Consider the following 115,343-nt stretch of genomic DNA (forward strand, 5'->3'; position numbering starts at 1 on the left):
TGTAGGCAAAGCCCTACTACATGAACTTGTCAATAGACAACACGAAGTAGTTGCCATTACTAGAAACCCTCAACTCTCCCATGAGAATCCACTTATTACTTGGAAGCAAGTAGACATTTCACTAGTGGATGAACTGGCACATGCTTTACAAGGTGTTGACGTAGTCATTAATAGTTTTAATGCAGGATGGACCAATCCCAACTTGTATCACGACTTCCTTGAAGGCTCTAAGAAAATTCAAGAGGCCGTGAAAATAGCTGGCGTGAAACGCTTTATCACCATCGGCGGTGCTGGAAGTTTATACATTGCCCCTGGAGTACAACTAGTAGATACGCCAGAATTCCCTCAAGAATATTATGCTGGGGCAACAGCCGCTAGAGATTATTTGACTTACCTAAAAAATGAAAAAGAATTAGATTGGGCATTTATTAGTCCTGCCATAGAAATGCATCCTGGAATTCAAACAGGCAGAACGGGTCAATATAGATTAGGCTTAGAAAACCCTGTATTCGATTCCAATCAACGAAGTATCTTATCGGTAGAAGATTTAGCTGTTGTCATCGTTGATGAAGCCGAACAAGCTAAACATCACCAAGTAAGGTTTACTGCAGCGTATTAAAATAGGTCTTGGATTCAGGTGATACAATACTTGAATCCAAGATTTAATTTGCTTGAAAAGTTTAAGTCTATTTCCCAAAAACCACTCCAAAGATGTATTCTGGCGAATGTATATTCGAAGTCTCGTTTGACGAATGATAAACCTTCCATTCCGCCCGAAATAGCATCTTGGGAAATAAACTGAAGTCGGCATTGATAGATGCCGATTGAACGAATGAGTCTGGAGCCAAAATAATGTACTTTCGGTCAGAGAACTGCTCGATTCGGCCTGCAAATTTCCATTTATTGCTCAGTTTAACTTGCATCATCAAAGCTTCTCCGTGCCAAAATTCATTTTGGAAACCTATGTCTGAAATGAGCACCGTCTTGACCTTTTTTGACAAAGGTATTACCCAATAAAAATCATGGAATAGCCGAAGCCCATTCCCCTCATTTCCTATAAACCCACTTGAATTCCAGATCCAAGAGTTAGCAGCAACATAGGTAATTTGAGTTCCTATAGCTGGTCTAAAATCTTGAATATGTTGCCAGCCTCTAAGTGCAAGAATCGAATATGTCCATGATTGATTGGGTTTATAAGAAATACTTAATCCAGACTCATAATATGGTGAGTTTTCAGCAACAAAGCTTCGGGAAAGAGTCCAGTTCTCTGCATTTTTGGCCGATTCAAAACCTATATGTGATGGAAATATTCCAGCCAAGATAGACCAATTTTCTGCCATTTGATAGGATAGATTCATCTCAAAAATATTCCTCCAGATCTTCCCCTCATTGGCTAAATTCCGAGAAGAATAAGAACCCAACATACCCGAAATCTGCACATTTAATGGACCCTTTTTGATGGCTAATCCTAATATCCCTAAGTTCAAATCCCATTGATTTGCCTTGGCATGATTGAAGAAAAAGGATTCTTTTTCGTGAGCTGTTTTTTGGATTGGGTCTATCAAATAATAGCCTTCTGCATAACCATATAATTGAAAAACAGATTTACTCGTTGAATCTGGTTGACCAAAAAGCGGAAAGGTAAAACAAAGAAATAGGACTACTTTATTCACTAGATTCTCTTTAAATCCACGTTACCGATGGAATGATAAACAAGTGGAACATATTCTAATTCCACGTCGGATTTGTCTAAGCCAAATGCTTGTTCATCTCTTTGCCCCATTTTTTTCAATTTAAAATAGGAGTTTAACAATAAGCCATCCTTTAGGCTAAACTCATTTTCAACGGATAAATATTTTTCAATAATGACAAATTTAAAATCCGGCTCTGCATTATATTTTGTCGAACCATCTGGCCTGATATGTAAATTTAGTTCTTTATTCTTTACTAAATCTTGGACAATTTTTTTGAAGTAAAACTCCGTTTTTGGTTGAATTCTAAAGCCAATATTCAAATTGATTTTAATTACTTTATCATCTACTAATTCATTCACAGAATAAGAGAGTGTATAAGGTTCTTCTGTTCTATCAATATGCAAAAACCAATATACATCTGCCCTTTTAGGCCTTTTAGAAAAGATTGATTTAATAATTTTGTCTTCAATTTCTCTTCGCGTATTTGCCTTGGTCATATACACAACATGTGTGGCAAATTTCGGAATGGCTTCGTCAATACTTAAATCTTTGATTTGTTGTACAAACTTGCCTAAATCAACAAATTTTGTGAATCGATTATTAATCTTTCTTGAATAAAACCAAATATACATGGTCATGAATATAAATAATTCAAAAAACAAAAACATCCATCTTTCTTTAATCTTGGCAACATTCGCTATAAAAAAGGAGACCTCTATGGTGGCAAATAATAGCATCAATGCCGCTACATAAACTCGTTTCCATCTCAATTTATATAACAAGAAATAACTTAGTAAATAGGTAGTCATCATCATGGCAACTGTAATGGAAAATCCATAAGCAGCTTCCATATGACTGGATGTTTGAAAATATAAAATCATCAAAATACACCCAATCCATAAAATAATATTTACACTTGGAATATATATTTGACCCTTTAATTCCGTTGGTTGACGAACGGTTACTCTAGGCCAGAAATTTAAGTTTACCGCCTCATTAATCATGGTAAAACTCCCACTAATTAATGCTTGAGAAGCAATGATCGTTGCCATGGTTGCAATAGAAATCCCAACTAATAAAAACCATGAAGGCATCATTTCATAAAACGGATTTCGGCCATTTAAAACCTGTTGCCCTTGATTCAAAATCCATGCAGCCTGACCTAAATAGTTCGTAATTAAACAAATCTTTACAAATACCCATGTTATCCGAATATTCTTTAGACCACAGTGTCCGAGGTCTGAGTACAATGCTTCTGCACCAGTTGTCGCTAAAAACACAGCCCCTAATAACCAAAAGCCTTTGGGATATTGAACTAATAACTGGTATCCATAAATTGGATTTAAAGCTTGTATCACGGTGGGATGTTCTATAATTTGACTAATCCCGAGAATCAATAACATGCTAAACCAAATGACCATAATAGGCCCAAATGTTACACCAACTTTCTGAGTACCAAAACGTTGAATAAAAAACAACACCGACAATATAACGATGACAATGGGGACAGTGGGAATAGATTCAAAGCCGGGTACCATCACAAGTCCCTCAATAGCGGATGCAACAGATATAGGTGGCGTAATAATACCATCAGCTAATAGTGTAGTGGCTCCTAAAATAGTAGGAATCACTAGTTTTTTGCCGTTTCGCCTTACTAAGGCATACAGGGAAAATATCCCGCCTTCTCCTTGATTATCTGCCTTTAAAGTTAACCAGATGTATTTGATGCTTGTTTGGAAAACCAGTGTCCAAAAGATACAAGAAATCCCTCCGAAAACGAGTGTTTCTTCTATTGGTCGTTCGCCAACGATTGCCTTAAAAACATATAGCGGACTTGTTCCGATATCCCCATAAATAATTCCAAGCGCAACCAATAATGATGAGGCTGTTACCCCCTTTGATACAAGTAAATTTCCCTTTTCCATAGTGCATTTTTATCTGTCGCAAAGGTTGTTATTCCCTTATCAAACAAGCATAAAAATGAAGGGTGCTTGCGTAAAAAAAATATAAAGATTAGCCTTGAAAACGGTATCCTATCCCATTTTCAGTAATAATATGTTTAGGTAAATTGGGGTTATCTTCGATTTTCTTCCTTAAAGTTCCTACGTAAACACGTAAATATTGAGTCTCCAACTGAGAACCAACACCCCATATTTCTTTTAAAATTTGCTGATGCGTTAAAACCCTACCTTCGTTTTTAGCAAACAAAACCAACAAATTAAATTCCGTCTGCGTTAACTTAATTACTTGATTGTTTTTCTTGAGTAAACGAGCGGTTAAATCCAAGTTCAAATCCTGAAATGTCCAATTTGATTTCATTTGATCTGTTGCATTTCGACGAATGGCAGATCTAATTCTAGCCATTAATTCTCCTGTTCGAAATGGCTTAGTTAAATAATCCATCGCTCCCATATCCAAGGCTTTCACCATGTCTAATTCAGCGTTTTGAACAGAAAGCATGATAATTGATTTGGTATACCAATCATGTAAGTGAGCCAATATTTCATGCCCATTTAGGTCTGGTAAACCAATATCTAATAGAATCACATCAGGTAAATAACTTGCCGCTAAAGCCAATCCCTCTCTCCCTGAAAATGCTTGAATAACTGTATATTCCTGACTTTCTAGGGCTATCTTAAGCAGCTTTTGTATCGCCACCTCATCATCAATGATTAAAACAGTATACCTACTCATTCTTAATATAGTTTAGGTAAGAAGTTACAACGGGGATTCTTATTAGAAATTCACAACCATTCTCCATGTTTCTCAATGTAATTGTACCTCCATAGGCCTCAACATATCCTTTCACAATGGATAGCCCTAAGCCCGTTCCTCCTGAATTTGAATTTGGTAAGCGATAAAATTTATCAAATACAAAAGGAATTAAATCTATTGGAAACCCTGGCCCCTCATCTGAAACGACCAATTCCAATTGATCATTAACTACGAATACTTTTAAATAAATAGGTACAGTACTAGGAGTATATTGTAGGGCATTTCTTATCAGATTACTGACCATTTGTTCCAAAATACCAATGTCTAAAAGTACTAATGGTAAATTATCTCCAATCTCAAGCTGTATATCCCTTTGATTAGCTTCTGAAGAAAATTTACTCAATAAATGATGGCTCCATTCTGTTATATCAACCCAATCCATTGATAATTTTAAGCTCCCTGATTCTAAACGACTCATATTTAAGAGATTCTCAACTTGTTGATTTAATCGAAGACTTGCCAGTTCTATTCCTTGAAATAATTCAACCTTTTGCTCCTTTGAAATAGAGTTGTTCTCATCTTTCAACGTATCTACAGTTCCTAAAATAGTCGCTATGGGTGTTCTCAATTCATGGGAAAGGGAATTCAACAATGTATTATAAAGTCCAATCGTTAACTCTTTTTCTTCTTTATCCCGAGCTTTCGCTTCAGCTTGTCGAATTTTAACGGTTAATAATCCATTTACCAATGCAATAAAAAAATACATCAGAAATAGTAATAAGTCTTCTGAGTAAGTTATGTGAAAAGTAAATCGGGGTGGGATAAACCAAAAATTCCAGATTAGTGCACTTAATGTTGCCGCAATCACAACTGGAACCACGTCAAAAAACATGGCGATAAGCGAGGTTTCCATCAATAGTATTAATGCAACGGATCTATATCCTAAAATATCAGTGAAAAAATAACAAATGATAGATGAGAATAAGACAATCCCGATTACTGTAAATACTTGATGTAATATTGACCCTTTCATAATGACAAATCTAGATAATCACTTATAAAGAAATCATAAAAATGATGTTCCATTCCACAATTCAATTTCTAGAGCTATATATTTACAATAGCCTTAGCTTTAAGGGATTCTTGCTTCAAATTCCTTAAATCTTTTCTCTAAATCTTGTCGCAATTTCTGCTTGACTTCAGGCTCTTGAATAAAACTGTAATCCAAACTATTAAATACCATTTCCTTGATATGAGCATAGTTAAAAAACGGATATGATTTAGCCAATAAAACGTATTGTTCCGTTAAGCTGGTACGCAAAACACCCGCATCATCGGTACTAATTAAAAGTGGAACCTTGAATTGATGATATAATTGAATGGGGTGCTTATCTTCTTTGATTCGTAAAATAAATCGGTTAGAAACCAGATTCATTTCCACGGGTATTTTATGTTTGCTCATGTATCTCAAAAGATCATAACTGTTTTTTTCATAAGGTATATCAACACCATGGCCAATTCGATTCGCTTTCGCTGTATGTATCGCGTCTCCAATATGCCATGTTAAACTTTCAGGCGCCACTTGACCCATAGCCAATTCTCCTGCGTGTAAAGAATACTTCACTCGAGGGAACTTCTGATGACAAAACTGAAACATCAACATATGCAATCGGTAATCTTTCATAGAATTTTCCCCATGTTCAGGAGCTACCATATTAACACCTGCAATCAATTTACTTTGGTCTGCCGCCATAAAACTGATGACAATATCCTTGAATAAATCAACCGGATTTTTAAATCTCAGCACATACTTTTGATATCGCATGGTGAAGCGTTCATCGTCTATTTTTAGACTATCATGCAACCGCTGAATGAAGCTATTGTTCCAAATTATCGCCTGATTCATGGACTCTTTTTGCAATAGCTTTGAATAAACAATTTCCAATAAATTCAATACCCCTTGTTTATTTGACAAGTTGGCCAAGCTCCTTAATTCTGAATCATAAGTTGATAAATCCTGAATGTTAACATTTGAATAAACGGGCGAAAACATGGTTTCAATGTAGGACACATTTTCTGCTATGGCTCGATTTTTTAACTCTACCATACCTGGTGCATATTCTTCATTAAGAGCCGGCAAGTATTTATCAAAAGATTCAAAAAACAATTGATCCGAAGGATAAAATCCAGGATAATAATCCTTCACTGACCAGCGACGAATTATCTCATTTTTCATCCCAGCCAAGGACCCTTCAGATGATAGCTCAGAAAAGCGCTTCCAATTCGGTTTACCAGCCTGATCCTTAGCTACCGCCTTCGTTTCCAAATTGACATAGTAATCCAATTTAATCGCTTTTTCCAATAAAGGTTCTGCATAAATAGAGCCACTAAAATGGTGATGTAAGTCCCCACCTTTCGGCATTTGAGCCATAAACGCCGTCAATTCTGCCTCATTATTTCTAATTTTCTGCAAATATTGGGCTGCTTTTTGCTCCTGTGCCCGCAGGCAAATGGAAATTGAAAAGATGATAATGAAGGTTAATAAATATTTCATGGATTTATATGTGCTCATTTGTTGATTCGAAAGGGTAGCTAAAATTACAGGTAATTGAATACATTTGAACTAGAAATGACTCTAAAAGAATGTCCCTCATTTAATAAATTACGACCATGAACCCTGCCATTCAAGCATTTAATCAGAAGCTTTCTCCACAAGAAGCGGAAATTGGGGATTTTTTAACCCACTTCATTTCAGAAAAATTACCTGAGGCAAGTTGTAAAATTTGGCATGCTATACCCGTCTGGTTTATCCATGAAAACCCGATTGTAGGATATAGCTCTCTGAAAAAGGGAATTCTATTGTTATTTTGGAGTGGACAATCTTTTGAGGAAAACCCATTAGAAGCTATTGGTAAGTTTAAAGCGGCAGGTATCTATTTTCAAAATGTACAAGATATCCCAGTCCAAGATCTCACAAACTGGCTTCAAAAATCTAAAACCATTCAATGGGATTATAAAAATTTAGTCAAAAGAAAAGGTGTATTAGAAAGGTTAAATGTCAATAATTAATCCTTCATAAAGAGGGCTGGATTTGGACAATTTTGAGCATAAAAATCCAAATCTCTTTGGGAACAAACACCGGGGTAATCACCCACAAAATTTTGCAAGTCACGTATCAACTGGAAATGTAAATGAGGTGGCCAACCCCCATTTTCAGATGGATTTCCTACATGTGCCATGAGCTGGCCTTGACGTATTTCTTGTCCTTGAATCAGCCCATCTAAATCATGACTTGAAAGATGTCCGTATAAACTATAGATTTTTTCTCCTCGGATTTGATGAGCTAATAGAATGGTTGGCCCATAGTTACCTGAACCTTCATTCACTTGAAAACTATGAATGATCCCATCCATGGGCGCGAACACTTCCGTGCCTGCCTCCGCCCAAATATCTATTCCTAAGTGGATATTCCGATAATCTTGTTGGCTCGTTGCAAAATTCTCATGTGATTCATACATCTTTCGATGCTCTAAATACCCTCCTACCCCATACCTATTAGAACCCTTTGAATCCTGAATGAATCGACTAAATTTGGCTATATCCTGATAAATTCCTGAATTAAATCTTGGGTTATGCACACTTAAATCTAAGATGGAGGTATTTGAATCTGAAAGCGAGGGCACAAATAAGGCTGAAATCATACCGTATTGGGATTGGGATTACAAAGTTGATTCAAGTGAAACAAATATTTCCTACCGAATCAAACTAGTTTTACGAAATTGATGTTAAATGCTCACTGATGCGAAATTTATCCTCTTTCCCTCAGATGAGAAAAGGATTTCGTTCAAAGATTAGACAAAAACATTAAATTACTCCATAAATTATGAAAAGAAGACGTATGCTAGGCTATCTAGGAATATTATCAAGCATCTCAGTCGGTTCTTGGATTGCCCTCAATAAAGCTGTTTTGGGTACTAACCCAAAAGGTAAAAGGTTACAACGAATTAAAAATTCTCCGAATTATAAAGACGGACAATTTCAAAACTTATCCTATACCCCCACTTTTGCAGAAGAAAATAATAAAATAGGGTCCATGTGGAGGGTGATGACCAGCAAAGATATCCGTACCAAACCTACTGTGGCACTGCCCACCGTAAAAACTGATTTGAAACAAATAAGTCCCAACACAGACTATATGATTTGGTTCGGGCATTCTTCGTATTTACTTCAACTAGAAGGGAAAACCATATTAATTGATCCCGTTTTGAGTGGCTATGCGGCCCCTTTTTCATGGTTAAATGCTTCATTTAAAGGAACCGATCCCTATCCAGCAGAAAGTTTACCCGACATCGATTATTTGCTGATCTCCCATGATCATTATGATCATCTAGACTATGAAACAATAAAAAAAATCCAACCTAAAGTGAAACAGGTGGTGTGTGGATTAGGAGTTGGGGAGCATTTAGAATATTGGGGCTATTCACCAGACATCATTGAAGAATTGGATTGGAATGAATCCATCCAATTAGAAAAAGATTGGAAATTAACGGCCACCCCAGCTCGTCATTTTTCTGGAAGGGGTATACAACGTAATAAAACGCTCTGGGTTTCTTTTGTGTTAAAAACTTCCCAACATAATCTATTTCTTGGGGGAGATAGCGGATATGATAGTCACTTTAAAGCCATTGGTGATCAGCATGGGCCTTTTGATTTAGCCTTGATAGAACAAGGCCAATATAATTTGGCTTGGAAATACATCCATCTCATGCCTGAGGAGATTTTTACTGTTGCCAAAGAATTGAATGCGAAAAGAATCTTTGCTGGTCATAACTCGAAATTTAAATTAAGCATCCATCCTTGGGATGAACCCTTACAGTTACTCTGGGAAAATAGTAAAAAGCAGGAAATTCCTGTAATTACTCCAAAAATAGGTGAGCTAGTAGACCTGAGAGAAGAAAATCCAACATTCTCTACCTGGTGGAAGGGAATTATATAACAGCATATTGCCGTTTATTGAATAAAATAGCCACTAAACAAAATGTGATGTAATTTTTAAACAATTACCGAGTTATTGCCTCGCTAAGTATTTCCATAAATGCTTGCCTACAATTGGGTTCTATAAGATAGTATAACGACGAATTATTCCAGTACGTAAACATTTATTTGCCTCAATTATCATGAAAAGCGAGATCATACAAAACCTGAAAAATCCAGAACAGCTGGAAAAATTATACCGCACAAATTCTGCATTATTTAAAAAAGAAATCAATGCCTTGTGGCCAGAATATCATGAGGAAACGAGTTTACAATTTTGGAACCAACGTTTAAATTATACATCGGAACCCATCACATTAGGCAACAAAAATGAATTGTTTGTTATTGCCATTTTAGCTGTTTGCGCAGCCCTCATTTCTCAGATTCCAACATTTTTCGGATTAGATCAAGATACCTTTTTTCAGAGAAATATATCCTTTGTGGTTTTCCCTTTCTTGAGTGCCTATTTCATTTGGAAACAAGCATTTCCTATATTTAAAATCATGCTCCCCTTAGGTATTTGCCTCTTTTCACTGATCTACATCAACCTACTTCCTCATACTTCTCCTTCTGATTCCATTCTACTAGCTTGTATCCATTTACCTCTGATATTATGGTCTATTTGGGCATATGCTTATGTGGGAGAAGGACAGCTTTCCAATACGCAAAAAAGCATTGAGTTTTTGAGATTACATGGCGATTTATTAGTAATGTGTGCCATTATATTGCTTTCTGGAGGATTATTCACCGCTATAGCCTTAGGTCTATTTAATATCATTGGACTAGATATCAAAGAGTTTTATGGGAAATATGTGATTGTTAGCGGACTATCTGCCACTCCTATTTTGGGCAATTACTTGATTCAAAAAAATCCGAATTTAGTCAAAAACGTTTCTCCCATTATTGCCAAAATCTTTACCCCTGTGGTATTTGTTTTCTTGGTCATATATTTAATTGCTATGGTGTATACAGGGAAAGATCCTTATACCAATCGTGAATTTCTTTTGATCTTCAATGGCCTTTTGGTAGGCGTGATGGCACTCATTTTATTCTCCGTAGCTGAAGCCGAAAAAAGTGAAAGTCCTAACTACCAAACCTGGTTATTATTAGGTTTATCTGCTTTGACCATTGTGGTGAATGGCATTGCGCTTTCTGCTATAAGTTTCCGAATTATCGAGTGGGGAATCACACCTAACCGATTAGCCGTATTAGGTAGTAATTTATTGATCTTCATTCACCTACTGATGGTCGCCAAGTCCTTATTGAAAACTAGTCAAGGTAAATCTGATTTCAATTTAGTGGCTAAAAGTATTGCCCAATACCTCCCCATTTATTCCATTTGGGCTGCTATTGTTTGCTTTATTTTCCCTCTTATTTTCCAGTTTAAATAATCCGAAATCTAGCATAAAAAAGGGCATCCTAATAGGTGCCCTTCTTTATTTCTCCATGGATCATTTCCGTCTATTGATACTTCGTAGGATCTAATCGGAAAAAGCGAACTGCATTATTGAAAAAGATATCTCTTTTCTGTTCAAAAGAAAGGTAATTGGCATTTTCAATCACCCCCAACGATGTCTCTAACAATTTAGGCCAAACCATTAAATCTGTACCATACATAATACGCTTGCCAAAACCAGCTTGCACTAATCTTTTCAAATAAAGGTGTATTTCTTCTAAAGGATAGCTCCAAATCATCCCGGCTAAATCCACATAAACATGGGAATTGGCACCCATCAAAGCGATCATTTCATCAATCATCGGATACCCAGCATGCATGACCCAAACCTTCAGCTTTGGATGCCTCGCTAATAAATCCTCCAACAATAAGGGATTTCCCATCGATGCTCGGTATTTGGGTGAAGTTAAATTAGCCATGCCATTTCCTCCTGTTCCCATGTGAATCGCAACGGGGACATTCAATCGTTCGGCTACTTCAAAATACTTGTCCACTGATGGATCACTAGGAGATAAGCCTTGGTATTGTAAACCCACTTCTCCTACCACTTTATAAAAACCCGTCTTCAAGGAATCTTCAAAAGCTTGTACGCTAATACCACTTGCGGAACTAAAGCCGATAGAAGGAATAACTCGATCAGGTGCTGCTGCCTTTTTCCAATTTCGAATTACTTGAGGATCTCCAGAAGCCACTATGGTCATGTTCAAACGTTTCATGGTTTGCATCAACTCATCTTGAAATTCTTGATCGGATTTGGCAGCCTTTAACATGATGGCGCCATCAGCATTCAAAAATTTGGGCGTAGGTTCATTAGGATCTGTTCCTGGCATGTTACTTAAAAACCAAGGCGACATATCCGAGGCAAAATTAGCATTGACTTTCATGGCATGCACGTGCACATCTATGATGGGTAAATGCTTAGCAGAAGCTGTTTGTGCCAGGCTATTTTGTGCCATTAAAACAACACAAGCAAGGGCAAATAGTACAATTTTTTTCATGTGATTAATTTTTAAAAAGTAATGGAGCAAATTCAACTAAATTGTGACGCCAAGTAATAAATGTATGACCAGCATCGTAGGTGTTCGTTTGGTATTTAATCCCATATTTATCAAAGACAGCATTAACCCCTAATCCGTTTTTGTAGGCAATGTCCCTTTCTCCTCCCATGGCAATCCAAAAAAGTTTTAAGCGATTGATCTCTGGGTTTTTCAAATTTTGAACGTATTTATCTTCCAACATTTTCAGTTGAGGTGGGAAATATCCAGTACTTAATGGCAATACATAGCCAAATTTTTCAGGAGCAAAAAGTGCCATATTTAGAGCTTGCAATCCACCCATGGAAAGTCCGGCATAAGCTATATGATTACGATCTGTTAACACATGATATTTCTCATTGACCAAGGGCATAATTTCCTCAAACATTTGCTTGTAATATGGATCTTCTTCAATCCCTGGATTCATATAAAAACCAGAACCTGGATGTCCCATGGGCATAACCACCACCATAGGTTGGCACTTACCTGCTGCCAGAAGATTATCCATGATAAAATTAGCCCGACCGGCCGTTGACCATGACGCATCATTATCTCCCCCGCCATGTTGCAAATACAAAACAGGTAATTTTGATTTCATTGTTTCATAGCCTGGGGGTGTATACACATGAAAACGTGTAGGCTTACCCGTTACTTTAGATTGAAACCAGACTTTCTCCAAATTACCATGAGGAACTACTTGAATGGCGGCATAGGCTGATTCCTTCCCTCTTATTTCTATGATATTGGAATAGCCATTTTCACCCTCTTTCAACAATGTATTTTTAGGATCCAAGGTTTTAACTCCATCCACAGTAAAATCATAGGTATAAAAATCAGGTGCAATAGCCTCCGCTGAGGTGTAGGACCAAACACCTATTTCATTTTTACTCAAATTTTTGGGGCCGAATTCCTTTGAAAAATCCCCAGACACCGTCACTTGACTTGCCTTAGGTGCATAAATCCGAAATGCAACTTGCCCAGAGGCTAAAGCTTCTACAGACTTTAGTGTGTCATTTGGGGTAGGTGCTGGCCTAGAAGGTTGAGCCAAAACAGTTAAGCCACTCATGAGCAAACTTAAACTAAGGATCCATTTTTTCATCGACTAATGGTTTTTAATTTGGTATTTTTCCGATATTTTTCGTTACAATAATTCTATATTGTATCTAATTGCTACAATATAGGAATCCAAATTGAATTATTTCTCCCGACTTATCTTATTTTGATGAATGGCGAAACAATTATCTAAATATTTTGAAAAATAAGTCATTAGAAACCAGTTAATTAATGCTTTTACACGATATAGCCCATATCTTATGACCACGCAACTACCCATTAAACAAGTACTTGTTGGAGTATTGAGTCTATTAACTTTTTCCAACATCTTAGCTCAACAGAAAACAGTTCAACCTAATTTAGGAAGTCGAAACGTAGAAATTCTACGCATTCAAAATCTATCATTCAAAGATCTGAATAAGAACAAAAAACTAGATCGATATGAGGATTGGCGCTTACCTATTTCAGAAAGAATCAAGGATTTGGTATCTCAAATGACCTTGGAGGAAAAAGTAGGATTCATGTTAATTAGCACCACACGGATGGGGGGCGATAATGTATTTGGTGGAGCGCCAGCAGCGGGCCCTGCCACGCCCATCCATGCTGGTTTTAATGAAGAAGATTTGATTCAAAACACGAATATGTTTACCAGAAAACCATTAGTAGCTCCCAATATGTCGGCAGCAGGAACCACTAAGGGTGTTCGTCAACTTCATTTACGCCACTTTATTTTAAGGGCTAATGCCGCTCCAGAAATCATGGCCAATTGGTCCAACAATCTCCAAGCCTTATGTGAAGATACTCGATTAGGGATCCCGGCTATCGTGGCTTCCAACCCAAGAAATCATGTGACGACTGATGCTTCTGTAGGATTGAGTGTGGGTGTAACCTCATTTTCTAAATGGCCTGGGGAATTAGGATTGGCTGCCATGAGAGACTTTACTTTGACGCGTCAATTTGCAGAGATTGCCTCCAAAGAATGGCGTGCCGTAGGTCTGAGAAAAGGATATATGTACATGGCTGATTTAGCTACAGAGCCCCGTTGGCAGCGTGTGGAAGGGACCTTTGGGGAAGATGCTGATTTAACCTCGCGCATGATTCAAGAAATCATTGTGGGTTTTCAGGGCAAAAAATTAGGGGCTCAATCCGTTGCCATGACAACGAAACACTTCCCTGGAGGGGGCCCTCAATTAGATGGTCAAGACTCCCATTTTGATTGGGGTAAATTTGCCCATTATCCAGGAGGGATGTTTGACTACCATGTAAAACCATTTAAAGCTGCCATCGCTGCAGGTACTTCGGCGATAATGCCCTACTATTCTGCTCCAAAAGGCAAAGAATTTGAGGAAGTGGGTTTCTCATTTAATAAAGCGATGATCCATGATTTACTTCAAGGTAAATTAGGCTTTCATGGTATCATCAATTCAGATACTGGCCCCATCGAAATGATGCCTTGGGGCGTAGAAAATTTGAGTATTGCCGAGCGCTATCAAAAAGCCTTGAATGCGGGTGTCGATATTTTTTCTGGAGCCGCTGATCCTAGCACCTTGTTGGAAACCGTGAAAAAAGGCATGATATCAGAAGAGCGAATTAATAACTCGGTGGCCAAATTATTAAAAGAGAAATTTGAATTGGGTTTATTTGAAAATCCTTATGTTTCGGTAGAAGAAGCCAGCCAGATTATTGGAAATAAAGCCTCAACAGATTTAGCCAATTTGGCACTTCGTAAGTCCATTGTTTTACTTCGTAATGATCAACAAATATTACCTATTAAGAAGAAAACCAAGGTATATTTTGAAACCTATTTCAATACAGGTAGAAATACTGACATCATCAAAGTAGCTAAGCCTCAATATTCGGATGTGGAATTTGTTTCCAATAAGGATGAAGCCGATGTTATTTTATTATGGCTAATTCCTAATGGTGGTGGCCTGTTCAGTTCCCAAGGCACCAAAATTGATTTAAGATTATCTGCCAATCGAATTGATGTGAATCATGTTAATGAACTAATCAATAGCAAACCGACTATCGTGGCAATTAATTATACCAATCCATGGGTCATTGAAGAAATTGATAAAGGGAAAACAAAATCCATCCTAGCTACTTTTGGAACGACCCAAGAGGCCTTGTTAGATATTGTGACAGGCAAATACAATCCAAGTGGAAAAATGCCCTTTACCACTCCTATCAACATGAAAGCCGTAGAAGATAATAAATCGGATGTCCCTGGCTACATGGAAGGCCCTAATTATGGCTTATTCCCATTTGGTCATGGATTATCGTATAAATAAACGCTAAGCTATTGACGGAAAATTTTTGAACATTTAGCTAATTCCAAAATCGGACATGTCATAAATTCCATTTATTTTTAGAAAAAATGTCGACTATGAGCCCAAAAGTAGATGCCTTCATCGTTAAACTAGACAAATGGCAAGCAGAATTAAGCTTGTTGAGAAGCATATTATTGGAGATGGGCTTAGAAGAAGATTTGAAATGGGGCTCCCCTTGTTATTCTTTTGAAAAATCGAATTTAGTCATCCTTCAAGGCTTCAAAGAGTACTTTGCTATTATGTTTTTTAAGGGTGTACTACTGAAAGATGCTGCCAAAGTATTTAGTAAACCTGGAGAAAATACACAGTCGAGCCGCCAAATTCGATTCTCCCATTTGGACGATATCCTTTCCAAAGAAGCCCTCATCAAATCCTATATTTTGGAAGCGATTGAAGTAGAAAAATCAGGAGCCAAAGTGATCTTAAAAAAAATTGAGGAATATGCGGTTCCCGAGGAATTTCAAAACGCGATGGAAGAAGATGACGCTCTGAAATCAGCTTTCGCCCGTTTAACCCCTGGCCGACAAAGAGTGTATTTGATGCATTTTGCCGAAGCGAAACAAGAAGCTACCAGAATAGCTCGAATAGAAAAAAACAAAAGTCGCATCCTAGTAGGCAAGGGATTGGGAGATTGTATCTGTGGTCTTTCCCAAAAAATGCCTACATGTGATGGTTCGCATAAACATGCGAGGTGAAATTCATCGATTCATATTTCGCCGATATTCGTTGGGACTAATTCCCATTTTATTCTTAAAAAATCGAGTAAAATGTGCGGCATAAGTAAAGCCTAATTGATGAGAAATTTGGCTAATATTTTTCTCAAAATCATGCAATAATTCTTTCGCATGATTGATCATTATTTGATGCATGATTTCTATAGGAGTTTGCTGCGTTTCCCTTTTAATTATATCTCCTAAATAATTGCTTGAAACATGCAATTTATCTGCAAAATAATTGACAGAAGGTAAGCCATAATCATCAGATTTACTGGCACTTACAAAATCTCTGACTAAATCTGCAAATTTAACTGAAATATGTTGATGCAAGGGTTGTCGACTCGTAAATTGTCTTTGATAATATCGACTGCAATAATCCAATAATAACTCAATATGGGAAACAATTAATTTCTTACTTAAATCATCTAATTCAGGGCTAATTTCTCGACTAATTTTAGTCAGAATTTCCACCACATTATTTCTTTCTTCTTCATCCACATGCAAGGCTTCATTATGTTCATAGGAAAAGAATGAATAATGATGAATATGTTTCTGTAAAGAAGTCCCGCGAATTAACTCTTCATCAAATACAAGACATAAACCTTGGGGAACGGACAGGCTTCCCACTTTATCTACTTTATAGATCTGTTTGGGCGCGAAAAATAAGAGTGTCCCAGCATCGTAGTCATATTGGCTAATACCATATTTCAAATCTCCACAATGTATGTCTTTCAACATGATGCAGTAAAAACCCAAACGCATCCATTCGCGACATTTAGGTGTCGAATTTGAAAAATCAATGATACTTATCCAAGGATTCACGGTGATATGCTCATTGTAGGCATTAAATGCATCTACGGAATCCAAATTCCTAATGGCTACTACTTTATCCTTGATCTTTTCCTCCATACAATTAAAAAATGGTAATCATTTCGGTAAAATGTATAAGCCTTTAGCTATCAAAACAGGCTAATTTTACAATTTAAAGCAAATTTAATAAAAATGAAATACACAGGTATTTATCTTCTCTGCCTATTCTTACTGCAAGCAAAAGAGAGCTATCCTCAAGATATTCAAGCATCAAATCCTACGCAAATTAGTGGTACAGTAGGCATTACAAATAATGGTATTTCCATCGTTCCCTCATTTTCATTAGAAAAACCTGCTACGGTTTTTAACATGTCTATCTCCAAAGGAAGATTCAGTTTTGATCCAGAATTAGCTTTTTCATTAGAAGCCAAACCCTGGTATTCCTTATTTTGGTTTCGATATAACCTGAGCCCCAAGCTATCTAAATTCAAGATAAATGTTGGGACTCATTTAGGGCTCAATTTTGTTACAATCCCCCTACCTGGCTCGAAAGATTCTATTCAAGTTCAAAAAACCGATCGATATTTTGTGCTTGAGTTGTTTCCCCGTTATCAATTATCTAAGCACTTAACCATGGGCATTTACTATTTAAGGTCCCATGGTTTAGACCCTGCTACATTAAACGCGCTAAACTTTGTCACTTTATATACCGACATCTCGCATATTCAATTGAGTAAAAAAGCCACATTAGGTATAACTCCACAAATTTATTACCTCAACATCGATGGTAAAGATGGCTATTATCTAACCTCTGAAATCAGTATTTCTTGGAAAGATTTTCCCATCATTTTTAAATCTACCATGAACAAAACTTTTGAATCCACCGTGGAAGGATCTAAGCCTTTTTTATGGAATATCAAGCTTGTATATCCTTTAAAAGGGGGCAAAATCAGGCCATAATTTCATTTAATTAAAAAAAAGCTGACCTTTGTATTTCTCTTAATTAACCCAAATGAAATTTAAAACCACTCTCTTGCTAGTATTCCTAGTAAGTGTCAACCATTTATTCGCTCAAACAGATTCGACCAAAACTCCTTCTTTTTTTGCAGGCCAAATCACTGCAACCAATAATGGTGTATCCTTAATCCCATCTTTTTCTTTAGGCAAACCTGCTGTATTATTTGATTTATCTTTAGGTAAAGGTCGTCTGAGTTTTGATCCCATGTTGCGCTTTGCCATGGACGGAAAACCTTGGGCTTTTGTGCTTTGGTGGCGCTATAAGGCCATCCAACAAAAAAACTTCAAAATGAGTGTAGGCGCTCATCCTGCTTTTGTATTCCGGCAGGAAGAAGCCAATTTCAATGGTGTTAATACTAGCTATTTAAAAGCCCAGAGATTTTTTGCTTGGGAGGCAACACCCGTCTTGTCCATACACAAAAACATTGCCTTAGGTTTTAGTTATTTAGGCTCTACAGGTTTGACAAAAGATGTGACTCAAAGCACCACTTTTCTATCATTTAAAACGATTTTCTCTAACCTTACCTGGTATAAAGATTGGCAAGCAACAATCACTCCCCAATTCTTTTACTTAAAAATGGATGATATAGACGGTACTTATGTGAGTGGCTCTTTAGTTATTTCGAAGAAAAAAAGTCCATTTACTTTAACGACCATGTTTAGCAAAAAACTACGTTCTGCTCTGGCCGGCGACGACTTGCTTTGGAGTATTGGTTTGAACTATAATTTTAATCACCAGTTTAGGAGAATAAACTAAGGCTTTAAAGCATTTTCTAAGAAAGTCAACACCTTAGATTTCAATTCTTCTGTGTCAAACATCCGTCCAAAATGCGGCGCATCTTTGACAATGATCAGCTCATTTTTGACAGCTACGCTACTCAACCAGCCACTCAGCAGTTTGGATTGCTTATTGTTGACACTCTTGTCTTTCTCCCCATGAATAATTAAAAATGGAGGATCTTGTGCATCAACATAGCTAACTGGACTAGCCTTTTTAGCTAAGTCTGGGCGTTCTATCGGGACAGCGCCCAATAAAATGGCTTCAGGAGCCTTAGGATCATCGCTACTTTCCAGACCCGTTAAATCCGATGGCCCATAAAAATCGACCACAGCTTTGATATTGAATTTCTGAGCTTTGCCTTTCATAAAAAATTCAGGAAGCTTATTATTATTGGCTAAACCTACCAGAGAAGCAAGATGTCCACCAGCAGAAAAACCCATGATAGCAATTCTATTTTTATCTAAGTGATACTTATCTGCTTGTTCACATAGAAAAGTTAATGCTTGATAACAATCTTGAATCTGCGCAGGAAAAATAGCCTGACTAGCCCAACGGTAATCAATGGATGCTACCGCAAATCCTCGATTAATCATGGCAGTCAGCGTATTTCCCATATAGCCCATATCGGCATATTTATCATTGACCAACCAGCCTCCGCCATGAATAAAAACCACCAGAGGGATTTTACCTGTTGAATTAGCAGGTAAATAAATATCCAATAAATGCTTTTTCAAAGTATCCTGAGCAAAAGGAATATTGGCATGAAGGACAGTCCCAGCAGGAAATAAATTTAAAACTCTATTGGAAGCCTGAGCAAATAAGGAATTTGCTTGCAAAATCACAAATAGGCATAAGCCACAGGAAATCAGTTTAATAGCATTTAGTTTCATCATGGTATATCTAGACTGCGATAATACAACATTCATCCCAATTTCGGACATGTTACATATCTTTTAAAAGCAATAAAAAAGCCCATCCCTTTTACAAGGATGGGCTTAAATTCCCAATTTAGACTAGCCGATCTGATTCCCGAAAGGCTGCTTGTACAATCGCTTGCCCGTGGCTTTGTAAAGCGCATTGGCCATAGCTCCAAAAATTGGAGGGAATGGTGGCTCTCCCAAACCTGTTGGATCCGTTTCATTGGCCACAAAATGAACATCGATTTTCTTCGGTGCTTCATTGTGACGAATCATTCGATAAGTGTCAAAATTCTTTTGATTGGTACGTCCTTCCGTAAAGGTCAAATTGCCAAATAATGCATTGCCAATCCCATCAATCGCTGCACCTTCCGCCATATTTTTGGCTCCTTCTGGATTCACCACAACTCCACAATCCACAGCAGATGTAACATGATCAACAATCACTTGTCCATCTTTCACTCGTAAGTCGATCACCTGAGCCGCATAAGAATTATGGCAGAAATAAGCCGAAACTCCTCTCTTTTTATTAGCATTTTCTGGCTTGCCCCATCCTGATTTATCACGCACCAATTCCAATACGCCCATATATCGAGCTGCATCGTAATCATTGTTTTTACCCACTGGGTTATCCTTTGCACGTTGTAATAATTCCAAACGGAAAGCAATGGGATCCTTGCCCATGTATTCCGCTATTTCATCCAAAAACGACTGCTCCGCTGCCGCATTGAAGTTGGAACGAGGTGCACGGAAAGCTCCCACCGTGATGTTCGAAGGAATAGACCAACTTTCCGCCATGTAATTATCTAAGGCTCCCGCAGGAAAACGGTTCGCATGCAATGGTGATTCTGGAATTCCTCCCCCTTTAATGTGCATCGCCGTTAAACGCTTATTTTCATCAAAAGCCGCGCGATAAGTCAATTGGTAAGTAGGGCGATAAATACCACCACTCACATCATCTTCCCGACTGTAAACTAATTTGATAGGTGCGTTAGCTTGCTTGGAAATCAAGGCTGCCTCCACCATATAATGGCCATAAGCTCTACGACCAAAACCGCCTCCCATTCGAGCTAAATTAATCTCAATGTTTTCTTTTGGAATACCTAAACGTGTAGCAATGGTATTGGCTATGAAATCAGGTCCTTGAATAGGTGCCACAAACCTCACTTTGTTTCCTTGAAAATGAGCAAAGGTATTGGTAGGCTCCATGATATTATGCGCCAAAAAAGGTGCGGTATATGTGCGCTCAATGACATGCTTCGCCGATTCAAAAGCTTTTTCTGGCTCACCATCTTTGCGCTGAATTTGACCTGGTTTTTTATCCATGTCCAACATGTCAGCATAATGCTTTGTGGTACTCTCCAAGCCTCCTGGAACAATCGTTTCGCGGTTGTTCATAATCTCCTTGGTGTCTGGTGCATTTTCCCAAACCACATTCAGCTTTTTTCGCGCATTCATGACATCCCAAGTTGTCTTTCCTACCACCGCAATCACTTCATTGAACGAACGGGTATCAAACATGGCCAATTTTTGGGTAGGCTCATAAACCTGTATGGTGAATACATCCACAATCCCTGGCATTTTCTTGGCTGCCGTAGCATCATATGATTTTAAGCGCATACCAAAAGCAGGAGGTCGCTCAGTCATAGCGATGAGCATTCCAGCTTCTGTATAATCCATCCCAAATAAGGGTTTGCCATGAACAATCTTAGTTCCTTCCACATTTTTCTGTGGAGTCCCTAATAGCCTAAACCCTTTATTCGCTTTTAATACAATATCCTTCGGTACAGGTAATTTGGATGCCGCAGTAGAGAATGAGCCGTAACTTCCTGACTTACCACTGGCCGCATGTTTCACTTGGCCTTTGGAAGTTGTCAATTCCAAAACTGGGACATTCCATGCTTGACTTGCTGCAGTCAAAATCATTTGTCGAGCCGACGCTCCTGCTGTACGAAGTAGCTTCCAAGCAGAACGGATCGACTGGCTTCCTCCCGTAAACTGACGGTTAAAAAGCGCTGGATTATAACTGGCTTGTTCAACGACAATACTTTTAAAATCAACATCCAATTCCTCTGCAATTAGCATCGGTAATGAGGTCATAACATTCTGTCCAAACTCCGGGTTAGGAGAAAAAATCTTGATGACATTTTCTGGTGTAATTTTAATATAACTAGTCAATTCTTGCCAAATCGGTTCTACATTCAATGCCGACAAGGTTTCCTCTGGTTTCGCACTAGCCAACCAAGAGATTCCTAACATGAATCCACCACCCGAAAGCGAAGAAACTTTCAAAAACGAGCGTCTGCTGTACGTGTTGTCTGTCTTTTTCATATTATTTCTTGGCTGCTGCTTGTTGAATAGCTTTTTTAATACGCGTATAAGTTCCACAGCGACAAATATTACCCGACATAAAGTTGTCGATATCCTCCTCGCTTGGGTTGGGATTGCTTTTTAATAAAGCAGCCGCACTCATGATTTGACCAGATTGACAATAGCCACATTGTGCTACATCTACGTCCAGCCACGCTTTTTGAACTGGATGATCTGCCTTTTCAGCAAGTCCTTCAATGGTAGTAATATTCTGATTTGCCAATGATGATATGGGCAATTGACAAGAGCGAACAGCAATACCATTTAAATGAACGGTACAAGCACCACAGGAACCTACGCCACAACCATACTTGGTTCCTTTCAAATCTAATACATCACGAAGAACCCATAAAAGCGGCATATTTTCATCTACCTCAACGGTTTGGGGTTTCTTGTTAATCCGTAAAGTGAATTTCTTAATCATGGTTTGATATTTATAAAAAGGTGTACAAATGTATTCAATCAAAATGTCTAAAAATTACACAAATCAAACAATTCAATTATTCTATCTTCCTTGTCCCTAGCCATTTAACCATGGCTGGATCACGATGGTCAAAAAAGCTACTGACGTTCGTATCCAAAGTCTGAATCATCTCCATCTCCCCTTCCGTTAAACTAAAATCAAAAATTTGGAAATTCTCTATCATCCGATTACGGTTAACCGTTTTGGGGATGACAACAATGCCTCGCTGGGTAAGCCAACGTAAAATAATCTGGGCAATGGATTTTCCATGGGCTTGAGCAATAGAAGCCAACACAGGATTTTCAAACATCCCATTTTTACCTTCGGCAAAAGGCCCCCAAGATTCCATTTGAATCTGATGCTCTTGCAGAAATTGTTGATTTGCTATTTGCTGCTGAAATGGATGCGTTTCAACTTGATTGATAGCCGGAACAACCGCCGTATGATTCAGTAAATCTACGATTCGGTCAGGCTGAAAATTACTAACACCAATGGCACGGATTCGTCCTTCCTGATACAACTTTTCCATGGCGCGCCATTCTCCAAAAACATCTCCATAAGGCTGATGAATCAGATATAAATCGAGATAATCAAGCTGCAATTTTTTCATCGATTTATCAAAGGCGGCTAGTGCTCCTTCGTAACCCATACCTTGAATCCAAAGTTTGGTCGTGATAAATAGATCTTGGCGAGTTAATCCTGATGATTTAATGGCCAAGCCCACGGCTGCTTCATTACCATAAGAGGCGGCCGTATCAATGGATCGATAACCCACCTCCAAGGCCTCGCTAACGCTTTTTTCACAAGCGAATGCATCAGGAATTTGGAATACTCCAAAACCCAAGATGGGCATTTTTACTCCATTATTTAATTCAACAAATTGCATAAAAAATACTTAGTTCAAGTGACGAAACTGCAATGGGGTATTACCAACATGCTGTTTAAAAACCCGGGTAAAATGCTGTGGATATTTAAACCCTAAATCATGCGCTATTTCATTGATGGATTTTGCTCCATCAAAAATGCGCTCTTTAGCCACATCAATTAATTTATTTTGAATCAATTCCTTGACCGATTTTCCCGTTTCTTTTTTAATCAAATCACCGAAATAATTGGGAGATAGGTGTAATTGATCCGCAAAATAAGCCACGGATGGTAATCCCAAATTTTGAGGTTTCTCCGACAAAAAATACGTATTTAACAACTCTTCAAACTTGGCCAAAATACCTCGATTGACATGTTCTCTCGAAATAAATTGTCGATCGTAAAATCGTTCGCAATAATTCAAGAACAGCTCAATATTAGCCGTAATCAATTTCTTGCTATGCTTATCCACCGTTTGATTTAATTCAAATTCAATCTTGGATAGACAATCCAAGACCACTTGTCTTTCCGCATCAGAAATGTGCAATGCTTCGTTGGATTGATAACTAAAGAAATGATACAAAGGCAGCGCTTTGGCTAAATCAGTCCCATGAATCAAATCGGGATGAAAAATTAGCCCATGACCCTTAGGCTGATAAGGCACAGCTGGTACCTCCAATTCAGATACTTGACCTGGCGCAAAAAACACTAAAGTCCCTGCTTGGTAATCATAGGTATGGCGCCCGTACACGATATCCCCACATTTGACATCCTTCAAATAAATACAATACAAACCGTATTGAAATTTGACACGACTTACGGACTGACCCCAATCACGAAGATCCGCCTTAGAAAAATCAATAACGCTCACTAATGGGTGAAGTGTGGTATGATTATTGGCTGCGTTGTACTCGCTAATTTGGTTAAGTTCAATTACTTTTTCCATCATTTTCAAATTTGGCTCAAATGTAACTATTTCACTTATAGCTGATTCCACTTAGTAAAGGAATGAGTAAAAATGGTAGAAAATTCAGTAGTTTATCTACGTGCGTAAAAAATAATATTGGGACATTTGTTTAAAATTTCCACGTAAAATATACCATACTAGACACATGAAATCGACTATCCTAACATTCGTATTTGCCTTATTTTTCATTCAGATAGCTACGGCCCAACAAAGCAATGAAGAGCAAACTTTAATCAAACTTTCCAATGATAAATGGCAATGGATGTCTGACAAAGACGTCACTAAATTAGATGCCATATTTGACGCCAAGTCTAAATTTGTACATATGAGCGGAACATGGAAAAAGGATGAAGAACTTGACATCATCAAAACAGGCAGGATTTGGTATAAAAAAGCCACGGTAAAAGATACGGCTGTTGAAATATCTGGCAATACCGCCGTCGTATGGAATCGTATAACCTTAGATGCAGTAGTCCGAGAACAAATTGCCGTAACGGAGTTTACCGTAACCGAAGTTTACCAAAAAAATGGTCAAGATTGGAAGTTGTTAGCATTGACATTTAGTAGTGTACGTGATACCCATCAAATCAAGCATTAATCTTTGTTTCTCTGAATTTTAATGAAATGTGCATTTTCAGATTTAAACAATGTGGAAATAGCCGAGCTTTTATATAATTTCTTGAAAAATAAAGGGTTAAATTAAGCGTTCATGCATTTTATCTGTATATTTTTGATTCTATAAGATTAATCGCAGTGTAACCATGAAAAAGCAAAGCCACATTTCTCGAAGATCTTTTTTGCAATCTGCCGCTCTAAGCGGAGGAGGATTCATGTTAAGTTTTACCTATTTTTCTAGTTTTGCCTCCTCTGAAAATACCTCGAAAGCTATCCCAGGAACGCTCCATGAAATAAATGGTTTTGTAAAAATTACGTCGGATAATATCATTCAAATCATGTCGCCCAATCCAGAAGGTGGCCAAGGTGTAAAAACATCCATGCCCATGATTGTAGCAGAGGAATTGGATGTGAATTGGAAACAGGTGCAAGTCATTCAAGCGGATTTAGATACCAAACATTTTACTCGACAATACATTGGTGGAAGCCAAGCTATACATCAAGGCTGGAAACCCCTCCGACAAGCTGGTGCCACAGCCCGCCATTTACTGATGGAAGCTGCTGCCCAACAATGGCAAGTGCCAATTCAAGAAATTAGCACTTCCGCAGGAATGCTATTCCATAAAAAAAGTGGTAAATCCGCTAAATACGGCGATTTGGCAAGTTTAGCAGCTACTCTGACGGTGCCACAAAACATCGCACTGAAAGAAGTAAAAGATTTTTCCATTATCGGTAGGTCAAAAACAAACGTTGATTTAAAGAAAATTGTCACGGGAAAACCATTATATGGTATAGATACCCAAGTGAAAGGCATGCTCTATGCCATGATAGTCCATCCTCCTGCCTTTGGTCTTGAACTAAAATCAATCAACGATTCCGAAGCCCGTAAAATGCCCGGCATCAAAGATATTTTCCCGATTAAAATATTCAATGAAGGTTATGAAAAAACCTTTTTTGACACGGCTAGTTTCAACGAAGTCGTGGCTATCGTTGGCAATTCTACTTGGGAAGTCATGCAAGCCAAAAAAGCTTTACAAGTAAGTTGGCAAGAAGCAAAAGCCTATTCTCAACCTCGAAATATGCTTGGCCGCAAAATAGTGGAAAACGTGCCCGCTGGTCTAGAAAGTACGACTGTTCATGCTGCTAAAATGGCTGCTAAAAAAGACCAAGCAGCTACTGTCAGACGCAAAGATGGAGATGTGGAATCCGCTTTTAAAAATGCGACCAAAGTCATAGAGAAAACCTATTATGGCCCCTATTTGGCACATAACTGCATGGAGCCTATGAACTTTTTTGCTGATGTGAAGAAGGACTCCGCCCAATTAGCTGGGCCACTTCAAAAACCAGAATTAACAGAACAAGCTCTTTCTGCCAGAATAGGTCTTCCTCTCGATAAAATCAATATTCAAATGACCCGACTAGGTGGGGGATTTGGTAAGAGATCCTATGCTCATTGGATGATTGAAGCCGCATTGATTTCTCAAAAAGTACAAGCCCCTGTCAAGCTGTTGTATACTCGTGAGGACGATATGACTTCTGGGGTATATCGCTCTACGTATTCTGTTATCTATAAAGCCGCATTGGATGCTCAAAATAACCTGATCGCCTTTCATGTAAAAGCAGGAGGGATTCCTGAATCTCCATTGTATCCCAATCGCTTTCCAGCTGGGGCTGTAGATCATTATTTAGCAGAAGAATGGACCATTGATTCTAATATCACTGTGGGATCATTCAGAGCTCCGCGCTCCAATTTTATGGCTGCTGCTGAACAATCCTTTTTGGATGAAGTGGCTGAACTAGCAGGAAAAGATCCCATTGATTTTCGTTTGGAACTACTGAAACGTGCCGCCGAAAAACCCGTTGGGAAAAACAATGAATATGAACCAGAACGATATGCTGGAGTATTAAAATTAGTTCAAGAAAAATCGAATTGGAAAAACATTAAGTCCACAAAGAAAGTAGGCGTTTCAGCCTATTTCTGCCATGATTCTTATGCTGCTAATGTCATTGAAATAAAGATGAAAGATGGTATGCCCGTGATCGAAAAAGTGCATTGCGCTATTGATTGTGGAATTGTCATCAATCCTACAGGGGCACAAAACATGGTAGAAGGAGGCGTTGTGGATGGTATTGGTACAGCCTTGTTCGGGAAAATGACTTTGGATAAAGGAGTACCAGAGCACAAGAACTTTGATACCTACCGCATGATTCGCATGAATGAAGCGCCTAAAGCCATAGCTGTGCATTTTGTAAAAAATGAAATTGATCCAAGCGGTATGGGAGAACCTGCCTACCCACCTGTATTTGGAGCATTAGCCAATGCTCTATATCGGGCTACGGGTAAGCGACATTATAGCCAACCTTTTATTGATAATTTATAGGTCAATTTCAAAGTCATTAATCTATCAAAATCAACTTTATAGGGTATAAATCATTCCAATGGCTCGAAATAAGTATTGGTCTCTGGATGCATGATTAGTCGTTTATTTCATTTGAATATAACTACTTCCATAAAAGAAATAGTTTTGGTAAATTCAATTACATTAAGCCACAAAACCATCCATTCACATGAAAAAACCTGTTCTATTTTCCTTCATTTTCCTAATTACTTATTTCTTTGAAATACAATCCACATTAGCCAATGAACCTGTGGGCTTAACGGTAAAATTAACATCAGGTTACATTCAGGGAAAATCAGAAAAAAGTGGAATTAAGTCTTTTAAAGGTATCCCATTTGCAGCTCCACCTGTTGGTAATTTACGCTGGAAAGCTCCTGCGCCTGTCGTGGCTTGGGAAGGAGTAAAGTCATGTCAGGCTTTTGGACCCAGTGCTATTCAAGCGCCACCTGCACCATTTTATATGTGGTCAGAAGAATTTCTGATTCCTAAAGAGCCTATCAATGAAGATTGTTTATACCTCAATATATGGACGAATGCGAAAAAAACAACAGATAAAAAGCCTGTGATCGTTTGGATTCATGGTGGAGGTTTTTCTTCAGGAGGGGCATCTGTTCCTATTTATGATGGCGAAAAATTAGCCGCCAAAGGTGTTGTCTATGTGAGCATCAATTACCGTGTGGGTATTTTTGGCTTTTTTGCACACCCAGAATTAAGTAAGGAATCTCCTATGCATGCTTCTGGTAATTACGGATTATTAGATCAAATCGCAGCTTTGAAATGGGTAAAATCCAACATTGCTAAATTTGGAGGAGATCCCAACAATGTGACCATTGCAGGCCAATCTGCTGGATCCATGGCAGTCGTTAGTTTAATCGCATCGCCATTGGCCAAAGGGCTTTTTCAAAAAGCCATCGCTGAAAGTGGTGCAGGCTTATTACCTAGAAATCCTTTGGTATCGAAACAAGCTTTAATTGGTCTTAAAGAATCCGAAGAACAAGGTAAAAAAGCGATGGAATCCATAGGCTTGCAAAACTTGGATCAAATGAGGGCTGTTCCAGCCGAAGAATTGCGAAAAAAAGCTTCGATGCGAAGTGGAGTCATTGTAGATGGGTATTATTTACCTGAAAGTATCGAAGTTATCTTTAATCAAAAAAAGCAAAACAAAGTCCATTTACTGACTGGATGGAATGAAGACGAAGGTCTCGTAATGGGACCTTATAAAAAGGCTGATGCATTCAAATCCGATATGGAAAAACAGTATGGAAAATATGCTTCCGAATTGTTAAAACACTATCCTGCCACCAATGATTCCGTTGCTGTCAATTCTCAAAATAGACTTTCTAGAGACTTAGTTTTTGGTGCTCCGAATTTTATACTTGCCAATCTGCATAGTGCTCAAGTCCATCCCGTATATGTATATCGTTTTACACGTGTAGTGCCAGCATATGGAGAATACAAAAAGTTCAAAGCATTTCATACGGGAGAGGTTCCTTATGCATTGAATACACTTCATTTGGTCAATCGTCCTTGGGAAAAAGAAGATTGGGAATTAGCCAATACCATGTCTACTTATTGGATCAATTTTGCCAAGTCTGGAAATCCCAATGTAAAAGGTTTACCAGATTGGCCAGCATTTAATTCTAAAACCTTAGAAATTCTTCAATTGGATAAACAGGTTGAGAAACGTAAAATCCCAGATGCAGCTAGTTTGAATTTCTTTTACCAACAGGTATACTTGAACTAAAGTATTCCGAAATAGTTGTCCATCTCCATAAACCAAAAATCCTTCCGCCATCAGCCAAAGGATTTCCAAACCTGTGTTCTATAAATTAAAATATGCTTTTGATGAAGGTGGGTAATAGATTCTTTAATTTCTTTTAGTTTGTTGATTTTGTGTAACCTGGTTAGGTACGTTATAATACACGTACAAATTTGATACAAATGGGCCCAAAGAAAAACTTTGGACTGTTCAATTTTGAGGATTTTGAACAAATTAAGGCCTATTTAGGGCAATATGATAAAAATGGTTTAGTGAAAAAAATAAAATGTTTACACTTGTTTTTCCATAAATTTTCAACTAGAAAACAAAGTCCTTGTAAAGAGAAAAACATATACATCCTTTTAAAAAATAGACTTAATACTTCTGCTTTCATACCTGAAAGAGAAAAATATATCTAGAAATTTGAAATTTCCATTTTAACTATAAATGTCCGATTCTCAATTATTTATATTTATTGTAATTGCTTCAACCATTGGCTTCATTGTCAGTATGATTTTGTGGTTTGGACAAAGTATATCCAACTTAGGTTCCAAACTGCTCGCCGGTATACTGTTAAGCATGGTCATCACTGCTTTAGGAAATAGCCTTGCGTTTACAGGGTTTTATATACACTACCCAGACTATTTTAAGGTATTTAATATGGTGACTTTTTGCATTGGTCCATTAACGTATTTGTATATACGAACTGTGCTCAACCAATCTTATCGTCTTTTCAAAAAAGATATTTTACTTTTCATTCCTGCCTTCAGTTACCAAATTCACCGACTGTCCTACGACTTACTTCCATATCAAGAGAAAATAAATTTTGTTAAAAAAGCATTAGTAAATAGAATGGAGTTTGTCAATGAGCCAGAAGGGTTATTCCCTCCAGGTTGGGTAGCCATATATCGCGTAACGGTCTTATTAGTGAGTATCATAGCTGCATTTTATTTATTGATTAATTGGCATAAAAAAATTTACACCCAAGGCCATCAAATTGAAAGAAACAAGCAGATTTACAAATTCCTTTGGGTAGCCATCACGCTATTGTTTTCAGGAACAATTATTGTATTCATTTTTACCTTTATACAGGTCTTCTCAGGACATTTTATGGCCCGATTAATCGTTTTTAGTGTGGCTTTGGAAATTTTATTAATCTGCGCTTATTTATTTGCTCAACCCAAAATTCTCTATGGAATGATTGGTTGGATACAATTAAGCGAACCTGTCAGATCCATTGAAAGTACGACTACAAACGGCAAGGAAGATGAGGGAGAATCAGAAGAAGATGTGACATATGTTAGCTACCATAATGGGAAAAACATATTGACATCCATAGAAAATCATTTCCTTCAAAATCATCCATTTACGACTATAGGCTATTGCCTAGCTGATTTATCAAAGGAAATCAATGTTCCTGCCTATTTAGTTTCTGCTGTAATCAATCAGGAATTTGATAAAAATTTCAATGAATTTATCAATGATGCCCGATTTGAATACTTAAATGTCATGCGTCAGGATGATCCTAATTTTGATAAATACTCCATTGAATATATTGGAACGGCCTTAGGATTTGGCTCTAGAACATCCTTTATAACGGCAGTCAAAAAGAGAACAGGATTATTGCCAAAAGAGTATTTATCAAGTATATAAATTCTTTGTCATTTTGATTGTCGAAAAAGGAATATATATTGAGTTTTATTCTTTTCTCATGATACATATTTCACAAAATATAGAAATCACATCTGGTAAAATTGCCGACTATTGGATTGAAGATGGAATACTTTTTTCCCGCTCAAAACCTGTGAAAAGAACTGTTTCTCTCATTCAAGAAAATATTGCCTTAGTGAAAGAAATTACCCAAAATAAGCCCATTCCACTATTGATTTATCTTTGTAAATCCCCTATCCCAGACAAAGCCACACGTCAATATTCCAAGGAGCAATTATCCAGCGTATACAGTGCCATGGCCATGGTTTCAGAACCAGGTTTGTCACAATTAATTATGAAAATGGTTTTCCAGTTCCAAAAGCCCCCCATCCCTATGAAAAGCTTCAGCAATGAGCTAGATGCCAAAAATTGGTTACAGCAATTTAAATAAGCACAAACATTTACTTATCGGTCATCCAAGAATTTATTATCTTCGTTTTTAAGCCCTCGTGATTATGCTCATTTATGGATTAGGATTACTTGCATTTAGTTACTTAGCTGGTCAATTATTTGGTGATTTTTTAGGTGAATTAATTGGCGTTCAAGCCAATGTGGGAGGTGTGGGTTTTGCCATGTTATTACTGGTTCTTCTCCATAATTATTTTCAAAAAAAGCAATGGGTCAAAGCCAACTTTGACGAAGGAATTGGATTTTGGAGTAATATGTATATTCCTGTTATTGTAGCGATGTCGGCTAGTCAAAATGCCTTACTTGCTTTCAATAAAGGAGTGCTCCCCATTGTAGCTGGTACACTCATTGTTATCATCGGCTTTTTGCTCGTTCCCATCATTTCAAAAATTAAAACCACTCCTTAATGAATCTTATTTCCTTTTTTGAGAAAAATGGTATGATCACCAGTTTTCTCATCATAGCTCTGATTATGTTAGTCGCTGAGCAAATTTCAACCCGACTTTTACGTAAAAAAATACCTGGCTCTGCCATTGCTATATTATTGGGTTTAATACTTGCCTATTATGGGGGCTTATTAACAGGTGGCGAAAAAGGAATTGCCGATTTAGCTTTTTTCAGCGGTTTTAAATTGGTAGGCGGCTCCATGTTTCGCGACTTCTGTATCGTTTCCACAGCTTTAGGTGTAAGCTTCCCCGTCATGTTACAAGCTGGTAAAGCAGGTATCATTTCCCTAGTACTTGGCTTAGTGGTATCTTTTGTGGTAGGAATCTGTGTGGGTTTAGCATTTGGATATCATGATGCAGAAAGCCTAGCAACCATTGGAGCTGGAACCTTAACCTTCATCGTTGGTCCAGTAACGGGTTCCGCCTTGGGGGCTAGCTCAGATGTGATTGCATTAAGTGTGGCTACAGGCGTCGTTAAAGCAATCGTCGTTACCATTTTTACCCCATTAATTGCGGCAAAAATAAAATTAGATAATCCACATTCGGCTATGGTTTTTGGTGGGATTATGGGAACTACTAGCGGTGTAGCGGCTGGTTTAGCTGCCACTGATCAAAAACTTGTTCCCTATGGTGCACTGACAGCCACATTTTATACTGGCTTAGGCTGCTTGCTTTGTCCAAGCGTCTTTTATTTAGCTTTAAAAGCCCTTATGTAAATAATACTTTTAAGTCGTTTTTCGTCACCTTGCCCATCGCATTACGAGGCAATTCTGAAAGAAATAAATACTTTCTAGGAACTCGATAAGCAGGCATTTTACTCCGCATAAAAGTATTCAATTCGTCTGAACTAACAGTTGACTTCAATACGACCACGGCAGCTACTATTTCACCCCATTCTTCATCAGGCAAACCTACTACGGAGCAATCTTCTACAGAAGAATGAGTTCTTAATACCTCTTCAATTTCCAATGCAGATAATTTATACCCTCCGGATTTAATGATATCCGTAGAGTTTCTACCTAAGATTCGATAATAGCCGTCCACTAATTCTGCGACATCTCCCGTCTTAAACCAACCGTCTTCGGTAAATGCTTCTTTGGTGGCAACTGCTTTTCCCCAATATTCCTTAAAGACTGTTGGTCCTTTTATTTGAATTTCTCCAGCTTCATCCTGAATAGGTTTATTGTCTTCATCGACTAACCTTACTTGTACACGAGGAAGAGGCATGCCAACATGTCCTGCCTTTCGTTCACCTTCATAAGGATTACTGATTGCCATGCCTATCTCTGTCATGCCATACCTTTCTAATAAACGCTGTCCACTCAATGTCTCCCATTTCTCCATCACTGAAACAGGTAATGCCGCCGATCCCGATATCATCAATCGAAAAGCTTTCATACATGTTTTTAATTCTTGTCTTTTTATCTCATCCAATGATTCCAAATAAGCAATCAGCTTGAAATAGATGGTTGGAACAGCCATGAATACATTCAATGCCCCTTGATTAAACCGAGCAAAGATTTCTTCGGCAGAAAACTGTGCTAAAAATTCAACCTTCCCGCCCACGTATAAAGTGGCCGAAATAACATTGATAATACCATGAATATGATGCAATGGCAAGACACATAAGGTATGATCATTGGCCGAATACTTCCAAGCTTCTACCAAAGATTTTATTTGGCTTTCAATACATAAATGTGTACTCAATACTCCTTTAGGTAAACTAGTGGTACCACTCGTATACAATATCATAGCTCCTCGATCCACATTTACTTCAGGTAATGAAATAGGATTTGATTCAGGCATTTCTTCCCAAACAATCAGTCGAACTCCTGCCTCTCGACAAAAGTCTGAGAGTAAGGAGGTAAAGTTAGCTGAACAGATGAACGTCTTGGCTCCTGTATCTTGAAGGATGTATTTGATTGATTCCAAAGGATGGGCTAGTGCTACTGGTACCGCAATCCCTCCTGCTAACCAAATTCCCCATTGAGAAGAAACATAGGAAAATCCTGGCTCCACCATATAGGCTACAGGAGATTGATTCAGGTCAGATTGATTTCCGAGCAATATTCCCGCTACATTTTCAGCATGGTCAATGAGTCTTGTATAACTATATGATTGAGTACCTGACAACAAAGCGGTAGATTCTCCAAATTTTTGAGCGTTCTTTTGAAAATATAACATCATCTTGGTTAGATTGGCCATTTATTATTATTGAATCAAAGAGATTCAATAGGCTTAAAATTAGAATAATTTTGCCAATATGCCCAAAGGAAAATGAAGGGAAGTTCTATTCGACCAATGGTATTAAAATAAATACTGATTTTTAAGGATTACAGTAATCGCAATACATGGGATCCTCTAAATAGTTAGCTGATGGGTATGGTTTTTCCTGCTCAAAGAAGCATTTTTGACATCGATAAATAACTTTCAAAATAGATTGAGTAGGGAGAAAACATTGGGAACATAATAGTCCACGCTGTACTTCCATGACTGAAAAACCAGGAAATGCACAATGTGGACAAAGAGAATTCATTTTATCCATTAACTGATATGTGAGTTTTTCAATCTGCCTCATTCGAGTCGGATTATTCATTGCACGCATATCTGTCTCCAATATGCAGGATCCATAACTTTTCAAAAATTTATCTACTAACTCATAGAGTCTACTTTCATCGTTAATTCCTTTCTCCATGTTGGAAAAATCTTCCCTACTTTTTTTAATGATTAATGCATGAGAGGGAAATTTAACTTGCTCTAAAAATGAAGGTAATTCATGTATAGCCTTAACCTCTTTCCAGTTAAAATTGGTCTCCGTACTGGTAACTTGTACGGAGATCTCTATTTCATTTTTACTATCCATGAACATCAGTAATTCTGTCCCTGCAGGAACGAACATAAGTTGAGGATGAGCACCAAATGACCCTTCAGAAGAAATGGCCACATCCACGCCGTGAATTTCCATTGCCATTTGACACTTCTCTCTAGCTGCCTGGATGTGACTTACATTTCTTTCTATCTCCCCAGAAAAGGTGCCCAGTAAATCTGTGTCGATTTGATCACTGGCGAAGTATTGAAACCCGAATTCCTTGTGAAGTAGTGGGCCTATTACCTCCTCTTTCCGGTGTTTAGTGGCAATAATCAAAGGCTTCCCTTGATAATAGGCTTTCCAATTCACTACTGAACCAATTGAAAAAAGATAGGCATGCCAATGGTGATATTAAAGGGAAACGTTACCCCTAAAGCCATTGGAATATATATTCCAGGATCAGCTTTTGGTGCCACCATACGCATGGCTGCAGGAACGGCTATGTAGGATGCACTCGCAGCCAAAATGGCAAATATCAGTCGATTCCCTGTATTATCTGTAATATAGTGACTCAAATAAGCCACCAAAGAGCCATTAAATAAGGGAAGCAATATGGCAAATAATAAAATGAAATAACCTTGCTGCTTAAATGCCGCAATCCTACTGGCTGCAACCATCCCCATATCTAATAAAAAGATGGCTAAAAATCCTTTGAAGATGTCAGATGTGAAATGCTTAATTCCTGCCGTTTGATTGGAATCGGAAACAAATCCAATTAGCAAACTACCCAATATCATTAGTACACTTCCATTAGTTAAGGAGTGTCTTAATGTTTTTTTCCAGTCAAATCTTTCTTTCTTATCTTCTTGTTTTTCAGAAGGGAATAAGCTCATCATTAGGAGTCCCATGATAATCGCTGGAAACTCCATGGAAGCCATGACGGCTACCATTTCACCACCAAACTTTAAATGATTCATTTCCAAAAATGCGACGGCCGTTACAAAGGTCACGGCACTAACTGAACCATAAGATGCCGCTATAGCACCAGAATCATATGAATTAAGCTTGGTTCTTAGAATAAAAAAGGAATATATCGGGATGATACTAGCTAAGCCGAAACCAAAGGCTAAACTTTTGACGATTTCGCCTGTTACACCTGCGGCAGCTAATTCTGTGCCGCCATTAAAGCCAATTGAAAATAAAAGATAAAGAGCAATAAAACTTTTAGAAGCAGCAGGGACTTCTAAATCGCTTTTGAAAAATTTGGCCAACATGCCCAATATGAAAAAGAGTAAGGTTGGATTTGTTAAGTTAAAAATGAGAAGTTCGAAATTGATCATGGATTTTTAGGGGCTTAAACGGGTTCTTGTAAAATTCTAAGTAGGTTCAATTCTATAAAAATGGCACTTGCAATACTCAGTTTATCGAATGCCGGGTCGTCACCAATTTTTATTAGATAGAATAGAATTGCAATGGAAATAAGATGAAGGAGAATAGACGGTAGTTTTTTATTATTCATGGGGGGCTGTTAAAAATCTGGGCGCAAAGTAAATTCTAAAAATTCATTAATATTTATTTAAATTTATAATGTTATACATAAACAAAACTTATGAACTATACCCTAAATCAGTTGCAAATTTTTGTCAAAGTGGCCCAAACTAAGAGTATAACTCGGGCATCTGAAGAGTTAAACTTGACCCAACCAGCGGTGTCCATTCAGATTAAAAATTTTCAATCTCAATTTGAACTACCATTAATTGAGATTGTGGGAAAAAAGGTCTATTTGACAGATTTTGGCAAAGAAATCGCCACTTCAGCAGAAGAAATCATTGAGCAAGTTTATGCCATCAATTACAAAATGCGGGCATTTCAGGGACAGCTTTTCGGACGTTTAAAAATCTCGATTGTTTCTACAGGAAAATATGTAATCCCTTATTTTTTATCCGATTTTTTGAAGGAAAATCAAGGGGTAGAATTGTCGATGGATGTAACCAATAGAGGCAAAGTCATTGAAAGTTTAAAGAAAAATGAAGTTGATTTCAGTTTAGTTTCACTTCCAATTGATGGGGATCAATATGATTACATGGACTTACTTGGTAATGAATTATTCTTGGTTGGAAATCCGGAACTAGTAGCCCAAAATCCAGCATATAATCAGAATCAACTACCTTCCAATCTTCCCATTATATTTAGGGAACCCGGTTCAGGAACACGCATGACGATGGAGGCATTTTTAGAGAATCAAGAAATTCATGTGGTGAAAAAAATTGAATTGATGTCCAATGAAGCCGTAAAACAAGCTGTTATAGCCGGACTAGGTTATTCCATCATGCCCATCATTGGCATAAAGAATGAGTTACAAAATGGATCATTGGTTATTATACCTCAAAAGGGATTACCCATTACCACCCAATGGAAATTGGTTTGGAACCATGGTAAAAAACACTCTCCAGTAGCGAAGGCATTTTTACAATATGTCATGGAACACAAAGATCGAATTAGTCAGAAATATTTTAAGTAAAAAAGCCACACACAAGGTGCATGGCTTTTCCAGATTATTTTTCATTAAATAAACCAATCACTATTTTCTATTACACTGAATACTAGTCAATTGGCCTGCAATAATAAAAACAGGTATATTAAAATGAAAATTAAAATTTGTTATAATGTGAATTAAAGAAACTTATACAAAATATTAGTAAGTGTACTATAAACTTAATAGGCTCTTTTACTTATTTAATTCATGTATTTATTGGCAAATATGTCTATCCTATACTGATGAATTGCCCTCAATGGTATTAAGTCCATCCATTAGAATCTAGTTAATTCTACATCATTTCTTCTCTTTACTTACCCGAAGTTTTACATACAAATAAACAGGAATGGGTAAAATTGAAATTTGGTACATGAAATAAATGAAAGACCACATGTCCCCAATCTTTTGTCCTCCATGCGATAGTAACCATTGATTTTCTGCTTGTCCTTGAGAGAAAACAATGTTGGAAACAACATTCCATCCCAAATGAAGTCCAATAGGCAACCACATGGATTTTGAAAAGGCGAATGACATGGCAAATACAGCCCCTGCAATTCCCGTCATAATAAACACATAGGTCATTTGTGGAATATTACCCAAAGCTCCAAAAGTAAACCAATGATAGATTCCGAAGGCAACAGATGATAAAATACAGGCTTTTTTAATCCCAAACTTAGAAATAGCGATATACAACAAAGCTCCTCTAAAAATCAGCTCTTCATATAGCACAGATTTAAGCATCCAAAATAGACGATCAAAAAAAATGCTGGCCGTAAAATTTGAATTAATTTCTATGGTTGATTTAGAGATATAAACCACCATATACAATCCAAAGCCTGCTACCAAAGAAGAGATAACAAGGCCAAAAATCAAATCGAAGAGACGTTTTTGAGTTGGAACTATCCCCAAAGCTAGAGGACTACTTTTATCAAAAAACCAAAGTAATACCCAAGAAAGAATTAGTTCAACGAATATTCCTGCCATATGTATTAATCCATCGATTATTTCAAAATCTACAATTCAAATTGTCAATTTCAATCTACTTAAATTCAGTCAAAAAAAACAAGACCAAATTTTCCCATTCTTGCTCCAAAGAAATACTTGGGCGTGATTGCTTGGCACGAGTATACCAATAATCGGCATTCCATAAGTCGCCCTCTTTTCGATGTAAATAAGCATGAACCCAGGCAGATTCTCTGTCATTTAACTGGTCAACTTGGGCATGTGCCTTATCCCAGTCCCCTTTAGCATCATACCAAAGACTCTGTAAGATGAGATTAAAATTGGATGGAGGAGAAGAAAGCTTTAACGTTTCTTTAAATGATGTAATGTCATTCATAACATATATTCCGTTTACAAATTCAATTTAAAACAAAAATTTGATCAAATCTGATTCGCATGCTTCGTTCTGATACATGATGTCATTCCATGGCAGGGAATAACAATAATTTTATTACATTCAATGTCATATCAAGGGAAACAAATGAAAAACCGACGTGATTTTTTAAAACAGAGCTCGGGGCTTTTAGGCTTATCAGCCTTGCGTTTTATTACCCCGCCTAAAGCACTTTTATCTTTTTCAACTTTAGGCTGTCCAGCATGGAATTTTTCACAGATCATTCATCATGCTACCGAAAACCACTATTCAGGAATTGAAATTAGAGGCATTAAGGGAGATTTAGATCTGCCTGCTAATTCTATATTTTCCCCGACGAATATTTCATCGACTAAGAGGCAAGTCGAAGATGTAGGTTTGAAAATTGTTAATTTAGGTTCATCTGCCAATATGCATTTTTTAGACCCTAAAAAAAGGCAAAGTAATTTGGATGATGCAAAAAAATACATTGAGCTTGCCAGCCATTTATCTTGCCCATTCATTCGTGTATTTCCTAACGACCTTCCTAAAGATCAACCAGAGAATGATACTGTCAATGCCATCATTCAATCATTGATTGAGTTGGGGGAATTTGCAAAATCTGCTGGGGTAAAAGTCCTATTGGAATCCCATGGAAAAGTAATAAAAAGCGACATGCTTCTTCATATTATGGAAGCAACAAATCATCCTCAAGTAGGTCTAGTTTGGGATTTCTTTAATATGTGGTCCATCACAAAAGAACCTCCCGCTCAAGTGTACGATGTATTAAAAAAATATATCTTTCACACCCACATTAAGGACGCCATCGTTTCCGATATGGGGGAAAAATATACCCTTCTTGGACAAGGAAATGCCCCTGTAAAGGAGGCTCTTCATGCTTTAAAAGCAGGAGGCTATACCGGTTATTATAGTTTTGAATGGGAAAAACTTTGGCATCCAGAGATACAGGAGCCTGAAATAGCCATTCCACATTTTTCAAAAAACTTTTCCTCTTATTGGAAGTAAAAAAATGAATGTAAAAGATAAACATACATTTGACGCAATTGTGATTGGTTCAGGAATTAGCGGGGGATGGTCTGCCAAAGAACTCACCGAAAAAGGATTGAAAACACTCTTGTTAGATCGAGGACGAGACGTAAAACATGTTACTGATTATCCAACTGCCATGCACAATCCATGGGATTTTCCACATGGAGGACAAGTGCCATTAGAGCTGAAAAAGGATTACAAAATTGCCAGCAAAAATTTCATTTTTTCCGAAGCCACGTCTCATTTTTTAACCAAAGACGAAGAGCAGGCTTACATTCAAGAAAAGCCTTATGACTGGATTCGAGCCTACCACGTAGGAGGGCGATCTCTTTTATGGGGACGTCATACACAGCGGTGGAGTGATTTTGATTTTACAGGTCCAGCGCGAGATGGTTTTGCTGTCGACTGGCCTATTCGCTATAAAGATATTGCTCCCTGGTATAGTTATGTAGAAAAGTTTGTAGGTATATCGGGAAATAAAGATGGTTTAGCAACATTACCAGACGGTGATTTTATAAAGCCCTTTGACTTATCTTGTGTGGAGAAACATTTTGGTCAAGTACTTAAATACAAGTATACAGATCGACATGTCATTATAGCCCGGACAGCCAATTTAAGTCAGGCAGATAAAATCCATATGTCGGTGGGTAGAAGCCAATGCCAAAATCGAACACTTTGTGAACGTGGTTGCCCGTATGGGGGATATTTTAGTAGCAATTCTGCCACTTTACCTGCGGCATATAAAACGGGGAATTTAACCTTAAAAACGCATGCCATTGCTCATTCCATCATTTTTGATGAGAAGAAAAATAAAGCCATAGGGGTTCGAGTGGTCAATGCTTTAACTCATGAAATGGAGGAATATTTTGCCTCCATTATTTTCGTGAATGCCTCCCCATTAGCTACTAATTTAATCCTATTGAATTCCATCTCTTCTCGCTTCCCCAATGGACTGGGAAATGATTCTGGAATATTGGGTACTCATATGGCTTTTCATAGTTATCGAGGTAGAATAACCGCAGAATACGATGGAGATTTAGCTTATAAAACAGAAGGTAAAAGACCCACTTCTGGGTATATCCCACGATTTAGAAATGTATATCAACAAGAAACGGATTTTTTGAGAGGCTATGCTAGTAACCTTTCGGCAAGTCGGATTGTTGAAAATGCAAAAGACCTAGTAGGAGAGTCTTTAAAGCAATCTTTATTGGCTCAAAAGCTAGGAAATTGGCACATCAATGTGGGAATGATGGGGGAAACCATTCCTAAAGCACATTCAACTGTTCGATTAGATAAACAATTAAAGGATAAATACGGGATACCCCAACTTAGAGTTTCGGTAGCTTATGACGATAATGATGAGAAGATGTTAAAAGATTTTCATCAACAATTTACGGAAATGTATGAGGCTGCAGGTTTCAAAAATATACAACCAATAGATACGAAACGGGTCCCTGGAAACGAAAATCATGAAATGGGAGGAGTTCGAATGGGAAAAGACCCTAAAACCTCCATGCTAAATGCCTTTAACCAAATGCATCATTGTAAAAATGTGTTTGTCACAGATGGCTCATGTATGACTTCCACTTCTACTCAAAACCCATCTCTGACCTACATGGCGCTTACCGCTAGGGCCGTCGATTATGCGATTCGTGAAAAAAAGAAACTGAATTTATAATGATCTGATAATTAAGGGATTCTAATCAATTGTTTGCCAAATAAATGGTTCAATTTCCTAGTTCTTTAACCGCCAGCTTAATATACTTTTCTTTATCTTTTTTTACTTCTTTCAATTCTTCCTTTCTACTTGCTGGTAGGTCATAATATTTGTCTGCCCACAAATTAATTTCTACCATTATTGGTAATAAATCGATTCCTTTCTGTGTCAGTCTATATAAGACTTTCGCTTTACTATCCGGATGTTCCGATTTGCTAATAATTCCATTTTCTTCAAGGGAATACAGGCGTGAGGCCAAAATGTTGGTGGCTATTTTCTCTTCTGATTTCAGAAAATCACCATAGGTACATTGTTTGGCAAACATTAAATCTCGAACAATAATTAAGGACCACTTGTCGCCCCAAATATCAAGAGAGCAACTTATTGGACAGTCTGACCTTTTTTTACTTTTTTTCATAAATAATATAGATAATCACTTGCAAGTTGCAAGTTCTTTGTTAGCTTTGCACTTGCAATTTGAAAGTGAAATTATCGCTTTTCTTAAACATTTACAATATGAACTTAACAAATAAAACAATTTTAATAACTGGGGGCAGTGCTGGTATTGGACTTGAAGCTGCTAAGCAATTCTTACAATTAGATACCAAAGTCATTATAACAGGTAGAAATCAAGAGAAACTAGATGAAGCTAAAAAACGCTATCCAAGTTTAATAACGTTAAAAAGTGATGTGGCAAAGGAAGAAGATGCGCTAGCTCTATATAAGCAGATTGAAGAGTTGGGAGGAATTGATATTCTATATAATAACGCAGGAGTTGGCGTTATGCCCTCCAACTTAGGAATTGCAAGTTACAAGCATGCACAAGGTGCCGCTTATGAAATGGACATTAATTATACGGGGGTCGTTCGATTAAATAATCTATTTATGACGATGCTAAATTCAAGAAAAGAAGGGGCCATCATCAACACTACGTCTGTGTTGAGTTATGTACCTTCTTTGTTAGAAGCAACATATTCTGCAAGCAAAGCTGCATTAGGGTTTTATACCAAGTCACTAAGAGAACATTTGCGTATAGCTAACAGCTCCGTTAAAGTCTTTGAGCTATTACCTCCTGCTGTAGAAACTGAATTAATTGCACACAGAGATATTCAAAAAATGAGTCCAGAAAAACTAATAAAAGGGCTTATTTTAGGCTTACAAAAGGATCAATACACCATTCGAATGGGATATACTGGCACCATGTATTTACTGAATCGAATATTCCCTAAATTGGCATTTGCTTTAGTGAATCCAAGAAACGCTGAAAAATATTTAAAATAAAAAAAGATGAAAGCTTATATCATTAACCGTTACAGCAAAGAAGATAAACTTCAATTGGCTGAAGTCCCTCAGCCAAAAGTGAAAGACAATGAAGTGTTAGTTCAAATACATGCTTCTAGTATAAACCCTTTGGATTTCAAACTTAAAATTGGCGAATTTAAGCAGTTCATGCCCTATAAATTTCCGTTGATTTTAGGACATGATTTAGCAGGAACCATCGTTGAAATCGGCTCAAAAGTCCATCAATTCAAAATTGGTGATGAGGTCTTTGGCCGTCCTGCTGACTACCACATTGGTACGTTTGCTGAATATATTGCTGTCAATGAAAATGATTTAGCTTTAAAACCCAACAACATTTCCTTTGATGATGCCGCATCTCTCCCCTTGGTTGCTATTACGGCTTGGCAAGCGATTGTTGAAAAAGCTGCACTTAAAAAAGGTCAGAAAATCTTCATTCAAGCAGGTTCAGGTGGCGTAGGAACAATTGCCATTCAATTGGCTAAGCATTTGGGGGCAACCGTAGCCACAAGCACCAGTGAAGCAAACAGTGAGCTAGTGAAAAGTTTAGGTGCTGATGTTGTAATCGATTATAAAACGCAAGATTTTGAAACGATACTCCAAGACTACGATGTCGTCTTAAACAGCCAGGACAATAAAACGCTCGAAAAGTCTTTACAAATTTTAAAACCTGGTGGAAAAGTGATTTCCATTTCAGGCCCTCCAGATCCTGCCTTTGCGAAAGAAATCAATGCCTCCTGGATAATCAAACTAATCATATCTCTTTTGAGTAGAAAGATCAGAAAACAAGCGCTGGCCAAGGGGATTAATTATTCCTTCTTATTCATGAAGCCCAGCGGAAAACAATTATCAGAAATTGCCCACTTAATTGATGCTGGAGTTATCAAACCAGTAGTAGATAAGTATTTTACTTTTGACCAAATAAATGAAGCCATGGACTATGTATCCAGTGGCCGAACCAAAGGAAAAGTAGTTGTCAAAATCAAGGAAGCATAAACATGCAATAAAACAAGAGAAAAGGCTATATGAACCCTATTCTCATACTGAAATCGTTGATCTTAATATAGCCTTTACCCTCTAGAAAGAGTCTTACATTAGATACTCCAAAAGCAGTGATAATATAATAGAAAACTACGGAGTTTTAAATAATTTAATTGTGTAATCAAGCAGGTCTATTCCTCCTATTTTTCCATGTCCCGGAATAACAAGCTGAACATCGGGGTAGGCTTGTTTGATTTTCTCTACCGTACTAGACCACTCCCCCACATTAGCGTCACCTAAATATCCCTTCGTTGCTTCCAACTCTTTTATTAGGCAGCCACCAAATAGTATTTTTTCTTTTGGAAAATAGCCGACCACATTATCCTTGGTATGACCTTCACCAAAAAATGTAAGCTTTGTAAATGTTTTCCCTATTTTTAATTTTAGGGAATCTTTAAATCCATTTTGAGGGGAAATAACTTGGTTTGATTTTGTTAATTCTATGGTTGTAAAACCTGCAAATGAAGGAATTTTATGCTCATGAAATGAGGCTAAACCTCCCAAACAATCTTCATGAAAATGGGTTGGGACAATGGCGTTTATTTTACAATGCAACTTTTCTTTTATGTATTTGATTAGGGTAGTCGCTGAATTATTATTGGTTGGAGTATCGAACACCACCACTTCATTAGAATCCCGAATGATCAAGCCATTACAAGGAACTTTCCCAAAATCATTTGTTTGAAGAAATGATGTATGCACATATGCATTCTTAGAAATTTGAATAATTAATAAATCTTCTGAATGATATACTTCTTTTGGTCTAAATGCGGCAGAACTCAACGAGCTTTGGGCATGTACATTCTCAAAGAAGAATAAGGTCAACGCAAATAGTATTTTTTTCATTGATATAATGTCGCTAAAATGTACTCTTCTAATATAACTTCCATGCGCATTAATACCTCAATCCCCAATAAGGATTTCGAAACCCTTTAATGGATTCTTTAATGAAATCAGCAATGATTTTATTGTATTCAGCATCAGAGATTTTCTTGCCTTTTATTTTCTTCAAATTGAATTCATTCGTCAGTTTTTTAAACTCGACTTTATTGGCAATAATGGTTACATCCCCATCATTAATATCCAATTCCAAAATTAAACCAGGTAAACCAAAATACCTCTCTGGGCCTGCTTGAACAGGAATATCCTGCGCAAACCAAGCCGTAATTGTCTGTTTTTTCACGGTATCGACTGTCACCGCTTTCATACAAATATAGCCTGCCACTTCCTTAATTTGATTCAATATTTTCCAGTTGGGTGCATGTAAAGAATCATCCACCATATAGGTCTTTCCTAATAAATCAATGTAGTCGGTAGAATGTTCTGTCGCAAAATTCTTTGTTAAGAAAAAGGTCTCCTTTCGACCTGCCCAACCCTGTTCAGCATTATCCTCCCCTTGCATATACAAGCTTTGATTCTCATTAAATGCCAAGGTCATTTTTTGTTTCCAACCTTCATCCGAGCTTCCCCAGGTCAACTTAACTCGGTCTTTCTCCTCTGCACTTAAATACGTTAAGCGAGTCACAATATTGGTCCAAAAAGTCGTTCGTTCATACTGAACAATTCCCTCCTTTTTTCCTTCTTGAGAGAAGGCAGAAAAAGAAATTAAAAACAACAAAATTCCTATTTGCTTCATATTTTATCTTTTACGAATGGGCGAACTTAAACCTCGCATATTATACGTATAACTCAACATAACATATTGAGAAAGCGTTTGGGTTTTTTCAAAACTTACAAAATTTTGAAACGCAAATTGATTCACTCCAAGGTTCTTTTTAAATACATCGTACACAGTCAATCGAATTTCTGATTTTTGCGCCTTCCCTAAATATTTGAACACCGAAACATTCAAAATTGGCATTTCTTGGTACAATCCGCGCGTCTTATTCTCATATACTTTATAGTCTAAATTATATGACAAAAAGGTGTTCTTACCAAAGTTAACCGTTAATTCAGACCCGAACTGAGTATTGCGAATAGTTTGCTCTGGCAAAGCTGATTTATCATAACTTGTATTGTTCAAGCCGAATCTGGCATTCATATAAAACGTGATTCGATCATTGGGTGTGAAAGAAATACGTGCTCCCAAGTTGCCTGCGTTGGTGTTTGTATTAGACAAAACATCATTCAAAAAAAGAGGGTTTTTTGCCAAATTAAAATCCGCATTAATATTCATCGTACTAATCGTTTTTTTCAATGGAAAACCGAATCCAAAATAACCAACATAACTCTCCCCTCCAGATATATTCAAAGGCTTGGTTAATACGACACCATTCGAATTGATACTTTGGTTATAAACCACTTGGTTTACGTTATAATTGTAGGATAGATTTGTATATAAGTTTAAGAAATTGGCTGCATCAAATAAGTTAAAACCAGAACTTATCGAATGATTAAGACTTGGTAATAAATTCGGATTACCGACACGCAAAAACAAGGGATTACTATTATCAACAATAGGCTGCAAATCCCGGATGCTCGGCTCCTGAACTGATTTATCGTATGAAAAAAACAAATAGCGATTATTTTTTAATTCTAAATCAACCCCCACCTTAGGAATCCAAGCAAAATAATTTAAATCAATATTGGCCAAATTTGGTGCACTAGCTGATTTTCTAAAGTCTCCCGTAAGATTAAACTGCTGAGCAGCTAAACCTACTGTCACATTCACCCCATCCTTTGAATAGCGAATGCTAGAACCTAACCGATTGTAGGTTAAATTATTATCATAATATCGACTTAAACTGTCATTTCTAGTTTCAAGACTAGAGGAGCCACGATCAAATAGATCTCGGTTTAAGCGATTACTTTGGAAACTCGTATTAAAAAAAGACTCCCAAAAAAATGCCTTAGACAATGGTTCTACAAAAAAGAGGCTTGACTTAATCTGAGTCTTTTTAGAGAAGTTATTTGTCAACTGATCAATTGCCTGAATTGAATCTCGAAGTGTCGTGGCACTTAAGAATTGGCTGAGTGATTTTTGGGTAGAGGATCCATCAGAATTAGCATAATTATACCCCGCACTTGCTGAAAAGCTGCGTCCATTTTTAGCAAATTTATGTCGAAAAATGGCTGTATTTTGTATCGTAAATGATTGCTGTTCGCTTCCATTTAACAATTTCGTTTGGCGCGGGTTAAGATTATTTTGCACCAATAATTGTTGAAAAATTCGACTATTTTGATCCGCATTTCCAAATGATAATTTACCATTGCTGATTAAAATAAGCGTGTTCAAAGTATCGATTGATTTCTCATAACGCATACTCATCCGATGATTTCCAGAGAACGTTCGCTGGCTAGTTGTATCCGCTGAATTTTGCGTTTTCTCTTGAAAAAAGCGTTGCGTACTTGAGATTTTATCGATGATCCGTTCAGATTGATTGAAGTAGTAATTCGAACTGAATTTGGTCTTTTTTGTATCATAATTGTAATTGGCCCCGCCCGAATAATTCTTTGAAAAACCATCACGTCTGCCACCTATTGGAATCCCCATTTGATCATCTCCATCATCAAATGAAAAGTAGCGTCCATTCCCAGTAAAACCAAAATCCGCTTCATTTCCCCAGGAAAATGCTTGACTACCTCTGAAATCTTGGTAATCATCAAAAGACATTCCCGATTGATTCGTATTGTTGCCTAATCCAATCAAAGACAATTGGTTTTTTGCATCAAATTTATTGTAATTCCCTTTTACTTCTTTTCTTCCTTCTGTAGCAATCCCTCCCGTAATTTTACCAAACCCTCCCTTCTTGTGGCTTTCCTTTAACTCTAAGTTAATCGTCTTCTCCTTTTTTCCATCGTCAATACCAGTCACCTTAGCGGCTTCTGTTTTCCCATTAAATACTTGAACCTTTTGAATCGCGTCTGCTGCTATATTTTTAGTCGCTAATTTCGGATCAGATCCAAAAAAACTTCGTCCATCAACGGTCACTTTTTTCACCGTTTGACCTTGCGCCCTAATACTTCCATCTGCCTCAATCTCCATCCCGGGAAGCTTTCTTAACAAATCTTCAACCGTTGCCCCTGGTGGCACTTTAAATGAGGCGGCATTGTACTCAATTGTATCTCCCCGAATACTCAATGGTGCTTTCGCTGTTCTAACTACCACTTCAAATAATTCCTTGGAAATAGGCTTCATCATTAATGCACCTAAATCAATTGACGCCTCTTGATCTGGTTTCACATCCATTTGCAAAGGGACATAGCTCACATAAGACGCCTTAAATATGTAGGGTTGACGCTTAACATTTTTGAATTCAAAAATTCCTTGATCATTGGCACGACCAAAGTTAACTAAGGATGAGTCTTTGGGTACCAACAACATCACTGTAGCCTGTGATAATGGGTGACCACTTGTATCTACTAATTTACCATGAATTTGAACACGATTTTGACCTATTGCAACATAACTAGATAGTAGAATGATACTTAGAACGAATGATTTAAACATATAGGTTTTAGATATTTTTTAAAAATAAAAAAAATAAAAAATAGGCCTCCGCAATTAATGATGAACGGTTTTGTACAAACTGAAAGAATGGATTCCATCAAAGAATTTCTGCTATCCTTGACATTCAGAATCCCGATAAAAATGTAACACGCTCAAGTCTTGTTACTTAAAAAGGAAAGCCATCAGAAGTGATAGCAAGTTTAACTTCGATATAAAATAGGGGAGAATATTGCTCTCTACTTTTGGAAATAGCGATAGGTAGAATCAGAAAAGTAAGGATAATATTGAGAAACAGATAATTACTGTTTTCAATCAAGATATGAGCATAATGAACTAATTTTAGACATGACGGTTACTTTATTCCTTATTCTATTAGTCGTTGGGGCAGCGGTAGGCTATTATTCTGGCTTAGTAGGAACAGGTGGCAACCTGATCTTAATCCCGGCATTTGATCTATTGTTTCATTATTTAAAAATCCCAGAGAATGAAGTAGTTAAATTTATGCTTGCTCATTCTTTTTTTATAACCACTTTTACTGGGCTTAATGTTAGTTATAAACAGTTCAAAGTAAAAAACATCTATGTAAAAGAAGTTTTATTCATAAGCCTTCCAGGCATGATTACGGCTTTTATACTAACAGAATTAATTAGAAAAGGCAATTGGTACCATAAGTCAGATTTTGATGTAGTATTCTTTTCCTTACTCCTATTTTTAGCTGGAAGAATGCTGTTATATAAACCGCATGATTCGACTGCTACTACTGAAAGTCGAAGACTCTATTATTTTCCTCTGATTGGAGTTGTTGCTGGAATTATTTCATCCTTTTCAGGCATAGGTGGTGGCATTATTGTGATTCCCATTTTAACTGATATCATAAAAATTTCATTTAAAAAAGCGAGCTCCATTTCTATCGGAGTTGTTGCTATGCTAGCAATACCTATTACAGCAAGCTATTTAATGATTGATTCGCATTCTAGCCTCCAGCATATTCTACCGGTTCAACTAGGTTATATTTCGTTGACGATCTCAGCTCCCATATTAATTGGCGTTTTCTCTACTAGTGGTCTGGGGGTCCGAAAGGCACAAACAACAGCCCCCCATAAATTAAGGTTGATATTAGGGCTGGTCATACTTATATTAAGTGCTAAGATGGTATACGGTTTTTTAAAATTAAACCTATGATACTCCAATAGAGCTACGCGCTTTCGTTTACAACAATAATTATTGAGAGATCTGGAAAATTTATATACATTCGGCTGTTTTTGATTTTTGATTCCGCCTCCATTAACACAGAAAGGTGAGTTGACTGCAACAAACCCAGAAGAACGCATGAATATCATTAAAAAGTGGACAATTACAGTCTATAATTCTTTTAACAATCATCATTCATTGGTTTCGTCTATTGCAGATATTTATTTATAGAAATATCATTCATAATGAGTCAATATATGGGGCAGGATGAAATAAATCACCCACTACTAACATGGTACATTATTTATGTCTCAGAGCTATTAATTCAATCAAAGTCTTTATGAACTAAAACACCATTCAGGGCTGGCTATATGATTTTTTTGTTTATACTATTTATTCAATATTAAAGTAAGCATATACATTCCTCCAATCTGTGGGCCACCCAAAAATGAGTAATATGATTGATTCAAGATATTTGTCCCACTTAATTTAATGGAAACAGGAAGTATCGAAAAATGATACTGTATCTGCATATCCAAACTTCCATACGCAGGTACCCAATCATTCGCTAAAAATGATTGCCAATAATACGTGTTTTGCCAACGGTAATTTATTCCCCCAGCCCAATTTTTAGCTATTTTCATTGAAGAAAGCCCAACATTCAACACCCAATCTGGCGTGTTAAATCCATCTTCCAAACCATCATCATTTTCTGATTTTCCCAATTTAGAATAAGTTACATTTCCCGTCATAGCCCAAGAAGAATTCAACCGATAATTAAATCCAAAAGATGCTCCATAGGTTTTTACTACCGATTTCGAATTAGTCCAAACTCGGTAAGGAGACTGCAAATTTTTGTCATTCAGTGCGAAAGGAATCGAATCAATTGCCACTGTTTTAGGTACATTAACATTCGTCTGTGCAATAAAAGACTTATATTGATTGTAATAAAAGTCAGCATCTATCAACAAACGATTACCCAACAGCGCTCCACGGTATCCGCCTTCAATTGATTGAATATGTTCAGGTTGAATATAGGTATAAGGATTCTTAACTAACAACTCTTTATTCTTTACAATGGCTAGGGTTTTACTAAGTCCATTTTTGTTTACATCGGTTAGAACCGCAGCTTGAAATGCCGTTATGGATGTAGCTAAATACGAATTTTCAAATACCCCAGAAGACATCACAGGTAACCCTCCCACCCGCTTTACTCCTCCACTATTAATATTCGAATACGCCTCAAAAATACTCGGAAAGCGATATCCCTCTTGGTAACCTACACGCACGCTATGAAAAGCATTTGGAGCAAAGACAACTGTCAAACGAGGATTAGAAGTTAGATTAAAATAATCATTTTTGTCAACACGAAACACAAAACCCAAACGCAACTTATCAGCCCATAGTTTTTTTGAAAAGGAAGTATAAGCACCCGTTTTGGAATACAAAATATCTCCGGTTTCATTTCCTTTTTCAGGATTGACAAAATAGTTTCCATCCGAACCTATGATATACGTTCTTCGGTCAATTCCCGCTATTACATCTAGTCGCAAGGCTTTAAATAACGAAGGAAATATTTGACTAAGATTTGATTGTGCTTCAGCATGGACTAAACGCGCTTTTACCTTTAAAGCGGCTCCTAAATCCCAGTTATTTATTTGCTGAAGTTTGGCTAGAACATCTTTGTAGGAAGGAGATCCTGGTTGGTATCTCCCTAAATCAGCAGCGGCCCTTGCTTGATTTAAGGCTTCAGCAACATAAGTCCCTACTGTAGTTGCTGAATTAAATGCTTTGGTATAATCATCATACCAAACTACATCTGATTTAAAATTCCTGTCTATATTCTCAGCCATAGAACGTAGGTTATAAGAGTTTCCCGTATCCTCTGAATTTGTATACAGTTTGAAAGATAAAATGTCTGATTGATATTGAACTGCGTGCTGCTGAAGCAAATAGTCCTGAAGTCTAAAGCGATTAGACCGTTGATATACATTGTCCAATAAAGCAATATGATATGAATACAAAAGCATTGAATTTGGAGATATTTGATACGCAAGACCTAAATCTCCTTTAGCGTTTTTAATCGAATAATCAACTACATCGCTTTCTAAATACCCAGTCCTTGAAACAACATAGGTTTTCCCTTGAAGTGTAATTGTCTTTCGGTTAGAAGACTCATTTCCATACATATTGACTAAGTCTCTTCCGGGGTTATTCTCACCTATCAAATTCGTACTACTATTTGCCAATGGGTTTAGATCCGTTAAATTATTCGCCTCCCAATCACTGCCTTGCACAAAGGAGGCATTTATTTTAAAGGCCCACTTGGATGAAAATGGATGTGAATACCGCAAAGTAGATTCAGTATATAATTTAGTAGAAAAACCTGCTTTTTGTTGAAACGAAAAACCTGGTGAATCAAACGGTGTTTTGCTTATCAAATTGGCTAGGCCATTCACTGTATTCATTCCATACATGGTAGATGCAATTCCTGTCACAATTTCCACTTGATCTATATCCAAATCGGTAGGCCCTAGTGCATTTCCAATAGGCCCTCCGATATGTGGAGATTGCATATCGACACCATCGACTAATTGGGAGAATCGTACATTCGTGGTGTTTGAAAAACCCCGAGCATTTATCACTTTAAATCCAAGACTAGGTGTAATCAGTTGAACCCCTTGAACATTCTCTAATGCATCAAAAATGGAGGCTTGAGAGCTTTGTTGGAAGAATGACTTACCTACTTTTAAAATGCTAACCGGAGAATATAGTAGTTGCTCGCTTATACGCGAAGAACTGACAACTACTTCTTGTAGATACTTGCTAGTAGTATCTACTTGTGCAAATCCAATCAATGGAAAGAAGTACAGAAATAAGATGAAAAGTGTGCGCACAAACATCGTTGTATATTCAAATATACAACGGTGCGTTTATTTACCCAAAAATAGTGGTAATTGTTCTTCCAAAAATTGCTGAAAATTCTTTTGTAAAATTCGAAAGGCCTCCATTAATTCGAGGCCATGTGGAGTTAATACCGTTTTCCCTCCTTTGACCCCTCCTGTTTGAGCTTGAACAATAGGACTTTTACAGAGTTGATTTAGGGAATTGACCATATCCCAAGCCTTTTTATAGGAAAGGCCCATATTTTTAGCTGCTTGGCTGATAGACCCTGTTTCTTGGATGTATTCTAGTAATTCTAGCTTGCCGGGACCAAATAACTTTTCGTCCCCATTAAATACACGAAGGGTTGCTTTTAATTGAACGCCATTATCTAGCTTTAGTAAATCTTTAACAGGCATACACAAATCTACTAAAAAAGATATAATCACAACAACTGAACGATTCAACTATGATTTCAATGTTGCTCATGAATAGATCTTATAAAATTCTATAAAAATAGAACTGGAAAATAAACAAATTTGATGCTATATTTAGTTGATTATGAAATAATTAGTAAATAAATAACTTGTATTTTTAATTCACGATTTTCCCAATTATTATAATACACTTGATATACTTAACTATTGAAAAATCATGCGAAAAATTTACATTATACTGATGCTTCAATGCCTAGCATGGAATGCTCTGGCACAGGACGGAAAGATTTATCCGCTTGAAACCCCTAAAGAACCCAATGCCATTCCCTTAGGAACAGGATCTGTAAAAGATCAACCTGCACCAGAAACTTGGTTTCGCCAGTGGGGAGACCCCATGGCACGAAATATTTCTAAAGCCACATTAACGCCCTTTTTACCAGAAAAAGGAAAGGCCAATGGAGCTGCTGTCATTGTTGCACCAGGTGGAGGATATCGATGGCTTTCCATGGGAAATGAAGGTTGGGAAGTAGCTGAAGCCCTTGCCAAAAAAGGAATAGCTGCATTTGTTTTAAAATATAGGTTATTCCCAACAGCTGAATCGTTGGACGATTTTACCGCTTGGATGAATCGACCACGTCCCGCACCGCCAAAATCAGAGGATGGATCAAAAAATAATCCTCCTTCACCTCCTGTTCAATTAGATTTAACAAACCAACTAGAAGATGCTGAAGCAGCTTATGCCATGCTGTTAAAAAATGCCAATGAATGGGGCATTGACACCAGTCGAATTGGAATGATTGGCTTTTCTGCGGGAGCAGGCTTGACCATGCATGCCACGCTACATTCCAAAACAATGAAACTGGCTTTCATTGGTCCGATCTATGGGGGAATGGGCCCAGTACAAGTACCTAAAAATGCTCCTCCCATGTTCAATGTAATCGCCTCAGATGATTTTTTATTTAATTCCCAATTTGGAGTGATTGATTCTTGGTTTAAAGCTGGACGTCCCGTAGAATTTCATTTATATCAAAATGGAGGACATGGATTTGGTTTAGGGAATCCCAATAGAACCAGTAATCGCTGGTTTGAGGCATTTATGCATTGGTTAGATGTCAATAAATTTCTTATGGCTAAATAAGTGAAACAAGGCTAGACACACATTTTACCATCGAAGCCTATTAACAAGATTTAATTGAAACAAGAAAGAGGGCAAAAATGCCCTCTTTCTTATGTGTGCTCCCTTAAAAGATGGAATATTGCAGCCAATTAAAAGCAATTGCAATTATGATTTATCTTGTTTGAACGCCTCTTTCGCGATCATAATGGCGGTCATAGCCTTTGGCCAACCTACGTAGAAAGCTAAATGAGTAATAACTTCAACAAGCTCCGCTTCAGTTAAACCATGTTGTTTAGCATAATTTAAGTGAAAATTAAGTTGATTTGAGTGCTCGCCCGCAACCAAGGCAGCAACGGTTATTAAACTCCTTTCACGCCTTGAAAGCTCTTTGCCTTCCCATACATCTCCAAACAATACATTGTCTGTATAATCCAAAAGTCTTGGGGCAAAATCCCCTAACATTTTTTCAGCTGCGGATACTTTCTTTTCTTCAGTCATTTTATAAAATTTTAAATAAATATATAATGTTACAACCACAAAAAATATCCAAATCAAGAAAGTGGAAATAGTTATACCACAAAAAAAGTCACCATTTCTGATGACTTTCTTGTTATGCTCCCTTAATAGAAGGAATCTTGCAGCCATCTATATCTCTTAAACATAAAAAATAATAATTCTATATAGAAGATGCCAAAAATGCAATCAATTTGGACATTGGAATAAATAAAAATTGGCCACATAAAGTCCCCAATATCCTGGAAATTACCACAAAAGATAAATGCCTTCGGAAAAATGTATGAGATACAGTCCCGTCAATCACTTTATCTGTTAATATAGCATCATAAGGCTGTAATAATAAAATCATAAGAATAGCTCCAAATCCATTGGCTATTCCGCTCATAGAAAGAGCTGTTGTCCTCAGCTCAGGATTTATATAACCTGCATATAGACATGACAATATACTAATCGTTGTAAAACTATACACCACAATGTTCATTAAAATAATTGACCTATTTATACCTTCAGGATTGAGAAGTTGTTTATAGTTATTGATATTAGCAAGTTTAATACTATCCTTGAAATGTAGAAATGTTTTAGTTTTAAATGATTTAAGGAATAATTTAAAAACCGAACTATGCTTATACATCGAATCAACCCCCTTTTCCATAAACCGATGTAAGGTGGGTATAGCAAATCCTCCCAAAATTGTACCAAGAGTTGCTGAAAAAATGACTACCCTAAAAATAGTATCATTGGGTTTATTTCCTGCTGAAATATCATTTTCAATCATCTTGGCTAACAGTGGTGCTTGGATAGTTGTTGCAAATTGTGAAAGCAAAAGGAAAATATTAAACATAACATTCGATGATGCAAATCTCTTTGTCCTGGATGCAACAATTCTGGATGCAATGTTTGAAGTACTAATAAAATAAACCACTGATGTCAAGAAGCAAACAGCGAGTAAATACTTGTCAAATATCCATCCGTTGTTCATCCTTCTATATAATTTAGTTCTCTAACCCTCGAAATTTCCGATTTTTTCTTCTGACTCTTTGATAGAAGTAAATACGTATTTTGTTCAAGGGCCATTTATTACGAGTAGAAAATTTAAACAAATAAAATAAAGTATTTCCCAATAGGCTTCTTAAGCTTACTAAAATTGGTTTTCTCTCTGCATAAGTCATTGAAAACCTGGTTGCTAATTCAAAAAGAGTCTCTTCAATCAGTTTTTTCGGATCTTTTTCCAGCTTTTCTAAATAGTAAAGCTGAGGAAAATTATTCTTTTTTGAATACAAGCCCCAATCCCCGGATACAAACTTCAACACCATTAGGTTATTATAAAATTTAATTTTTTTACCTAACAAAGCAATCCTATTTAGATAATCCTGATCTGCACCCACACTGAGCAATTCCTGCTTATGCCAGAGACCACATTCATCTGTCAAGCTTTTTTTATACAGCCATGATGATGGAGGAACATGACAATTTGAGTAGTTCCTACCATTTGCTGGCGGACCAATCACTTTGTATGCTCCAATGGGACTAATCAAAGTAGAGAGGCAATGTACTAAATCGGAATCTGTTTCTTCAAGATAACCAACCAAACTGCTCAAATGATTTGAAAACCACAAATCATCATGTCCAAGATATGCGATATATTTCCCCCTACTTCTTTTTATTCCTTCATTATTGGGACCATATTGAGATCCAACATTTTGTGGTAAATTAAACCAATGTAACCTGTCATCATTAAAATTATTGACAACATTTCCATAGTCTGCAGGGCAACAATCACCAATAACTAAAACCTCAAAGTCTTTAAAATCCTGATTTAAAACACTTTGAATGGCACATTGCAAGGTAATAGGAGAATTATATGTAGCGATAATTACAGTAACTAATGGATATTTATTGCCCATCTTTGGTAAAATCAAATGGAATCAAATCATTTTTTACTGGTAATCTATACTTATCGGGTGAAGCTCTATTATATGGCATTGTGGGAAAATTGATAAATTGAGCTTCATCTATTCCAATATTTTTTACTGCATGATAAACACCTTTAGGAATAATAATCAAGCTTCTATTCCTTTCAGAAACGGTAATCTTCATAAAGTTTTTATACGTGGGAGAATTTTCCCTATTGTCAAAAAATGCCCATAATTGAACCCCTCGATTAACAAAAATACGATCATCTTGTAGTTTGTGGACAATCCAACCTTTTATAACTTGAGGTCTGATAGTTGCAGCATATGCATACACCATCGGCTCAGAACTTATATTCCAACTTGGCCTGTAAACTTCCACAACTTCACCTCGTTCATCTTCAATTGGCGGAGTACGATGAATAATTAATCCTTCTATTTCATCTTGCAATACCTTCCCCTCCAGTGAGATGAGTTGTTTGTCTTTTATTCCAATATGTTGCGACATATGTTTGTGATTTGATAATTTGACAAAAAATATTTCGTTTTTTACTTGAAAACCTCGTTTCTTTCTAAAAAAGAACAAAAGTTAAGAATAAATGAAATATACTTAATTGCATTTTTCAGAAATGTTTCTAGTTGAAATTAATAAAGTTGCAGCCATCAAGTAAACGACACCAACTCAAGCCCTATTAACGAAAAGGGGTTTTGGAGAGTGGTAAAACAAAAAAAGAGGTCGAAAATGACCTCTTTTTGAATCTAGCTCCCTCTCCTGGGCTCGAACCAGGGACCCCATGATTAACAGTCATGTGCTCTAACCAACTGAGCTAAGAAGGAATTTGTATCCTTTTGGGACTGCAAAAATAGGTGTCATTATGCATATATGCAATAAGGCCACCTATTTTTTTCTTAAAAACTTACATTATTTCTTTTCCTCTGCCTTAGCATCCTTCTTTTTCACCAATTCTCCCTCTTTCAAATTCTTAGCTACGGTAGCATATGGCCCTGAAATAATCTCCTGACCTTCTTTCAATCCTGAGATAATCTCAATATTATCAAAATCAGAAATACCCGTTTTCACCTCTACCATTTTCGCTTTGCCTTTCTCACTGATAAATACCACTTCCTTTATTTTCTCCTTACGCTTTTTGCTTTGTTGTGCTGTCTCTTCCTTAGCTGGCTCTGCCGCTCCTCCTGGAGCATCTTTGCCCTCTTTCGGAGCAACTTCTCCACCTATTTCACGCGTTGTAACAGCCGCCAATGGAACGGTCAAAATATTGTCTTTACGATTCGTCAATATCTCTACCGAAGCCGTCATACCTGGCTTCAATGGATATGACAATTTACCTTTAATCAAATCACGATATGACTCTCTCAAGACACGGATCTTCACCTCAAATTCCGTTACCGCATCCGTAGTCACCGAAGTAGCCGTACCTGATTGATTCGCTGAACTTGCTATTTCATATACAACCCCTTTAAACTTGCGCTCAGAAGAAGTAAATGCATCCACATCAATAATTACTGTATCTCCCAAGCTAACCCGGGTAATGTCATTTTCATTCACATTGACACGGACTTCCATATTATTCAAATTCGCAATTCGTAACATTTCTGTACCCGCCATTTGAGAGGTTCCAACTACACGCTCCCCTAATTCTACGTTTAACTTAGAAATAATTCCACTTTGCGGAGCATAAATGGTTGTCTTGGTTAAATTCGTTGTCGCTTCTTTCAAGGCTGCCTCTGAACTTTTCACATTGAAACTAGCGGCTTTCACATTCGCCTTTGCTGACTCTAGGTCTTGCTTCGCCACCATATATGCCGACTGGAACTGGTCAAAATCAGCATCCGAAATAACCTTGTCGTTATGCAATTTCAAATTACGATCATAATCAATCTTCGACTTGCTCAATCGAGCTTCGCTCTGAGCTAAAACAGCCTTACTTTGTTCCATACTTGCTCTCATAGCATTCAACTGAGCCTCTGCACGAGCTAATAAGGACACGTAATTATCTGGACGAATTTTCAATAAAACTTGACCGGCCACCACAGAGTCTCCTTCTGCTATATTCAAAGCAACTATCTCTCCTGAAACATCGGGAGAAACTTTAACTTCTACTTCAGGTTGAATTTTCCCTGATGCCGATACTTTTTCTACAATGGATTCTCTCTTGGCCTTACCAAATTCCACCACCGTAGGATCTACTTTGCCAATCCATCCTTGCTGTTTGGCAATATATAAACCTAAAAATATCACAACCACTCCACCTCCGATAAACAACCAAGTCCGCTTGCTATTGTTCTTTGCCATCTCTTTAAAATTATTGAAAATTAAAATGTTAAATTTTTACCTTGATAATAATCCAAAATCTTGGTTCTAAATACATAGTCGTATTTCGATTGTACCAATGAAAGTTTCGCTTTATCAAGATTTGTTTTTTGTAAATTATAACTTACGAAATCAATAGTACCTGCTCCAAATTTACTTTCAGACGCTCTAAAGGACTCTTCTAAGGCCGAAACTTGCGTAACACCTGCTTCATATTTCTTCGCGGCATTCAGCATGTTAACATAGGCTTGCTCAATGTTTTGACGCAAAGTCAAACGAGCCTTACTCGCCTCAATTTCGGCATTAACTTTCTGTAAATTGGCTTGAGAAACTCGAGTTCTATTCTGGTATTTAGTAAATATAGGAATGCTTAAGTTCAATGAAACGACCTTATTTTGAGTATTATTCAATTGATCAAAATAACCAACGGTAGATCCTTCTCCATATTTAGGCTGAGTCGTTGTCAATGGATAATTAACCCCTCCCACATTTACATTACCTAAAGTAACTTCCTGAGTACCTAAAACCTGTACCGATTTCAAAGCATTCGATTGGTTCGCTGACCAGCTACCACTTAAACTTAATGTTGGTAAACGAAACGCTTTAGCTACGTCTACACTTTTCGCAGCTCCTTGCACTCGAAAATCTGCTGCCCGAACCAAAGGTTGCGCTTCTACAGCCTTGGCATAAATATCAGCAATACTTAATTCATAAGCTGAAGAATTAGGAACTGGAACCTGAATACGTTCTAACTCAAATTGACTGATGGCTGAATCATTCAATAATTGCAATAAAGTCAATTTATTGATATCCAATGCACTTTGAAAACTCACTACATTCGATTCTTCATTAGCTAATTGTGCTTTTAAGTCGAGTAACGTAGAGATTGCCACAGAACCAGCATTAACTAGTTTTTGTGTTCTTTCAATTTGTAATTTCGTAATCTCAGTCTGTGTTTTTGCAATTGCCAATTGGTCTTCTGCATTTAAGATAGACAGATAAGAAAGCACAACCTGTAAGGATATGTTTTCACGAATGGATTGTAAATCTTCTTGCGTAGCCTTTAATGTAAATTCTGTTTGTAAGATGTTGTTTTTCAACTGACCTCCATTGAATAACAGAACATTGGCGTTTAATCCTAAGTTATTGTAATTGATATTCCTTGAATCGTAACCGTTTGTATATGGGTTAATACTACGTCCAAAACTCGCAGATTGATTAATATTACCTGATAAAGAAGGCAATTGGTTAAATTTCGCCTGCTGAAATTGAAGCTCTGCATTTTGCATACTTACTTGATATGATTTAACATTCAAATTATGTTGCAAAGCAATATCTACTGCTTGAGTTAATTTAAGCTTCACTAAGGTGCCATTTCCTTGAATAGCTGTTTGAGCCTGAGCTGCAAAAGCCAAGGTAAAAAGCAACGCAAAAAGAGAGGCAATGGTTGGGAATGATTTCCGATACATAGCTAATGAAAAGTATTTAACACAATGTTACTATTTTTAGATGGGGCGTTGGGTACATTTTGGATAAACGGCAAGCCAAAAGGATAAATCCCACTTATTGAACGACTTGAAATCTTTTCTTGGCTTCTGCTCGAGAAAAAGCATTGAAATGCCACCATTCATATTCGATCGGAAGAAAACCTGCTTTTTGCATCACTTTTCGAAGTAAAAGTCGATTTTGAATGACCTCATTACTTAATACCCCTTTCTCTTCCATTTCCTTTTCTGCCTTTGGATAAGCCTTCTTCCCAAAGTAATCGAAGGGAGTTCCCATATCAATTGCCTGACCACTTTCATCTGCGATGGTTAAATCCACAGCACTTCCATAATTATGAATCGAATGTTCTTGTGGGGAAGCCACATAATTTTTTCGAATTTTGGGGGGATATTGGGGTAATGCATTCCAAAGGTCCCATTGTTTGGATAGAGGTCTAGCTGCATCATATATCAATAATCGGTAACCTGGTTTTTCCTTTTCTAATAAGGATTGTGCTAGCGATAATTTAGCTACTGTTTGTTTCTGCAAAAACGCCTTAGTCAAGCATCCATATACGTTTTGATGCATAAAATTGTCTGTAGTAGCATACTTCAATTGGACCAATACTTGTTTTATTTCCATTTGTACATCCACCAAGCCTTGGCTTCGCATTTTCTCCTCATATAAACAAGGTTTGGTTTGTGCCGTGAGAGATTGAAGAATCAAACTAAAGACAAATACTAAGGGGGTAGAAAAAGAATAGGTCATAAAAATCAAGAAATTCCCTAAATTTAGCCAAATTTTAACTAGGCAGGGCTCGCTTTCTGCAAACCTTTCTTTATGGCATTAAATTGGATTTGGTTTCTGTTTTTTGGAGTGGCCTTCGTGGTAGCATTGATTCAATTCTTATTTTTTGGTAATTCCGAAATATTCAAAATATTAGTAGATGGGATGTTTGATTCGGCTGAAATGGCTGTGATGAAAATCGCTCTTCCATTGGCAGGAGTCATGACTTTCTTCATGGGAATATTACAAATAGGAGAAAAGGCGGGCGCCATTCAGTTTTTAGCTAAGCGTATTCGTCCTTTTTTTACTCGACTATTTCCTGAAATTCCTGCAGATCACCCCGTTCATGGACAAATGATCATGAACTTTTCAGCCAATTTATTAGGCTTAGATAATGCAGCCACTCCCTTTGGGTTAAAAGCCATGCAAGGCTTACAAGATATTAATCCAACGAAAGAAACAGCATCTAATGCACAAATCATGTTTCTTACCTTGCATAGTGCTGGCCCCGTTTTAATACCATTAAGTATTATGGCGCAAAGAGCCATCTATGGTGCACAAGATGCATCAGATGTTTTTATTCCCTGTTTAATGGCCACTTATGCTGCTACTTTGGTCGGTTTAATGTTCGTGGCTGTTAAGCAAAAAATCAATCTATTAGAGCCTGTTCTTTTAAGTTGGCTAGTCGGATTGACGCTATTCTTTGGCGGAATTTTGGCATATTTCAGTTCATTAAGTAAAGAGCAAATTGAAATTCAATCCAAAATATTCAGTAATGGTTTACTTTTCTCCCTGATCCTAAGTTTTATTGTGGCTGCTTTTTGGAAGAAAATCGACATATTTTCCACATTTGTAGAAGGGGCTAAAGGAGGATTTGAAACATCGGTAAAAATCATTCCTTATTTAGTAGGAATGTTGGTAGCTATCAGTTGTCTCCGCAATTCAGGAACGTTGGATTTTATTGTAGAAGGGATGAAATGGGTAGTCAATCAATCTGGATTAGATACTCGATTCATTGATGCAATGCCAACAGCCTTATTACACCCAGTTAGTGGAAGTGGTTCAAGAGCCATGATGATTGATACGATGAAAACTTTCGGCGCAGATTCGTTTGTAGGACGACTGGCCTGTGTATTCCAAGGCTCTGCTGAAACAATTTTATATGTAATTGCCCTATATTTTGGCTCAGTACAGGTAAAAAATATTCGCTATACCTTATGGGCAGGCCTAACAGCCGATTTAGCTGGAATCATTACGGCGATATTTGTCAGTTATTTATTCTTTGGATAGATTAATTCAAAGGAATACTAATGGCAATATTTCCCCCTAAAGTAGGTTGGGTTAAGTTTCCTTTTTCTATCCCTAGATTAGCTTTTAATAAAGCTTCAGGAAATCCTGCAATAGAAATTGGTCTGTGCCACAAAATCCCTCCAGAATACTGTTTTTTTACAGGACTATATTCTTTGCCAAACCAGCCAATGGCATTGGATAAACTGGCCCTTAGTTGAATTTTATTATCTCCAAAAGCAAATTCTCCAGCCGCATAAAAAGCTTCCACACGGTTATTGTCATAATAAATACTATTGGTTGGATTCAAATCAGATTCAGAATCTAAGGTCAATAAAGGCGTACCAATCCCTTTTCCAAAATACGTCCATCCATTTTGATATACTCCATTGTTCAAATAATCATCAAAGCCCCTGATCTTACTTTGGTCATTATACGTGTTTCCTCCTTGAGATGTTGTATTCAAATATTCAAGAACCACTTTTATTAGTCCTTGATCTGCTTTACGCGTGATGGATAATCCATGCAAACCGTCGGTTATATTATTGCCATAATATAAGGACCCGTCTTCATAAATACTTTGTCGATAAAAGAAAATTTTGGCTTGGTTTAACTCCACTTCCATCCCAATATCCACTGTTCCTAAGTGATTTCCAGAACGATTAAAACCATCATTATACCCATAAGTTGCGGTATCTCCTTTAATCGCATTCGACCTACCGGTAACAACGGAAACATAAGTATTAAAATCAGAAGGAATTATTCCATTATGCGAATTTACATTGTATGGATCCGCATATTTTAATTTACCACCCCATTGAACTTGGTGATTAAATCCGGCATAGAATTTTACCTTCCAATTGGGCTTTCCAAATCGTCCATAGAAAGACTTTTGATGCAAATAAAAATCTTTCACATCCTCTCTAGAATTTTCAAACCATCCATGAGAATAATTCCCTTTGAATGCAAAAACTCCTTTTAAGAACCCTGGAGACCAATATTCTTTTACTTGCAATTCTACTTTAGGGATTGGGAGAGCATTTCCTGACCAAATGTACGAGCCCGAACTAAGGGTTGAATCAACTAAACCAAAAATCTGTTTTTGGCGACCAACAACTAATTCAAAAATTCCTACTTTACCTTTGACATACAACTCTGGAAAGAAAACATCTGCTTTATTTTCTCCTAGATTCACTTGAGTAGAAAATCCATAAGCCCAATCTACCTGTTTCTTAGGACGATAACCCATTCGGTGTGAAAACGCAGAAAAACCATAAGATCCAGATGCTGGTACTAATCCATACTGATTAGCTCGAAGCCAGAGGGGATTATATACACCACCAATGGTTCCACCCATTCCTAGAGAAAAATCAGAGTTAATTTCGCGTTGGGCCCAAAGGGAGTTTGAACATAAGAATAAACAAATGACTACTAATACTTTCCTTACAATCATTTGTTTTAATTGATTCATATGGCTCATTTGACTCATCTATTCAAAGATAGTTGAAAAATTGAAATTACTAACTTTGATTTATATAAGCTACGAGCTCAAATCCAAGACTATCAATTCTAAGACGAACCTCATGTTTATTTTTAAAACCAAGCACTTCTGCTTTTTGTCCAGCTAAAGCACCCGTATCTAAAGTCACAAAATCTCCAATTTTAATGACGTTATCAATTGCTTCTACATCACTGTGCTCAGATAAAAAATTTTGTATTGCCGTAATTTCCGAATCTTGAACTACTGCAGGTTTATGAAGCCAATAAACAAAATTAACTACTCCGTTTACTTGACGGACTTGACTACTTTGTGATGCTAAATCTATATCGACAAATACATAGGATTTGAATAGAGGTTCTTCGACCCATTTTTTTCGATCAGACCATTGCTTTCTCTTTTTGGATACTGGACAATAGCATGTTATCCCTTGTTCTTTCAGTCGCAAAGCAACTTTTTTCTCAACTCGTGATTTTGTATATAAAGCATACCAGGCCATATTTTCAGTAATTCAAATCTCCCAGTCCAAGATTTAGGCCGAAATCCAGCTTAAATTTAATTTGATAAATATCCTTTTAATCTATTTTGAAAACAGTTGAATATCTGAACTCATCATATCCTTGACTAAAGCAGGCAAATCATATTTCAATTTCCAACCCAGTTTAGTTTGGGCTTTGGTAGGATCACCAATTAATAGTTCTACTTCGGTCGGTCTAAAATACCGCGGATCCACTGCCACCACTTCATTGCCAATTTCTACTTGATACAATGGATTGTGACAAGCTTTTACTAAGGCCACTTCTTCGATTCCTGTTCCCTTAAACTCCAACTCAATCCCCACTTCATTAAATGACATGATAACAAAATCACGAACAGTAGTGGTAATCCCTGTTGCAATCACAAAATCCTCCGGCTGCTCTTGTTGCAAAATCAACCACATCGCTTCCACATAATCTTTGGCATGACCCCAATCACGCTTTGCATCTAAATTTCCTAAATAGATTTTATCCTGCTGACCTAGGGCTATTTGAGAAACACCTCGAGTGATTTTACGTGTTACAAATGTCTCTCCGCGTAATGGTGATTCGTGATTAAACAATATTCCATTCACAGCAAACATTTGATACGCTTCTCGATAATTCACTGTAATCCAGTATCCATAAATTTTAGCTACTGCATAAGGAGAACGAGGATAAAATGGTGTTTTTTCAGACTGTGGTACTTCTTGAACCAAACCATAAAGTTCGGATGTAGATGCTTGATATATCTTTGTTTTTTGTGTCAAGCCTAATAAGCGAACCGCCTCCAATATGCGTAAAGTTCCTATTCCATCTACTTGGGCCGTATACTCGGGCTCATCAAATGATACCTTTACGTGTGACATTGCCCCTAAATTATAAATCTCATCAGGCTGAACTTCTTGAATGATCCGAATGATGTTGGTTGAATCGCTTAAATCTCCATAATGTAAATGGAAGTTTGACGAGTCCACATGAGGGTCTTGATATAGGTGATCTATACGTTGTGTATTAATCAGGGAGCTTCTACGCTTTATTCCATGAACACGATAACCCTTTCCTAATAAAAGTTCCGCCAAATACGCGCCATCCTGTCCTGTGATGCCTGTAATCAAAGCCACTTTTTGTGCTTGCGACATAAAATTTCGATTCAATAATTAAAAAAGAAAGGACATCAATTTCCTTTCTTAAACCTCCAAGACATAAAATTACTAAATTTTCCGACTGCAGTCGATAATTTATTCCTAGGAATACATGAAATAGATTGTCTTATTCGTAAAGTCCGAGAATCAATTTTTCATATCTTGAAACAATCACCTTGCGCTTCAATTTCAAGGTAGGGGTTAATTCACCATCTGAAATCGTAAATAATCGAGGTAATAAAACGAATTTCTTGACTTGTTCGTAACGCGCCACGGAAGCCATGGTCATTAAAACCTCTTCATTCATTTTTTCAATCACCTTAGGATGGGCAATCATCTCTTCTGGTGTACTAAGCGCCAGATCTTGTTGTTTACACCAGACTTGAAGTGCATTAAATTCGGGAATTATAAGTGCCGAAGGAAACTTTTGCCCTTCTCCAACCACCATACATTGTTCGATAAATGCCGATTCTTTCAGTTTATTTTCAACCAATTGTGGGGCAACATATTTACCACCTGAAGTTTTAAAAATCTCTTTTTTACGATCCGTAATTTTTAAGTATTTGCCATCCACTAGTTCGCCTATATCTCCCGTATGAAACCATCCATCTGGATCAATAGCCTCAGCTGTAGCAGTTGGATTATTATAATAACCTGGCATAACGGAGTCTCCTTTCACACAAATTTCCCCATCTTCAGCAATCTTTAATTGTATACAATCCAATAAGGTTCCTACACAACCTACCTTGAAATCAGGAGGACATATTTTTGAAACAGAAATCACAGGTGATGTTTCTGTTAAACCATAACCTTCTGCAATAGGAATATCTGCTGCCCAAAAAATACGAGATAATCTGGGCTGAAGAGCTGCTGATCCAGAAGTAATAGCCCGAATATTTCCACCCAAAGCTTCTTGCCACTTACTAAATATCAATTTTCTAAAAATGGCTAATTTGATCTTATCCAAAAATCCCAATTTTTCCATTGGGTCGTATTTTAAACCGAAATCAATCGCGGCAAAAAATAAGGATCTCTTAATGCCAGTTAATTCATTTCCTTTGGCCAATACTTTATCATATACTTTTTCCAAAAGACGAGGAACCGTAGCAAACATAGCAGGTTTTACTTCCCTTATATTTTCAGCAACCGTATCTAAGTTTTCCGCGTAATAGATGGAAACACCATAAAAAAGATACAAATAGATATTCGTGCGCTCATAAATGTGGCACATAGGTAGAAAACTCAATACCTTATCTCGAGGATTGATTTGGAAAAAATCTCCACGTTCTAAGGATTTTACATTACTGATAATGTTATGATGCGTCAACATCACTCCTTTGGGTCTACCCGTTGTACCTGATGTATAAATTAATGTAAGTAAATCATCGGCTTGAACAGATGCTTTGATGGGCTCTAAAACCGCTGCATCTTGACCTTGGCCCAATTCTTTTACTTCAGTCCATAAGCTGGCTCCTGCAATCGGTTCAAACGTATAAATGGATTTAATCTTTGCATTACCATTAGCCGCTTCTTTCGCTTTTAAATATAATTCCTCACTTTCCGCAAAAATGAACTCTACTCCTGAATCTTCAAATATGAAAGCATAATCTTCCACCGTGATGGTTGGATATAGTGGAACTGTCACTGCACCAAGAATCTGAACGGCAAAATCAATGAAGTTCCATTCTGGTCGATTGGTGGATATAATTGCAATTTTATCTCCCGGCTTTACACCTAAACTCAGCATACCCAAAGCCAGCTGTTCAATCGTTTCTAATGTATCCGTATTTGAATAATTTTTCCAGTAACCATCTTCTTTTTTATTAAGTAAATCGGACTTATGGAAAGTTTTGTATACGTCTAATAAATCAAATACACGTGTTAATGAAGTATGTTTCATAAAAAAATGGGTCTAGTATATACACACCAAAGTTAGCTAAATCTACCCAAGAAAATGTAAGCTTTTGTTTATTTTTTAGGACAGAATTTATACTCCTAAGGTCTAGATAAGTTAAATCTTATTTCCTGTAAATAGATGCTGCTAGGATACTTAGTAACGAATTGTAAACCTAAATCCTTGTCTTTGTAATCGATTAATTTCAAATATTGATATAAAGCATCATCTCCATAAATGTCTTGGTCAAAACGATCGTAAATATCTTTGAATAACATTTTAGCTTGGTCTATTTGCTTTTTATCTAAAGCTCTTTGTGCCATCAAATACAAAATATCATCTTCTAGACTCTGACCTTTTTGTTTTACTAATAACTGATCCAAGGCCAAATCAGCTTCATTTATTTTCCTTTGCTCATAAAGCCACTGTATAGTCGCAAAAGATTTTAATGCTGTTTCCAAGGTATCAATACCTGTATTATCTTCGATAACCCAACTCAAATGCAATGCATCATTAGCAATCTCTTTTTGTGTGCTTTGCTTCAATACATCAAAATTTGCTTTGGCCAATTCAAAATCACCTGTGTAATAATAAAGCTTACCTGTCTTCAATTTAGCTTCATATGCAATCGGCGAATCTTTTACCAATTTTTCAACCTGTGCATATTGAATTAAAGCATCGTATTTTCTACCCGCATATAAATACACATCTCCAAGCTCCAATTTCATTTGAGCCTGTAAATTGACATTAGACTCAGATAGTTCTATTCCTTTCTGGTATACCCTTTCTGCAGAATCTAATTGATTCAATTGATACAGAAAAATTCTTGCTTCAGATAAGTAGGTTTCAGCTGTTGCGGCATTATTACCCCGATCTTTTCTCAATTCTCGATAGGATTGAATCAAATTAGAAAACTCCGTTTTTTCGATTACCATCTTATTCTGAATACTTTGTTCTCGGGAAGCCAATAAAAGTTGCTTCCAATTCAACAATTGGGGAGAACGTGGGTAATTTTTTATCAAATAATCAAATATTTGATTGACCAATGGCCATTGTTGACGCTGAAAGCTAGCTATTCCAAAATCACTCACTTCTTTACCTCCTGATTTAAATCGGATATCCAATGCCTTCCTTTGTAGCCAAACCCTATCCCATTGTTGATTCAAAGCATACCAGTGAATAATCAGTTCAACCGGATTGGCTTGTTCAGGTGAAGCCTGAATCAGAGAAACCAACATTTGCTCTACTTCTCGATTGGCAATTCCCTGATCTTTTAATCCTGTAAGCCAATCTTTTGTCACTTCTAAGCCTTGTGTACTTATCAACTTATCAACAATTTGTCCACAATACTTAATCCATAAAGGTGCTAAATTTTCTTTAAGTATTTCATTAAACGAATAAAATGTTAAAAAAGAACCATTATTGATGTTTTTTGTAAACCATTCATCTAATTGCTTAATTCTTTTTTTCTCTTTTTTAATTTTTACAATTTGATGTAATCTTTCTACAAATAAAGAATCAGGACTTTTAACTATAAGCTTTGCCTGCATAGAATTAACATATCCTATGAAAAAGAAAACGAGAAGTAAATAAGATTTAGAAAATGTTTTCCACATGACTTATTTAAAAAAAATAAAAATTTTATAAATCTCTTTTTTGTTTCTTATTGTTATTCAATGTGGATAAGTGGATAAGCGTATTTTTAATAAGTAAATAATTGATAATTAATGAATTATAATTTTTTATGTTAATATTCCAATGTAGATAAGTTTAATTTTGTGTGTGGATAGCTAGCTAAAATTGTCCACAACTTTTCTATTTATTTATCTTTCCACAATTTCCACATGAATTGTTCACTTATTTGGTCGATTATTAACATGTTATCCACATCATTTTTGTGTATTTATCAACAAGTCGGAAATTTGAAAATTAGCTTTTAACTTAATTTTACCATCAAAGAAATAAACTGGCTCAGATTTTTTTCTAAGTTTAAAATTGCCGATGTCCCAATATCCATTTTTATTTAAATCGGCAATAACTCGTATTTGATATATCCCTGGTTCTACATTGGTAAATTCAAATCTCTTTTGTGTTTTAAGGGTCATATAAGGTTCAAATGTATCCGCTTTAAGCAATTCTACAATGAATTCACTATTGGGTTCTGAGGATGTAATATTGCCGTCTATGCTGCCGTAGTTTTCTATGTCTTGCCATTCCATCTTTTGAGTATAAACGATGCTTGAATCTGCATCAATACCAACAAAGGCATTCTTAGTAATACTCATTTCAAATTTGGATCTACTTGGTAAATAGGCATTTCTGATGACAAGATTATTTTGGAATTGATTCCAATGAAATGCTTGATCTGGTAAACTAAGTATTTCTCCCTCTTCTGTCTTGAAAAGTATGTTTGTAGAAACCCATTGTTGTACAGGTCTAGGGAATTTTATTTGTATGGAATCTAAAGGTGATAATAGTTTACCTGGTGTAGGTTTTACTTCAAAGGTTAAATCTTGTTTTTGAACCTTTTCTTTTTTGGTTAATTCTCTGAATTTTATTTTTAGAGGTACTTGGTAATTTCTATTTAAGGAATCTGTAATTGTTGCACGTATGAAGATTGTATCTGTGTTGCTTTGATTTAATAAGTAGAATCGGAGATTTTTAGAATCTTCTTGTTGATAATATAATTGTGCTTTAGGGACATTTGATAGAGTTAATGATTTTATTCCACGATTGAATTCATACAATACCGATTTTGCTGTGGCAGTTGTTTTGCTCAATTTAAGTGAATCTTGATTTTGTAAACTGATAGCAAAATTTTGTTCCACGTTTTTAGTTAGGTCAATGTACTTTTCTGAAAGGAAATCAACAGATTCTTTATTGGAGTTATAGAGTAAATTATTATTGATGTCGTGGAATGCTGCCATGTAATATTTACCCTTTGCTATATTTTCTAATAGGTAATTTCCAGAAGTATCCGTTTTAACAAAATAATAGGGTTTAGTGGTATGAATGGATAAAGAATCATTCCATGGATATAGTGCTACCAATATATTTTCAGGATGTTTTTGAGTCAATAGTGTTCTTACTTTTCCTTTGATTTGTAGCGAGTCTATATCCTGGGATGTACTAAAGACTAGTTTGATATTTTTACCTATATTTCTCTCGGAAGCATCTTCGATCGCATTTCTAAAATTGAATGTGTAGGTTGTGTTATCTTTTAATGTACTATCCAATAGGATGCTTAGGCCTTGTGGTCTAATTTTTGTTTGATAGGTTCCTACTGAAGGTGTAATCAATAACTCCTGACTTAGGTTTCGTATCCCTACGTATTCATTAAATGTTATATCGATTCTTTTCCCTTTAAAATTTCGACTTTTATTTAGTGGAATGGATTCACTAATTTTGGGAGCTAGTGTATCTTTTTTTCCTCCTGGAGGGGTTGCCATTTGGGCACAGCTTTGTAGCATCAAGATGCTGATAAATCCTGACAGTATACTAAAAAGGACTAAGTTCTTAAGCTTACTTAGCATGTTCGAAGATGTATAAATTGCTAGAATAATTTCCTTGTCCTAGCATTGCTTTAATGTTTGAAATTAAACCAATCATAAAAGATTGAATGATTTTTTTTGATCCACTTTGATATTCATGGCTCATGAGAGAAATATAAAAACTATCAAAGATTAATCCTTTTTTTTCTTTTAATGAAAAGCCATATTGATTCGCAATGAATTGTATGGTTTCAGGTGTGAAATGATAGATATGTCGTGGTACGTCATATGCTGCCCAATACTCTTTAAAGTAGTTAGCATCATAGCTCTTGCAATTGGGCAATGCTAATAAAAGTTTACCATTTTGGGCCAAAGCCTTCTTAAAAAATGCAAAGTAGTCATGTAGTTCATATACATGCTCTAATACATGCCAAAGACTGATAACTTGGAATCTTTCTGATTCTGGAATACTTGTTAGATGCGGATAAATTGCTTGGCCTGTTAATTTAGCTGCTTTTTCTGCGGTGCTTGGATCAAGTTCCATGCCTTGGATATTCCATCCTTTAATTTGACAAGCATGTAAGAAATGCCCTGTTCCACATCCTATATCAAGAAGTTTTTTGTCATCTTTTTTTTCGGATTCAATCCAATTGGTTTTTAACCGAAGCGTGATATTTCTTACTTGTTGATACAATTGATTAATTAGACCTTTATCTGTATTGCTGTGGGAAATGTAATTTTCGGATTGGTAATATGGACCAGCTTCTTCAGCTTTTGGTCTCGGATTAGTAAATCTTAAATGGCAACTTTGACATTCTACTAGCTGGAATGAAAGATGGGAAACAGTGTAATCTTTGGCATTCAGAATTGGTCTGAATTCCTGATGTGAACAAGCGGGACATTCTTTTAATTCTTCCATAATTAGCGACCCATGAATAAAAGTAGAATAGAAACATCTGACGCAGAAACACCCGAGATTCTGCTTGCTTGACCAATGGTTTGTGGTCGAATGGATTTTAGTTTAATTCTCGATTCGGTTGACAGCGTTTTAATTTTATCGTAATCAAATGTTTCAGGAATTTTTAGGTCTTCCATGGTTTTCATTTTATCAACCATGAGTCTTTCCTTTTCGATATAGCTTTCGTATTTAACAATGATTTCTGCTTGTTCGATAACTTCTTGAGAATAGTTGTCTTTTATGTTTTTAACTAAAGGATGTTCTAATATAGTGGAGAAACTTAAGTCGGACCTTTTCAGTAAATTGACGATTGGGGTTCCTTCTCTTAGGCTAGAGCTACCTTGACTTGCTAGCCAGGAATTGATTTCATCTGGTTTTACTTTATTGGTTTTGATGTAGTCTAATAATTGCGCAACATCGCATTGCTTTTGTTGGAATTTATCCATGCGTTTTTTTGTTGCCAACCCTAAGTCGAAGCCTTTTCCGGTTAATCTTTCATCCGCATTATCTTGTCTTAATAGAGTTCGAAACTCTGCCCTAGAAGTAAACATTCGATAGGGTTCATCCGTCCCTTTATTGATTAGATCATCAATCAAAACACCGATGTAGGCATCTGATCTAGATAAGGTAAACGGATCTAATTCTTGTGCTTTTTGATGAGCATTAATTCCCGCCATGAGACCTTGACATGCTGCTTCTTCATAGCCAGTTGTTCCATTAATTTGTCCGGCAAAAAAGAGCCCCTGAATAAGCTTTGTTTCTAAGGTGGCTAGTAATTGGGTTGGGGGGAAATAATCATATTCAATGGCATAGCCGGGCCTAAATAATTTAGCTTTTTCAAAGCCGGGGATTAATCGGATGGCCTCATATTGTATTCCTTCGGGGAGCGAAGTAGAAAACCCATTGACATAGATTTCTACCGTATTCCATCCTTCGGGTTCAACAAATATTTGATGGCTATCTTTATCAGCAAATCGGTTGATTTTGTCCTCTACAGACGGACAGTATCTTGGTCCAAGGCCTTTGATTCTACCTGCAAACATAGGTGATTTATCAAAGCCTTTTCTAAGGACTTCATGTACTTGGGTGTTGGTGTGGGTAATCCAACAAGATCTTTGTTCTTGTATTGGGCTTTCTGTCAAATAAGAAAAACTGCTTGGATTTTCATCTCCTTTTTGTTCCTCCATGGCTGAATAATCGAGACTTCTTCCATCTACACGTGGAGGGGTACCCGTCTTCATTCTGCCAGATTCAAAGCCTAATTGAACAAGTTGTTCTGTTAATCCTTGGGCCATGGGTTCGGCCATTCTTCCTCCACCAAAATGCTTCTCTCCTATGTGGATTAAGCCGTTTAAAAAGGTGCCGTTGGTTAACACGACAGTGCGAGCTTTGAATTCAATTCCCATTCGGGTTATTACTCCGCAGACCTCATTGTTTTTGATGATAAGTTGCAGAACGGAGTCTTGCCAAAAATCGACCAAAGGGTTTTGTTCCAATGTCATTCTCCATTCTTCTGCAAATCGCATACGATCGGATTGGCATCTAGGCGACCACATGGCAGGACCTTTAGAACGGTTTAACATTCTAAATTGAATCATGGTTTTGTCCGAAATGATACCCGACATTCCTCCAAGCGCATCTATTTCTCGTACAATTTGTCCTTTAGCGACACCACCCATTGCTGGGTTGCAGGACATTTGTGCGATGGTTTGCATATTCATAGTGATTAGCAAAACGCTTGATCCCATTTGAGCCGCAGCATGTGCTGCTTCACAACCGGCATGCCCCGCTCCTACTACTATTACATCGTATGCTTGTTGTTGCATTTTCTGTTTTGTTTCACGTGAAACATTTATTGTTCTTTAAAATATTGGGCTAAATAGTAATCCTCTTTAGCCGTCATTAGCTCTTTATCCTCTTTCTTTTTGTCTTTATATCCAGCCAAATGAAGTAAGCCATGAACCATGACGCGCTGCAATTCGCTGCCTTCTGTTCCTAGTTTTTTACCATTTTCTTGGATTCTGTCATAAGAAATAAAGATATCTCCTTCTAGTTTTTTGGAATCTTCTGAGTTATCAAACGTCACAATGTCTGTTAAGGTATCGTGGTTTAAATACGTTTTATTTATTTCTAATAGGTAGTCATCGGAACAAAAGATATAACTGATTTCCCCAATGGACTTTTGTTCTTCTGCGGCTACTGCTTTAAGCCAGGCTTTGTGCTTGTTTTTATGAGGTAGCGAAAAGTTGATCTCTTCAGAGCAAAATTGTATCATGGTTTTTCATTCAAAGAGCTAATTTACAAAAAAGCATCCTCGAAATGCTCTAATTTAGTGGCTTGAGGTAAAAAAGTAATGGATATACTATCAAACCGAATCTCTTTATCCCATTTTCTATCAATTTGATATTGATTAGCGGCCTCTGAAAGCATATTGATTTTATGGTTATTGATCTGTTCTTCAGGAAATCCAAAGCGTGTTCTGCGGAGTGATTTTACTTCAATGAAGACTAGGGTTTGGTGGATTTGGGCAACGATATCTACTTCTGCTTTTCCAGTCCGATAGTTTTTATCAAGTATTTGGTAGTGATTTCGGCGTAAATACTCCTCGGCTACCCTTTCGGCTTGTTTGCCGAGCTTTAAATGTTTTGCCATTCTCTTATCTTTGTGGAGCAAGGTATATAAGGCGAAATGCTCTTTTCTATAATTCCTTGATAATGTAAGATGCAGAATAAAGAAGTTCAATTTGTTGATATTGGCTTGACAGATTACCAAGAAACCTGGGATTTGCAGGAAAAGCTATTGGATCATATTGCTCAAATTAAATTGAGAAATCGTAGAGAATCCCTTACAGATGAAACGCCCAATTTTTTGTTGTTTTGTGAACATCCACATGTATATACCTTAGGTAAAAGTGGTGATGAGTCCCATTTGTTGATGCAAGAACCATTCTTGGAGAGCATTGGTGCTCGTTTTTATCGAATCAATCGCGGTGGAGATATTACCTATCATGGTCCAGGACAATTGGTAGGCTATCCTATTTTGGATTTGGAGAATTTTTACATGGATATTCATTTATATCTACGTATGCTGGAAGAAGCAATCATATTGACTTGCCAGGATTATGGATTGGTAGCAGGAAGAATTGAAGGTTTAACAGGCGTTTGGATTGATCCTGAATCTGATCATGCTAGAAAGATATGCGCCTTGGGTGTGAAAGCTTCTCGCTGGATAAGTATGCATGGATTTGCACTTAATGTAAATACAGATTTAACATACTTTGGACATATTGTTCCCTGTGGCATTGCAACACGAGGTGTTACATCCTTACAGCATGAATTAGGCCAAGAAATGAACATAGATGAGGTTAAATCCAACGTATTAAGCCATTTGACCCAATTGTTTGAATGGAAACTAAAACATGTTTCACGTGAAACATTACCTAACCCTATAAATCAATAAGCGATGGAGCCTAAAAAGAACTTTAAAAACACCTTATTTATTGACATCGAAACGGTCTCGGGAGAATCTGATTTTTCCCTACTTTCGGAGCGAATGAAACATTTTTGGCTAAAAAAGGCGAAGAATGTCTCTAATTCACAAAATCTAGCCTTAGAAGACTTATATGTAGATCGCGCCGCATTGTTTGCTGAATTCGGTAAAATTATTGTGATTGGAATGGGTTTCTTATATCAAAACAAAGAGAAAGAGCTGAGTTTGAAAGTCAAGACAATAGCTCATCATGATGAAAGGGCCTTGCTTTTGGAATTCATCGAGTTTATCAATATTACTTATAAATCTAGAGAACTAACATTAGTCGCACATAATGGAAAGGAGTTTGATTTTCCGTATTTATGTCGCAGGATGTTGGTGAATGGACTAGAAATACCTAAGCCTTTACAGCTTCATGGTAAGAAACCTTGGGAAGTCCTACATCAAGATACCATGGAATTATGGAAATTTGGCGACAGGAAAGTCTACATTTCTTTGGATTTATTAGCTGAATTGCTTGGAATTCCAGGCTCCAAAACGAACTTAACGGGAGATAAAGTACATGGGGTGTATTACCATGAGAAAGATCTGCCCAAAATAGCTGCTTATTGTGTAGAGGATGTGGTTACTCTGGCTCAATTATATTTACGCTACCACTTTTTACAAATGGTGGAAGAAAAGAATATTGATCGAATTACAGCAATTTAGCAGGATTTCCAAAGACTCTTTTGGAAGCAGGAACAGGCTCAATCACCACACTTCCCGCCCCAACGGTAGCTCCTTTACCTATTTTAATGCTGCCAACTATCGTACTTTGAATGCCAATAAAGCAATTGGTGTCTAATTTACATTCTTTGCCTATCACAGATCCCGCACCTATTTGAACGTATTCTTCTATTTGAGCACCCGTTTCAACGATGACTCCGGCGCCAACCATACAATGATCCGCTAGCTTTGCTTCTGGCTGAATGATGGCTCCTGCGCCAACATACACACCATAGGCTAGGTTTTTAACATCAGCAATGATGGCTGAAGGATGGATGGCATTTACAGGTTTCACTTGCCTATCCTCCATAATGGTCTCAATCATCTTTTTTCTTTCTGTAGGGTTTTCTAATGCCACAAACACCCCACAGTTTTTACCAATTAGACCCCAATACGACTCATCCTCTGTACTTCCTAAAACGGGAATTTCACCGATTTGTGTGTCTTTTTTCTTCGGATCATCATCTAAAAATCCGTAGATAACAACCTCATTTTTTTGAAAAATGGATGCAACTTCTAAAGCAAATGGATTAACTCCGATGATGATTACAGGTAAAGATGTCATACTATGAATTGATTTTTAGCGTATACGAATGAAGATCAAATGCGACTTGATTGTTTTTTGTTAGAACAAGTTGATGATATACCCCTTCTTTCTTCAGCATTTTTTCTGAATGCAAATGTAACGCTTCCCCATCGATTTCCGTTAATCCAAACCAAGGACTTAGGTCTCCTATGTCTTCAATTATCCAAGCATATTCTATGGAGCCATCTTCCTGGGCTGTTTCTTGGATGTTTAGGCCAATATCAGCTCTATGAATGGGCTCTTCTTGGTTTAATGGGGCATTTTTGATGAGTATATCAAAAATTTGTCTTTCATTGGTGGGCAGATGTTGATACAAGTGAGTTTCCTCTGTTCTCCAGGACTCGGTGCTTATGGAGTAAAAGGCATCTAATAATAAACAAGCATTGTATTTTCTTAATGTTTGTTTTTCTAAATCCCAGCCCGCTCCACCAGATTCTAATAAGACTAAGCCATAACCTTTTCCTTGGGCATAATCTCCAAATGCTCGCGCTTCAAATTCATCTGTCCACTTGGCAATCTTCTCCTGTAATAATGGCTGTAAATGTCGCACCATTTGATTCGCGATTTTAGCAGCTCTAAGTCTAGAGGCAGTCCAAGTCCCATGCTCATCCCCCGCCGTAGCCAGTAAAGCAATATGAGTTTGATGAGGTGTTTTTCCCGCTGAATATAAACGGTTTTGATCATGTAGGTTAAAAGAAAAAAGGGGCTTAATTTCATCTAACCATTGAGCTAAAATTTTAGCTTCTGGACTGTTTTGTGTGCGCGCATCTCGGTTCATATCGATGCCCAAAGCCGTCTCTCTTGTCCATCTATTCGCCCCATCTACATTGAGTCTTGGAATAAAGAATATAGATACTTTCTGATGTAATTCTTCCTTAAAACTGATCCATCTACTTTCATTTTGGGATAAAAAAAGAAAAATATCAGCTAATGCCATGGTAGCTGTGGCTTCGTCCCCGTGCATTTGAGACCAGGCTGCTATGTGGATTGGACCTTGGCCAAATCGTATTTCTTGGATGGCTTTTCCTTCAAACGTTTCACCTAATTTTCGGGTACTGAAGAGTGAGTTTTCTGTCCATTCTTGTAGCAAAGCATTCCAAACTTTTTCAGAAAACCTACGGTTTGAAATTCGCTTTTCTTGAAAGCTTTCGTATTGTTCTATGAGTGAATTAAAGATCATTCGTATAAAGGTTTAGGAACCCAGTTAGCCCAAGCTTGTTTTTTGAAAATGCCATTTTTACCTGAAATATACATGACGATAAGAGTGCAAAGAAAGAAACAGAACCAAGCGTCCTGGCCAAATAATTCTACTCCCATGGCAATGGAGGTCAACGGTGTTTTGGCGAGTCCAGTATATAAACAAGTGAAACCCAGAGCTGCCAATAAAGGTATGGGGAATGAAATGATTTCATGAAGGGAACTACTGGCATGAGCACCAATTAAAAACAAAGGCGTCGCTTCCCCTCCTTTAAAACCTAGACCTAAACTGAGACTCGTGGCCAGCGTTTTGCTGATGGCAAAGTTGGCTGTTTCTCCAGATTCAAATGGACGCAGTAAAAAAGAAGAGCCCAAGCCGATGCTTTCTTTAAAATAGGGGAATTGAAAAATTAGCAGTAAAATTAGACCCGCGAGAATCCCTTTGAGAATGGTGTGGATGGGTAATTGGGCGTACGTTTTAGAAATAATCGATTCTAAACGGGAATAAAACAAAGCGATTAGACCTAAAAATAGGCCAATGCAAGCTAATTTGGCCCAAAATGCCATGGTAATTTCAGGTAAAAAAACGGTAGGATAAATGGTGTGATTCGTGCTCCACACGTGGAGACTTACCCAATTGGCCCCGAAAGCAGAAAAAAGGCATGGGATAATTGAGCGAAAAGAAATATGTCCGACTTTTGAAATTTCAAGTCCAAAAAAACAACCAGCCCAAGGAGTTCCAAAGACCGAAGCAAAACCTGCCGCCATCCCAGCTTGTAGCCAATCTCTTTTTTCCTGTTCTTCTAAATTCAGCCATTGGGAAAATTGATGGGTAATGCTTCCGCCCATTTGAACAGCAGTTCCCTCTCTCCCAACTGATGCTCCAAAGAGTTGACTTAACCAAGTACTCAATAAAATGAATGGTCCCAAGGACCAAGGGATGTCGTCGCTCTTTTGGTTGACTCGATCAATTAAATCATTCGTGCCTAATTTTATGGGAGATTGGGGAATTTGAGATACGTATTGAAAAGCGACACCAAGAATGGGGAGACAATATAGAAGGGCAAGATGTTCTGTTCGATAAATTTGAATTTTTTCTAAACCCCACAAAAACAAAGACGAAGCGGATCCCACAAGGAAGGAAGTGGACAATCCCATACAAATTCTAATAAGCCAAAGTCGGGTAGCTGGTTTCAAGCTATTGGAATAATTCACCCAAAGTTAGGGAAATAATGGAAGGTTTGGAGTAGGAATGCTGCCAATAGGCAGCTATTCAGGCATTTCCATTAAATCGAATGAATTTAGCTACCTTTGTAGGCATAATTTTCTACGAAATGGTTGATTTTTTAAGCTTGGGATTGAACCCACAATTACAAAGAGCATGTGATGCCTTGGGTTATCAAGAACCTACACCAATTCAAGAAAAGGCGATTCCTTTACTTTTGGGCGGACATGATGTGTTGGGAATTGCTCAAACAGGTACAGGAAAAACAGCCGCCTATGTTTTACCATTGCTGATGCAATGTAAATATGCACAAGGACAAAACCCTAGAGCCTTAATTTTGGCACCTACTAGAGAATTGGTGATGCAAATTTATGAGGTGATGGTAAGTTTGGCACAGTTTACGGACTTGAGATTATTGGCTCTATATGGTGGACTGGGTCCAAAACCCCAGATTCAAGCGATCGAAAATGGAGTCGATATTATAGTTTCTACGCCTGGCCGCTTTTTAGAATTATACCGAAAGGAAGTGATTATCGTGAAGGAACTAAAGCATTTAGTTCTGGATGAAGCGGATAAAATGATGGATATGGGTTTTATGCCTCAGATTCGTCAAATATTAGAAGTCATTCCTTACAAGAAACGTCAGAATGGTTTATTCTCGGCAACATTTCCTGAACGAGTAGAAAATTTATCACACGAGTTTTTAGAGTTTCCTCACAAAATAGAAATCACCCCGCAAGCTACTCCTGCAAGTCAAGTGAAACAGCATGTGTATGAAGCGCCGAATTTAAAAACTAAAATTAACGCCTTGGAATATTTTCTACGAAATCCTGAATTTGAAAGGGTGATGGTTTTTTGTAGGAGTAAAGAAGTGGCGAATCAAGTGGAGAAGTTTTTAAGTAGGAAGGTTTTATCTGAAGATCAAGTTCGGGTAATTCATTCCAATAAGGGCCAAAATACGCGAATTAATGCCATGCAACAATTTAGAGAGGGCTTGGTACGTGTATTGGTAACAACGGACGTGGCCTCAAGGGGAATTGATATACCCAAAGTTTCACACGTCATCAATTTTGATGTTCCTCTGATTTATGAAGATTATGTGCATCGTATAGGCAGGACGGGAAGAGCAGCTGAAATTGGGGAATCAATCACTTTTGTGACTTTAGCAGAACGTTATCATTGGGCCAAAATTGAAACAATTATTCAGCAGAAAATAGAGATAGAGCACTTACCTTCAGAGATTTATGAAGAAGATACTCCATTTTTAGAACAACAAGATATGTTGCGGGCTGTGGATGATCAGCGTAAAAGAGAAGATCCCGATTTCAAAGGGGCTTTTCATGAAAAGAAGTATAAACCAAGAGCCAAGTTAGGTGCGAAAGGGGCATCTAAGGGACCATCAAAAGGAAATACTTCTAAGGGAAAACCTAAAAATGCATCAAAATTTCGTTCAAATACATCCTCCATTAAAAAGAAAAGGTAGATTTGTGATATGATGCTAAGAAAAAAAGCCTATTTAATAGGATTATTATTATGTTTGTCGGTGCCCGTGCTAGCGGCAATGTCGGCGGATTCATTGATTAGAATACCTCGATATCAAGCTTTATTTGGAAAAAAACCACTTAATAAAAAAGATCAGGAGGAGGTTACACAGATTATCACCAGTGTGGATCAAAGTTTTCCCAATCGGGCCGAAGGTGTTAAGTTTTTATCAGAAAGAGCTTGGGAATATGTTTCAGAGGGGAAATTAGATACGGCTACTTATCGTTTTAATTTAGTTCATGCTTTAGATTCTACGAGTGTAGAGGCCTATTGGGGATTAGGTGTCATCGCGTTTCAGCGTTTGGATTTTCCTGGTGCCATAGAATTATTGGGTAAAGGTTTACAAATCAATCCCAAGTTGAGCATCATGCGAGTAGATTATGCCATTGTAAAACTAAGTTGTTATTTAAAAGGCATGGATTGTGGTAATTTGGAAGAGGTAGATGCTTTATTAAGTCAAGCATTACAAGAAGATCCGACCAATGCCAATGCCTGGATGAAAAAAAGTCAAGTGGCGTTTTTGCAAGAAAAATACGAGTTAGCTTGGAGTTATTTTCATGAATGTCGTGCCTTAGATTTGACTCAACTTGATTTAAATTTCTCACAGCAACTCATGGAAAAAATGCCAGATCCCAAGGGTATTTTTAAATGATAATAAGAAAAGAGCTATGGGTATTCGTTCTTTTTTCGCTAAGCCATTTGCCCATTGGGTAGTCAACAAGTATCGGATGACTCAATCCGAGGCCATTGAAAAGCAACTTTTTTGGTTAAAATCAAATGTAGAGAAAGCTAAATCAACGCTTTTTGGAAAGGCTTTTGGCTTGGATAAAATCCAAAATTACATTGATTACAAATCCAAGGTTCCCATTTTTGAGTACGAAGATATTAAGCCTTATATTGAGGAAGCGGTAGCTGGCAAAAAGGATATTTTGTGGCCTGGTAAACCTGCCTATTTTGCCAAAACGTCGGGAACGACGTCTGGGGCTAAATACATTCCTATAAGTTCAGAATCCATGCCTTTTCATATTTTGGGGGCCAGGGATGCATTATTGCATTATGTTCATCATAGCGGGAATGCCTCATTTTTGGATCAGAAATTGATATTTTTATCGGGTTCCCCTGAATTAGAATCAAAGAATGGAGTGCCAACAGGTCGACTTTCGGGTATTGTGAATCACCATGTTCCCTCCTATTTACGAACCAATCAATTGCCCTCCTATGCTACGAATTGTATGGAGGATTGGGAAGAAAAATTAGCGTCCATTGTGGAGGAAACAATCGATCAGCGCATGGGTTTGATTTCTGGAATTCCGCCTTGGGTACAAATGTATTTTGACCGATTGGAAGCGAAATCAGGCAAAAAAATTGGAGAACTATTTCCTGATTTTCAAGTTTTTGTCACCGGTGGCGTCAATTTTGAACCCTATCGAGAAAAATTAATGCAATCCATAGGCAGAAAAGTAGATGTCATTGAAACCTACCCTGCTTCAGAAGGATTCATTGCTTTTCAAGATTCTACAGGTGAGGAAGGATTGCTTTTATTGGTAGATGCCGGAATTTTTTATGAGTTTGTTCCAACAGATACCTATTTCTCGGCAAGCCCAACCCGTTTATGTTTATCGGAAGTAGAACTTGGTGTCAACTATGCCTTATTGATGACCACGAATGCAGGCTTGTGGTCATATTCCATCGGAGATACGGTTAAATTCGTCTCATTGGACCCATATCGGATTATTGTAACTGGAAGAATCAAGCATTTTATTTCGGCATTTGGGGAGCATGTGATTGCAGAAGAAGTGGAATTGGCTGTGAAAGAAGCGATGGAAGGATGTCCTGAAACGAAGATTGTGGAATTTACGGTGGCTCCTAATATTACTCCTAAGGATGGACTAATGCCGCATCATGAGTGGTTGATGGAATTTGATGTAGCGCCCAAGAACATGGAATTATTTCAAAAGACACTGGATGCATCCATGCAGCGACAAAACATTTATTACCAAGATTTGATTGTAGGTAATATCCTTCAGCCTTTGAAAATTCAATCTTTAGCCAAAGATTCTTTTATTCAATACATGAAGTCCCAAGGGAAATTAGGGGGACAAAATAAGGTTCCACGTTTATCTAATGACCGAATATTAGCAGAGGGATTGCTGGGATTAACAACGGAGTAATGCTTATTTAGGAGAATTACATACTCTTATTCAAACCAACTGGCATATTTGACATAATTCATTGCAGTGCGCATGAATACTTCTGCGGCCTCTTCACTGACAGGTTTTAAAAATTTGGCGGGATTACCTGCATAAATACTTCCAGATGGAATGCGCATGCCTTGCGTAACTACGGCTCCTGCTGCAATGATACTCCCTGATTCCACATAGGCTCCATCCATGATGATAGCTCCCATACCCACCAGAACTCGATCTTCTATGGTACAGCCATGAACAATGGCATTGTGCGCAATAGATACGTAGTTCCCGATAATTGTCTCTGTTTTCTGATAGGTGCAATGAATAACCGCCCCGTCTTGGACATTGCTATAATCTCCGATTTGAATGCGATTAACATCTCCTCGGATAACGGCATTGAACCAAACGGTGCCGTGTTTTCCTATGGAAACATTTCCAACAACGGTAGCGTTGGGAGCTAACCACACATTTTCACCGAATTGAGGTAAATGACCCTCTACTGCTAGTATTGTTGCCATAGGATATTAATTAGGCCATTTTCCTTGTAGTTTCATCACTTTTTCTATGACATCTCTAACAGCTCCTTGACCACCTTTAAATGGGGAAACGTATTTAACTACTTGGTGAATTTCAGGGATTGCGTCGAAAGGACAGGTGCTTAGAATTTGGGGCCTAGATAGTATTTCTAAATCAGGGACATCATCTCCCATGTACAAAACTTCATCTTCATTTAGGCCAACTTCTTGTAGCCATTTTTCAAATGTTGCCGTTTTATTGGTACCGCCTAAACTGCTGTAAATGTGTTGAAACTTAAGGTTTTCTAAACGTTTTTGAACACCAGGGTGGCTTCCTCCCGTGATGACGCACATTTGGTATGCTGCTTGTCTAGCTTTTTCAATGGCATATCCGTCTCGGATATAAAAACTTCGGAAATGCTCGCCTGTTTCTAGTACATGTACTTGACCATCTGTCATAACTCCATCGACATCAAAAACAAAGGCTTTTATACGATTAAACAGAGAAAGGACGTTTTGCATAATGGGCTTATTTACCGCAAATATCTTAAAATTTTGCTTATTTTTACTTGCTTATCCCTAGGTTTAGCTGAATATGTTTCGAACCCTAATTTTCTTTGTTTTTGTTTGGTTGGGGATGAGTTTGTCAACTCAAGCACAAAAATTTTCCAATTCGAAAGGAGACTTTTCTACAGAGGTTAAAAATTGGATGCTTCTTAGTAGGAATAAAGAGGCTCCTGCTGTGGTGGATTTATGGATGTCCAAATGGCCTTATGCTAATTTGAATGCTGCAGAACAGGATCAGTTTGAAAAACTGGTCAAGACAATGCCTTCCATGGGCTTTAAATCCCCTCAATTAGCTTATTTATTCATTCGATGTACGGTTCAATTTAGTGATGATGCGGAAGCATTAAAAAGCCTCATTCAAGTTTGGGAGAAATTAGTAGAAAAGAAGGACTTTCGGACGGCTTTAACCTTGGCAGAAACGGTGGAGAACTGGCAGTTTAATCAGCAGATTCCTGGCTTGGCATCTATGTCGATAAAAGTAAAAGGGAGATTATTGGTTACTTGGCCGAGCGACGTATTGGTCGCGGATTCTCTGGGACAGAAATCGGTTGATAATGATGGCTGGGATACGCCAGGTTCATCCGACATCATCGCTCCTAATGCTTCCGATAAAAATTGGCTTGTTGAGACAAAAACGGGAGGACCAGTGTTGCTTTGGAAATTTCCAGAACTCAGTTATAAAACGGGACGAGATAGTATCAATTTTTCACCAAAGACCTTTCAATGGTCGGTTTTAAATAAGATTGGAAAAGGATCGGATGCGGAGATTCCAGGGGAAATACTAGGGTATTTAGATGCTAAATGGAAGATAAAGTCATTTGAAATTTTGCCTAAAAAAGGACAATTAGTGGCTTTAGATGGAGACTGGGTTCAATTTGAGAAAAGCTTAGCAGGAAAAGGAAAACTGAGCCTTAAAAGGAAAACGAACGCGGCTATATTTCCTTTTGAGTTTCGCTCCATCGATGTCATGGCATCCCCTATTCAAGAGAAGTCGTGGAGAGCCAATGGGCGATTATGGATTTTGGGAGATAAGCGAGGCTTGATTTCTTCTACAAGCCAAATGGCCTACTTTCAAGTGCTTTCTGATAAACAGTTGGTTGGTCAAATAAAAACGAAATTGATGTGGTTAAGTGCCGAGGGAAATGTTACCATTCCTGAAGGGCAATTTGCAGCATATATGGGAACGAAAGATACCTTGCAACATCCTAGTATTCGAGCCAACTGGTACCCTCTCCAAGAGTTATTGCATATCCGAAAAATAGATGGAGGTCCTATGGAACGACTATTATTTGAAGATACTTATCATCAGGTTCGGATTTCAGCGGATTTAGCAATTTTAAACCCACAAGCAAAAAAAGTAGATTTTTTCCGTTTATCTGGGAAAAATCAAGTTCCTGCATGGGTTGAATCTTTTGACTATTTCGAAGAAAGTAGAGTGACCGCACTGCAGGGAATATTGAATTATAATCCCCTGCGGATTTTGTATAATCAAATTATTGAAACGAAAAGTCCGCAAGTTTATCTCAGTGAAATAGCGCTCAAATATAAACGAGATTATGCCTCATTGAAGTCAGGATTTATGATGTACCGAGATGCTGGATACATCCAGTATCGGGAGGATACGGATCAAGTTTCTTTTACCAAAATGGGTCGGCACTATGCTTTGGTACAATTTGAAAAAAAGGATTTTGATCGTTTTTATGTGGCTTCCTTTGCAGATATGATTGAAAAAGATTCTGCGAATATCAGTTTGGATCTTGGTCGTCAAAGGTTAATTGTTCGAGGGATTGACGAAATCCGAGTATCAGATTCACTGAAAGCTAATTTTGTGCCTCAGAATAGACAAGTAGTTTTCACGAAAGGTAGAGATTTTGATTTTCATGGAGAAATTAAGATTGGTAATTATCGATTTAGAGGTCCCAATTTTCAATTTAATTTTGCCGAATTTACAGTCAATTTCCCTAAAATAGATTCCATCACTTTTTTACCAAGATTGAAAGATGGATCCTTAGGAACAAGGGAGCTTGGTGGGCATTTTAAGTATGAATCAGGGATGTTGCAATTAAGTCCACCAAATAATAAATCAGGTCGATTAGGCGTGGCAGCGTATCCTAAATTAATCATTCCAAAAGGTGTAACTACCTATTTTGATGAACCCTGGCGAGCCCAAGGTTTATATGACAAAAAATACTATTTCAAGGTTCCAAGAATTGAATTGGATAGTTTATTATTGAAAGACATCACGTTTGATGGAAGTTTCTATTCCGATGGATTATTACCTGTACTAAAAACCAAATTGGAATTAATGCCAGATCAATCATTTGGATTTAAGTATATGGTCAAAAATCCAATGGATATTTATAAAAATCAAGCAAAATTCGCGTTGAATGAGGCTTTATTGATGGATCGAGAAGGTTTACATGCCTCGGGAAATTTTTCGATTTGGGGCTTAAGCTCTAATACGAAAACTACCACTTTTTATCCAGATTCATTAGTAGCGAAAGGGATAGATGGAAAGTTGATAAGCATGTATCAGGGGAAAAATACCTTTCCTTCGGCAAGCTTTGGAGTACACCATTTGCATTGGTTTCCAGCAGTGGATAGCTTGTGGATTTATCCTCAGAAAAACAGAATTAGCTTATTTAATAACCAAATTCAATTGGCGGGAAATTTAGGGTTTCATCAAAAAAAGGTTTTTGGTCAAGGTCAAGTTTTCTATGGAGATGGAGTATTCAGCTCACGAAATTTTGTGTTTAGTTCTAATGCTTGGCAAAGTGATTTAAGCGATGTGAAGATTGGTCGTCAGATGAATTTATTTAAGCCGTCTGTATATGCGCAATCCATTTCAGTAGAAGCTGTGATGGGGACTCAAAAAGTAAGCATGCGAGCTAAAAAATCGAAGGATTTATCAGATGAAAATAGTACCCTGCTATTTCCTTTCATTGGGTACCAAAGTACCATTTCTGAGGCAACTTGGGATTTGGCGACTCAGCGATTTAAGCTTTCTGGAAAGTCTGGATTTGAGTTAACTCAGTGGTCAGCCGATTCTACGATGTTTAGTCAAGATTCTACTACTTTACAAAAGAAAATAGCGCATTCCGACAAGGGTCTTATTCGAGCGAGTACCGCGGATTATGATTTAAAAGCCCAGCTATTACAATTGGGAGGAGTTAAACAGGTGGGTATTGGACCGGCTATCGTTTATCCTGCAAAAGGATTATTGGCCATTCAGAAAGACGGACAGTTTAAGCCATTTACAGGTGCTAGAGCCATATTAGATCCAGATAATAAGCGACATATATTGAGCGATTTACTGGTTAGTGAAGCGAATGCCGACGGATGGAAAGGGGAAGCTACGTATTTATTGCCTCGTGCTTCGGGAGATAGTACCAAGATAAAAATGCGGAATTTCGCTTTTATGGAGGAAGCAGCCACAGCCAAAAAAGCAGCGGAAAAATACATTCAAGCTGAGGCGGTATTAAGTGAGAAAGTTCCATTAGCATTGTCGGCACATCAACAATTTAAGGGAGAAATTTTCTTCAAGTCGAATCAGGAGTTTTTGAATTTCAAAGGGTTTATCAGACCTGTTATAGGACTTTCTAATTTTAAAGCGGCCTGGATTCCCTTTGAAAACCAAGGAGGAGAATCTCCCAATTTGAAGTTGAGTCCAAGCTTACGTGATGAAGCAGGAAGGCCAGTGACTGCTGGGATATTTATCAATGCGGATAATAAACTATATCCTACTTTTTTAGGTCCTCAGTCAGATGATTTAGATCCAGTTTTATATTCAGCGGAAGGAGAAGTTTTCGAAGAAAAAGAATATTATCAAGTGAAGGGTAAGCAAAGTGATATGAAGCTGTATGTCAAAGAAAGGCGACTGGAGGCAGAGGGGGCCGTTCAATTGTTTACGGGGAATAAGCTTCTCACTTCTTTTGGTAAAATTTCTATGTCGACGGATACATTAATTCCTCGTTTAGAAACCTGGACTAGTTTGCAATTTCCTTTTGCACCAACGATTTTAAAGATCATGGGGGATCGCATTGTGAAGTATAATTTGGAAGAAGGTTTAAGTACAGCTTCGGCAGATGAGCCAGAAATGCGGGATGATTATTTGAAAAGAGCCGAACAGGTATTAGGTAAAGCGATACCCGAATCTATTAAATCTAAGATGGATCAAAACCATTTAGCCTTGGATAAGGTTTCTTTGGAGTTCAGCAAGTCAATTAATTTCTCAGCAGTGAAATGGGCTTGGTCGCCGAATTTGAGTGCATTTTATTCATTGGGAGGAATTCCGTTGGTTAATGTTGGACCTGTGGATGTGAATAGTACGCTGAAAGGTTATATGGAAGTAATCAAGAAACCAAGCAAGGAGGAGTTTTATGGGTATTGGGAATTAACCGAAGATCTTTGGTATTATTTTGCGTATTTTAACGGAGAATTAGGGGTTTATTCTTCCGATAATCAATTTTTAGCGGCAGTGAGAGAAGCTGTTAAAAATGAAAAGAAAGATAAAAAAGAGGGAGAAGTTCGCGTGGTAGAAGCAGCTAGCGATGAAAAAGCGGCATTTGTTAAAAAGTTTTTAACCTTGTACAGGCAAGAGCCGCCAGTAAAAAAACAAGCGCCTAAAGCTAAAGCAGCGCCCAAGGCTGCACCTACAACAAAACCGAAAACAAAGTCAGGAGGATTTTAATATGGCATCAAAATTAACGCGCTTATTTCAATTTATGGATACGCTGGGTCTTGGAGAAAGAGATCCATTTGGTAATCCTATTGTGTTTAAGCGTATTATTATGGTTGTTTTAGGCTTTTTGACTTACAGTCGATTGGTGATGTATAATAAAACTAAAATCAAAGGGACGGAGCATTTAGATGAATTGCCTGAACGAGGGGTTTTGTTTTTATCGAATCACCAGACCTATTTTATGGATGTGATTTGTTTATATCATATCTTTTTCTCGGTCAAATGGGGCTTTAGAAATTCGGTTAATTATCCTATTTATTTGTTGGCACCTCGATCCAATTTGTTTTATGTTGCAGCCGCAGAAACAATGAAGGATGATGGTATTTTGCCTAAGGTTTTTGCCCAAGCAGGAGCTATTTTGGTGAACAGATCTTGGCGAGCCAAAGGAGAGAATGTCAAGCGAGAAGTGGATTTAGAGGCGGTTGAAAAAATCAAGAAAGGCTTGGGTTTTGGATGGGTGATTAGCTTCCCGCAAGGAACCACTAGAGCTTTTGCTCCTTTACGTAAGGGAACAGCCCACTTAATTAAAAGTACGAACCCTATTGTGGTTCCTGTTCGAATCAATGGATTTAGAAGAGCATTTGATAAAAAAGGATTGTTATTAAAAATGCGAAATACCCAATTGGAAGTCGAGTTTCGTCAACCGATACAATTTCAAGAACATGATTCGGTGGAGGCTATTTTAGACAAAATAGCTTTCGAAGTGGGCTTAACAGTAGAAGAAGAAAATAAGATTGATTAGTCGATGCAGCGGAAAACGAGGGGTTTGGTCATTAATAACATGCGGTATCGTGAGACTTCCCTCTTGATCACCATCTACACGGCAGAGTTCGGAATAGCTTCCTACATAGAAAATGGGGTTCGTTCAGCCAAAGCCAAACATAAAATGGCTCTTTTTCAGCCATTGACCTTGTTGGATTTGGAAGTTTATCATAAACCTGGCAAAGGCTTACATCGGATTTCTGAGGCCAAATGTTATTATCCTTATCAGCAAATACCTTTTGATATCATTAAGTCCAGTATCGCGCTTTTCTTAAGTGAGGTTTTAGGAAAAGTTTTGAAAGAAGAAGAAGAGAATAGCCCTTTATTTGATTTTTTGGAGGAATCATTCCAATTTTTGGATAAGGCGGAAGCCCATGTCGAGAATTTTCATATTCAATTTTTGTGGGAATTGAGTGCCTATTTGGGTTTTGGATCCAGTAGTTCCGCCGAGTTTTTTAGTCAAATGAGTCCGTGGATTGGAGCGGAAAAAATAGGAAGCTTATCTCCTATTTTAGGGGAATTAATTGGGGCGGGTTATGGGAAAACGGTTTCAATGACTAAATTACAGCGCAAGGAATTGGTGGCAATCATGTTGCAATATTATCAAATTCATATGGAGTCCATTGGAGAGATTCGTTCGTGGCAGGTTTTACAAGAAGTGATGGCATCATGAAGCAAGTAGCATTTTATCAATTAACTCCTTCCGAAACGGAGGAGCATTTTTTGAATATCGTTTTTCGATTTCAAGTTGCTAAGTCGGGTACTATTAGATTGCAATTACCTATTTGGAGACCGGGGAGATATCAAGCTCAGCATTTTTCTAAGAACATTCCACAAGTAAGAGCTTTTGATTCGGCTGGAGAGGTAATCAAACTTAACAAAAGGGGAACTTCTTCATGGGAATTTCAGGGAATTAAAAATCAACATGTGGAAGTGCGTTATTCCTATTTTGCCCAGCAGGCAGATGCTGGAGGAAGCGTATCGAATGAGGAGATGGTATATGTTAATTTCATTACCTGTTTGATGTTTGTGCAAGGTCAAGAAGAGATTCCTTGTGAAGTTAAGGTAGATATTCCCCAAGCGTGGAAGGTGTCTACAACGTTGAAAGAAAGTAAAAAGGGGCTGTGGCTTGCTCCTAGCTATCGAGAATTGGTGGATTCAACATTCTTATCGGGTGAGGAAATGAATCAACATCATTGGCAGCTGGAAGACGTTCATTTTTGGGCAGAGGGGATTGGCCCAGCTAGTGTTTTTCAGGTTAAGTTATTGGAAGCCTATCGGACTATTTCGGCATTTCAATTGGAATGGATGGGCCATTTTCCTGTGAAGGAATACCGTTTTCAACATTGGATTAAAGAGGAGGCTTTTTATCATGGGGTGGAACACCGAAGTTCAACGATGATGGTTTTGGGCCCTCCTGATCGGGATTTATATGACGATTTGATTGGTTTAGCCTCACATGAATTGTTTCACGTGTGGAATATTGCGACCATCCGTCCCATGGAATTATGGCCTTACAATTATGCTGAAGAAATCTATTTTCCTTCGGCCTGGTTTGTAGAGGGCGTTACGACGTATTTGGGGGATTGGTTTTTAGTGGCTTCTGGGGTATATCAAAGGGAGGAATATTTAGCTTCCCTTTTAGGCAATTTGAAATTACATTTTGAACGGGATGGAGCATCCAAGCAATCGTTGATTGAGAGTTCCATTGATTTGTGGTTGGATGGCTATGGGAAGGCTATTCCGGGCAAACGGGTTTCCATTTATTACAAAGGGGCTATTGTGGCTTTGGCATTGGATTTGATGATTCGTAAGAAATTTGCGCATCGTAAATCGATTCGTGATGTGATGATTCAAATGAATGAAAACTTTGGAAGGAAGCAGCAAGGATATGCGCTGGCCGATGTATACCAAATGGTGGAAGAGGTGTATGAAGCAAGTTTGACAGATTTTTGGCAGATTTGGGTAGAGGGGAATGATCCATTGGAAGGACCATTGAACGAGTTATTGGATTTTGTTGGTTTGAATTTAGAGCATTCCGATCGGGGATTATTATTGAATCAATTGGATGAAGATTTGAACTCGGATTGTCAGGAATGGCTTCAAGGGATTATCAAGTAATTGATAAACGATAAAATTTGTCATCAAACGATTGCAAATGTCGCATAAGTTTATTTTATGTCATTTGACGCACACAGCAATCCTCTAATTCTTTTGGAATTTTACTGCGATGAAAGACTTCGCAAAAAGCATTCGAAAAATTAGATCAGATAAAGGATATAGCCAAGATTATGTGGCCATGAAATTGAATATTTCAACCTCGTCCTATTCTAAAATTGAGCGGGGTCAAACAGATCCGAATTTATCTCGAATGAAGCAAATTGCAGAGGTCTTGGAATTTGATTTAGGAGAAATCTTGATGGATAAGCCCGCATTGACCATTGGCAATACGAATGATGTAAATCCAAGTGAGGGCTATAGTTTTGTGATGCGAAAGGAATTTGATGAATCCTTGAGGTTGATTTTGGATTTACAAAAGAAGATTGGGGAGTTAAGTGCTAAATTGGAGCAACGGGGTTAATATTTATTCTGTAACTTTGCAGCTTAATTGGATCTAATATGTTGCAAAGACCTCGTAGAAATCGTCAAAGTGCCGTAATCCGTTCCATGGTGGAAGAAAATCGATTATCTGTTAAAGATATGATGTTTCCGCTTTTCGTTATGGAAGGTCAAAATACTCAAACGGAGATTTCCTCCATGCCAGGAATTTATCGATTTACTCTAGACTTGTTGTTAGCGGAGATTGAATCCTGTGTCAAATTGGGGATTCAGTCCTTTGCGTTATTTCCACAAATTCCGGAATCTAAAAAGGATTCCATGGCAACAGAAAGCTATAAAAAGGGAAATATTTATACCGAATCTATTTATGAAATCAGTAAGCGATTCCCAGAAATCAGCTTATTGACGGATGTGGCGATGGATCCATATAGTTCAGATGGACATGATGGCATCGTTAAAGATGGTCAGATTTTAAACGACGAAACTCTACCGGTATTAGCCAAGATGGCCATTGCTCAGGCTCAGGCAGGAAGCAAGTTGATTGGTCCATCTGACATGATGGACGGTCGAGTGGGTTATTTGCGTCAAGCATTGGATGAGGCGGGCTATTCTCAGGTGGGCATCATGGCGTATACGGTTAAGTATGCTTCAGCATTTTATGGTCCATTCCGCGATGCCTTGGAATCTGCACCTAAGTTTGGTGACAAAAAAACGTATCAAATGAATCCTGCCAATCGTCGTGAAGCTTTGATTGAGGCAGAATTAGATGAGATGGAAGGCGCTGATTTTTTAATGGTGAAACCAGCCTTAGCCTATTTGGATATCATTGCTTTATTAAAAGAAAACAGTCATTTACCGATAGCCGCTTATAATGTTTCAGGGGAATATGCCATGGTAAAAGCAGCAGCCCAAAACGGCTGGATAGATGGAGAAAAGGCGATGTTGGAGAGTTTATTATCAATTAAGCGCGCAGGAGCCCAGGTTATTTTGACCTATTTTGCCAAAGAGTTTGCACAATTAAAATTAGCGTAATATTATGTCCTCAGATCGTTATTTACAAAGAGGGGTTTCTGCATCTAAAGATGATGTACACAAGGCGATATCGACCTTAGATAAAGGATTATTCCCGAGAGCATTCTGCAAAATTTCTCCCGATATGTTGGGTGGAGATGAGGCATATTGCAACATCATGCATGCGGATGGTGCAGGTACAAAATCCTCTTTGGCATACCTTTATTGGAAAGAAACAGGAGATATTTCTGTTTGGAGAGGCATTGCTCAAGATGCAGTTGTTATGAATACGGACGACTTAATATGTGTGGGGGCAACGGACCATATGTTGTTATCCAGCACGATTGGTCGAAATAAAAATTTGATCCCTGGAGAAGTTATTGCTGAGATTATTCAAGGCACCGAGGAGGTATTACAGATGCTTCGAGATAATGGGATTGGTATTTACAGTACTGGAGGAGAAACAGCAGATGTGGGGGATTTGGTACGCACTATTATTGTGGATAGTACAGTTGTTGCCCGTTTAAAACGTTCGGATGTGGTTTCTAATGAGCATATTCAAGCGGGAGACGTCATCATCGGTTTAGCATCAGATGGCCAGGCTAATTATGAGAAAACCTATAATGGCGGAATGGGAAGCAATGGCTTAACTTCGGCGCGTCATGATGTATTGGGGCACTATTTAGCGGGTCAATATCCAGAAAGTTTTGATCCTCAGGTTCCTCGTGATTTAGTTTACTCTGGGTCAAGAAGATTAGAGGAGGCTGTTGCTGGTACACCCATGAATGTGGGTCAATTGATTCTGTCTCCTACCAGAACCTACGCTCCTGTGATCAAAGCAATATTAGAGGAGTTGCGCCCACATTTACACGGCATGGTACATTGTTCGGGCGGTGCGCAAACCAAAGTGATGCATTTTGTGGATCAAGTACATATCATTAAAGATCAATTATTTCCGGTGCCGGCTTTATTTGAGATGATTCAAAAAGAAAGTGGAACGAGCTATCAGGAAATGTATCAGGTCTTCAATATGGGTCATCGGATGGAAATCTATGTTAATCCTATGTATGCAGACCAGATTATTCAGATTTCTCAAAGCTTTGGTATACCAGCTCAAGTGATTGGTCGAGTAGAACCATCCACAAGTAAGAAGTTGACGATCCGAAGTGAATTTGGGGAGTTTGTATATTAATATCAATTAAATCAAGGGCTTACTTGTAAGTTTGCCAATAACTTTTTATATTTGCACCCCCATTTAAAAGGCTTTTGAAAGGTATTCCTAGCCTCGTGGGATTGTTTCACTTAAATACATAAAAGAATGTACGCAATCGTAGAAATTGCCGGGCAGCAATTTAAAGTAGAAAAAGACCGTTCCGTTTATACCCACCGTTTGGCGGGCGAGGAAGGCGCTGCACTGGTTTTCGACAAGGTTTTACTTGTTGACAAAGACGGAGATGTGACCGTTGGAGCCCCTACTGTAGAGGGAGCTAAAATCACAGGAAAAATTGTAGCTCACGTTCGTGGCGAGAAAGTCTTGGTTTTCAAGAAGAAACGCAGAAAGAGTTATCAAAAAATGAATGGTCACCGTCAAGATTTGACGAAGGTTTTGATCGAGTCAATTTCTTTAAAATAATTGTTTAATCAACGTTTTATACGTTTAACATAATATAACATGGCACATAAAAAAGGGGCCGGATCATCCAAAAACGGTCGCGAATCGCATAGTAAACGACTTGGCGTTAAGTTATTTGGTGGCCAAGCAGTTATCGCAGGTAACATTATTGTTCGTCAAAGAGGAACAGCTCACAATCCAGGATTGAATGTAGGCGTAGGAAAAGATCATACATTATTTGCTTTATCTGATGGTGTTGTAACCTTCAAAAAAGGATTTAAAGGTCGTTCTTTCGTTCACGTTTTGCCTATTGCTGCTAGTGCAGTAGCTGCTGATAAACCAGCGGTTGCCAAAGCTCCAGCGAAGAAAGCAGCTCCAGCTCCAAAGGCTGAGGTAGCAGTGGAAGCCGCTGTAGAAGCAGCTCCAAAAGCAAAGAAAGCTCCAGCAAAGAAAGCAGCTCCAACAGCTGAGTAATTTGTCTGATTGATATCAAAAGAACCTGGTGTTTTTACATCAGGTTTTTTTTGTGTGTTTGAAACCAAAAAGCACCTACCTTTGTTGGGTTAAATAAAAATTCTATGCTGCAATCTCAGATACATATATATACCGAGTCAACGCCCAATCCACAGTCCATGAAATTTGTTTTCAATGTGGAATTATTGCCTGATGGCATGTCGTTTGATTATACTCAACCTGCTGATGGATTAACTAAGGAGAAAAACTCCCCTTTGGCCGTGGCTTTGTTTGGTTTTGATTTTGTGAAGCGTGTATTTATCACGAGTAATTTTGTCACTTTAACCAAAGCGGAACATGTGCTTTGGGAGGATGAACTTTTTGGAATCAAGCAATATTTGAAGAAATATTTCGAAGAGAAAAGACCTATTTTCAGTTTACCTGAAAGTGCGATTTCTGATTCGGATGCAGAGGAGTCGGAAGTGATTGCGAAAATCAAAGAAGTACTGGAGCAATATGTAAAGCCAGCCGTTGAATCTGACGGAGGGGCCATCTCTTTTTATTCCTTTGATGAGGAGTCGGGCCAAGTAAAAGTGTTATTACAAGGATCTTGTTCGGGTTGTCCATCATCTACCATGACCTTAAAGGCCGGTATAGAGGCCTTAATGACACGAATGGTACCTCAAGTGAAAGAAGTAGTCGCTGAAGGCGTTTAATCAGTTTATTGGACAAGAAAAAATCGAATCTTTCGTTAACCTTGACAGCGTTCCAAACGCTGTCAAGGTTTAGAGAAAATCTAAAATTTCAAGCATTTCATTCACTTCACGGAAGTTCTCATGAATGATCTGGTGCGACACTTGTTCGTGTGCCCAAGTAGTGTGAAAAGGAACATGAATGCCATGTCCACCAATAGCCAAAACAGGCAAAATATCCGATTTCAGGGAGTTTCCAATCATGAGAAATTCGTTCGTTTGAATATCTAGATGATGGATTAATTTTAAATAATCATGCTCTTTTTTGTTGGACATGATTTCAATATGATGGAAGTACTTCTCTAATCCAGATTTAGCTAACTTTCTTTCTTGATCTAGTAAATCGCCTTTGGTTGCCACAACTAAACGATATTTTTGAGATAAAGTCTCTAATACGTCTTCTACTCCGGGTAAAATTTCAATGGGTTTATGAATTAATTCCTTTCCGATAGCCAAAATACGCTCAATTCCATCTAGACCGATAGTTCCTTTAGAAATTCGAGTGGCAGTTTCAATCATGGACAACATAAATCCTTTAACTCCATACCCATAGGTATCAAGATTGTCCATTTCAGTTTTGAAAAGCTCTTGTGAAGTACTATGAATGGGAAGGAAATTTTCCATCATTTGGCAGAAGTGTTTGTTCTGCCTCACTGAAATAGGGTTCATTAACCCACAATGTATCATTCGCATCAAAGGCGATAACTTTCATATATCAGTTTGTTGGATACGATTTTGAGAGGATTATCGTTAACCTTGACAGCGTTTGGAACGCTGGCAAGGTTTAGAAAAAATCATATTTTTAGAATGACTTGGCAATGGTAATGAAATCGCCAGCTTTCAAAGAAGCGCCACCAATTAATCCACCATCTACATCAGCACATGCAAATAATTCAGCCGCATTTTGTGCATTGCAACTTCCTCCATATAAAATTGAACATGCATCTGCGACAGCTTGGCCATATTTTCCGGCAATATGCTGACGTAAATAAGCATGCATTTCTTGTGCTTGAGCTGAAGAAGCTGTTAAGCCAGTACCAATGGCCCAGATTGGCTCATAGGCAATTACCACTTGACCAAATGCCTCAGCACTTAAGTGGAACAAACTCTCCGTTAATTGTTGTGCTACAAAAGCTAAAAATTCGCCACCTTCACGCAACTCAAGGCTCTCTCCACAACAAAAAATAGGGGTTAATTTATTTTCTAAAGCAGCATCTACTTTAGCTGCCAATTGAGCATTGCTTTCTTGGAAATACTGTCTACGCTCGGAGTGTCCTAAAATAACATAGGGAACTCCAGCAGAAGCCAACATAGGAGCAGAAATTTCGCCTGTGTAAGCACCTGAAGCCTTTTCATGGCAGTTTTGGGCTGATACGGATAAATTAGCAATTCCTTCAGTCGCTTTATTTACTTCAGAAATAAATAGCGATGGAGGTGCCATAATTACCTGTACATTGGATGGGACATCCGATTTTACTAATGCTGCTACTTCAGCAGCTAATGCCACAGCTTCTGCAGCTGTTTTATTCATTTTCCAGTTTCCTGCAACAATCTTTTTTCTCATACGTTCATCTTTTTTGGTGTGCAAAATTACAATTCCTTTCTGGCTTAAGAAAAATTACTACGAAAAATCAATCCCAAAGCCCCAAAGATTCAGGCTTTTGCCGTATTTTCACAACTTGGTATTTTCAAATTCGACCATTCCATGAAACTTCAAAAAATAGTAATAAGCCATAGTCTCCTGCTTATATTTTCCTTACTCATTACTTCTTCTGCTTGGGCACAATCCAGTTTATTTCCCCATGCCAAACAGAAATGGGTGGATTCAGTATATGCAACACTTAGTTTGGATCAAAAAATTGGACAAGTACTAATGCCTCGTGGTAATACAGGCCCTATTTATGATACCGCCCGCCTAAATTCCATTGTAAGGGATTATCATGTAGGGGGATTTGTGTTTTTTGCTGGCTATCCTACTAACCAAGCTAGACTTGTAAATAAATTACAGGCCATGTCCAAAGTGCCATTATTTATAGGCATGGACTTAGAATGGGGCTTAAATATGCGTTTGGATTCAACCGTTCGCTATCCCTACCAAATGACGCTCGGAGCCATGCAAGGGAATGATGCATTGATCGAAAAGATGGGTTTTCAAATTGCGCAGCAATGTAAGCGTATGGGTGTCCATATCAATTATGCTCCTGTGGTGGATGTGAATAATAATCCCAATAACCCGGTTATTAATTTTCGTTCATTTGGCGAGGACCGTGATTTAGTGACACAGAAAGCTTTGGCTTATATGCGAGGGCTTCAAAAAGGAGGAGTTATTACTTCAGCAAAACACTTTCCTGGTCATGGAGATACAGGCACAGATTCTCACTATGACTTACCCATTCTAAGCCACAGTCGCAGTAGACTGGATAGTTTGGAATTATTCCCATATCGAGAGTTAATCCAAAAAGGTTTGCAAGGAATCATGGTGGGGCATCTCAATATTCCTTCTTTAGATACCACAGCCAGTTTGGCATCAACGCTTTCAAAACCGATAGTCAAAGGCTTATTGCGTGACGAATTGAAGTTTGAAGGGCTGGTATTTACCGATGCCATGGACATGAAGGGAGCTACCAAAATGTTTCCCGAAGGAACGGCCAATGTGAAAGCCATTTTAGCAGGGAATGATATTTTAGAAACTTTTGTGGATGTGCCTTCCGCTTTTAATGCCATAAAAAAGGCGATTACTTCTGGAGAATTGACAGAAGAGGATTTGAACTTTCGAGTTAAAAAAATATTGAATGCTAAAGCATGGGCAGGATTGGATCAGTATCAACCTATTGCCATTGAAAACCTGATTGAAGATTTAAACCCGATTCATTCAGAAGTACTGAATAAACAGTTGGCAGAAAAAACGGCTACCGTGTTGAAGAATACAGACAACTTGATTCCTCTTCGAAATGTACATCAATTAAAAGTGGCCACGCTTGCCATTGGCAAGGCTAATTATGGAAGTACTTTCCCTACGGAGTTTCAAAAAATGGCCCAAAACTATATGGAAATGGATCATTTTTATGTAGATGAAACGAGTGCAGATACTACGATAGCTAATACTCAAGCAAAATTAAATGCATACGATGTCGTGCTTTTGGGAATTCATGGAACCTCCATTCGTCCAGCCAATAATTATAGTATTAAAGCTCCCATCAAAACCTTGGTAGATCGTTTTATAAGTCCAAAGACCGTAGTGGTGCATTTAGGCAATGCCTTTACTCTCACCAAGTTCGATTCTTTGCAAAAAGCTGCGGCCTTGATTACTATGTATCAAGATGGGATAGCCCAACAAGAAGTGGCTGCTCAGTTGATTTTCGGAGGTTTGCCTGCTTCGGGAAAGTTCCCCGTGACCTTAAATGCCAAGTTTGTTCGAGGAATGGGGATTTCTACACCAACCTTAGCCCGTTTGCAGTATAATGTATTGCCTGAAGCAGTTGGAATTCAAAGTGCTTACCTAAATAAACAAGTTGATTCATTAGCTAAATTAGCCATTCAAGTTAAAGGGGCCCCAGGGGTAGTTGTTTTAATTGCGAAAGAAGGGAAAGTGATTTATCATAAAGCCTTTGGAAATCAAACCTATGAATCCAGTACGCCTTTGCGCAAAACGGATATTTTTGACCTAGCTTCTATTACTAAGATATCGACATCCATTCCTGCTTTAATGAAATGGGAAGATGAAGGAAAATTTTCCCTTCAAGAGGGGATGGGAGCCTTAATTCCGGATCTTAAGGCCTCCAATAAAGCGAATTTGAAATATATTGATGTACTGACTCATCAGGCTAGATTAAGAGCTTGGATTCCGTTTTGGCAAGAATATGTAGATAGTACTGACATGATTTTTCATAGTAAGAAATTCAATGAGCGTTTTGCCAAGAAAGATTTGAAAACCACAGTTGTGGAGAAATTTATCACCAAAACGCAAGGTGAAGACCGTGTGAAAGCATTGATTAAGCAGCAATACAAAATGCTTTGGGATAGTTGTGTCGATATAAAATCCGAAGTAACTCGCTGGAAACCTAAAACCATCTCTTATCAATATTCAGAAGAATATCCGATCAAGATTACGGATAACTTGTGGGGACATAGCAGTTTATCTAGCCAGCTGTTTGCTGCGATTAAAAACTCACCTTTGAGAGAAAAGAAAGAATATGTGTATTCTGATCTTTCTTACTATTATTTACCAAGGGTTTCTCCTCGCATGTCGGGTAAAGAATGGACGGAATTTTTATCCGATACTTTTTATAAACCATTGGGCGCTAGTACCTTGGTTTACCAAGCAGATAAGCATTTCCCAATGGATAGAATTGTGCCAACGGAATATGATTCTTTGTTCAGGAAGACCTTAATTCATGGAAAAGTGCATGATGAGGGGGCCGCACTTTTGGATGGCATAAGTGGACATGCGGGCTTATTTGGGAATGCCAATGACCTAGCTAAATTGATGCAAATGTATTTGCAAAGAGGATATTATGGAGGCCAACAGTTTATCAAGGAAGAAACGATGAGAACGTGGACATCCTATCCTTTTTCCATCGATGAAAACTCCCGGAGAGGAATTGGATTTGATAAGCCAGATCGTAAAAAGCCAGGGATTTCAGCAGCGGCATCAGCTAGTGCCGAAAGTTTTGGACACTCAGGCTTTACCGGAACTTACACATGGATTGACCCTGCCCATGATTTAGTTTATGTCTTTTTATCCAATCGTGTATATCCAACCCGAAATAATAGTAAGATTAGCGATATGAATATCCGAACAGGAATCAATGAAGTGATCTATCAAGCGATTAAGAAAGGAAACTAAATTGATGAAAATACTGATCACTGGGGGTACGGGTTTTATTGGGCAAGAATTGCAAAAGCAATTGAAAGAGAGTGGTCAAGAGGTAGTTATTTTATCCCGTCGTGGAGGTGATTTTCTTTGGAATCCTGCCAAAGGAGAAATGGATAGAAGGGCTTTGGAAGGGGTTGATGCCATCATACATTTAGCAGGTGCGGGAATTGCAGAGCAACGCTGGACAAATGCCAGAAAGGAAGAGTTAACTCAATCTCGAGTCCAAAGTTCACAAACTTTGTATCATGCCTTGAAACAATATCCACATCAAGTGCATACCTTGGTTTCTGCATCGGGTATTGGTTATTATGGGGCAGATACAGGAGAGAAATTGTGTGAAGAAAGCACAGAGCCAGGCCAGGATTTTATTGCGTCTTGTACGCAAGCTTGGGAAGGGAGCCTGAAAGGAATTGAGGACTTAGGAATACGTGTGGTTAAGTTCCGAATAGGTTTAGTTATGGGAAATGGAGGAGGTATTTTCCCCGTTTTACAAAAACCGATTCATTGGTTTGTAGGGGCCAATATTGGAACGGGGAAACAGTGGCAGTCTTGGATCCATTTGAAAGATTTGATAGCCATGTTCCAATGGGCATTACAAGAAAAATCGATGCATGGAGTTTATAATGCCGTAGCACCTGAACCGCTTCGTCAATCCGAATTGAACAAGCTGTTAGCACATGCCATGCGCAGACCTTTATTTTTACCTGCTGTTCCAGCTTTTGCTCTACGATTAGCATTAGGTGAAATGGCAGTTTTAGTGACAGGCGGAAATTTAGTTTCTTCGAATCGCATACAGAAAGAAGCCGGTTTTTCGTTTAGATTTGTACGATTTTCAGAAGCCCTCAAGGATTTAATCTCTTAATATGTCAAAAAAAATATTGATTTACTGTGGTTCATCAAAGGGGAATAACCCCGTATATGAAGAAGAAGTTAAACGATTAGCTCAAGAATTGAAGAAGCACGATTGCTCCATAATTTTTGGTGCAGGAAGTGTTGGTTTAATGGGCGTCATGGCCGATGAGTACCTGCGTTTAGGCGGGGAAGTTATTGGTGTCATTCCATCTTTTATGGAGCCATGGGAAGTGAAGCACTTGGGAATTCAGACTTGCCACGTGACAGAATCCATGCATGAGAGAAAGCAATTGATGGCCGAAATGGCCGATGGGGTTATTGCTATGCCTGGTGGTTTTGGGACTTTTGATGAATTGTTTGAAATGTTAACTTGGAAGCAGCTGGATCTGCATCAAATGCCCATCGCTATTTTTAATACCGCAGGTTATTATGATTTATTGTTGCAGCAACTACAACACATGATTCAAGAAGGCTTTTTGAAAGAACGTAATTTAACGGCACTACACGTGGAATCGGATGCGGCAAAATTGGCGGATTGGATGATGGATTATGTGCCCGAGAAGATGGAAAAGAAATGGATATACCGCGCTTAATGCCTAATTAAGGATGATGAAATATGTGATTTTTTTCTTGTTGTTCCTTGGTCTTTTGGACACTCAGGCCCAAAAATTACCTGAAAATTTGGGTTCCGCCATTAATTCTGACTATTCGGAATTAAATCCGGTGATGGCACCAGATGGAAAGACCTTGTATTTTGGAAGAAAAAATCACCCATCCAATAAATATGGAACTACAGGCTCAGAAACCGTGGCGGGTTCACAGGATATTTGGTATAGTGAACGCATTGGGGATGTTTGGAGTACTGCCAAAAGAATGCCAGATGTCTTAAATCGAGATCAATACAATACCATTTTATCTATTTCTCCTGATGGACAAACCATCTTATTGAAAGGAGCTTACGTGCAAGGTGTTTACGAAACTCGAGGTTTTTCGATGTCGAAAAAGACCATGAATTCATGGTCAATACCTGAAAAGTTGGATATTCCAGATTATGAGAAATTAAGTCGTGGGAAAAATGAATATGCCTATTTGACCATGGATGGCAAGGCGTTGTTGTTGGCCTTTTCAGAGAAAAAGAATTCGGACAGAGATGATTTGTATGTTAGCTTTTTGAATGAGGGAAAATGGACCGAACCTAAGAATTTGGGTCGAACCATCAATACAGATTTTTCGGAAACAACCCCATTTTTAGCGGCTGATGGTAAGACCTTGTATTTTTCTTCGGACAGACCTGGAGGGCAGGGAAGTCAAGATATTTACATGTCCAAGCGCTTGGATAATAGCTGGACCAATTGGCGTACTCCCATTAATTTAGGAGGACCTATCAATACCGAAGAATACGATGCCTATTATAGCTTGTCAGCGAAAGGAGATTATGCTTATTTTTTATCGTCCAAAAATTCTTTAGGCAAAAAAGATATTTTCCGGATTGCTATAGAAGCTGAACCAGAAGTACCTGTCCCAGCTAAACCTACAGCACCTCAATTGGAAGAAAAACCAGTATTGGCTCAACAAGATGTAAAAGGTAGTCCTAGATCTATTTCGAGTGAGCAGTCAGAAGCCGTTGTATTGGTCTCTGGTCGAGTTTTGGACTCTCAAACGGGTAAGGTTCCCGACGAGACAAATATCAGCTATGAGGATTTAAAAACGGGTAAAACCATTGGTATCGCTAAACCTGACCCTAAGACAGGTTTATATAAACTCGTGTTACCTTATGGCGCCAATTATGGAATTACTGCCAAGGCTAAGGGCTTTTTGCCAAGTTCTATCAATATCGATTTAAGTAAATTGAGAGGACGGTATTTGGAATTAGATGAGCGTGATTTAGTGATGGCTCCTATTGCCAAAGGGTCAAGTATGACGATTAATAATTTATTCTTTGAAACGGGTAAAGCCACTTTGACGGCTGAATCAGATCCTGAATTGAAGCGCATCGTTCAAGTGATGCAAGAGAATGCAACCCTCCAAATCGAAATATCAGGACATACCGATAATACAGGCTCGGATGAATTGAATAATAAGTTATCCCAAGATCGTGCTGACGCAGTTAAAAACTACTTGATGAACGCTGGGGTTAAGTCGGACCGAATAAGAACTAAGGGCTATGGTAAAACGAAGCCTAAGGCAGATAATTCAACGGAAGAAGGCCGACAAATGAACCGCCGAGTGGAATTTGCGATCTTGTAATTAGGGTTGTTGACGAATTTCAGGTTTTTGTTCGAGTAACAAAATGGTCAATTCTCTTTCACTAGCTTTCAAATATTGCGTTTTGCTTTTATAGCCAATAGCGGTGAAAGTAAAATTTCCCTTATTTAGTTTAGACTTTAAGGTAAAATGACCTTCAGCGTCAGAATATAATTTTTGTTGGTTTACCCGAATGGTCACTCCAACCAGTGGATTTCTATTCATGTCTAAAATTTGACCATGAATGGGGGGAGTTGTTTGAGATTGAAACAAAAACAGGAATATCAAGGCGAACATTGATTGTGGCTTTTGGCTTAAAACAGCACAAAGGACAGATAATCATGTTACTTAATTGTTACCTAATTGCTATGAAATTGTTAATTGAAATGGCGCAATTAAATTTGAACCTTATCGATGAAGTTAACCACCTTTTGAAAAGGTAAACTCAGGTATTTTCTTACGCGTAAAAAGCGTTTTCTAGGTTTGGGCGTAGGGGTTTTGATATAAAAACAAGGAAATTTCTTGTACATTTCATGCCCATTTTTAATCAAAATTTGTGCGTATTGGTCGAAAATCGTAGCCACATCTGCCTTTTCCTGAAAGGTATAGCGATTCTGGTATTTTGAGATTTCGGTAGGGTTTTCAGGATGATAACCTGAGAAATGGAAAAAGATAAGGGGTACTGAGTCGTTGACTGAATATGGAATGTTTTCTCCTGTTAAAGTTCGTTCATGCAGGTTCCAATAGGCCATGTTTAGGCCTACATGCCGACTAATGTACACATCATCAAAGTAAACGGGAGCAAAATTCACCCACAATTGATCTACAAACATACCATTGGCTAAATCGATGTAGCATTGATCGCGGAGGCGCTCTTTCCACCAGTGTAAGAAAGCGAGGGTATTAGGACTACGTTTAGTACCTAGGAATCCTAAGTTAAAAATACCCGTGTTTAACAAATCCGTTTCTTGTGGACGAGAAGTGTCTGGATACGGGCTTACAATATGGGGCGTTAGAACTAGACTATGGTTTTTTAAAGGTGTTTCAATTTCGTTCAGCGCTTGAAAAACCAAAATGTCTGGATCAAAGTAATGTACTATTTCAGCCTCTGGATAGGTATTATACACATATTCCATGAAAAAAGGTTTCACGGCTGTGTTTAATTCAGTGATATTGTATTTATCACAAAGCTCGTCTAGATCCTCGATTCCAATGGTATGTAATTCAATCAAAGGATAAGTAGGCAATTGGGATTTATCAATGCTGGATTGGTCCAAACGATCCACCAAACCTATTAAAAAGGTATAATCTGGATTATGCTCTAAAAGAGAATCTCCCAATGATTTAGCTTGTGCTAAATAATTAATGGAGCAAATGGTAAGGACAATTTTTTGCATGATATAAATACAAGCTTTGTCAAATTTTAAAATTTGACAAAGCTATTGACAAATCTAATGGAACAAAGCTAGGTTGACAAATCAAATCTACGGCGACAATTCGAGCTTGACAAATCTTAGCGCAGCAAACTGCTATAAATGATATTTTCAACCTTTCTGCTATAATCTCCATGCGAGTTAGGAGTATGTTGGGTCATGATGAGGCAGATCATGTTTTCTTTGGGATCAGCCCAATAAGTGGTCCCATAATAGCCACCCCAGTTAAAAGAGCCTTTATTTCTACCATGTAAATGGCTGGATTTTTCGGATGTAATGGAAAAGCCTAAACCAAAATTATCAGCCCCATCTTTGATGAAATCCAATTGCGGGCTGGTCATAAGCTCTACGGTTCTTCTTCCTAAAATCTGTTTTCCATTGTATTTACCCCCATTAAGGAGCATTTGTAAGAAAATAGCATAGTCAAAAGCCGTGGAGGAAAGCCCTGCCCCACCAGAGAAATACGATTTTTTATCCAAAGGATAGTTGGGGTTGATATTCCGAAAAGTTGGCGCCCAAGCAATGACATTTTTCTGCACATTTTCGGTATATACGCCAGGAAGTCTACTCGCCTTTTCGGCTGGAACATTGAAATAGGTATCCTTCATTCCTAGTGGATCAAAGATGTTTTTCTGAAGGTATTCTTCCAAACTTTGGCCACTGATAACCTCAATGAGGCAGCCTAATAAATCAGTATTGAGGCCATAGGTAAATTTTTCTCCGGGTTGATGTTCCAAAGGTAGTTTGCCTAGAATCTTCATTTTTTCTAACAAATTGGCACGGAAAGTCCCAAGTCCCGAAGGAACACCAGCTTTGGCATAAATAGCCTTCATGCGGTCAGAACCAATGTCTGCATATCCGATTCCAGAGCTATGTGTCAATAAATCACGAAAAGTAATTTCTCTTTTGGCGTTAATGAAGGTGAAACTGGTATCGGCAGGATTATAATCTTGGATAACTTTAGGCTTCTTGAATTCAGGAATAAAATCTCCAATGGATTGATCCAGATTAAATTTACCTTTTTCGTAGAGTTGCATGATGCCTACGCTGGTAATGCCTTTGGTTTGACTCATGATACGGAAAATGGCATCGGCGGGCATGGGCTTTTTGGAGGTTAAGTCGACATAGCCGTGTCCTTTATAGTGGACTACTTGATTGTCTTTTATCACGATGGTCACTGCACCTGTCAGCCAATTTTTATCTACATACTGTTTCAAAACGGTATCTACATAGGCCAATCGTTGATTGTCAATACTTGGATGTGGCTTAACGATGGGAGAAAGAACTTGCCCGTAATGGGTCAAGCTGATGGTGATTAAGATGAGGGTGAATAAACGTTTTTTCATGGGTCAAATGATTCTTTGAATTTACCCCAAGATAAAAGGAATTTAGGAAGAAAAATAATGATTGGAATTTGTTAGGGAAATGAGTGTTTTGTCATTTATAGAGAAGGTTTTTTGTCATTAACAATAAAAACCTTGTCATTAACTCTAAATTCGACTCGTTAAAAAGCCGTAAATCGCAGTGTTTCAGCGATTTACGGCTAGTACCTGGGATGGGAATCGAACCCATACGAGCGTTTCGGCTCACAGGATTTTAAGTCCTGCGTGTCTACCAGTTCCACCACCCAGGCGGCCCTGTAAAACTCAAAAGCACCGAGGGGTGCTTCCAAGTGGAGCGAAAGACGGGGTTCGAACCCGCGACCTCGACCTTGGCAAGGTCGCGCTCTACCAGCTGAGCTACTTTCGCATTTTCGTGGGGCAAAATTAAGAACCTTTGCTTATTTATGCAAGAGGAAACGTAAATTTCCCTTAAATATTCTATAATTTTGTTTTTTCTAACATTCCATGAACATCACAAAACTAGATCAAACCGATCACAAACTGCTGGAAATTTTGCAACAAAATGCCAAAATTACCAACGCCCAATTGTCGAAGGAAATAGGCCTTTCTCCAGCTCCTACTTTGGAACGTGTCAAGAAATTAGAGAGTCTTGGAATCATCCAAAGCTATCATGCCCAAGTGGACCGCGATAAAGTAGGTTTAGGTGTAACTACTTTTGTTACAGTGACTTTAACAGGCCACAAGAAGCAAGTGACGGAGTCATTTGTTCGACAAATCAACCAAATACCTGAGGTGATTGAATGCCATCACGTGACGGGTGCTGGGGATTTTATGTTGAAGATTATCTCCAAAGATATCTCCACTTATCAGAAATTAATGTTGGAAAAAATCAACGAAATCGAAGAGGTATCAGCGACCTCCACGATGGTGATTTTATCGACTTTCAAAGAATCAAAAGTTTTACCAATTCCTTGATTATAGACGCTGCATGAGTTGTGGAATCATGCGATTTTTCCAAGAAGTGAAACTTCCTTGTAGTATTTCTTTGCGAGCTTCGCCTACTAACCACAGGTAAAAACGCAAGTTACATACACTGGCAATCATGGCACCCAGCATCTCTTCACAACGAATCAAATGCCGAACGTAGGCTTTGCTGTATTGGCCATGGACTGTATCAGCAAAAGCTGGATCTATCACAGAAAAGTCGGACTTCCACTTTTCATTTTTGATGTTGATGATGCCTTGAGTCGTGAAAATCATTCCGTTTCTCGCATTGCGTGTAGGCATCACACAGTCAAACATATCAATTCCTAAGGCGATTCCTTCTAAAATATTGGCGGGTGTTCCCACTCCCATTAAATAGCGGGGCTTGTCTTTTGGCAAGATATCTGTTACCTCATCTGCCATTTCATACATATCTTCCACGGGTTCACCTACCGATAGTCCACCAATGGCATTGCCAAATGCGCCTTTCTCTGCTATGTATTCAGCAGAAATCTTACGAAGATCTTTGTATACGCTACCTTGAACGATAGGAAACAAGGCTTGGTTGTGCCCGTATTTGGGCTCTGTGGCCTCGAATCTGTTGATACAGCGATCTAGCCAACGGTGGGTCATTTCCATGGATTTACGAGCATATTCGTAGGTACATGGATATGGCGTGCATTCATCAAAGGCCATCATGATATCTGCTCCAATGGTTCTTTGAATATCCATTACGGATTCGGGACTAAAAAAATGCGTACTGCCGTCGATGTGCGATTTAAATTTGACTCCTTCTTCTACGATTTTTCTTCCTGTCCCTGCCAAAGAATAAACTTGATATCCACCCGAGTCCGTTAAGATAGGGCCATTCCAAGAATTAAATTTATGTAGTCCACCTGCAGCTTCTATCACTTCTAAACCGGGTCTAAGGTACAGGTGGTAGGTATTTCCTAAGATAATTTGGGCTTTAATGGGATCCGTTAATTCGGAAATATGAACACCTTTAACGGTACCTGCTGTGCCAACAGGCATAAAAATGGGGGTTTGAATAGTACCGTGGTCGGTGCTTAAGCTACCGGCTCTTGCCTTGGAATGGGCATCTGTGGATTGAATCTCAAATTTCATACCACAAAGGTAGGGAAAAAATAAAGCGGTACATGAGTTCACATGCACCGCTTCTTTTTATTTGATTTTGGATTATTCTACTTTCATCACTCCATTCATGATTCTCCAGTGACCTGGGAATGTGCATAAATACGGGTAATTCCCTTTGGTTGTAGGGGCTTTGAATACCAATTTAGCTCTTCCATCTGGATCCACTAAAGCAGTATAAGCAATCACCTCTGGAATATTTGGAATATAATTCTTTTGAGCTCCATCGGCTGCGGTAATCATCTTATCAGCCGCTAAACCTATTTTCTCCTGGCTACCCATTTGACCAATCACTAAATTGTGCTGCATGGCGTCAATGTTTTCAAAGATGATTTCCACATTGGCTCCGGCTGGAACACTAAATTCACGAATGTCAAATTGCATGGCTTCTTTCACAGTTTTGATGACCTTTCTAACGACATTGGCGGAACTAGCATTATTGGCAATTTCAATTTTCCAAGTTGTAGCTAAACGTTCGTAGTAGTCAAAATCGCTTGGACGAATAGTTGTTCCAATCTTTTTGAAATAGGCCAAATTTTCTGCAGATAATTTCGGCTCTTTTCTAGCATTCCAAGTTGCGGAAGCTCCTTTCAAGGCAGCACCAAAAGCTGGAGATTCAATGATCTCAATGCTTTTTAACGCATTCACTAATTCATCTCCAGACCAAGTAGAAGCTCCCCCACGGAAGACTTTTTCCATCATGTATACATTCAAAGAACTTGGTCCACTCACTTCTAGCGCTTTGCGGTAGGTATTGTTGTTACGAACACTTTCTGGCAATGCTCCCGTTTTGTCAATCTGAATTTCCATGCTGTAAGAACCCGCTATATCGGCACTCCAACCAAAATTACCCGTCCAAGGACCATTGGTGTTTTTTGTTACGGAAACCGTTTCTCCAGGAGCTACTCCATCTGTAAAAGTGAAGGACTCCATGTCGATCCTACGGCCCATACCTTCAATCTTTAAGAATACAGGTAAAACTTTTCCTTTTTCTAAAGCTTGATCTCCTTTGTTTTTGATTCGGATGACAAAGGAAGCGTTCTCTCTTAACTTGAACTGTCCGCCTTTAATTTGTACTTCGGTCACAACTAAATCTAGTCCTTTACTTTGACCATCAACTGCGGGATTGTTTAACTCCTTACCTACTTTTTCAGCAGTGGCAACAGGCTTTCTTTTTCCTTCAGTTACGATGAAATCCTTCATTCTTTGTCCACCTTTTGCCATGGTCCAAGCCGAAAAAGCTTCAGGTAACCAGCGATCACGATTGTTTTGTTCTTTGGCAATTTTGGCGTCCATGGCCTTGTTCAATTCTGGACTTTCTGGCATTTCGATGCTTGCTAATACTGCATGTAAGGCTACCAAAGTATCTTTGTCGTTCAGTACGTTTTTCTGTATCAAAACTTTAGACCATGCCTGCGTTCTAGGCAAAACTAGAACAGCATTTTTACGTACTGCGGCACTTGGGTGGTTTAATGCAAGGCTTAATGCTGCTTTTACGCTAGGAAGCTCTAATGCTTGTAATCCCTCCAAGGTTCTTAATGCATGAATAGCTCCAACATTTAATCCCAATTCATCTACTTTTTTGTTGGCGATGAGCGCGATTAATGCTGGTACAATGTCCTTTTTGCCACGCTCTACTAACAACCTTTGAGCGTGTAAGCGCCAAAATAAATTGTTGTTGGATAGGGCTTTGATGCAAGCAGCGGGGTCATTGGTAGACAAGCTAATAGGTTGATAAGCAGGTGCTTGATTCCAACCAACACGGTAGATCCGCCCATGTGTATAATCACGTAAATCTGTTTCGTATGCATTACCTGTTCCATTGGCAAAGCCTTTTGGAACTGGATTATGTTGAATGATGAAACTATACCAATCTGCGATCCAAACGGCACCATCTGGACCAACTTGTGCAAATACAGGAGAAACCCATTCGTCGGCACCAGCCAATAAGTTAAATGCTTCTACATCATTAAAATCACTACCCGATTTCACCAAATTATTTTGGTGAACTACGTGTCCCGTGGGTTCAGAAACGAAAGCGATTTTATTCCAATATTTTTTTGGAAAGGATCTTGCCGAATAGAAATTGTGACCTGCTGCGGCCGTAAAACCACCAAAAACGTCAACCTGACGTACTTTTTGGGTGATTGGCTTCATATCCTTATGTGTATCGGTGCTTTTGCTACCGTTGAAAGAATAGGGAGCTTGCCAGATATATTTGTTAGGAATAGGGATGTACCAACCATGTGAGTTATTAGCTGTAGAACCAAAGGCATCACCAGCTTCGTTGAAATCAAATCCCCAGGTATTGTTGGAGGTATTGGTCACATGTTCCATTTTAGAACCGTCAGGTTTAAAACGGAAAAATGCATTTCCGAAATTCAGCGAATCGCTGCCTACTTTTCCTTTGAATCCTGAGTAACCTACGGAACCCCAAATCCAGTTGTCGAAACCATAATGTAGATTAGATGGCCCTGCATGGGTATCACCTGTACCAAAACCCGTGATTAATTCTTGCTTTAGATCTGCTTTATCATCCCCATCTGTATCTTTCAAAAATAAAATATGTGGTGCTTGAGAAATGATCAAACCGCCATTGGCAAAAACCATCCCTGTTGGGATGCTTAAACCTTCAGCAAATCGGGTAAATTTATCTGCCTTACCATCTTTGTTGGTGTCCTCACACATTAAAATGTAGTCGCTACCGCCGGTATTTTTACGTTCGTTTGGATAGTCTTTGGTGATTAAAACAAATAAGCGGCCTTTCTCATCCCATGCCATGGCAATGGGGTGCATGACATCTGGTTCTGCGGCAAAAACCGTTAGGTTAAAATCAACGGGGATTTGGATGTATTTAACGGATTCTTCTGGGCTCAAAGGCAATTGCTGCAATTGTGGACCCTGTCTTTTTTCGTAATTAGGTAAATTGGCTTCACGGTAAGACAAAGGAGCCAATTTTAAGTTTTCTAATAAAGTGGCTTTGTCTTTTCCAACAGCATACAATATCCCTTGTTCCACTAAGGTTTGGAAGCCGGTCGTTTCCCAAGTTCTTTCATCGTGTCCATAGGCAGTATAGAAAACATTTCCTTTTCCATAAGTTCGTACCCAAGTATAAGGTTCAGTAGCTTGGCCCGGTTTATCTTTGGCTTGTTCTGGTCCGATGATACGTGATTGAATCACGTTATTGTCAGCTTGTAATTGGCTGTGCAAATAAGTTTCATCCACGGTTTTGATACCTGGGAAGCCTTTTAAAACAGGATGCTGAGGCTGTACATTTTGAATCTGAATGGAATCCATTTTATGACGCCAAAACTGTCCACCCACCATTTTTACATATTCTGGGGAGTTTCTAAAACAGAAAGAAGCACAGTGTAACGCTACAAGTCCATGACCAGAACCAATGTATTCCAACAAAGCTTTTTCTTGTGGTTTTGGAATGGAATCATGATTGGCAAAAATGATCAAACCATCAAACTTGTTTAGATAGCTCGGATTTAGGTCTTTCAGTGACTCGGTATAGGTCAAATTAATGCCTTTTACTCCTAGAGCAGACTGTAAAGAAGGAAAGCGGTCTAGCGGTTTATGATGACCACGATCCCCTAAAAAAAGCATTTCTAATCTTCTTGGCTTTTGGTTTTGTGCCAAAAGTTGAAAGGAAGCAGCCAATAATAAAAGGAAACAAGTAAATTTTTTCATGTGTTGTTTTGCCTACGCTAAAAGATTAAAATTCAGGGATTTCGATGATTTTACCACCTTGAAGAGCAGATTCATGCGCTAATATGCCGACAGATGTCCAATTGGCCGACTGAGGAGCATTAGGGAATGGATCGCGATCTTGGGCTAGTGCTTGTAAAAATTCATTGACTAAATGCGGGTGGGAACCTCCATGGCCTCCGCCTTGAGTGAATGAAAGGTGTGTATTATCGCTTTCATCGTAAACGCCCTTTGTAGTAAAACGTTGAATTTCTTCTGGTAAATAATGTGCGAAATCGGGGGTTGCTACTTTTTCTGGAATTTCTGGTTCAGGTTTTTTAGCAGTATGTACAACAAGTTCTTCACCTTCAATCAATGGCCATTCCACACTTTTTTTAGAACCATATACTTCAAAACTTTCACGGTATTGACGGGCTACGTCAAAAAGTGAGCGATAAACAACAGCACTTAAATCTGAATTTCGGAATTTAATGTGGGCTGATTCTACTGCAAATGGAGAGTTATAATGTTGAATTAATTCTTCGCGAATGGTACCTGAGCCAAAACAAGATACATATTCTGCTTCTAATCGTAATAAACCTGCTACAGGACCTACGCAGTGGGTAGCATAGTGCATCGGAGGTAAACCTGGCCAATAATCAGGCCATCCATCCATGTCTTGTTGGTGTGAGCCTTTCAAGAATTGAATCTTTCCTAGTTCCCCTTTTTCATATAATTCTTTGATGTAAAGAAACTCACGGGAATAAACCACCGTTTCCATCATCATGTATTTTTTGCCCATTTTCCGACTAGCTTCTACGATCGCTTTGCACTCTTCTACCGTAGTGGCCATAGGAACGGTACAAGCCACATGTTTGCCCGCTAATAAGGCTTGAAGTGTCTGCTGTGCGTGTAAATGGATAGGAGAATTAATATGAACTACATCCACATTAGGATCTTGAAGTAGTTGTTCAAAGTCGGTATATCGGGTTGCTATACCGTAAGCGTCGCCAATCGAATTTAGTTTTTCCTCGTTTCTTTGGCAGATGGCATACATGTTGGCCAATGGGTGCTTTAAATAAATGGGGATAAATTCGGCTCCAAAACCAAGGCCGACAATGGCAACGTTGAATTTTTTCATAGTAGATTGTATGATTAATAAATAGAATGAAGCTTTGTAGGCTTCATCCGTTTGATTAAAAGGCAATATCAGAATTTTTTTACTCTTTTTTACCTGATTTTATTAAGAAGGGATGAATCATGACAGTCATGACTAGAAGGGATGTGCCCCAGTAAAAACCGGAATGCATAATCTCTTTGCTTCCAAAGATGAAAACGGCTAATAAAATGCCATATACGGGCTCAAGTGTAATCACGAGATTGATGGAGAAAACAGAGAATACGCGGTATAAGCGGATGGTTTCTGTATAAGCATAAACGGTACAAACAATGGCCAAAATGCTGATCCAAAGCCAATCTAGGCCTAGAGGCATAAAATGCTCCATATTACTCGAAAATCCATAGATCCAGACCAGCCCGGTGATTATTCCAGCCGTAATCATTTCATATACTGTTATTAGACGAGGGTCGAATTGGTGAGTATATTTCCCATTGATGACAGAAAAAAGGGCACCGAAAAAACCAGAAGCAATACCCATAAGGAGGCCTAAGGCTTGGGCTTGTTCTACAGAGAAAATGATGATGAGGGCTATGATGACAAGAACACCTAAAAAGACTTCTACCCGTTTGATTTTTTCTTTTTTTGTCCAAGGCTCTAATAAGCTAGTCCAAAAGGTTTGAGTGGATAATCCTGCTAAACACATGGCAACGGTTGAGACTTTGGCAGCACCGAAAAACAAGAGCCAATGCAAGGCGATGAAAAGGCCATTTAGAATCCATTGGTATAAAATGTTCTTTGGAACTCGAAAACTGACCTGTTGAAAACGAAGAATAGCCAGCAAAAAGATCGAGCTAATGACACATCGAAAAAAGACGATACTAAGTGCATTGGCTTGGGTGGCATTACCTAGTATAGCGGTAAAGGCATATAAGATTACAATGAAGTGAATCTTCAAATAGTCAATAAATCGCGGAGCTTGTCTCATTATCTAGGGAGGGTATAGTAGAGACCAATACCAATTCCGCCAAAAATGATGTTGGGTAACCAAACGGCTAACAGCGGAGGCATACCACCACCCTCGGCTATTCCTTTACTCATCATAAAGAATAGAATGTAAACAAAGGCTAAGGAGAAACCCAATGCGATTTGAAAACCAACGCCTCCTCGGGATTTTCTGGCAGAAACTAAAAAGCCAATGATGGTGAGAATGATAACGGAAAATGGGTTTGCAAAGCGAAGGTATTTTTCAATTAAGAAAATTTCGATACCATCAGCTCCTCTTGAACGAACCAGTTGAATGTGCCTTTCCAATTCAGGAAGGGTAAAGGTCTCGTGAAGGAGGTGTTTATTTTGAAAATCTTTGGGATATAAGTTGAGTGTCGTATCGATTTTAGAACCAAATACAATACCTGTTTTTTTACCTACCAATGTTCTGATTCGATAATCATGAATCGTCCATTTCTTACGAACAGAATCCCAAGTAATGTGGTCAGACATTAACTTTTCTTTGATTTCATTATTGGAAATTCGTTCTAAACTGAAGCGGTAACCTGTATTGGTACTATTATCGTAGCTCTCAATGTAGGCATAGATTTCTGGAGCAATTTTGATATGTACATCCCTCTTATCAAAGAAATAGGTGTTGTTGATGTATTTATGCTCAAAAGGTACTCGAATTTTATTGGCATTGGGGACAATCCAGCCAATCATGATGAAAGTTCCTACAGCGACAATACTTGATCCAATTAGATAGGGTCTCATGAGTCGAGTGAAACTAACACCAGAACTTAAGATGGCAATGATTTCCGTTTTGGCTGCTAGGTTAGCGGTGAAGAAAACCGTGGCAATAAAAACCATTAAGGGACTAATGTAATTCGCCCAGTAAGGAATAAAATTCAAGTAATAGTCGAAAAGAATCTCATTTAAGGGAGCTTGTTTACGGATAAAATCATCGATTTTTTCTGTATAATCAATCACCATGACAATCAATACAATCAAAAAAACTGCGAAAACATACGTTTTCAGAAATTTTTTCAGAATGTATAGATCCAGTATTTTCATTATTTAGTTTGTGCAGAACCTGCGGCGTCAGGTTTGTATTTAACCATGGAAAACAAGTGAATGAAGATGACACGAGCCATACGGAAATTGAATGGGACCATGAGTAAAGAAACCACGGTGATAGGAATGATATAGCCTTCTGCAGATGGATCCCCAAAGAAATTATAAATGATGACACCACCAATAATCATGATACCAACTGTAAAAGCGTATGAGATATACATGGCTCCAAAGAAGAAACCAGGCTCTACTTCATAGCGAAGTCCGCAAGAAGGGCAATTCTCGTGCATTTCGCTGAACTTGAAAATATTCCACCATTTGTGAGTAAAAATTCGGCCTTCATGGCATTGAGGGCAACGCG

100 protein-coding genes, 3 tRNA genes and 1 pseudogene (2 of these 104 cut by a window edge) are annotated in these 115,343 nt (G+C 38.0%); 43 read left to right on the forward strand and 61 right to left on the reverse strand.

Going from position 1 to position 115,343, the window contains the following annotated elements; translation table 11 throughout:
- Window positions 1–619 carry the 3' portion of an NAD(P)-dependent oxidoreductase gene (locus tag EWU22_RS01810; protein WP_130924170.1) on the forward strand. 32 nt of this gene lie to the left of the window's left edge, so 619 of the gene's 651 nt are visible here — the last part of the coding sequence; its start codon lies beyond the left edge, outside the window; it ends in the stop codon at window positions 617–619.
- Window positions 620–686: 67 nt separating this feature from the next.
- Here EWU22_RS01810 and EWU22_RS01815 read toward each other — a convergent pair whose 3' ends face one another.
- The 5 genes from EWU22_RS01815 to EWU22_RS01835 all read right to left on the reverse strand — a co-directional run bounded on the left by EWU22_RS01815 (window position 687) and on the right by EWU22_RS01835 (window position 6,963).
- Window positions 687–1,673: an outer membrane beta-barrel protein gene (locus EWU22_RS01815; RefSeq protein WP_130924171.1), complete on the reverse strand. Its 987-nt coding sequence runs from the start codon at window positions 1,671–1,673 to the stop codon at window positions 687–689.
- Window positions 1,673–3,619, reverse strand: a complete 1,947-nt coding sequence (locus EWU22_RS01820; RefSeq protein WP_130924172.1) for a KUP/HAK/KT family potassium transporter — start codon at window positions 3,617–3,619, stop codon at window positions 1,673–1,675. The genes EWU22_RS01815 and EWU22_RS01820 overlap by 1 nt, the downstream gene beginning before the upstream one ends.
- Before the next feature lie 88 nt (window positions 3,620–3,707).
- Entirely contained in the window at window positions 3,708–4,388 is a 681-nt protein-coding gene (locus tag EWU22_RS01825; protein WP_130924173.1) for a response regulator, read from the reverse strand.
- Window positions 4,381–5,442, reverse strand: coding sequence for a sensor histidine kinase (locus EWU22_RS01830; RefSeq protein WP_130924174.1), 1,062 nt, complete (start codon window positions 5,440–5,442; stop codon window positions 4,381–4,383). The genes EWU22_RS01825 and EWU22_RS01830 overlap by 8 nt, the downstream gene beginning before the upstream one ends.
- A 99-nt stretch (window positions 5,443–5,541) precedes the next feature.
- A complete protein-coding gene (locus tag EWU22_RS01835) occupies window positions 5,542–6,963 on the reverse strand; it encodes an amidohydrolase family protein (RefSeq protein ID WP_130924175.1) in 1,422 nt (473 codons plus the stop codon).
- 116 nt (window positions 6,964–7,079) lie between these two features.
- Between EWU22_RS01835 and EWU22_RS01840 the strand changes: the two genes are divergently transcribed.
- Window positions 7,080–7,478, forward strand: coding sequence for a DUF1801 domain-containing protein (locus EWU22_RS01840; protein WP_130924176.1), 399 nt, complete (start codon window positions 7,080–7,082; stop codon window positions 7,476–7,478).
- On the opposite strand, the gene EWU22_RS01845 is transcribed toward EWU22_RS01840, so the two are convergent.
- Complete coding sequence (locus EWU22_RS01845) at window positions 7,475–8,110, reverse strand: peptidoglycan DD-metalloendopeptidase family protein (protein WP_130924177.1); 636 nt, start codon at window positions 8,108–8,110, stop codon at window positions 7,475–7,477. The two genes, EWU22_RS01840 and EWU22_RS01845, sit on opposite strands and share 4 nt — an antisense overlap.
- 182 nt (window positions 8,111–8,292) lie before the next feature.
- On the opposite strand from EWU22_RS01845, the gene EWU22_RS01850 reads away from it, so the two are divergent.
- Both EWU22_RS01850 and EWU22_RS01855 read left to right on the forward strand, forming a co-directional pair.
- A complete protein-coding gene (locus tag EWU22_RS01850) occupies window positions 8,293–9,405 on the forward strand; it encodes an MBL fold metallo-hydrolase (protein WP_226998243.1) in 1,113 nt (370 codons plus the stop codon).
- A 181-nt stretch (window positions 9,406–9,586) separates the two neighbouring features.
- Complete coding sequence (locus EWU22_RS01855) at window positions 9,587–10,834, forward strand: DUF4153 domain-containing protein (RefSeq protein WP_130924178.1); 1,248 nt, start codon at window positions 9,587–9,589, stop codon at window positions 10,832–10,834.
- A 70-nt stretch (window positions 10,835–10,904) separates the two neighbouring features.
- On the opposite strand, the gene EWU22_RS01860 is transcribed toward EWU22_RS01855, so the two are convergent.
- Entirely contained in the window at window positions 10,905–11,897 is a 993-nt protein-coding gene (locus EWU22_RS01860; protein ID WP_130924179.1) for an amidohydrolase family protein, read from the reverse strand.
- A 4-nt stretch (window positions 11,898–11,901) separates the two neighbouring features.
- Window positions 11,902–13,032 (reverse strand): esterase, encoded by a 1,131-nt coding sequence (locus EWU22_RS01865; protein WP_130924180.1) that lies wholly within the window; start codon window positions 13,030–13,032, stop codon window positions 11,902–11,904.
- Between the two features lie 214 nt (window positions 13,033–13,246).
- Between EWU22_RS01865 and EWU22_RS01870 the strand changes: the two genes are divergently transcribed.
- A complete protein-coding gene (locus EWU22_RS01870; protein WP_109324801.1) occupies window positions 13,247–15,277 on the forward strand; it encodes a glycoside hydrolase family 3 protein in 2,031 nt (676 codons plus the stop codon).
- Window positions 15,278–15,372: 95 nt separating this feature from the next.
- The gene (locus EWU22_RS01875; RefSeq protein ID WP_130924181.1) at window positions 15,373–16,011 is read left to right on the forward strand and encodes a DUF1801 domain-containing protein; all 639 of its coding nucleotides are present in this window, start codon (window positions 15,373–15,375) and stop codon (window positions 16,009–16,011) included.
- A gap of 3 nt (window positions 16,012–16,014) precedes the next feature.
- Here the strand turns inward: EWU22_RS01875 and EWU22_RS01880 are convergent, their stop codons facing one another.
- The gene (locus tag EWU22_RS01880) at window positions 16,015–16,941 is read right to left on the reverse strand and encodes a helix-turn-helix domain-containing protein (RefSeq protein WP_109324803.1); all 927 of its coding nucleotides are present in this window, start codon (window positions 16,939–16,941) and stop codon (window positions 16,015–16,017) included.
- A 93-nt stretch (window positions 16,942–17,034) separates the two neighbouring features.
- Here EWU22_RS01880 and EWU22_RS01885 point away from each other — a divergent pair, with 93 nt between their 5' ends.
- Both EWU22_RS01885 and EWU22_RS01890 read left to right on the forward strand, forming a co-directional pair.
- Window positions 17,035–17,802, forward strand: a complete 768-nt coding sequence (locus EWU22_RS01885) for a hypothetical protein (RefSeq protein WP_109324804.1) — start codon at window positions 17,035–17,037, stop codon at window positions 17,800–17,802.
- 52 nt (window positions 17,803–17,854) lie between these two features.
- Complete coding sequence (locus EWU22_RS01890; protein ID WP_145962613.1) at window positions 17,855–18,616, forward strand: hypothetical protein; 762 nt, start codon at window positions 17,855–17,857, stop codon at window positions 18,614–18,616.
- Here the strand turns inward: EWU22_RS01890 and EWU22_RS01895 are convergent.
- The 5 genes from EWU22_RS01895 to EWU22_RS01915 form a co-directional block, all read right to left on the reverse strand.
- Window positions 18,613–19,581 (reverse strand): alpha/beta hydrolase, encoded by a 969-nt coding sequence (locus EWU22_RS01895; RefSeq protein WP_231962593.1) that lies wholly within the window; start codon window positions 19,579–19,581, stop codon window positions 18,613–18,615. The genes EWU22_RS01890 and EWU22_RS01895 overlap by 4 nt on opposite strands.
- Before the next feature lie 72 nt (window positions 19,582–19,653).
- Window positions 19,654–21,888, reverse strand: a complete 2,235-nt coding sequence (locus tag EWU22_RS01900) for a xanthine dehydrogenase family protein molybdopterin-binding subunit (RefSeq protein ID WP_130924183.1) — start codon at window positions 21,886–21,888, stop codon at window positions 19,654–19,656.
- 1 nt (window position 21,889) lies between these two features.
- Window positions 21,890–22,351, reverse strand: coding sequence for a (2Fe-2S)-binding protein (locus EWU22_RS01905; RefSeq protein ID WP_130924184.1), 462 nt, complete (start codon window positions 22,349–22,351; stop codon window positions 21,890–21,892).
- Between the two features lie 76 nt (window positions 22,352–22,427).
- The gene (locus EWU22_RS01910) at window positions 22,428–23,276 is read right to left on the reverse strand and encodes an aldo/keto reductase (protein WP_130924185.1); all 849 of its coding nucleotides are present in this window, start codon (window positions 23,274–23,276) and stop codon (window positions 22,428–22,430) included.
- A gap of 9 nt (window positions 23,277–23,285) precedes the next feature.
- Window positions 23,286–24,200, reverse strand: coding sequence for a helix-turn-helix domain-containing protein (locus tag EWU22_RS01915; RefSeq protein WP_130924418.1), 915 nt, complete (start codon window positions 24,198–24,200; stop codon window positions 23,286–23,288).
- Window positions 24,201–24,366: 166 nt separating this feature from the next.
- Here EWU22_RS01915 and EWU22_RS01920 point away from each other — a divergent pair, with 166 nt between their 5' ends.
- The 7 genes from EWU22_RS01920 to madM all read left to right on the forward strand — a co-directional run bounded on the left by EWU22_RS01920 (window position 24,367) and on the right by madM (window position 32,274).
- On the forward strand, window positions 24,367–24,819 hold the full coding sequence (locus tag EWU22_RS01920) for a nuclear transport factor 2 family protein (RefSeq protein ID WP_130924186.1): 453 nt from the start codon (window positions 24,367–24,369) through the stop codon (window positions 24,817–24,819).
- Between the two features lie 163 nt (window positions 24,820–24,982).
- Entirely contained in the window at window positions 24,983–27,217 is a 2,235-nt protein-coding gene (locus tag EWU22_RS01925) for a xanthine dehydrogenase family protein molybdopterin-binding subunit (protein WP_130924187.1), read from the forward strand.
- A gap of 187 nt (window positions 27,218–27,404) precedes the next feature.
- Entirely contained in the window at window positions 27,405–28,979 is a 1,575-nt protein-coding gene (locus tag EWU22_RS01930) for a carboxylesterase/lipase family protein (RefSeq protein WP_130924188.1), read from the forward strand.
- Between the two features lie 462 nt (window positions 28,980–29,441).
- Window positions 29,442–30,647: a helix-turn-helix domain-containing protein gene (locus EWU22_RS01935; protein WP_130924189.1), complete on the forward strand. Its 1,206-nt coding sequence runs from the start codon at window positions 29,442–29,444 to the stop codon at window positions 30,645–30,647.
- A gap of 58 nt (window positions 30,648–30,705) precedes the next feature.
- Window positions 30,706–31,095 carry a DUF7793 family protein gene (locus EWU22_RS01940; RefSeq protein ID WP_130924190.1) on the forward strand — a complete coding sequence of 130 codons (390 nt, stop codon included), beginning with the start codon at window positions 30,706–30,708 and terminating at the stop codon, window positions 31,093–31,095.
- 64 nt (window positions 31,096–31,159) lie between these two features.
- Window positions 31,160–31,519, forward strand: coding sequence for a malonate transporter subunit MadL (gene madL, locus EWU22_RS01945; protein ID WP_130924191.1), 360 nt, complete (start codon window positions 31,160–31,162; stop codon window positions 31,517–31,519).
- Complete coding sequence (madM, locus tag EWU22_RS01950; RefSeq protein WP_130924192.1) at window positions 31,519–32,274, forward strand: malonate transporter subunit MadM; 756 nt, start codon at window positions 31,519–31,521, stop codon at window positions 32,272–32,274. Before madL ends, madM begins: the two co-directional genes overlap by 1 nt.
- Here madM and EWU22_RS01955 read toward each other — a convergent pair.
- From EWU22_RS01955 to EWU22_RS01965, 3 genes are all read right to left on the reverse strand, one after another.
- Window positions 32,267–33,742: an acyl-CoA synthetase gene (locus EWU22_RS01955; RefSeq protein WP_130924419.1), complete on the reverse strand. Its 1,476-nt coding sequence runs from the start codon at window positions 33,740–33,742 to the stop codon at window positions 32,267–32,269. The two genes, madM and EWU22_RS01955, sit on opposite strands and share 8 nt — an antisense overlap.
- A 142-nt stretch (window positions 33,743–33,884) precedes the next feature.
- Window positions 33,885–34,736, reverse strand: coding sequence for a DUF6671 family protein (locus EWU22_RS01960; protein WP_130924193.1), 852 nt, complete (start codon window positions 34,734–34,736; stop codon window positions 33,885–33,887).
- Window positions 34,736–35,707, reverse strand: a complete 972-nt coding sequence (locus EWU22_RS01965) for a sodium-dependent bicarbonate transport family permease (protein ID WP_317127074.1) — start codon at window positions 35,705–35,707, stop codon at window positions 34,736–34,738. The genes EWU22_RS01960 and EWU22_RS01965 overlap by 1 nt, the downstream gene beginning before the upstream one ends.
- A gap of 269 nt (window positions 35,708–35,976) precedes the next feature.
- Here EWU22_RS01965 and EWU22_RS01970 point away from each other — a divergent pair, with 269 nt between their 5' ends.
- Complete coding sequence (locus EWU22_RS01970) at window positions 35,977–36,888, forward strand: LysR family transcriptional regulator (protein WP_130924194.1); 912 nt, start codon at window positions 35,977–35,979, stop codon at window positions 36,886–36,888.
- A 312-nt stretch (window positions 36,889–37,200) separates the two neighbouring features.
- On the opposite strand, the gene EWU22_RS01975 is transcribed toward EWU22_RS01970, so the two are convergent.
- Together EWU22_RS01975 and EWU22_RS01980 are read right to left on the reverse strand one after the other, a co-directional pair.
- On the reverse strand, window positions 37,201–37,887 hold the full coding sequence (locus EWU22_RS01975; RefSeq protein ID WP_130924195.1) for a CPBP family intramembrane glutamic endopeptidase: 687 nt from the start codon (window positions 37,885–37,887) through the stop codon (window positions 37,201–37,203).
- Between the two features lie 55 nt (window positions 37,888–37,942).
- A complete protein-coding gene (locus EWU22_RS01980; protein WP_130924196.1) occupies window positions 37,943–38,242 on the reverse strand; it encodes a hypothetical protein in 300 nt (99 codons plus the stop codon).
- Window positions 38,243–38,386: 144 nt separating this feature from the next.
- On the opposite strand from EWU22_RS01980, the gene EWU22_RS01985 reads away from it, so the two are divergent.
- Both EWU22_RS01985 and EWU22_RS01990 read left to right on the forward strand, forming a co-directional pair.
- Entirely contained in the window at window positions 38,387–39,283 is an 897-nt protein-coding gene (locus EWU22_RS01985) for a sugar phosphate isomerase/epimerase family protein (protein WP_130924197.1), read from the forward strand.
- 4 nt (window positions 39,284–39,287) lie between these two features.
- The gene (locus EWU22_RS01990) at window positions 39,288–40,985 is read left to right on the forward strand and encodes a GMC oxidoreductase (protein ID WP_130924198.1); all 1,698 of its coding nucleotides are present in this window, start codon (window positions 39,288–39,290) and stop codon (window positions 40,983–40,985) included.
- Window positions 40,986–41,034: 49 nt separating this feature from the next.
- Here EWU22_RS01990 and EWU22_RS01995 read toward each other — a convergent pair whose 3' ends face one another.
- Window positions 41,035–41,442, reverse strand: a complete 408-nt coding sequence (locus EWU22_RS01995; protein ID WP_130924199.1) for a winged helix-turn-helix transcriptional regulator — start codon at window positions 41,440–41,442, stop codon at window positions 41,035–41,037.
- A 98-nt stretch (window positions 41,443–41,540) separates the two neighbouring features.
- On the opposite strand from EWU22_RS01995, the gene EWU22_RS02000 reads away from it, so the two are divergent.
- Window positions 41,541–42,305, forward strand: a complete 765-nt coding sequence (locus EWU22_RS02000; RefSeq protein WP_130924200.1) for an SDR family oxidoreductase — start codon at window positions 41,541–41,543, stop codon at window positions 42,303–42,305.
- Between the two features lie 6 nt (window positions 42,306–42,311).
- The gene (locus tag EWU22_RS02005; RefSeq protein ID WP_130924201.1) at window positions 42,312–43,319 is read left to right on the forward strand and encodes an NADP-dependent oxidoreductase; all 1,008 of its coding nucleotides are present in this window, start codon (window positions 42,312–42,314) and stop codon (window positions 43,317–43,319) included.
- Between the two features lie 135 nt (window positions 43,320–43,454).
- On the opposite strand, the gene bla is transcribed toward EWU22_RS02005, so the two are convergent.
- From bla to EWU22_RS02020, 3 genes are read right to left on the reverse strand one after another with little or no spacing between them, the layout of a single operon-like run.
- On the reverse strand, window positions 43,455–44,210 hold the full coding sequence (gene bla, locus EWU22_RS02010; protein ID WP_130924202.1) for a subclass B1 metallo-beta-lactamase: 756 nt from the start codon (window positions 44,208–44,210) through the stop codon (window positions 43,455–43,457).
- 49 nt (window positions 44,211–44,259) lie between these two features.
- On the reverse strand, window positions 44,260–45,000 hold the full coding sequence (locus tag EWU22_RS02015; RefSeq protein WP_109321673.1) for a GLPGLI family protein: 741 nt from the start codon (window positions 44,998–45,000) through the stop codon (window positions 44,260–44,262).
- A 3-nt stretch (window positions 45,001–45,003) separates the two neighbouring features.
- Window positions 45,004–47,814, reverse strand: a complete 2,811-nt coding sequence (locus EWU22_RS02020; protein ID WP_130924203.1) for an outer membrane beta-barrel protein — start codon at window positions 47,812–47,814, stop codon at window positions 45,004–45,006.
- Between the two features lie 345 nt (window positions 47,815–48,159).
- Here EWU22_RS02020 and EWU22_RS02025 point away from each other — a divergent pair, with 345 nt between their 5' ends.
- Window positions 48,160–48,996 carry a sulfite exporter TauE/SafE family protein gene (locus tag EWU22_RS02025; RefSeq protein ID WP_130924204.1) on the forward strand — a complete coding sequence of 279 codons (837 nt, stop codon included), beginning with the start codon at window positions 48,160–48,162 and terminating at the stop codon, window positions 48,994–48,996.
- Between the two features lie 398 nt (window positions 48,997–49,394).
- On the opposite strand, the gene EWU22_RS02030 is transcribed toward EWU22_RS02025, so the two are convergent.
- Window positions 49,395–51,908, reverse strand: coding sequence for a TonB-dependent receptor plug domain-containing protein (locus EWU22_RS02030; protein WP_130924205.1), 2,514 nt, complete (start codon window positions 51,906–51,908; stop codon window positions 49,395–49,397).
- A 30-nt stretch (window positions 51,909–51,938) separates the two neighbouring features.
- On the reverse strand, window positions 51,939–52,355 hold the full coding sequence (locus tag EWU22_RS02035) for a winged helix-turn-helix domain-containing protein (RefSeq protein ID WP_231962594.1): 417 nt from the start codon (window positions 52,353–52,355) through the stop codon (window positions 51,939–51,941).
- A gap of 187 nt (window positions 52,356–52,542) precedes the next feature.
- Here EWU22_RS02035 and EWU22_RS02040 point away from each other — a divergent pair, with 187 nt between their 5' ends.
- Window positions 52,543–53,463: an alpha/beta hydrolase gene (locus EWU22_RS02040; RefSeq protein ID WP_130924206.1), complete on the forward strand. Its 921-nt coding sequence runs from the start codon at window positions 52,543–52,545 to the stop codon at window positions 53,461–53,463.
- A gap of 144 nt (window positions 53,464–53,607) precedes the next feature.
- Here the strand turns inward: EWU22_RS02040 and EWU22_RS02045 are convergent, their stop codons facing one another.
- From EWU22_RS02045 to EWU22_RS02080, 8 genes are all read right to left on the reverse strand, one after another.
- Window positions 53,608–54,087, reverse strand: a complete 480-nt coding sequence (locus EWU22_RS02045) for a carboxymuconolactone decarboxylase family protein (RefSeq protein WP_231962596.1) — start codon at window positions 54,085–54,087, stop codon at window positions 53,608–53,610.
- Window positions 54,088–54,118: 31 nt separating this feature from the next.
- Window positions 54,119–54,937 (reverse strand): lipid II flippase family protein, encoded by an 819-nt coding sequence (locus tag EWU22_RS02050; protein WP_130924207.1) that lies wholly within the window; start codon window positions 54,935–54,937, stop codon window positions 54,119–54,121.
- Window positions 54,938–54,950: 13 nt separating this feature from the next.
- A complete protein-coding gene (locus EWU22_RS02055) occupies window positions 54,951–55,862 on the reverse strand; it encodes a glycosyltransferase family 2 protein (protein WP_130924208.1) in 912 nt (303 codons plus the stop codon).
- Window positions 55,852–56,376, reverse strand: a complete 525-nt coding sequence (locus EWU22_RS02060; RefSeq protein WP_109321681.1) for a dTDP-4-dehydrorhamnose 3,5-epimerase family protein — start codon at window positions 56,374–56,376, stop codon at window positions 55,852–55,854. Before EWU22_RS02060 ends, EWU22_RS02055 begins: the two co-directional genes overlap by 11 nt.
- A 255-nt stretch (window positions 56,377–56,631) precedes the next feature.
- Window positions 56,632–56,705 (reverse strand) — tRNA-Asn (locus tag EWU22_RS02065).
- Window positions 56,706–56,790: 85 nt separating this feature from the next.
- Window positions 56,791–58,182 carry an efflux RND transporter periplasmic adaptor subunit gene (locus EWU22_RS02070; RefSeq protein ID WP_130924209.1) on the reverse strand — a complete coding sequence of 464 codons (1,392 nt, stop codon included), beginning with the start codon at window positions 58,180–58,182 and terminating at the stop codon, window positions 56,791–56,793.
- Between the two features lie 20 nt (window positions 58,183–58,202).
- On the reverse strand, window positions 58,203–59,669 hold the full coding sequence (locus EWU22_RS02075; protein ID WP_130924210.1) for a TolC family protein: 1,467 nt from the start codon (window positions 59,667–59,669) through the stop codon (window positions 58,203–58,205).
- A gap of 94 nt (window positions 59,670–59,763) precedes the next feature.
- On the reverse strand, window positions 59,764–60,453 hold the full coding sequence (locus tag EWU22_RS02080) for a M15 family metallopeptidase (RefSeq protein ID WP_231962598.1): 690 nt from the start codon (window positions 60,451–60,453) through the stop codon (window positions 59,764–59,766).
- A gap of 72 nt (window positions 60,454–60,525) precedes the next feature.
- Between EWU22_RS02080 and EWU22_RS02085 the strand changes: the two genes are divergently transcribed.
- Window positions 60,526–61,761, forward strand: coding sequence for a nucleoside recognition domain-containing protein (locus EWU22_RS02085; RefSeq protein WP_130924211.1), 1,236 nt, complete (start codon window positions 60,526–60,528; stop codon window positions 61,759–61,761).
- Between the two features lies 1 nt (window position 61,762).
- On the opposite strand, the gene EWU22_RS02090 is transcribed toward EWU22_RS02085, so the two are convergent.
- From EWU22_RS02090 to EWU22_RS02135, 10 genes are all read right to left on the reverse strand, one after another.
- A complete protein-coding gene (locus tag EWU22_RS02090) occupies window positions 61,763–63,229 on the reverse strand; it encodes a capsule assembly Wzi family protein (RefSeq protein WP_161566770.1) in 1,467 nt (488 codons plus the stop codon).
- A 49-nt stretch (window positions 63,230–63,278) separates the two neighbouring features.
- Window positions 63,279–63,755, reverse strand: a complete 477-nt coding sequence (locus tag EWU22_RS02095; protein ID WP_130924213.1) for a UpxY family transcription antiterminator — start codon at window positions 63,753–63,755, stop codon at window positions 63,279–63,281.
- An 81-nt stretch (window positions 63,756–63,836) separates the two neighbouring features.
- On the reverse strand, window positions 63,837–64,913 hold the full coding sequence (gmd, locus tag EWU22_RS02100) for a GDP-mannose 4,6-dehydratase (RefSeq protein WP_130924214.1): 1,077 nt from the start codon (window positions 64,911–64,913) through the stop codon (window positions 63,837–63,839).
- Window positions 64,914–65,043: 130 nt separating this feature from the next.
- On the reverse strand, window positions 65,044–66,816 hold the full coding sequence (locus EWU22_RS02105; protein WP_130924215.1) for an AMP-dependent synthetase/ligase: 1,773 nt from the start codon (window positions 66,814–66,816) through the stop codon (window positions 65,044–65,046).
- 95 nt (window positions 66,817–66,911) lie between these two features.
- Window positions 66,912–68,360, reverse strand: a complete 1,449-nt coding sequence (locus EWU22_RS02110) for a tetratricopeptide repeat protein (RefSeq protein WP_130924216.1) — start codon at window positions 68,358–68,360, stop codon at window positions 66,912–66,914.
- Between the two features lie 339 nt (window positions 68,361–68,699).
- The gene (locus EWU22_RS02115) at window positions 68,700–70,343 is read right to left on the reverse strand and encodes an Ig-like domain-containing protein (protein ID WP_130924217.1); all 1,644 of its coding nucleotides are present in this window, start codon (window positions 70,341–70,343) and stop codon (window positions 68,700–68,702) included.
- Window positions 70,333–71,220, reverse strand: a complete 888-nt coding sequence (locus EWU22_RS02120; RefSeq protein ID WP_130924218.1) for a class I SAM-dependent methyltransferase — start codon at window positions 71,218–71,220, stop codon at window positions 70,333–70,335. Before EWU22_RS02120 ends, EWU22_RS02115 begins: the two co-directional genes overlap by 11 nt.
- A 2-nt stretch (window positions 71,221–71,222) precedes the next feature.
- A complete protein-coding gene (gene mnmG, locus EWU22_RS02125) occupies window positions 71,223–73,085 on the reverse strand; it encodes a tRNA uridine-5-carboxymethylaminomethyl(34) synthesis enzyme MnmG (RefSeq protein ID WP_130924219.1) in 1,863 nt (620 codons plus the stop codon).
- A 26-nt stretch (window positions 73,086–73,111) separates the two neighbouring features.
- The gene (ybeY, locus tag EWU22_RS02130; RefSeq protein ID WP_130924220.1) at window positions 73,112–73,534 is read right to left on the reverse strand and encodes an rRNA maturation RNase YbeY; all 423 of its coding nucleotides are present in this window, start codon (window positions 73,532–73,534) and stop codon (window positions 73,112–73,114) included.
- A 23-nt stretch (window positions 73,535–73,557) separates the two neighbouring features.
- Entirely contained in the window at window positions 73,558–73,911 is a 354-nt protein-coding gene (locus EWU22_RS02135) for a YraN family protein (RefSeq protein WP_130924221.1), read from the reverse strand.
- A 69-nt stretch (window positions 73,912–73,980) separates the two neighbouring features.
- Between EWU22_RS02135 and lipB the strand changes: the two genes are divergently transcribed.
- On the forward strand, window positions 73,981–74,718 hold the full coding sequence (lipB, locus tag EWU22_RS02140) for a lipoyl(octanoyl) transferase LipB (RefSeq protein WP_130924222.1): 738 nt from the start codon (window positions 73,981–73,983) through the stop codon (window positions 74,716–74,718).
- 3 nt (window positions 74,719–74,721) lie between these two features.
- Window positions 74,722–75,456, forward strand: a complete 735-nt coding sequence (locus tag EWU22_RS02145) for a 3'-5' exonuclease (protein WP_130924223.1) — start codon at window positions 74,722–74,724, stop codon at window positions 75,454–75,456.
- Here EWU22_RS02145 and EWU22_RS02150 read toward each other — a convergent pair.
- From EWU22_RS02150 to EWU22_RS02160, 3 genes are read right to left on the reverse strand one after another with little or no spacing between them, the layout of a single operon-like run.
- On the reverse strand, window positions 75,443–76,078 hold the full coding sequence (locus EWU22_RS02150; RefSeq protein ID WP_130924224.1) for a NeuD/PglB/VioB family sugar acetyltransferase: 636 nt from the start codon (window positions 76,076–76,078) through the stop codon (window positions 75,443–75,445). The genes EWU22_RS02145 and EWU22_RS02150 overlap by 14 nt on opposite strands.
- 1 nt (window position 76,079) lies before the next feature.
- On the reverse strand, window positions 76,080–77,279 hold the full coding sequence (locus tag EWU22_RS02155; protein ID WP_130924225.1) for a M14 family zinc carboxypeptidase: 1,200 nt from the start codon (window positions 77,277–77,279) through the stop codon (window positions 76,080–76,082).
- Window positions 77,276–78,493 carry a chloride channel protein gene (locus EWU22_RS02160; RefSeq protein WP_231962599.1) on the reverse strand — a complete coding sequence of 406 codons (1,218 nt, stop codon included), beginning with the start codon at window positions 78,491–78,493 and terminating at the stop codon, window positions 77,276–77,278. Before EWU22_RS02160 ends, EWU22_RS02155 begins: the two co-directional genes overlap by 4 nt.
- Before the next feature lie 98 nt (window positions 78,494–78,591).
- Here EWU22_RS02160 and EWU22_RS02165 point away from each other — a divergent pair, with 98 nt between their 5' ends.
- From EWU22_RS02165 to EWU22_RS02175, 3 genes are read left to right on the forward strand one after another with little or no spacing between them, the layout of a single operon-like run.
- Window positions 78,592–80,004, forward strand: a complete 1,413-nt coding sequence (locus tag EWU22_RS02165; protein ID WP_394364558.1) for a DEAD/DEAH box helicase — start codon at window positions 78,592–78,594, stop codon at window positions 80,002–80,004.
- 9 nt (window positions 80,005–80,013) lie between these two features.
- Window positions 80,014–80,715, forward strand: coding sequence for a tetratricopeptide repeat protein (locus EWU22_RS02170; RefSeq protein WP_130924227.1), 702 nt, complete (start codon window positions 80,014–80,016; stop codon window positions 80,713–80,715).
- Window positions 80,716–80,731: 16 nt separating this feature from the next.
- On the forward strand, window positions 80,732–82,234 hold the full coding sequence (locus EWU22_RS02175) for a GH3 auxin-responsive promoter family protein (protein ID WP_130924228.1): 1,503 nt from the start codon (window positions 80,732–80,734) through the stop codon (window positions 82,232–82,234).
- A gap of 26 nt (window positions 82,235–82,260) precedes the next feature.
- On the opposite strand, the gene EWU22_RS02180 is transcribed toward EWU22_RS02175, so the two are convergent.
- Both EWU22_RS02180 and EWU22_RS02185 read right to left on the reverse strand, forming a co-directional pair.
- The gene (locus EWU22_RS02180; protein ID WP_109321710.1) at window positions 82,261–82,770 is read right to left on the reverse strand and encodes a gamma carbonic anhydrase family protein; all 510 of its coding nucleotides are present in this window, start codon (window positions 82,768–82,770) and stop codon (window positions 82,261–82,263) included.
- Between the two features lie 6 nt (window positions 82,771–82,776).
- A complete protein-coding gene (locus EWU22_RS02185; RefSeq protein WP_130924229.1) occupies window positions 82,777–83,289 on the reverse strand; it encodes a KdsC family phosphatase in 513 nt (170 codons plus the stop codon).
- Window positions 83,290–83,362: 73 nt separating this feature from the next.
- Between EWU22_RS02185 and EWU22_RS02190 the strand changes: the two genes are divergently transcribed.
- From EWU22_RS02190 to EWU22_RS02235, 10 genes and pseudogenes are all read left to right on the forward strand, one after another.
- Entirely contained in the window at window positions 83,363–88,024 is a 4,662-nt protein-coding gene (locus tag EWU22_RS02190) for a hypothetical protein (RefSeq protein ID WP_130924230.1), read from the forward strand.
- 1 nt (window position 88,025) lies between these two features.
- Window positions 88,026–88,817 (forward strand): lysophospholipid acyltransferase family protein, encoded by a 792-nt coding sequence (locus EWU22_RS02195; protein WP_130924231.1) that lies wholly within the window; start codon window positions 88,026–88,028, stop codon window positions 88,815–88,817.
- Window positions 88,818–88,820: 3 nt separating this feature from the next.
- On the forward strand, window positions 88,821–89,510 hold the full coding sequence (recO, locus tag EWU22_RS02200; protein ID WP_109321714.1) for a DNA repair protein RecO: 690 nt from the start codon (window positions 88,821–88,823) through the stop codon (window positions 89,508–89,510).
- Window positions 89,477–90,958 (forward strand): M61 family metallopeptidase, encoded by a 1,482-nt coding sequence (locus tag EWU22_RS02205; protein ID WP_130924232.1) that lies wholly within the window; start codon window positions 89,477–89,479, stop codon window positions 90,956–90,958. The genes recO and EWU22_RS02205 overlap by 34 nt, the downstream gene beginning before the upstream one ends.
- 109 nt (window positions 90,959–91,067) lie before the next feature.
- Window positions 91,068–91,418, forward strand: a complete 351-nt coding sequence (locus EWU22_RS02210; protein WP_130924233.1) for a helix-turn-helix domain-containing protein — start codon at window positions 91,068–91,070, stop codon at window positions 91,416–91,418.
- Between the two features lie 38 nt (window positions 91,419–91,456).
- A complete protein-coding gene (hemB, locus tag EWU22_RS02215; RefSeq protein WP_130924234.1) occupies window positions 91,457–92,428 on the forward strand; it encodes a porphobilinogen synthase in 972 nt (323 codons plus the stop codon).
- 4 nt (window positions 92,429–92,432) lie between these two features.
- Window positions 92,433–93,599, forward strand: coding sequence for an AIR synthase related protein (locus EWU22_RS02220; RefSeq protein ID WP_231962603.1), 1,167 nt, complete (start codon window positions 92,433–92,435; stop codon window positions 93,597–93,599).
- A gap of 126 nt (window positions 93,600–93,725) precedes the next feature.
- The gene (gene rplU / locus EWU22_RS02225; RefSeq protein WP_129027216.1) at window positions 93,726–94,040 is read left to right on the forward strand and encodes a 50S ribosomal protein L21; all 315 of its coding nucleotides are present in this window, start codon (window positions 93,726–93,728) and stop codon (window positions 94,038–94,040) included.
- Window positions 94,041–94,079: 39 nt separating this feature from the next.
- Window positions 94,080–94,337 (forward strand): annotated as a pseudogene (rpmA, locus tag EWU22_RS13440) (50S ribosomal protein L27); the annotation flags it as partial.
- Between the two features lie 260 nt (window positions 94,338–94,597).
- Window positions 94,598–95,188, forward strand: a complete 591-nt coding sequence (locus EWU22_RS02235; protein ID WP_130924237.1) for a NifU family protein — start codon at window positions 94,598–94,600, stop codon at window positions 95,186–95,188.
- Window positions 95,189–95,257: 69 nt separating this feature from the next.
- On the opposite strand, the gene EWU22_RS02240 is transcribed toward EWU22_RS02235, so the two are convergent.
- Window positions 95,258–95,851: an HAD hydrolase-like protein gene (locus tag EWU22_RS02240; protein ID WP_231962605.1), complete on the reverse strand. Its 594-nt coding sequence runs from the start codon at window positions 95,849–95,851 to the stop codon at window positions 95,258–95,260.
- Between the two features lie 175 nt (window positions 95,852–96,026).
- A complete protein-coding gene (gene tpiA, locus EWU22_RS02245) occupies window positions 96,027–96,788 on the reverse strand; it encodes a triose-phosphate isomerase (RefSeq protein ID WP_130924238.1) in 762 nt (253 codons plus the stop codon).
- Window positions 96,789–96,929: 141 nt separating this feature from the next.
- Between tpiA and EWU22_RS02250 the strand changes: the two genes are divergently transcribed.
- From EWU22_RS02250 to EWU22_RS02265, 4 genes are read left to right on the forward strand one after another with little or no spacing between them, the layout of a single operon-like run.
- The gene (locus EWU22_RS02250) at window positions 96,930–100,070 is read left to right on the forward strand and encodes a glycoside hydrolase family 3 N-terminal domain-containing protein (protein ID WP_130924239.1); all 3,141 of its coding nucleotides are present in this window, start codon (window positions 96,930–96,932) and stop codon (window positions 100,068–100,070) included.
- Between the two features lie 4 nt (window positions 100,071–100,074).
- The gene (locus tag EWU22_RS02255) at window positions 100,075–100,962 is read left to right on the forward strand and encodes a TIGR01777 family oxidoreductase (RefSeq protein ID WP_130924240.1); all 888 of its coding nucleotides are present in this window, start codon (window positions 100,075–100,077) and stop codon (window positions 100,960–100,962) included.
- A 1-nt stretch (window position 100,963) separates the two neighbouring features.
- Window positions 100,964–101,545, forward strand: a complete 582-nt coding sequence (locus EWU22_RS02260; RefSeq protein ID WP_109321726.1) for an LOG family protein — start codon at window positions 100,964–100,966, stop codon at window positions 101,543–101,545.
- A 16-nt stretch (window positions 101,546–101,561) separates the two neighbouring features.
- Complete coding sequence (locus EWU22_RS02265) at window positions 101,562–103,199, forward strand: OmpA family protein (protein WP_130924241.1); 1,638 nt, start codon at window positions 101,562–101,564, stop codon at window positions 103,197–103,199.
- On the opposite strand, the gene EWU22_RS02270 is transcribed toward EWU22_RS02265, so the two are convergent.
- The 5 genes from EWU22_RS02270 to EWU22_RS02290 all read right to left on the reverse strand — a co-directional run bounded on the left by EWU22_RS02270 (window position 103,200) and on the right by EWU22_RS02290 (window position 106,378).
- Entirely contained in the window at window positions 103,200–103,493 is a 294-nt protein-coding gene (locus EWU22_RS02270) for a carboxypeptidase-like regulatory domain-containing protein (protein WP_130924242.1), read from the reverse strand. It lies immediately after the preceding gene.
- A gap of 98 nt (window positions 103,494–103,591) precedes the next feature.
- Complete coding sequence (locus EWU22_RS02275) at window positions 103,592–104,593, reverse strand: glycosyl transferase (RefSeq protein WP_130924243.1); 1,002 nt, start codon at window positions 104,591–104,593, stop codon at window positions 103,592–103,594.
- 116 nt (window positions 104,594–104,709) lie between these two features.
- Complete coding sequence (locus tag EWU22_RS02280) at window positions 104,710–105,975, reverse strand: serine hydrolase domain-containing protein (protein WP_130924244.1); 1,266 nt, start codon at window positions 105,973–105,975, stop codon at window positions 104,710–104,712.
- Between the two features lie 201 nt (window positions 105,976–106,176).
- A tRNA-Leu gene (locus EWU22_RS02285) sits at window positions 106,177–106,262 on the reverse strand.
- 40 nt (window positions 106,263–106,302) lie between these two features.
- Window positions 106,303–106,378: transfer RNA gene (locus EWU22_RS02290), tRNA-Gly, on the reverse strand.
- Between the two features lie 98 nt (window positions 106,379–106,476).
- Here EWU22_RS02290 and EWU22_RS02295 point away from each other — a divergent pair.
- On the forward strand, window positions 106,477–106,947 hold the full coding sequence (locus EWU22_RS02295) for an Lrp/AsnC family transcriptional regulator (RefSeq protein ID WP_109321773.1): 471 nt from the start codon (window positions 106,477–106,479) through the stop codon (window positions 106,945–106,947).
- Here the strand turns inward: EWU22_RS02295 and tgt are convergent, their stop codons facing one another.
- From tgt to EWU22_RS02325, 6 genes are all read right to left on the reverse strand, one after another.
- Window positions 106,948–108,081: a tRNA guanosine(34) transglycosylase Tgt gene (gene tgt / locus EWU22_RS02300; RefSeq protein ID WP_130924245.1), complete on the reverse strand. Its 1,134-nt coding sequence runs from the start codon at window positions 108,079–108,081 to the stop codon at window positions 106,948–106,950.
- A gap of 72 nt (window positions 108,082–108,153) precedes the next feature.
- Window positions 108,154–111,804: a PVC-type heme-binding CxxCH protein gene (locus EWU22_RS02305; protein ID WP_130924246.1), complete on the reverse strand. Its 3,651-nt coding sequence runs from the start codon at window positions 111,802–111,804 to the stop codon at window positions 108,154–108,156.
- 25 nt (window positions 111,805–111,829) lie between these two features.
- Complete coding sequence (locus EWU22_RS02310) at window positions 111,830–112,942, reverse strand: Gfo/Idh/MocA family protein (protein ID WP_109321776.1); 1,113 nt, start codon at window positions 112,940–112,942, stop codon at window positions 111,830–111,832.
- Window positions 112,943–113,021: 79 nt separating this feature from the next.
- On the reverse strand, window positions 113,022–113,906 hold the full coding sequence (locus tag EWU22_RS02315) for a DMT family transporter (protein WP_130924247.1): 885 nt from the start codon (window positions 113,904–113,906) through the stop codon (window positions 113,022–113,024).
- Window positions 113,906–114,982, reverse strand: a complete 1,077-nt coding sequence (locus EWU22_RS02320) for an LptF/LptG family permease (RefSeq protein WP_109321778.1) — start codon at window positions 114,980–114,982, stop codon at window positions 113,906–113,908. Before EWU22_RS02320 ends, EWU22_RS02315 begins: the two co-directional genes overlap by 1 nt.
- A protein-coding gene (locus tag EWU22_RS02325; protein WP_226998246.1) for a DUF983 domain-containing protein crosses the window boundary here: on the reverse strand, window positions 114,982–115,343 show its 3' portion. The gene runs 37 nt beyond the window's last position; the window shows 362 of its 399 coding nt (coding positions 38–399); its start codon lies off the right edge, out of view; its stop codon occupies window positions 114,982–114,984. The genes EWU22_RS02320 and EWU22_RS02325 overlap by 1 nt, the downstream gene beginning before the upstream one ends.

It is taken from the genome of Aquirufa nivalisilvae (genome assembly GCF_004307455.1).
GTDB lineage: Bacteria > Bacteroidota > Bacteroidia > Cytophagales > Spirosomataceae > Aquirufa > Aquirufa nivalisilvae.

Excerpts from the sequence above, each read along its gene's own strand:
- EWU22_RS02195 (WP_130924231.1), top strand. The coding sequence starts at position 88,026 with ATGGCATCAAAATTAACGCGCTTATTTCAATTTATGGATACGCTGGGT.
- EWU22_RS02115 (WP_130924217.1), bottom strand. The coding sequence starts at position 70,343 with ATGCTAAGTAAGCTTAAGAACTTAGTCCTTTTTAGTATACTGTCAGGA.
- recO (WP_109321714.1), top strand. The coding sequence starts at position 88,821 with ATGCAGCGGAAAACGAGGGGTTTGGTCATTAATAACATGCGGTATCGT.
- EWU22_RS01840 (WP_130924176.1), top strand. The coding sequence starts at position 7,080 with ATGAACCCTGCCATTCAAGCATTTAATCAGAAGCTTTCTCCACAAGAA.
- EWU22_RS02170 (WP_130924227.1), top strand. The coding sequence starts at position 80,014 with ATGATGCTAAGAAAAAAAGCCTATTTAATAGGATTATTATTATGTTTG.
- EWU22_RS02000 (WP_130924200.1), top strand. The coding sequence starts at position 41,541 with ATGAACTTAACAAATAAAACAATTTTAATAACTGGGGGCAGTGCTGGT.
- EWU22_RS01905 (WP_130924184.1), bottom strand. The coding sequence starts at position 22,351 with ATGATTAAGAAATTCACTTTACGGATTAACAAGAAACCCCAAACCGTT.
- EWU22_RS01865 (WP_130924180.1), bottom strand. The coding sequence starts at position 13,032 with ATGAAAAAATGGATCCTTAGTTTAAGTTTGCTCATGAGTGGCTTAACT.
- EWU22_RS02060 (WP_109321681.1), bottom strand. The coding sequence starts at position 56,376 with ATGTCGCAACATATTGGAATAAAAGACAAACAACTCATCTCACTGGAG.
- EWU22_RS02220 (WP_231962603.1), top strand. The coding sequence starts at position 92,433 with ATGTCCTCAGATCGTTATTTACAAAGAGGGGTTTCTGCATCTAAAGAT.
- EWU22_RS02240 (WP_231962605.1), bottom strand. The coding sequence starts at position 95,851 with ATGATGGAAAATTTCCTTCCCATTCATAGTACTTCACAAGAGCTTTTC.
- EWU22_RS02295 (WP_109321773.1), top strand. The coding sequence starts at position 106,477 with ATGAACATCACAAAACTAGATCAAACCGATCACAAACTGCTGGAAATT.
- EWU22_RS02070 (WP_130924209.1), bottom strand. The coding sequence starts at position 58,182 with ATGGCAAAGAACAATAGCAAGCGGACTTGGTTGTTTATCGGAGGTGGA.
- hemB (WP_130924234.1), top strand. The coding sequence starts at position 91,457 with ATGTTGCAAAGACCTCGTAGAAATCGTCAAAGTGCCGTAATCCGTTCC.
- EWU22_RS02120 (WP_130924218.1), bottom strand. The coding sequence starts at position 71,220 with ATGGAAGAATTAAAAGAATGTCCCGCTTGTTCACATCAGGAATTCAGA.
- EWU22_RS01930 (WP_130924188.1), top strand. The coding sequence starts at position 27,405 with ATGAAAAAACCTGTTCTATTTTCCTTCATTTTCCTAATTACTTATTTC.
- gmd (WP_130924214.1), bottom strand. The coding sequence starts at position 64,913 with ATGTCGCAAGCACAAAAAGTGGCTTTGATTACAGGCATCACAGGACAG.
- EWU22_RS01880 (WP_109324803.1), bottom strand. The coding sequence starts at position 16,941 with ATGGAGGAAAAGATCAAGGATAAAGTAGTAGCCATTAGGAATTTGGAT.
- EWU22_RS02250 (WP_130924239.1), top strand. The coding sequence starts at position 96,930 with ATGAAACTTCAAAAAATAGTAATAAGCCATAGTCTCCTGCTTATATTT.
- EWU22_RS02320 (WP_109321778.1), bottom strand. The coding sequence starts at position 114,982 with ATGAAAATACTGGATCTATACATTCTGAAAAAATTTCTGAAAACGTAT.
- EWU22_RS02055 (WP_130924208.1), bottom strand. The coding sequence starts at position 55,862 with ATGGGCAATAAATATCCATTAGTTACTGTAATTATCGCTACATATAAT.
- EWU22_RS01825 (WP_130924173.1), bottom strand. The coding sequence starts at position 4,388 with ATGAGTAGGTATACTGTTTTAATCATTGATGATGAGGTGGCGATACAA.
- EWU22_RS02095 (WP_130924213.1), bottom strand. The coding sequence starts at position 63,755 with ATGGCCTGGTATGCTTTATATACAAAATCACGAGTTGAGAAAAAAGTT.
- EWU22_RS01890 (WP_145962613.1), top strand. The coding sequence starts at position 17,855 with ATGAAATTTAAAACCACTCTCTTGCTAGTATTCCTAGTAAGTGTCAAC.
- EWU22_RS02270 (WP_130924242.1), bottom strand. The coding sequence starts at position 103,493 with ATGTTCGCCTTGATATTCCTGTTTTTGTTTCAATCTCAAACAACTCCC.
- EWU22_RS02025 (WP_130924204.1), top strand. The coding sequence starts at position 48,160 with ATGACGGTTACTTTATTCCTTATTCTATTAGTCGTTGGGGCAGCGGTA.
- EWU22_RS02165 (WP_394364558.1), top strand. The coding sequence starts at position 78,592 with ATGAATTTAGCTACCTTTGTAGGCATAATTTTCTACGAAATGGTTGAT.
- EWU22_RS02135 (WP_130924221.1), bottom strand. The coding sequence starts at position 73,911 with ATGGCAAAACATTTAAAGCTCGGCAAACAAGCCGAAAGGGTAGCCGAG.
- EWU22_RS01850 (WP_226998243.1), top strand. The coding sequence starts at position 8,293 with ATGAAAAGAAGACGTATGCTAGGCTATCTAGGAATATTATCAAGCATC.
- EWU22_RS01870 (WP_109324801.1), top strand. The coding sequence starts at position 13,247 with ATGACCACGCAACTACCCATTAAACAAGTACTTGTTGGAGTATTGAGT.
- EWU22_RS01920 (WP_130924186.1), top strand. The coding sequence starts at position 24,367 with ATGAAATCGACTATCCTAACATTCGTATTTGCCTTATTTTTCATTCAG.
- EWU22_RS02315 (WP_130924247.1), bottom strand. The coding sequence starts at position 113,906 with ATGAGACAAGCTCCGCGATTTATTGACTATTTGAAGATTCACTTCATT.
- EWU22_RS02110 (WP_130924216.1), bottom strand. The coding sequence starts at position 68,360 with ATGCAGGCAAAGCTTATAGTTAAAAGTCCTGATTCTTTATTTGTAGAA.
- EWU22_RS01855 (WP_130924178.1), top strand. The coding sequence starts at position 9,587 with ATGAAAAGCGAGATCATACAAAACCTGAAAAATCCAGAACAGCTGGAA.
- EWU22_RS02265 (WP_130924241.1), top strand. The coding sequence starts at position 101,562 with ATGAAATATGTGATTTTTTTCTTGTTGTTCCTTGGTCTTTTGGACACT.
- EWU22_RS02305 (WP_130924246.1), bottom strand. The coding sequence starts at position 111,804 with ATGAAAAAATTTACTTGTTTCCTTTTATTATTGGCTGCTTCCTTTCAA.
- EWU22_RS02090 (WP_161566770.1), bottom strand. The coding sequence starts at position 63,229 with ATGAATCAATTAAAACAAATGATTGTAAGGAAAGTATTAGTAGTCATT.
- EWU22_RS02030 (WP_130924205.1), bottom strand. The coding sequence starts at position 51,908 with ATGTTTGTGCGCACACTTTTCATCTTATTTCTGTACTTCTTTCCATTG.
- EWU22_RS01860 (WP_130924179.1), bottom strand. The coding sequence starts at position 11,897 with ATGAAAAAAATTGTACTATTTGCCCTTGCTTGTGTTGTTTTAATGGCA.
- rplU (WP_129027216.1), top strand. The coding sequence starts at position 93,726 with ATGTACGCAATCGTAGAAATTGCCGGGCAGCAATTTAAAGTAGAAAAA.
- EWU22_RS02280 (WP_130924244.1), bottom strand. The coding sequence starts at position 105,975 with ATGAAAAAACGTTTATTCACCCTCATCTTAATCACCATCAGCTTGACC.
- tpiA (WP_130924238.1), bottom strand. The coding sequence starts at position 96,788 with ATGAGAAAAAAGATTGTTGCAGGAAACTGGAAAATGAATAAAACAGCT.
- EWU22_RS02085 (WP_130924211.1), top strand. The coding sequence starts at position 60,526 with ATGGCATTAAATTGGATTTGGTTTCTGTTTTTTGGAGTGGCCTTCGTG.
- EWU22_RS01845 (WP_130924177.1), bottom strand. The coding sequence starts at position 8,110 with ATGATTTCAGCCTTATTTGTGCCCTCGCTTTCAGATTCAAATACCTCC.
- EWU22_RS01925 (WP_130924187.1), top strand. The coding sequence starts at position 24,983 with ATGAAAAAGCAAAGCCACATTTCTCGAAGATCTTTTTTGCAATCTGCC.
- EWU22_RS02190 (WP_130924230.1), top strand. The coding sequence starts at position 83,363 with ATGTTTCGAACCCTAATTTTCTTTGTTTTTGTTTGGTTGGGGATGAGT.
- EWU22_RS02180 (WP_109321710.1), bottom strand. The coding sequence starts at position 82,770 with ATGGCAACAATACTAGCAGTAGAGGGTCATTTACCTCAATTCGGTGAA.
- EWU22_RS02105 (WP_130924215.1), bottom strand. The coding sequence starts at position 66,816 with ATGAAACATACTTCATTAACACGTGTATTTGATTTATTAGACGTATAC.
- EWU22_RS01980 (WP_130924196.1), bottom strand. The coding sequence starts at position 38,242 with ATGAATGACATTACATCATTTAAAGAAACGTTAAAGCTTTCTTCTCCT.
- tgt (WP_130924245.1), bottom strand. The coding sequence starts at position 108,081 with ATGAAATTTGAGATTCAATCCACAGATGCCCATTCCAAGGCAAGAGCC.
- EWU22_RS02310 (WP_109321776.1), bottom strand. The coding sequence starts at position 112,942 with ATGAAAAAATTCAACGTTGCCATTGTCGGCCTTGGTTTTGGAGCCGAA.
- EWU22_RS01935 (WP_130924189.1), top strand. The coding sequence starts at position 29,442 with ATGTCCGATTCTCAATTATTTATATTTATTGTAATTGCTTCAACCATT.
- ybeY (WP_130924220.1), bottom strand. The coding sequence starts at position 73,534 with ATGATACAATTTTGCTCTGAAGAGATCAACTTTTCGCTACCTCATAAA.
- EWU22_RS02175 (WP_130924228.1), top strand. The coding sequence starts at position 80,732 with ATGGGTATTCGTTCTTTTTTCGCTAAGCCATTTGCCCATTGGGTAGTC.
- EWU22_RS01910 (WP_130924185.1), bottom strand. The coding sequence starts at position 23,276 with ATGCAATTTGTTGAATTAAATAATGGAGTAAAAATGCCCATCTTGGGT.
- EWU22_RS02145 (WP_130924223.1), top strand. The coding sequence starts at position 74,722 with ATGGAGCCTAAAAAGAACTTTAAAAACACCTTATTTATTGACATCGAA.
- EWU22_RS01955 (WP_130924419.1), bottom strand. The coding sequence starts at position 33,742 with ATGTTATATTTTCAAAAGAACGCTCAAAAATTTGGAGAATCTACCGCT.
- EWU22_RS01830 (WP_130924174.1), bottom strand. The coding sequence starts at position 5,442 with ATGAAAGGGTCAATATTACATCAAGTATTTACAGTAATCGGGATTGTC.
- EWU22_RS01915 (WP_130924418.1), bottom strand. The coding sequence starts at position 24,200 with ATGGAAAAAGTAATTGAACTTAACCAAATTAGCGAGTACAACGCAGCC.
- EWU22_RS02260 (WP_109321726.1), top strand. The coding sequence starts at position 100,964 with ATGTCAAAAAAAATATTGATTTACTGTGGTTCATCAAAGGGGAATAAC.
- EWU22_RS02015 (WP_109321673.1), bottom strand. The coding sequence starts at position 45,000 with ATGAAGCAAATAGGAATTTTGTTGTTTTTAATTTCTTTTTCTGCCTTC.
- EWU22_RS01895 (WP_231962593.1), bottom strand. The coding sequence starts at position 19,581 with ATGTCCGAAATTGGGATGAATGTTGTATTATCGCAGTCTAGATATACC.
- EWU22_RS02005 (WP_130924201.1), top strand. The coding sequence starts at position 42,312 with ATGAAAGCTTATATCATTAACCGTTACAGCAAAGAAGATAAACTTCAA.
- EWU22_RS01975 (WP_130924195.1), bottom strand. The coding sequence starts at position 37,887 with ATGGCAGGAATATTCGTTGAACTAATTCTTTCTTGGGTATTACTTTGG.
- EWU22_RS02150 (WP_130924224.1), bottom strand. The coding sequence starts at position 76,078 with ATGACATCTTTACCTGTAATCATCATCGGAGTTAATCCATTTGCTTTA.
- EWU22_RS01995 (WP_130924199.1), bottom strand. The coding sequence starts at position 41,442 with ATGAAAAAAAGTAAAAAAAGGTCAGACTGTCCAATAAGTTGCTCTCTT.
- EWU22_RS02020 (WP_130924203.1), bottom strand. The coding sequence starts at position 47,814 with ATGTTTAAATCATTCGTTCTAAGTATCATTCTACTATCTAGTTATGTT.
- EWU22_RS02155 (WP_130924225.1), bottom strand. The coding sequence starts at position 77,279 with ATGATCTTTAATTCACTCATAGAACAATACGAAAGCTTTCAAGAAAAG.
- EWU22_RS01990 (WP_130924198.1), top strand. The coding sequence starts at position 39,288 with ATGAATGTAAAAGATAAACATACATTTGACGCAATTGTGATTGGTTCA.
- EWU22_RS02235 (WP_130924237.1), top strand. The coding sequence starts at position 94,598 with ATGCTGCAATCTCAGATACATATATATACCGAGTCAACGCCCAATCCA.
- mnmG (WP_130924219.1), bottom strand. The coding sequence starts at position 73,085 with ATGCAACAACAAGCATACGATGTAATAGTAGTAGGAGCGGGGCATGCC.
- EWU22_RS02210 (WP_130924233.1), top strand. The coding sequence starts at position 91,068 with ATGAAAGACTTCGCAAAAAGCATTCGAAAAATTAGATCAGATAAAGGA.
- bla (WP_130924202.1), bottom strand. The coding sequence starts at position 44,210 with ATGAAAAAAATACTATTTGCGTTGACCTTATTCTTCTTTGAGAATGTA.
- madM (WP_130924192.1), top strand. The coding sequence starts at position 31,519 with ATGAATCTTATTTCCTTTTTTGAGAAAAATGGTATGATCACCAGTTTT.
- EWU22_RS02050 (WP_130924207.1), bottom strand. The coding sequence starts at position 54,937 with ATGAACAACGGATGGATATTTGACAAGTATTTACTCGCTGTTTGCTTC.
- EWU22_RS01900 (WP_130924183.1), bottom strand. The coding sequence starts at position 21,888 with ATGAAAAAGACAGACAACACGTACAGCAGACGCTCGTTTTTGAAAGTT.
- EWU22_RS02275 (WP_130924243.1), bottom strand. The coding sequence starts at position 104,593 with ATGCAAAAAATTGTCCTTACCATTTGCTCCATTAATTATTTAGCACAA.
- EWU22_RS01965 (WP_317127074.1), bottom strand. The coding sequence starts at position 35,707 with ATGATCAATTTCGAACTTCTCATTTTTAACTTAACAAATCCAACCTTA.
- EWU22_RS02045 (WP_231962596.1), bottom strand. The coding sequence starts at position 54,087 with ATGGCTGCAAGATTCCTTCTATTAAGGGAGCATAACAAGAAAGTCATC.
- EWU22_RS01970 (WP_130924194.1), top strand. The coding sequence starts at position 35,977 with ATGAACTATACCCTAAATCAGTTGCAAATTTTTGTCAAAGTGGCCCAA.
- EWU22_RS01940 (WP_130924190.1), top strand. The coding sequence starts at position 30,706 with ATGATACATATTTCACAAAATATAGAAATCACATCTGGTAAAATTGCC.
- lipB (WP_130924222.1), top strand. The coding sequence starts at position 73,981 with ATGCAGAATAAAGAAGTTCAATTTGTTGATATTGGCTTGACAGATTAC.
- EWU22_RS02255 (WP_130924240.1), top strand. The coding sequence starts at position 100,075 with ATGAAAATACTGATCACTGGGGGTACGGGTTTTATTGGGCAAGAATTG.
- EWU22_RS02080 (WP_231962598.1), bottom strand. The coding sequence starts at position 60,453 with ATGACCTATTCTTTTTCTACCCCCTTAGTATTTGTCTTTAGTTTGATT.
- EWU22_RS01885 (WP_109324804.1), top strand. The coding sequence starts at position 17,035 with ATGAAATACACAGGTATTTATCTTCTCTGCCTATTCTTACTGCAAGCA.
- EWU22_RS02075 (WP_130924210.1), bottom strand. The coding sequence starts at position 59,669 with ATGTATCGGAAATCATTCCCAACCATTGCCTCTCTTTTTGCGTTGCTT.
- EWU22_RS02185 (WP_130924229.1), bottom strand. The coding sequence starts at position 83,289 with ATGCAAAACGTCCTTTCTCTGTTTAATCGTATAAAAGCCTTTGTTTTT.
- EWU22_RS01985 (WP_130924197.1), top strand. The coding sequence starts at position 38,387 with ATGAAAAACCGACGTGATTTTTTAAAACAGAGCTCGGGGCTTTTAGGC.
- madL (WP_130924191.1), top strand. The coding sequence starts at position 31,160 with ATGCTCATTTATGGATTAGGATTACTTGCATTTAGTTACTTAGCTGGT.
- EWU22_RS01875 (WP_130924181.1), top strand. The coding sequence starts at position 15,373 with ATGAGCCCAAAAGTAGATGCCTTCATCGTTAAACTAGACAAATGGCAA.
- EWU22_RS01820 (WP_130924172.1), bottom strand. The coding sequence starts at position 3,619 with ATGGAAAAGGGAAATTTACTTGTATCAAAGGGGGTAACAGCCTCATCA.
- EWU22_RS02040 (WP_130924206.1), top strand. The coding sequence starts at position 52,543 with ATGCGAAAAATTTACATTATACTGATGCTTCAATGCCTAGCATGGAAT.
- EWU22_RS01835 (WP_130924175.1), bottom strand. The coding sequence starts at position 6,963 with ATGAAATATTTATTAACCTTCATTATCATCTTTTCAATTTCCATTTGC.